This is a genomic window from Pontivivens nitratireducens, from assembly GCF_011290545.1.
Taxonomy (GTDB): Bacteria; Pseudomonadota; Alphaproteobacteria; order Rhodobacterales; family Rhodobacteraceae; genus Pontivivens; species Pontivivens nitratireducens.
Genome location: NZ_CP049811.1, coordinates 1,743,225 through 1,855,350 on the forward strand (window position 1 = coordinate 1,743,225; position 112,126 = coordinate 1,855,350).

112 protein-coding genes and 2 tRNA genes (2 of these 114 only partly in view) are annotated in these 112,126 nt (G+C 61.8%); 77 read left to right on the forward strand and 37 right to left on the reverse strand.

What is annotated here, in order from left to right:
- On the reverse strand, positions 1-876 hold the 5' portion of the coding sequence (locus G8E03_RS08620; RefSeq protein WP_166190697.1) for an NADPH:quinone oxidoreductase family protein. Its footprint begins 84 nt before the window's first position; the window shows 876 of its 960 coding nt (coding positions 1-876); the start codon lies at positions 874-876; its stop codon lies beyond the left edge, outside the window.
- Between the two features lie 50 nt (positions 877-926).
- Between G8E03_RS08620 and G8E03_RS08625 the strand changes: the two genes are divergently transcribed.
- Complete coding sequence (locus tag G8E03_RS08625) at positions 927-1,955, forward strand: DUF2332 domain-containing protein (RefSeq protein WP_166190699.1); 1,029 nt, start codon at positions 927-929, stop codon at positions 1,953-1,955.
- 15 nt (positions 1,956-1,970) lie between these two features.
- Here the strand turns inward: G8E03_RS08625 and G8E03_RS08630 are convergent, their stop codons facing one another.
- Entirely contained in the window at positions 1,971-2,543 is a 573-nt protein-coding gene (locus G8E03_RS08630) for a TIGR04282 family arsenosugar biosynthesis glycosyltransferase (RefSeq protein ID WP_166190701.1), read from the reverse strand.
- A complete protein-coding gene (locus tag G8E03_RS08635; protein ID WP_166190703.1) occupies positions 2,540-3,223 on the reverse strand; it encodes a TIGR04283 family arsenosugar biosynthesis glycosyltransferase in 684 nt (227 codons plus the stop codon). Before G8E03_RS08635 ends, G8E03_RS08630 begins: the two co-directional genes overlap by 4 nt.
- Positions 3,224-3,301: 78 nt before the next feature.
- On the opposite strand from G8E03_RS08635, the gene ygfZ reads away from it, so the two are divergent.
- Positions 3,302-4,039, forward strand: coding sequence for a CAF17-like 4Fe-4S cluster assembly/insertion protein YgfZ (gene ygfZ / locus G8E03_RS08640; RefSeq protein ID WP_166194038.1), 738 nt, complete (start codon positions 3,302-3,304; stop codon positions 4,037-4,039).
- Between the two features lie 11 nt (positions 4,040-4,050).
- On the opposite strand, the gene G8E03_RS08645 is transcribed toward ygfZ, so the two are convergent.
- From G8E03_RS08645 to G8E03_RS08675, 7 genes are all read right to left on the reverse strand, one after another.
- Positions 4,051-4,668 carry a type VI secretion system-associated protein TagO gene (locus G8E03_RS08645; protein ID WP_166190705.1) on the reverse strand — a complete coding sequence of 206 codons (618 nt, stop codon included), beginning with the start codon at positions 4,666-4,668 and terminating at the stop codon, positions 4,051-4,053.
- Positions 4,665-5,456 carry an inositol monophosphatase family protein gene (locus G8E03_RS08650; RefSeq protein ID WP_166190707.1) on the reverse strand — a complete coding sequence of 264 codons (792 nt, stop codon included), beginning with the start codon at positions 5,454-5,456 and terminating at the stop codon, positions 4,665-4,667. The genes G8E03_RS08645 and G8E03_RS08650 overlap by 4 nt, the downstream gene beginning before the upstream one ends.
- A 153-nt stretch (positions 5,457-5,609) precedes the next feature.
- Positions 5,610-5,813: a hypothetical protein gene (locus tag G8E03_RS08655; protein WP_166190709.1), complete on the reverse strand. Its 204-nt coding sequence runs from the start codon at positions 5,811-5,813 to the stop codon at positions 5,610-5,612.
- Between the two features lie 343 nt (positions 5,814-6,156).
- On the reverse strand, positions 6,157-6,720 hold the full coding sequence (gene efp, locus G8E03_RS08660) for an elongation factor P (protein ID WP_166190711.1): 564 nt from the start codon (positions 6,718-6,720) through the stop codon (positions 6,157-6,159).
- Positions 6,721-6,803: 83 nt separating this feature from the next.
- Positions 6,804-8,501 (reverse strand): ATP-binding protein, encoded by a 1,698-nt coding sequence (locus G8E03_RS08665; RefSeq protein ID WP_166190713.1) that lies wholly within the window; start codon positions 8,499-8,501, stop codon positions 6,804-6,806.
- Between the two features lie 90 nt (positions 8,502-8,591).
- Positions 8,592-9,680 carry an Mrp/NBP35 family ATP-binding protein gene (locus G8E03_RS08670; protein WP_166194041.1) on the reverse strand — a complete coding sequence of 363 codons (1,089 nt, stop codon included), beginning with the start codon at positions 9,678-9,680 and terminating at the stop codon, positions 8,592-8,594.
- 216 nt (positions 9,681-9,896) lie between these two features.
- The gene (locus G8E03_RS08675) at positions 9,897-10,034 is read right to left on the reverse strand and encodes a hypothetical protein (protein ID WP_166190715.1); all 138 of its coding nucleotides are present in this window, start codon (positions 10,032-10,034) and stop codon (positions 9,897-9,899) included.
- A 29-nt stretch (positions 10,035-10,063) separates the two neighbouring features.
- On the opposite strand from G8E03_RS08675, the gene G8E03_RS08680 reads away from it, so the two are divergent.
- From G8E03_RS08680 to G8E03_RS08700, 5 genes are all read left to right on the forward strand, one after another.
- Complete coding sequence (locus G8E03_RS08680; protein WP_166190717.1) at positions 10,064-11,314, forward strand: DEAD/DEAH box helicase; 1,251 nt, start codon at positions 10,064-10,066, stop codon at positions 11,312-11,314.
- Positions 11,315-11,565: 251 nt separating this feature from the next.
- Positions 11,566-12,930, forward strand: a complete 1,365-nt coding sequence (gene cysS / locus G8E03_RS08685; protein ID WP_166190719.1) for a cysteine--tRNA ligase — start codon at positions 11,566-11,568, stop codon at positions 12,928-12,930.
- Positions 12,927-14,552, forward strand: coding sequence for a citramalate synthase (gene cimA, locus G8E03_RS08690; RefSeq protein ID WP_166190721.1), 1,626 nt, complete (start codon positions 12,927-12,929; stop codon positions 14,550-14,552). The genes cysS and cimA overlap by 4 nt, the downstream gene beginning before the upstream one ends.
- A gap of 37 nt (positions 14,553-14,589) precedes the next feature.
- Positions 14,590-15,318, forward strand: coding sequence for a class I SAM-dependent methyltransferase (locus tag G8E03_RS08695; protein ID WP_166190723.1), 729 nt, complete (start codon positions 14,590-14,592; stop codon positions 15,316-15,318).
- Complete coding sequence (locus G8E03_RS08700; RefSeq protein ID WP_166190725.1) at positions 15,315-16,124, forward strand: phytoene/squalene synthase family protein; 810 nt, start codon at positions 15,315-15,317, stop codon at positions 16,122-16,124. The genes G8E03_RS08695 and G8E03_RS08700 overlap by 4 nt, the downstream gene beginning before the upstream one ends.
- A gap of 35 nt (positions 16,125-16,159) precedes the next feature.
- On the opposite strand, the gene G8E03_RS08705 is transcribed toward G8E03_RS08700, so the two are convergent.
- A complete protein-coding gene (locus tag G8E03_RS08705) occupies positions 16,160-17,395 on the reverse strand; it encodes an MFS transporter (protein WP_205793039.1) in 1,236 nt (411 codons plus the stop codon).
- A gap of 70 nt (positions 17,396-17,465) precedes the next feature.
- On the opposite strand from G8E03_RS08705, the gene G8E03_RS08710 reads away from it, so the two are divergent.
- The 4 genes from G8E03_RS08710 (at position 17,466) to G8E03_RS08725 (ending at position 20,262) form a co-directional block, all read left to right on the forward strand.
- Positions 17,466-18,107, forward strand: a complete 642-nt coding sequence (locus G8E03_RS08710) for an HAD family hydrolase (RefSeq protein ID WP_166190727.1) — start codon at positions 17,466-17,468, stop codon at positions 18,105-18,107.
- Positions 18,104-18,736 carry a DNA-3-methyladenine glycosylase family protein gene (locus G8E03_RS08715; protein ID WP_166190729.1) on the forward strand — a complete coding sequence of 211 codons (633 nt, stop codon included), beginning with the start codon at positions 18,104-18,106 and terminating at the stop codon, positions 18,734-18,736. The genes G8E03_RS08710 and G8E03_RS08715 overlap by 4 nt, the downstream gene beginning before the upstream one ends.
- 21 nt (positions 18,737-18,757) lie before the next feature.
- The gene (locus tag G8E03_RS08720; protein ID WP_166190731.1) at positions 18,758-19,405 is read left to right on the forward strand and encodes an alpha/beta hydrolase; all 648 of its coding nucleotides are present in this window, start codon (positions 18,758-18,760) and stop codon (positions 19,403-19,405) included.
- A gap of 269 nt (positions 19,406-19,674) precedes the next feature.
- Positions 19,675-20,262, forward strand: coding sequence for an HNH endonuclease (locus tag G8E03_RS08725; RefSeq protein ID WP_166190734.1), 588 nt, complete (start codon positions 19,675-19,677; stop codon positions 20,260-20,262).
- On the opposite strand, the gene G8E03_RS08730 is transcribed toward G8E03_RS08725, so the two are convergent.
- Positions 20,259-20,726, reverse strand: a complete 468-nt coding sequence (locus G8E03_RS08730) for a disulfide bond formation protein B (RefSeq protein WP_166190736.1) — start codon at positions 20,724-20,726, stop codon at positions 20,259-20,261. The genes G8E03_RS08725 and G8E03_RS08730 overlap by 4 nt on opposite strands.
- Positions 20,723-21,301: a YqaA family protein gene (locus tag G8E03_RS08735; RefSeq protein WP_166190738.1), complete on the reverse strand. Its 579-nt coding sequence runs from the start codon at positions 21,299-21,301 to the stop codon at positions 20,723-20,725. The genes G8E03_RS08730 and G8E03_RS08735 overlap by 4 nt, the downstream gene beginning before the upstream one ends.
- A 177-nt stretch (positions 21,302-21,478) precedes the next feature.
- Between G8E03_RS08735 and G8E03_RS08740 the strand changes: the two genes are divergently transcribed.
- The 5 genes from G8E03_RS08740 to G8E03_RS08760 all read left to right on the forward strand — a co-directional run bounded on the left by G8E03_RS08740 (position 21,479) and on the right by G8E03_RS08760 (position 26,106).
- Positions 21,479-21,563, forward strand: a tRNA-Leu gene (locus G8E03_RS08740).
- Positions 21,564-21,665: 102 nt separating this feature from the next.
- Complete coding sequence (locus G8E03_RS08745) at positions 21,666-22,448, forward strand: response regulator (RefSeq protein WP_205793041.1); 783 nt, start codon at positions 21,666-21,668, stop codon at positions 22,446-22,448.
- Between the two features lie 131 nt (positions 22,449-22,579).
- The gene (gene typA, locus G8E03_RS08750; RefSeq protein ID WP_166190742.1) at positions 22,580-24,397 is read left to right on the forward strand and encodes a translational GTPase TypA; all 1,818 of its coding nucleotides are present in this window, start codon (positions 22,580-22,582) and stop codon (positions 24,395-24,397) included.
- 413 nt (positions 24,398-24,810) lie between these two features.
- Positions 24,811-25,194: a helix-turn-helix domain-containing protein gene (locus G8E03_RS08755; protein ID WP_166190744.1), complete on the forward strand. Its 384-nt coding sequence runs from the start codon at positions 24,811-24,813 to the stop codon at positions 25,192-25,194.
- A 96-nt stretch (positions 25,195-25,290) separates the two neighbouring features.
- Positions 25,291-26,106 (forward strand): inositol monophosphatase family protein, encoded by an 816-nt coding sequence (locus G8E03_RS08760; RefSeq protein ID WP_166190746.1) that lies wholly within the window; start codon positions 25,291-25,293, stop codon positions 26,104-26,106.
- Here the strand turns inward: G8E03_RS08760 and G8E03_RS08765 are convergent.
- Positions 26,103-27,041, reverse strand: coding sequence for an alpha/beta fold hydrolase (locus tag G8E03_RS08765; protein WP_166190749.1), 939 nt, complete (start codon positions 27,039-27,041; stop codon positions 26,103-26,105). The two genes, G8E03_RS08760 and G8E03_RS08765, sit on opposite strands and share 4 nt — an antisense overlap.
- Complete coding sequence (locus G8E03_RS08770) at positions 27,034-27,324, reverse strand: SCP2 sterol-binding domain-containing protein (protein WP_166190751.1); 291 nt, start codon at positions 27,322-27,324, stop codon at positions 27,034-27,036. The genes G8E03_RS08765 and G8E03_RS08770 overlap by 8 nt, the downstream gene beginning before the upstream one ends.
- Before the next feature lie 67 nt (positions 27,325-27,391).
- On the opposite strand from G8E03_RS08770, the gene G8E03_RS08775 reads away from it, so the two are divergent.
- The 6 genes from G8E03_RS08775 to G8E03_RS08800 all read left to right on the forward strand — a co-directional run bounded on the left by G8E03_RS08775 (position 27,392) and on the right by G8E03_RS08800 (position 33,511).
- On the forward strand, positions 27,392-27,937 hold the full coding sequence (locus tag G8E03_RS08775) for a tetratricopeptide repeat protein (protein ID WP_166190753.1): 546 nt from the start codon (positions 27,392-27,394) through the stop codon (positions 27,935-27,937).
- A 22-nt stretch (positions 27,938-27,959) separates the two neighbouring features.
- The gene (locus G8E03_RS08780) at positions 27,960-30,929 is read left to right on the forward strand and encodes a helicase-related protein (RefSeq protein WP_166190755.1); all 2,970 of its coding nucleotides are present in this window, start codon (positions 27,960-27,962) and stop codon (positions 30,927-30,929) included.
- A gap of 7 nt (positions 30,930-30,936) precedes the next feature.
- Positions 30,937-31,872, forward strand: a complete 936-nt coding sequence (locus G8E03_RS08785; RefSeq protein WP_166190757.1) for an asparaginase — start codon at positions 30,937-30,939, stop codon at positions 31,870-31,872.
- Positions 31,872-32,240, forward strand: coding sequence for an RNA-binding S4 domain-containing protein (locus G8E03_RS08790; RefSeq protein ID WP_166190758.1), 369 nt, complete (start codon positions 31,872-31,874; stop codon positions 32,238-32,240). Before G8E03_RS08785 ends, G8E03_RS08790 begins: the two co-directional genes overlap by 1 nt.
- Before the next feature lie 88 nt (positions 32,241-32,328).
- Positions 32,329-32,667: a ferredoxin FdxA gene (gene fdxA / locus G8E03_RS08795; protein ID WP_166190760.1), complete on the forward strand. Its 339-nt coding sequence runs from the start codon at positions 32,329-32,331 to the stop codon at positions 32,665-32,667.
- Between the two features lie 325 nt (positions 32,668-32,992).
- Entirely contained in the window at positions 32,993-33,511 is a 519-nt protein-coding gene (locus tag G8E03_RS08800; RefSeq protein WP_166190762.1) for a CarD family transcriptional regulator, read from the forward strand.
- A gap of 85 nt (positions 33,512-33,596) precedes the next feature.
- On the opposite strand, the gene G8E03_RS08805 is transcribed toward G8E03_RS08800, so the two are convergent.
- Positions 33,597-34,331: an adenosylcobinamide-GDP ribazoletransferase gene (locus G8E03_RS08805; RefSeq protein WP_240910313.1), complete on the reverse strand. Its 735-nt coding sequence runs from the start codon at positions 34,329-34,331 to the stop codon at positions 33,597-33,599.
- A gap of 104 nt (positions 34,332-34,435) precedes the next feature.
- Between G8E03_RS08805 and cobT the strand changes: the two genes are divergently transcribed.
- Complete coding sequence (gene cobT / locus G8E03_RS08810; protein ID WP_166190766.1) at positions 34,436-35,437, forward strand: nicotinate-nucleotide--dimethylbenzimidazole phosphoribosyltransferase; 1,002 nt, start codon at positions 34,436-34,438, stop codon at positions 35,435-35,437.
- Positions 35,438-35,445: 8 nt separating this feature from the next.
- Here cobT and G8E03_RS08815 read toward each other — a convergent pair whose 3' ends face one another.
- Positions 35,446-36,708 carry an NAD(P)/FAD-dependent oxidoreductase gene (locus G8E03_RS08815; protein WP_166190768.1) on the reverse strand — a complete coding sequence of 421 codons (1,263 nt, stop codon included), beginning with the start codon at positions 36,706-36,708 and terminating at the stop codon, positions 35,446-35,448.
- Between the two features lie 81 nt (positions 36,709-36,789).
- On the opposite strand from G8E03_RS08815, the gene G8E03_RS08820 reads away from it, so the two are divergent.
- The 7 genes from G8E03_RS08820 to G8E03_RS08850 all read left to right on the forward strand — a co-directional run bounded on the left by G8E03_RS08820 (position 36,790) and on the right by G8E03_RS08850 (position 44,273).
- A complete protein-coding gene (locus tag G8E03_RS08820; RefSeq protein WP_166190770.1) occupies positions 36,790-37,476 on the forward strand; it encodes an HAD family hydrolase in 687 nt (228 codons plus the stop codon).
- A complete protein-coding gene (locus G8E03_RS08825) occupies positions 37,460-38,413 on the forward strand; it encodes a sugar-binding transcriptional regulator (RefSeq protein ID WP_166190773.1) in 954 nt (317 codons plus the stop codon). The genes G8E03_RS08820 and G8E03_RS08825 overlap by 17 nt, the downstream gene beginning before the upstream one ends.
- Before the next feature lie 133 nt (positions 38,414-38,546).
- Positions 38,547-39,851: an ABC transporter substrate-binding protein gene (locus G8E03_RS08830; protein ID WP_166190775.1), complete on the forward strand. Its 1,305-nt coding sequence runs from the start codon at positions 38,547-38,549 to the stop codon at positions 39,849-39,851.
- A gap of 130 nt (positions 39,852-39,981) precedes the next feature.
- Entirely contained in the window at positions 39,982-40,854 is an 873-nt protein-coding gene (locus G8E03_RS08835; RefSeq protein ID WP_166190777.1) for a carbohydrate ABC transporter permease, read from the forward strand.
- Between the two features lies 1 nt (position 40,855).
- Entirely contained in the window at positions 40,856-41,686 is an 831-nt protein-coding gene (locus G8E03_RS08840) for a carbohydrate ABC transporter permease (protein ID WP_166190779.1), read from the forward strand.
- Complete coding sequence (locus G8E03_RS08845) at positions 41,686-42,690, forward strand: ABC transporter ATP-binding protein (protein ID WP_166190781.1); 1,005 nt, start codon at positions 41,686-41,688, stop codon at positions 42,688-42,690. Before G8E03_RS08840 ends, G8E03_RS08845 begins: the two co-directional genes overlap by 1 nt.
- Positions 42,691-42,794: 104 nt before the next feature.
- Positions 42,795-44,273: a mannitol dehydrogenase family protein gene (locus G8E03_RS08850; RefSeq protein ID WP_166190783.1), complete on the forward strand. Its 1,479-nt coding sequence runs from the start codon at positions 42,795-42,797 to the stop codon at positions 44,271-44,273.
- Between the two features lie 75 nt (positions 44,274-44,348).
- On the opposite strand, the gene G8E03_RS08855 is transcribed toward G8E03_RS08850, so the two are convergent.
- Genes G8E03_RS08855 through G8E03_RS08890 form a run of 8 tightly spaced genes read right to left on the reverse strand, consistent with a single transcriptional unit; the run spans position 44,349 to position 52,357 of the window.
- Positions 44,349-45,494 carry an iron-containing alcohol dehydrogenase gene (locus tag G8E03_RS08855; RefSeq protein WP_166190785.1) on the reverse strand — a complete coding sequence of 382 codons (1,146 nt, stop codon included), beginning with the start codon at positions 45,492-45,494 and terminating at the stop codon, positions 44,349-44,351.
- Positions 45,495-45,497: 3 nt separating this feature from the next.
- A complete protein-coding gene (locus G8E03_RS08860) occupies positions 45,498-46,868 on the reverse strand; it encodes an aldehyde dehydrogenase family protein (protein WP_166190787.1) in 1,371 nt (456 codons plus the stop codon).
- A gap of 2 nt (positions 46,869-46,870) precedes the next feature.
- Complete coding sequence (locus G8E03_RS08865) at positions 46,871-48,235, reverse strand: glutamine synthetase family protein (RefSeq protein ID WP_166190789.1); 1,365 nt, start codon at positions 48,233-48,235, stop codon at positions 46,871-46,873.
- A gap of 26 nt (positions 48,236-48,261) precedes the next feature.
- Complete coding sequence (locus G8E03_RS08870; RefSeq protein WP_166190791.1) at positions 48,262-48,591, reverse strand: ribonuclease E inhibitor RraB; 330 nt, start codon at positions 48,589-48,591, stop codon at positions 48,262-48,264.
- A 51-nt stretch (positions 48,592-48,642) separates the two neighbouring features.
- Positions 48,643-49,680 carry a TRAP transporter substrate-binding protein gene (locus G8E03_RS08875; RefSeq protein ID WP_166190793.1) on the reverse strand — a complete coding sequence of 346 codons (1,038 nt, stop codon included), beginning with the start codon at positions 49,678-49,680 and terminating at the stop codon, positions 48,643-48,645.
- 48 nt (positions 49,681-49,728) lie between these two features.
- Positions 49,729-51,054: a TRAP transporter large permease gene (locus G8E03_RS08880; protein ID WP_166190795.1), complete on the reverse strand. Its 1,326-nt coding sequence runs from the start codon at positions 51,052-51,054 to the stop codon at positions 49,729-49,731.
- Positions 51,054-51,620, reverse strand: a complete 567-nt coding sequence (locus tag G8E03_RS08885; RefSeq protein ID WP_166190797.1) for a TRAP transporter small permease subunit — start codon at positions 51,618-51,620, stop codon at positions 51,054-51,056. Before G8E03_RS08885 ends, G8E03_RS08880 begins: the two co-directional genes overlap by 1 nt.
- Positions 51,617-52,357, reverse strand: coding sequence for an N-formylglutamate amidohydrolase (locus G8E03_RS08890; RefSeq protein WP_166190799.1), 741 nt, complete (start codon positions 52,355-52,357; stop codon positions 51,617-51,619). The genes G8E03_RS08885 and G8E03_RS08890 overlap by 4 nt, the downstream gene beginning before the upstream one ends.
- Before the next feature lie 121 nt (positions 52,358-52,478).
- On the opposite strand from G8E03_RS08890, the gene G8E03_RS08895 reads away from it, so the two are divergent.
- A complete protein-coding gene (locus G8E03_RS08895; protein WP_240910314.1) occupies positions 52,479-53,363 on the forward strand; it encodes a MurR/RpiR family transcriptional regulator in 885 nt (294 codons plus the stop codon).
- 7 nt (positions 53,364-53,370) lie between these two features.
- Here the strand turns inward: G8E03_RS08895 and G8E03_RS08900 are convergent, their stop codons facing one another.
- The 7 genes from G8E03_RS08900 to G8E03_RS08930 all read right to left on the reverse strand — a co-directional run bounded on the left by G8E03_RS08900 (position 53,371) and on the right by G8E03_RS08930 (position 59,181).
- Positions 53,371-53,487: a DUF2474 family protein gene (locus G8E03_RS08900; protein WP_166190803.1), complete on the reverse strand. Its 117-nt coding sequence runs from the start codon at positions 53,485-53,487 to the stop codon at positions 53,371-53,373.
- On the reverse strand, positions 53,487-54,521 hold the full coding sequence (gene cydB, locus G8E03_RS08905) for a cytochrome d ubiquinol oxidase subunit II (protein WP_283810318.1): 1,035 nt from the start codon (positions 54,519-54,521) through the stop codon (positions 53,487-53,489). The genes G8E03_RS08900 and cydB overlap by 1 nt, the downstream gene beginning before the upstream one ends.
- The gene (locus G8E03_RS08910; RefSeq protein WP_166190805.1) at positions 54,518-55,966 is read right to left on the reverse strand and encodes a cytochrome ubiquinol oxidase subunit I; all 1,449 of its coding nucleotides are present in this window, start codon (positions 55,964-55,966) and stop codon (positions 54,518-54,520) included. The genes cydB and G8E03_RS08910 overlap by 4 nt, the downstream gene beginning before the upstream one ends.
- Positions 55,967-56,099: 133 nt before the next feature.
- Positions 56,100-57,143, reverse strand: coding sequence for a succinylglutamate desuccinylase/aspartoacylase family protein (locus G8E03_RS08915; protein ID WP_166190807.1), 1,044 nt, complete (start codon positions 57,141-57,143; stop codon positions 56,100-56,102).
- 14 nt (positions 57,144-57,157) lie between these two features.
- Complete coding sequence (locus G8E03_RS08920; RefSeq protein ID WP_166190809.1) at positions 57,158-57,607, reverse strand: ATP-dependent zinc protease family protein; 450 nt, start codon at positions 57,605-57,607, stop codon at positions 57,158-57,160.
- Positions 57,608-57,652: 45 nt separating this feature from the next.
- Positions 57,653-58,558, reverse strand: a complete 906-nt coding sequence (gene rimK / locus G8E03_RS08925) for a 30S ribosomal protein S6--L-glutamate ligase (RefSeq protein ID WP_166190811.1) — start codon at positions 58,556-58,558, stop codon at positions 57,653-57,655.
- A gap of 146 nt (positions 58,559-58,704) precedes the next feature.
- Positions 58,705-59,181, reverse strand: a complete 477-nt coding sequence (locus G8E03_RS08930; protein WP_185802939.1) for an Lrp/AsnC family transcriptional regulator — start codon at positions 59,179-59,181, stop codon at positions 58,705-58,707.
- 164 nt (positions 59,182-59,345) lie between these two features.
- Here G8E03_RS08930 and cysG point away from each other — a divergent pair, with 164 nt between their 5' ends.
- Genes cysG through G8E03_RS08960 form a run of 6 tightly spaced genes read left to right on the forward strand, consistent with a single transcriptional unit; the run spans position 59,346 to position 64,686 of the window.
- Positions 59,346-60,752 carry a siroheme synthase CysG gene (cysG, locus tag G8E03_RS08935; protein WP_166190813.1) on the forward strand — a complete coding sequence of 469 codons (1,407 nt, stop codon included), beginning with the start codon at positions 59,346-59,348 and terminating at the stop codon, positions 60,750-60,752.
- Between the two features lies 1 nt (position 60,753).
- A complete protein-coding gene (locus G8E03_RS08940; protein WP_166190815.1) occupies positions 60,754-61,065 on the forward strand; it encodes a DUF2849 domain-containing protein in 312 nt (103 codons plus the stop codon).
- Positions 61,066-61,068: 3 nt separating this feature from the next.
- Positions 61,069-62,724 carry a nitrite/sulfite reductase gene (locus G8E03_RS08945; protein WP_166190817.1) on the forward strand — a complete coding sequence of 552 codons (1,656 nt, stop codon included), beginning with the start codon at positions 61,069-61,071 and terminating at the stop codon, positions 62,722-62,724.
- Positions 62,714-63,466, forward strand: a complete 753-nt coding sequence (locus G8E03_RS08950; protein ID WP_166190819.1) for a phosphoadenylyl-sulfate reductase — start codon at positions 62,714-62,716, stop codon at positions 63,464-63,466. The genes G8E03_RS08945 and G8E03_RS08950 overlap by 11 nt, the downstream gene beginning before the upstream one ends.
- Positions 63,463-63,864 carry a DUF934 domain-containing protein gene (locus G8E03_RS08955; RefSeq protein WP_166190821.1) on the forward strand — a complete coding sequence of 134 codons (402 nt, stop codon included), beginning with the start codon at positions 63,463-63,465 and terminating at the stop codon, positions 63,862-63,864. Before G8E03_RS08950 ends, G8E03_RS08955 begins: the two co-directional genes overlap by 4 nt.
- A gap of 21 nt (positions 63,865-63,885) precedes the next feature.
- On the forward strand, positions 63,886-64,686 hold the full coding sequence (locus G8E03_RS08960) for a ferredoxin--NADP reductase (protein WP_166190823.1): 801 nt from the start codon (positions 63,886-63,888) through the stop codon (positions 64,684-64,686).
- Positions 64,687-64,792: 106 nt separating this feature from the next.
- Here G8E03_RS08960 and pepN read toward each other — a convergent pair whose 3' ends face one another.
- Entirely contained in the window at positions 64,793-67,312 is a 2,520-nt protein-coding gene (gene pepN, locus G8E03_RS08965) for an aminopeptidase N (protein WP_166190825.1), read from the reverse strand.
- Positions 67,313-67,469: 157 nt separating this feature from the next.
- Between pepN and G8E03_RS08970 the strand changes: the two genes are divergently transcribed.
- Both G8E03_RS08970 and G8E03_RS08975 read left to right on the forward strand, forming a co-directional pair.
- On the forward strand, positions 67,470-69,692 hold the full coding sequence (locus G8E03_RS08970) for a malate synthase G (protein ID WP_166190828.1): 2,223 nt from the start codon (positions 67,470-67,472) through the stop codon (positions 69,690-69,692).
- Positions 69,693-69,758: 66 nt separating this feature from the next.
- Positions 69,759-70,187: a GlcG/HbpS family heme-binding protein gene (locus tag G8E03_RS08975; protein WP_166190830.1), complete on the forward strand. Its 429-nt coding sequence runs from the start codon at positions 69,759-69,761 to the stop codon at positions 70,185-70,187.
- Positions 70,188-70,247: 60 nt separating this feature from the next.
- Here the strand turns inward: G8E03_RS08975 and G8E03_RS08980 are convergent, their stop codons facing one another.
- Positions 70,248-70,586: an MliC family protein gene (locus tag G8E03_RS08980; RefSeq protein ID WP_166190832.1), complete on the reverse strand. Its 339-nt coding sequence runs from the start codon at positions 70,584-70,586 to the stop codon at positions 70,248-70,250.
- Positions 70,587-70,730: 144 nt separating this feature from the next.
- On the opposite strand from G8E03_RS08980, the gene G8E03_RS08985 reads away from it, so the two are divergent.
- The 16 genes from G8E03_RS08985 to G8E03_RS09065 all read left to right on the forward strand — a co-directional run bounded on the left by G8E03_RS08985 (position 70,731) and on the right by G8E03_RS09065 (position 87,310).
- Positions 70,731-71,132, forward strand: a complete 402-nt coding sequence (locus G8E03_RS08985) for a RidA family protein (protein WP_166190834.1) — start codon at positions 70,731-70,733, stop codon at positions 71,130-71,132.
- Between the two features lie 101 nt (positions 71,133-71,233).
- A complete protein-coding gene (locus tag G8E03_RS08990) occupies positions 71,234-71,986 on the forward strand; it encodes a gamma-glutamyl-gamma-aminobutyrate hydrolase family protein (protein WP_166190836.1) in 753 nt (250 codons plus the stop codon).
- Positions 71,987-71,999: 13 nt separating this feature from the next.
- Positions 72,000-73,373, forward strand: coding sequence for a hypothetical protein (locus G8E03_RS08995; RefSeq protein WP_166190838.1), 1,374 nt, complete (start codon positions 72,000-72,002; stop codon positions 73,371-73,373).
- Between the two features lie 310 nt (positions 73,374-73,683).
- Positions 73,684-74,685, forward strand: a complete 1,002-nt coding sequence (locus G8E03_RS09000; protein WP_166190840.1) for a DctP family TRAP transporter solute-binding subunit — start codon at positions 73,684-73,686, stop codon at positions 74,683-74,685.
- 142 nt (positions 74,686-74,827) lie between these two features.
- Entirely contained in the window at positions 74,828-75,529 is a 702-nt protein-coding gene (locus tag G8E03_RS09005) for a TRAP transporter small permease (RefSeq protein WP_166190842.1), read from the forward strand.
- Positions 75,529-76,926 carry a TRAP transporter large permease gene (locus tag G8E03_RS09010; protein ID WP_166190844.1) on the forward strand — a complete coding sequence of 466 codons (1,398 nt, stop codon included), beginning with the start codon at positions 75,529-75,531 and terminating at the stop codon, positions 76,924-76,926. Before G8E03_RS09005 ends, G8E03_RS09010 begins: the two co-directional genes overlap by 1 nt.
- A gap of 229 nt (positions 76,927-77,155) precedes the next feature.
- Positions 77,156-77,899 carry an IclR family transcriptional regulator gene (locus tag G8E03_RS09015; protein WP_166190847.1) on the forward strand — a complete coding sequence of 248 codons (744 nt, stop codon included), beginning with the start codon at positions 77,156-77,158 and terminating at the stop codon, positions 77,897-77,899.
- Complete coding sequence (locus G8E03_RS09020; protein WP_166190849.1) at positions 77,896-78,669, forward strand: enoyl-CoA hydratase/isomerase family protein; 774 nt, start codon at positions 77,896-77,898, stop codon at positions 78,667-78,669. Before G8E03_RS09015 ends, G8E03_RS09020 begins: the two co-directional genes overlap by 4 nt.
- Before the next feature lie 32 nt (positions 78,670-78,701).
- Positions 78,702-80,288, forward strand: coding sequence for an acyl-CoA mutase large subunit family protein (locus G8E03_RS09025; protein ID WP_166190851.1), 1,587 nt, complete (start codon positions 78,702-78,704; stop codon positions 80,286-80,288).
- Between the two features lie 4 nt (positions 80,289-80,292).
- Entirely contained in the window at positions 80,293-80,688 is a 396-nt protein-coding gene (locus tag G8E03_RS09030; RefSeq protein WP_166190853.1) for a cobalamin B12-binding domain-containing protein, read from the forward strand.
- On the forward strand, positions 80,685-81,830 hold the full coding sequence (locus tag G8E03_RS09035; protein ID WP_166190855.1) for a CaiB/BaiF CoA transferase family protein: 1,146 nt from the start codon (positions 80,685-80,687) through the stop codon (positions 81,828-81,830). Before G8E03_RS09030 ends, G8E03_RS09035 begins: the two co-directional genes overlap by 4 nt.
- Complete coding sequence (locus tag G8E03_RS09040; RefSeq protein WP_166190857.1) at positions 81,823-82,704, forward strand: ArgK/MeaB family GTPase; 882 nt, start codon at positions 81,823-81,825, stop codon at positions 82,702-82,704. Before G8E03_RS09035 ends, G8E03_RS09040 begins: the two co-directional genes overlap by 8 nt.
- Positions 82,705-82,730: 26 nt before the next feature.
- Positions 82,731-83,702, forward strand: a complete 972-nt coding sequence (locus tag G8E03_RS09045) for a TAXI family TRAP transporter solute-binding subunit (protein ID WP_166190859.1) — start codon at positions 82,731-82,733, stop codon at positions 83,700-83,702.
- A 4-nt stretch (positions 83,703-83,706) separates the two neighbouring features.
- The gene (locus G8E03_RS09050; RefSeq protein WP_166190861.1) at positions 83,707-85,638 is read left to right on the forward strand and encodes a TRAP transporter permease; all 1,932 of its coding nucleotides are present in this window, start codon (positions 83,707-83,709) and stop codon (positions 85,636-85,638) included.
- 329 nt (positions 85,639-85,967) lie between these two features.
- On the forward strand, positions 85,968-86,840 hold the full coding sequence (locus tag G8E03_RS17430) for a helix-turn-helix domain-containing protein (RefSeq protein ID WP_240910315.1): 873 nt from the start codon (positions 85,968-85,970) through the stop codon (positions 86,838-86,840).
- A gap of 41 nt (positions 86,841-86,881) precedes the next feature.
- Positions 86,882-87,310: a plasmid mobilization protein gene (locus G8E03_RS09065; RefSeq protein ID WP_166190863.1), complete on the forward strand. Its 429-nt coding sequence runs from the start codon at positions 86,882-86,884 to the stop codon at positions 87,308-87,310.
- An 11-nt stretch (positions 87,311-87,321) separates the two neighbouring features.
- Here G8E03_RS09065 and G8E03_RS17435 read toward each other — a convergent pair whose 3' ends face one another.
- Both G8E03_RS17435 and G8E03_RS17695 read right to left on the reverse strand, forming a co-directional pair.
- Positions 87,322-87,666, reverse strand: coding sequence for a hypothetical protein (locus G8E03_RS17435; RefSeq protein WP_240910480.1), 345 nt, complete (start codon positions 87,664-87,666; stop codon positions 87,322-87,324).
- Between the two features lie 36 nt (positions 87,667-87,702).
- Positions 87,703-88,056 carry a hypothetical protein gene (locus tag G8E03_RS17695; protein WP_430693074.1) on the reverse strand — a complete coding sequence of 118 codons (354 nt, stop codon included), beginning with the start codon at positions 88,054-88,056 and terminating at the stop codon, positions 87,703-87,705.
- Here G8E03_RS17695 and G8E03_RS17445 point away from each other — a divergent pair.
- The 15 genes from G8E03_RS17445 (at position 88,055) to G8E03_RS09130 (ending at position 102,367) form a co-directional block, all read left to right on the forward strand.
- Positions 88,055-88,516, forward strand: coding sequence for a hypothetical protein (locus G8E03_RS17445; protein ID WP_240910481.1), 462 nt, complete (start codon positions 88,055-88,057; stop codon positions 88,514-88,516). The genes G8E03_RS17695 and G8E03_RS17445 overlap by 2 nt on opposite strands.
- Entirely contained in the window at positions 88,517-88,819 is a 303-nt protein-coding gene (locus G8E03_RS17450; RefSeq protein WP_240910482.1) for a hypothetical protein, read from the forward strand.
- A gap of 201 nt (positions 88,820-89,020) precedes the next feature.
- Positions 89,021-89,428: a hypothetical protein gene (locus G8E03_RS09075; protein WP_166190867.1), complete on the forward strand. Its 408-nt coding sequence runs from the start codon at positions 89,021-89,023 to the stop codon at positions 89,426-89,428.
- Positions 89,429-89,445: 17 nt separating this feature from the next.
- Positions 89,446-89,820 carry a hypothetical protein gene (locus tag G8E03_RS17315; RefSeq protein ID WP_205793045.1) on the forward strand — a complete coding sequence of 125 codons (375 nt, stop codon included), beginning with the start codon at positions 89,446-89,448 and terminating at the stop codon, positions 89,818-89,820.
- 64 nt (positions 89,821-89,884) lie between these two features.
- Positions 89,885-90,124, forward strand: a complete 240-nt coding sequence (locus tag G8E03_RS09080) for a hypothetical protein (protein WP_166190869.1) — start codon at positions 89,885-89,887, stop codon at positions 90,122-90,124.
- A gap of 524 nt (positions 90,125-90,648) precedes the next feature.
- Positions 90,649-91,533, forward strand: a complete 885-nt coding sequence (locus G8E03_RS09085; protein WP_166190871.1) for an ArdC family protein — start codon at positions 90,649-90,651, stop codon at positions 91,531-91,533.
- A gap of 292 nt (positions 91,534-91,825) precedes the next feature.
- Entirely contained in the window at positions 91,826-92,503 is a 678-nt protein-coding gene (locus tag G8E03_RS09090; RefSeq protein ID WP_166190873.1) for a restriction endonuclease subunit S domain-containing protein, read from the forward strand.
- 7 nt (positions 92,504-92,510) lie between these two features.
- Positions 92,511-92,816 carry a hypothetical protein gene (locus G8E03_RS09095; RefSeq protein WP_166190875.1) on the forward strand — a complete coding sequence of 102 codons (306 nt, stop codon included), beginning with the start codon at positions 92,511-92,513 and terminating at the stop codon, positions 92,814-92,816.
- A 59-nt stretch (positions 92,817-92,875) separates the two neighbouring features.
- The gene (locus tag G8E03_RS09100) at positions 92,876-94,396 is read left to right on the forward strand and encodes a type I restriction-modification system subunit M (RefSeq protein WP_166190877.1); all 1,521 of its coding nucleotides are present in this window, start codon (positions 92,876-92,878) and stop codon (positions 94,394-94,396) included.
- On the forward strand, positions 94,389-95,732 hold the full coding sequence (locus G8E03_RS09105) for a restriction endonuclease subunit S (protein WP_240910457.1): 1,344 nt from the start codon (positions 94,389-94,391) through the stop codon (positions 95,730-95,732). Before G8E03_RS09100 ends, G8E03_RS09105 begins: the two co-directional genes overlap by 8 nt.
- On the forward strand, positions 95,722-95,952 hold the full coding sequence (locus G8E03_RS09110; RefSeq protein WP_166190881.1) for a DUF2188 domain-containing protein: 231 nt from the start codon (positions 95,722-95,724) through the stop codon (positions 95,950-95,952). Before G8E03_RS09105 ends, G8E03_RS09110 begins: the two co-directional genes overlap by 11 nt.
- A 53-nt stretch (positions 95,953-96,005) precedes the next feature.
- Positions 96,006-96,842, forward strand: a complete 837-nt coding sequence (locus tag G8E03_RS09115) for an HAD family hydrolase (RefSeq protein WP_166190883.1) — start codon at positions 96,006-96,008, stop codon at positions 96,840-96,842.
- Entirely contained in the window at positions 96,839-100,048 is a 3,210-nt protein-coding gene (locus G8E03_RS09120; RefSeq protein WP_166190885.1) for a type I restriction endonuclease subunit R, read from the forward strand. The genes G8E03_RS09115 and G8E03_RS09120 overlap by 4 nt, the downstream gene beginning before the upstream one ends.
- Positions 100,045-100,761: a M48 family metallopeptidase gene (locus G8E03_RS09125; RefSeq protein WP_166190887.1), complete on the forward strand. Its 717-nt coding sequence runs from the start codon at positions 100,045-100,047 to the stop codon at positions 100,759-100,761. Before G8E03_RS09120 ends, G8E03_RS09125 begins: the two co-directional genes overlap by 4 nt.
- Positions 100,762-101,350: 589 nt before the next feature.
- A complete protein-coding gene (locus tag G8E03_RS09130; protein WP_166190889.1) occupies positions 101,351-102,367 on the forward strand; it encodes a tyrosine-type recombinase/integrase in 1,017 nt (338 codons plus the stop codon).
- Positions 102,368-102,454: 87 nt separating this feature from the next.
- On the opposite strand, the gene G8E03_RS09135 is transcribed toward G8E03_RS09130, so the two are convergent.
- Positions 102,455-102,528 (reverse strand) — tRNA-Cys (locus tag G8E03_RS09135).
- A 193-nt stretch (positions 102,529-102,721) separates the two neighbouring features.
- Between G8E03_RS09135 and G8E03_RS09140 the strand changes: the two genes are divergently transcribed.
- The 7 genes from G8E03_RS09140 to G8E03_RS09170 all read left to right on the forward strand — a co-directional run.
- Positions 102,722-103,375 (forward strand): protein-L-isoaspartate O-methyltransferase family protein, encoded by a 654-nt coding sequence (locus G8E03_RS09140; protein WP_166190891.1) that lies wholly within the window; start codon positions 102,722-102,724, stop codon positions 103,373-103,375.
- A gap of 74 nt (positions 103,376-103,449) precedes the next feature.
- Positions 103,450-104,865: a TolC family outer membrane protein gene (locus tag G8E03_RS09145; protein ID WP_166190893.1), complete on the forward strand. Its 1,416-nt coding sequence runs from the start codon at positions 103,450-103,452 to the stop codon at positions 104,863-104,865.
- A 12-nt stretch (positions 104,866-104,877) separates the two neighbouring features.
- Positions 104,878-105,804: a hypothetical protein gene (locus G8E03_RS09150; protein ID WP_166190895.1), complete on the forward strand. Its 927-nt coding sequence runs from the start codon at positions 104,878-104,880 to the stop codon at positions 105,802-105,804.
- A 63-nt stretch (positions 105,805-105,867) separates the two neighbouring features.
- Positions 105,868-108,933 (forward strand): valine--tRNA ligase, encoded by a 3,066-nt coding sequence (locus G8E03_RS09155; protein ID WP_166190897.1) that lies wholly within the window; start codon positions 105,868-105,870, stop codon positions 108,931-108,933.
- Positions 108,930-109,484, forward strand: a complete 555-nt coding sequence (locus G8E03_RS09160) for a hypothetical protein (RefSeq protein WP_166190899.1) — start codon at positions 108,930-108,932, stop codon at positions 109,482-109,484. Before G8E03_RS09155 ends, G8E03_RS09160 begins: the two co-directional genes overlap by 4 nt.
- A complete protein-coding gene (locus G8E03_RS09165) occupies positions 109,481-110,572 on the forward strand; it encodes a pyridoxal phosphate-dependent aminotransferase (RefSeq protein ID WP_166190901.1) in 1,092 nt (363 codons plus the stop codon). Before G8E03_RS09160 ends, G8E03_RS09165 begins: the two co-directional genes overlap by 4 nt.
- A gap of 450 nt (positions 110,573-111,022) precedes the next feature.
- Positions 111,023-112,126, forward strand: the 5' portion of a protein-coding gene (locus G8E03_RS09170; RefSeq protein WP_166190903.1) for an argininosuccinate synthase. The gene runs 114 nt beyond the window's last position; 1,104 of the gene's 1,218 nt are visible here — the first part of the coding sequence; its start codon is at positions 111,023-111,025; the stop codon falls past the right edge of the window.

A 112,126-nucleotide genomic window follows, 5' to 3' on the forward strand; every position in this document is an offset into this window, starting at 1 on the left:
GTGGCTGACATGTGGTTTCAGCTTTCCGTCCAGATACCACTCGATCAGTTTCTGCCCGCTCTTCAAGAGCACTTCAGGTCTGAACTTGGAATACGCACCCCAATAGACGCCCAGCACGCTCAGATTCTTGACCAGTAGGATATTTGCCGGAATCTGCGGAATCTCGCCTGACGCGAAGCCGAGGGGAATCAACCGTGCCTCGGGGTTGCAGGCACGCATGGCCTGCTTGAACAAATCCCCCCCGACGGGATCGTAGACCACATCCGCGCCGCCCAGTTTCTTGACCTGTTCGCGCAGGTCGCCGTCATCCGAATCGATGAGGTGGTCCGCTCCGGCCTGTTTCGCGATCTCCAGCTTGGCCGCGCCCCGCGCGCAGGCGATGACGTTCGCGCCCATCAGCTTTCCGATTTCGATGGCGGTCAGGCCGACACCTCCTGCCGCACCGAGCACCAGCAGGTTTTCCCCCGGCTGCAACCGCGCCCGGTGGTCCAGTGCCACGTGGCTGGTGCCGTAGACGATGGTAAAGGCAGCCGCATGTGCATCCGACATCGCGTCGGGCACCGGAATGCAGGACCGCGCATCCGCCAGCGCCACCTCAGCGAAGCCGCCGGAGCCGATCAGCGCCGAAACCCGCATACCCGGCCGCAGATGCTCGACGCCATCGCCAACCTCACGAACCCGACCGCTGACTTCCATACCCGGCGCAAAGGGCAGGTCCGGCTTCTCCTGATACTTTCCTTGCACGATCAGCGTATCGGCGAAGTTGACGCCGCAGGCCGCCACGTCGATCGACACTTGCTTTGGACCGGGCTTCGGAATTTCCACATCGTCCATCTGCATGGGCTGGCCGAGTTCGTGGACACGCATCGCTTTCATGGTAACTTCCCCTTTGGATTTTCCGGCAGAATAGGGGGTGGCCGCGTAGAATGCCCAGCAAGAATGCCACGTCAGATGCTGTCAGAGCACATTTTCGGTCGCAGGGGCAGGCTTGCGCACGGCTGGAGTCGCCCTTTACGGCGCGATTATGCGCGGTTCTGGCGGATGTCCTCACGCTGGAGACCCCGCTGGGCGCACGGGTGCTGACCTGGCCCGGTGATCCGACCGGGGACGCGCTGGCGCTGCGCGTGTGCGGCGGCTTTCAGGCGCTGAGTTGGGAGGATGCGAATCTCGCCGCGCTCTACCCCCCGGCGAAAATCAGCGAGCAGTCCTTCACCGCGGGTCTGGTGGAGTGGATGAAGCAGAATGATGCGCGGCTGATGCCATGGCTGGACGGACCACCGCAGACCAACGAAGTGTCGCGGTGCAGTGCGCTGCTGGGCGGCTTGCTGCACATCGGCGGTGAGATCGAACTGCTGGAGGTTGGAGCCTCCGCCGGATTGAACCTCTATCCGGATCGATATGCCTATGATCTGGGTGAGGGCGTCCAGTATGGCGATGGTCCCGTTCGGATCGTGACCGAATGGTCGGGTCAGTGCCCGCCGCTCGACCAGGGGCTACGCATCGTGTCGCGTGCGGGCTGCGATGTTGCGCCGATCAATGTCGCGGATGATGCGGCGCGGCGTCGCCTGCGCGCATATGTCTGGCCGGATCAGCCTGCGCGGATCGCCCGGTTCGAGGGGGCCGTGGCGATGGTCGCGGACGCGCAGCCGGATATTCGCAAGCTGGGTGCCGCCGAGTTTCTGCGCGAAACACTGGCTGCGCCCGTTCCCGAAGGGCGCATCCGTGTCGTCCAGCATTCGATCATGTGGCAATACATGCCAGTTGAGGAGCAGGAGCAGGCGGAGCACGCAATCCGGTCCGCCGGTGCGCGTGATGGTGCGCGACTGGCGTGGTTGAGGCTGGAAGCGGACGACACACCCGGCAGTGCCGCGATCCTGCTGACCCGCTTTCCCGATGGTCGGACGGTCGAACTGGGGCGCGGCGATTTTCACGGGCGCTGGGTGCGGTGGCATTAGCTGGGTGAGGTGGCATTAAAGGTCGGCGGCGGTGTCCACATCGCGCAGCGTGGCGACTTCCGCGATGGTATGATCGCGTAGGGTGGCGCGGCTGTCGGCGAGGGCGTGTTCACTCGACCAGCGCACCCCGTCAAACAGGGTCGGCGGGATCGCGCGGGTCCGCTTCAATCCGATCAGCCAGTAGCCACCGTCCGGCGCGGGGCCGAAAACGGCATCATGCGCCCCCAGTGCGTTGAACGCCCGCGCGATATGGGCCGGGGTGATACCGGGAATATCCGCCCCGATGATGATGGCCGGGCCGGGGGGCATCATGCGCAGCGCGCGTGCCATCCGCTGGCCCAGATTGCCGCTGCCCTGCGGGTGGCGCGGCAGATGGCGCGGCCAGATGCGGCTTTCAAGTCCCATCCGATCCGGTGCGACCGCAATCACGGTCTGCCAGCGCGGATCGCGCGACATGGTGCGGATCAGGCGCCGTGTCTGATGCCGGAACCACCATGCCGCGGGCACCAGCCCGATATCCGCACCCAGCCGGGTCTTGACCCGGCCCGGACGCGGTTCCTTGACGAAGATCACCAGATGCGGCCTCATCGCCCTCTCGCGTAGCGTTCGGCCAGGCGGTGCGGCGAAACACCCGCGAAATACAGCGCAAGTGTGCCGAGGTTGCGCCAGCCACGGCGCAGCCACCCTTGCCTTCGATACCGATCGGCGGAGGTCGTGGCCGTCGCGTCCAGCGGGCTGAGGGGCAGGCGGCGGACCAGGGCCACATCCTCCATCAGCGGAATGTCGGGGTAGCCGCCACTGGTGCGGTACAGATGCGCTGGAATCAGCAATCCCTGATCGCCATAGGGCAGGCCGAACCAGCGGGCGCGCAGATTTGCCCATCCCGCCACGATGCGCGCCTGGGGCACGGAACTGTCGAAGCGCAATCGGAACCAACCGGCCCTGTCGGCCTTGTCATTCATGTGGTCGCGCACGGCCCCGGTCCATTCCCGGGACAGCGTCGTGTCGCTGTGCAGGACCAGCAACCATTCCCCTCGCGCTGCGGCACATCCGGCGGCCAGCTGTGAGCCCCGGCCCTTCGGCGCGGAAATCAGACGCGCACCCGCCGCATCCGCCACGGCCTCGACATCGTCGGTGGAGCCGCCGTCAGCCAAGATCAGCTCCGCAATCAGCCCCTCGAACACACCGTCGGACAGGGATGCGAGGCACGGCCCCAGCACAGCCGCGCTGTCGAGTGTGGGAATAATGATGCTGATCGGTGCGGGCATGTCGCCTCTGACTATTGCGGTGGCACACCCTATATGCGTGATTGACGCTGCGCGAAAGGAAACAAGATGACAGATGCATTGCATGACCGCCGGATACTCCGCCTTTCAGGGGCGGATACACGCGATTTTCTGCAAGGGCTGATCTCCAACGACATTGCGAAGGCGGATGACGGATTGATCTATGCGGCCTTGCTGAACCCGCAGGGGAAATATCTGGTGGATTTCTTCGTGCTGCGTGACGGGGATGATTACCTGTTGGACGTGGCAGGGGACCTCAGCCGGGGATTGATGCAACGCCTCGGCATGTACCGCCTGCGCGCCGATGTGCAGATCGAGGAGACGGACTTGTCCGTTACGGCCTTGGCCGAAGCGGTGGACGGGGCCTATCCCGATCCACGAGATGCCGGCATGGGCTGGCGGCTCTACGGGGGCGACACGCCCGGTATGGACCGTTCGGAATACGACGCCCGTCGCGTCGCGCATCTGGTTCCCGAATCCGGCGTCGAACTGATCCCGAACGACAGCTATCTGCTTGAGGTCGGGTTCGAGCGGCTCTCCGGCGTCGATTTTCGCAAGGGTTGCTATGTCGGACAGGAAGTCACCGCGCGCATGAAGCACAAGACGGAGCTGCGCAAGGGATTGGCACGTGTCGCGGTCGAGGGGCCGGTGCCGGAGGTCGGAACGCCGATCAATGCGGACACACGGCAGGCCGGCACCCTGTTTACCGTCGCGGCGGGGCAGGGCATTGCCTATCTGCGCTATGACCGGGCAGAGGGTGAGATGCAGGCAGGACAGGCGACCGTGCGCCGCCTATAAGGCTGACGCGCCTATAGCTGCCAGTTGCAGGCCGTGGTCAGCGGTTCCAGCGCCTGTGAAAGCCCGCGCACGTCAAAGGTTGCGACGATCTCTCGCTCATCATAGGGCGTGACGCGGGCGGTCAGGCGGTCCGCCCCGGCCAATCGGCGCAGCAGGGTGCCGCCCCATTCGGGCGTGAACGTGCCCTCGACATCGTCAGAGACGGGCCAGCGGTCTTGCTCAACCGGGTCATCGTCCAGCGACAACGACACGATCTTGACCGGGTCCGTTCCGTCGCTGCCGTCCGCCCCCAGATATTCGTGCCAGCGGATGAACACTTCGGTCGTGTTGGCCCGGCATCTGGCGATCAGTTCGACCGGCTCACCGAAACCCGACGTGCCGGTCAGGGCCTGTAGCGTCAGTGCGACGACCGCAGGCCCGTCCGAGGTGTCGGGGCGGATGTCCAGCGCCCAGGTTCCGGCCTGCGTCGTGGCGATGCCGAAATCGGGTGCAATCGCATCGAAGCAATCCAGCCGGTCGAGCCGAGAGTTGATCCCGGCGCACCGTCCGATGGCAAGCTCCAGCGGGGCCACTTGCTGCGCAGCCGCGCCGGATGCGCAGAGGAACAGGACAGCGGCGGCGCGGATCATTCGTTACGGATCAGCTTCACGAAACGATCGAAGACCGGTTCGTTCGCGGCGATGATCGAGCCGCTTTCGACGATGCTCTCGTCCGGCTCCATCGGTCCGACCAGACCACCAGCTTCCTTGACCAGCAGCAGACCCGCCGCGATATCCCAGGAATTCAGGTTCCGCTCCCAATAGCCATCATAACGACCGGCGGCGACATAAGCGAGGTCGAGCGCGGCCGAGCCCCAGCGGCGCACACCGGCGCAGACCGGCATGATCCGACCCAGATCGCGCAGGGTTTCAGGCAGATCGCCCTTGTTCGCAAAGGGGATGCCGGTGGCAAAGACCATCTCGATCATCTCGCGCCGACCCGACACGCGCAGACGGCGGTCGTTCATCCATGCACCGCCACCCTTTTCAGCCACGAACATCTCATCCTTGACCGGATCGTAGACGACACCGGCGACAATTTCGCTCTTGTGCTCCAACGCTATGGAAATCGCCCAGTGCGGGATGCCGTGCAGAAAGTTCGTGGTGCCATCCAGCGGATCGACGATCCAGCGGCGGGTGGGGTCGGATCCCTTGAACGCCTTGGATTCCTCACCGACCCAACCGTAATTGGGACGCGCGTCCATAAGCTCGTTCTGAATGGTTTCCTCGGCCTTGAAGTCGGCCTTGCTGACGAAATCGCCTGCGCCCTTCATGGAGACCTGAAGGTTTTCGACCTCTCCGAAATCCCGGATGAGTTGGCGCGCGGCCTTGCGCGCAGCCTTGATCATGATGTTGACGTTGGCGGAAGCGACGGACATGGGGCACCTGACGGACGAGTGGAACAAGGCGGCGGGGTAACTCGGTCCGGCGGGTTATGCAAGGGCTGTGCCCGGCATAACCCGCTCTGGACCTTCGATCGGCGTTCTGCCCCCCGACAGCCGCAGATCGCCCCCAGATCGGCGGACGAAGGCTCAGTGCCCCTCGTCGGCACCGGTTTCGGTTCGTGCGTGGGTCAGCGCGTCGGTCGTGACGCTCATCATCATCGCGGATGGCCGCTGGAGCAAAGTGATCGCGGCAGCAATGCAGGTGATCATTAGCAAAACGGCCGCCACCCCCATCAAGATACGCTCCAACGATGTCAGACTTGTCGCGCTTTCGATCTGGCCTTCGGTCATGCTCTTCTCCTCATCCGTGACGAAGGCACGAAGGGATGATGAAGAAGGTTTCAGCCTCGGGGGGGAAAATCCGGAAATTTTTAGGGGCACGTTTTAACGCGGCGCTCGGCGGTAGGCGCCGCGTTAAAAATGCGCTATAACTCATTGAAAAATTATAAAATTTTTAGGCTGGTATCCGCAATGCGCATAATCGGCTCGCTATGCTCAGCGCATGACGAACTGCAAATAATGCGGTTCATAGCTGCCACGCGTTCTTCCGGCATCGTGCGACACCGATCCGACTACACGTTCCGCAGTCATTGAGGCCCCGCGGCGGATTAGCTTCGCAGCGGGGGCCTCACGATCAGGCGCGTTCGACGTATTCCATCGTTTCGGTGGAAACCACGATGGCCTCATCCTGTCCGACGAAGGGCGGAACCATGACGCGCACGCCATTGTCCAGCACGGCGGGCTTGAATGAGTTCGCGGCCGTCTGCCCCTTCACCACCGGCTCCGTCTCCACGATGGTGCAGGTTACACGCTCGGGCAGGGACGCGTTCAGCGCCTCGGCCTCGTGATATTCCACCTGGATGGTCATACCGTCCTGCAGGAAGGGGCGACGCTCACCCAGAATATCCGCCGGAATCTGAATCTGTTCGAAGGTTTCCGCGTCCATGAACACCAGCATGCCGTCGTCCTCGTAGAGGAACTGCTGATCCTTCTGTTCCAGCCGGATGCGTTCCACCTTGTCTGCGGACCGGAAACGTTCGTTCAGTTTCGAGCCGTTGCGCAGGTTCTTCATCTCGACCTGAGCGAAGGCGCCGCCCTTGCCGGGCTTCACGTGCCCGACCTTGACCGCGACCCACAGGCCGCCGTTATGTTCCAGCGTATAGCCGGGGCGAATCTCGTTTCCGTTGATTTTGGCCATGTCCGGCGTCCTTCAGCTCAATTGGGGTGCGCATGCGTTAGCAAGGGGCCATGCCCAGCGCAAGTGGGCTGCATCGCGCGCGATCATGCCGCGTAACTGCGCAGAAGGCTTTCCATCACACGCGGTGTCAGCGGCTTTATCAGCACGTCGCGGGCACCCAGGCTGCGTGCGCGGTCCATCTCCGCCTCGGTCGCGCCAGCGGTTATCATCACGATAGGAGGCGGTTTCCGGCGGAAGGAGTGGACCTTTTCCAACACCCACAGCCCGTTCATATCGGGCATATGCAGGTCGAGCAGTACGAGATCGAATACCTGATTGCGCATCAGTTCCACAGCCTGAGCACCGCTCGTCGCCTCATCCACCTGCGCGCCCAAGACCCGCATGTATGTCGCGGCGATCATCAGGTTCGTCGGAATGTCGTCCACGACCAGCACCCGCAATCCGTTCGCTGGGTGCGGGTTGTGGGGAATGCGCGTGGCCTCCGTCTCCAGCGCTTTCACACCGATGCTCAGGGTAAAGATCGTGCCCTCACCTGCGATGGATTTGAATGTCAGGTCGCCGTTCATCATGCGCGACAACTGACGTGTGATGGTCAGGCCGAGGCCGGAGCCTCCGAAAGCCCCCATGATCGAATCGTCCGCCTGCCCGAACGGATCGAAAATGCGGCTTGCCGCATCGACCGACATGCCGATGCCGCTGTCCTGCACATCCACCACCAACCGCGTGGGGGAGCCGACGCGATCGTCCCAGCGCGCGGCGACGCGAATGAAACCTTCAGGCGTGAACTTGATCGCATTTGACAGGAGGTTGTTCATGCACTGGCGAAACCGCTGCGCGTCGATCTCGATCGCTTCGGGCATGTTCGCGTCGAAATCGATCAGGAACCGCAGGTTTTTGTCCTCTGCAATCGGCCCCCACAGACGTTCGATCCCTGCGAACAGGTCGGAACTGTCCTGGCGTGCCGGCGATATCGGCATCCGGTCCGCTTCCAGACGTGAGATGTCCAGAATGTCATTGAGCATTTCCAGCAGGGTCGCGCCACTTTCGGTGATGGTTTCGACTTTGCGCCGCTGATCCTCGTTCAGATCGGAGCTTCGCAGAATTTCGGCCATGCCCAGAATGGCGTTCAGCGGCGTGCGAACCTCATGACTGACATTGGCAAGGAACGCGGTCTTGCTTTCCGCCGCTCGGCGGGCCTGATCGCGTGCGGTGCGCAGACGCGCCAGCATGGTATCGAACAGACCCATCGCCACAATGACGAGCACGGCGGAAAAGATGACAGCTATGCTGTGACGCACCGAGATCGTCACGATGGAGCCGGGCCCCTCTATCGTGCGCTGGATCGGCAGACGAGTCATATCCCCGACGGCAACCAGCGCGATCACGATCAGGCTGATCAGGGTCAGAACGATTATGCCCTTTTTTTCGTACAACATGCCCGCGATGCAGATGAAAACCGGCAGATAGGTCACAAACCCGAAGATGATCCCCTCCTGCGGGATCAGGCCGATCACCAGAACCACCGCGATGGTCACGACGAAAAACAAGTCCCGCGCCAGCCTAAGACGCATTCCAAGGTGCAGCATGAACGGGATGGCAAGGTATGACAGAGATCCCAGCATGATGGGCAGCACCACGGCGGATCGTACCCCCAGGGCGAAAACCAGCATCAGACAGACGACGGAGGTGCTGATGGAAATCGTGATGGACGCCAGAACCAGAATGCGACGCGCAAACCCCAGTCGTTCATCGTCCTCCGGCGGGTGCGTTTTGTTCGGCATCTGTACCATATTGGAAATATGCAATTCGATCTGGGCCGTATTGCGGCGAGAATTGGAGGAAATCAGGCAACCTCTGGTTGTCTGCCGGTGTCAAATGAGGCCCCCTTCGATCAGGCGCTGTGCGATCTGAGCGAAGGTCTTGCTCTCTGCGCTGTCGGGTCGGGACGCGACGATGGGCGCGCCACCATCACCGCCAAGGCGAATATCCATGTTGAGCGGAATTTCCCCCAGGAACGGAATGCCCAGCTTCTCCGCCTCATCCCGCGCGCCGCCATGACCGAAGATCGAGGTTTCCTCGCCACATTTCGGGCATATGAAGGTGGACATGTTTTCGATCATGCCCAGAACAGGCGTCTTGGTCTTTCGGAACATGTCCAAGGCCTTGCGGGCATCCAGCAGCGCAATGTCCTGCGGCGTGCTGACAACGATGGCGCCGGTCAGTTCGGCCTTTTGCGACAGGGTCAACTGAACGTCGCCTGTGCCCGGCGGCAGATCGACCAGCAGAACGTCCAACTCACCCCAGGCCACCTGACCCAGAAATTGTTGCAAGGCGCCCATCAGCATCGGGCCACGCCAGACTACAGCCTCATCTTCCTTCAGCATGAAGCCGATGGACATCAGCGTGACGCCGTGCGCACGCAGTGGAATGATCGTTTTGCCGTCCTCGCCCGAGCCCGGCCGCCCGTTGATGCCGAACATGCGCGGTTGCGACGGGCCGTACACGTCGGCATCCAGCAAGCCCACGCGCTTACCCTGTTGCGCCAGCGCAATGGCAAGGTTGGAGGAGACCGTGGACTTGCCCACGCCCCCCTTGCCGGAGGCGATGGCGATGATCCGGTTGATGCCCGTAATCTTGGCCGGGCCTGTTTGCGGGGTCGGATGACGCCCGATCTTGAGATTGGGGGGCGGCGGCTTCGCGGCCTCACCCGGTGCCGCATGTGCGGTCAGAACGACGGAGACCGCGCCTGCGCCGGGCAGGGCCGCGACGGCATTTTGCGCGGCCAATCGGACAGGTTCCGCGGTGCGGGCCAGCTCGATCGGCATTTCCAGCACGAACCGCACGTCGCCGTTCGTCACGCTCAACGCGCGCACCCGGTCCGCGCTGACCAGGTCGCCCTGACCGGAGGGATCTGCGATGGTGGCGAGGGATTTGAGTATGCTGTCGCGGTCGAGGGTCATGATACGGTCCGGTCCTTGTGCGGTGAACAGAATGGCGTGAACACCCGCCATTGATCGTCCATACCGCGCACGCCCACAACCCCGTTCGCAGCGACAGTTCACGCGGGGCTTGCGTTCGCAGGTGCGGCGGCTTATGTGATCCCTACCGTAACGCGGACCCTGTGTCCGTGCCGTGGGTTCGGCTCCACGGATCGACCGAACGACCCACGCGATGGCTTAGCTGCCCGGACCGCCCTTTGTATCCTTCAGGATGCAACTCGACATTCGTGCGGGGCGGCCAGATCCGAACATCGCTTCATCGATGGATTGCGCGATATCGTGCAGTTCGACCGCGTGTTCGCGGTCGCTAGACATGGCCGTATCGTGCGGCTTCAAGGATATAAATGACCGACAAGACTTTTGCCGATTTCGACCTGGCCCAGCCGATCAAGGATGCGCTGGCGCGTGCGAAATTCGAAAAACCCACTGCAATTCAGGCGCAGGCGATCCAGCCACAGCTGGACGGCCGCGACATTCTGGGTCTGGCCCAGACCGGCACCGGCAAGACGGCGGCCTTCGCTCTGCCGATCCTGCATCACATCCTGCAAATGCCGGGACGTGCCGCACCGGGCACGGCGCGCGCGCTGATCCTGGCCCCGACGCGTGAGCTGGCGGTGCAGATCCTCGACGAGTTCCGCCGGTTCGCGGGCGGCGCGCGCGTGTCCACCTGTCTCGTTCTGGGCGGCGTTTCGCGCAACGTGCAGATCCGCAATCTGGGCCGGGGCGTGGACGTTCTGGTCGCGACGCCGGGCCGGTTGCTCGATCTGGTCGATGACCGCAAGGTGCGGTTGGACGAGGTCCGCTTCGTGGTTCTGGATGAGGCTGACCGGATGCTCGACATGGGCTTCGTACAGCCGGTGCGCCGCATCGTGTCCATGCTGCATCCCCGCCGTCAGTCCGCGATGTTTTCCGCAACGATGCCGTCCGAGGTTTCGGGGCTGGCGGGCAGCTTCCTCAACAATCCTGTCCGGGTCGAGGTCGCGCCGCAATCCACCGTGGTGACGCGGATCGAGCAGACCGCCGAACTGATGGACGGCACCGCCAAGCGGGCGCGTCTGGCCCAGTTGATGAACGCGGAGGGAATGGAGCGTGCCATCGTCTTCGCCCGCACCAAGCGCGGGGCGGATCGTGTTGCGCAGAACCTTGAGAAAGACGGCATCAAGGCCGAGGCGATCCACGGCAACAAGGCGCAGAACGCGCGCCAACGTGCGCTCAACAACTTTCGCCACGGCACGGTCAAGGTGCTGGTCGCGACTGATATTGCCGCACGGGGCATCGACGTTCCGGGGATCAGCCATGTCGTGAACTACGACCTGCCGGATGAGCCTGAGAACTACGTACACCGCATCGGGCGGACGGCGCGCAACGGCGCGGATGGCGTGGCAATTACCTTGTGCGCCCCCGATGAGGTCAAGAAGATGCGCGCGGTCGAGAAGATCACCGGTGAGCGTCTGCTGCCCGGCGGCACACCCGAGGGGGAGAGCAAGCCGCGCAGCAACCGTCGCGGTGGCGGTGGCGGCAAGCCCGGCGGCGCGCCCAAATCCGGCCGCCCCAACCGGCGGCGTCGCGGACCCTCGCGCGCCAACGCTGCGTGATCTAGCTGTATATGACATGGAGAGGCCGGGACGTGTTCCCGGCCTTTTTCTCGTGCCCAAGCGCATCCTGCCGCGTAGGGGCTTGCGCCATTTCGGTTTGTGGGCCTACAGTCAGCGCATGACCAACCCAACGCCCCTCATTCGGTGCTGCATTATCCGCTGACATATCGTCCGCGCGGGGTTTCGTCGTTTTCTATCAGAACCTGACCTGTTAAGCCCGCGCGGGGTTCCCCTATCGCCAAGGCCTGAGCATGACAGATATCGTCCTTCACGACACCAAGACCAAGCAAAAGAAGAAGCTGGAGCCCGTGGTTCCGGGGCAGGTGGGCATGTATGTCTGCGGCCCCACGGTCTATGACCGGGCGCATATCGGCAATGCCCGGCCTGTGGTGGTGTTCGATACGTTGTATCGCCTGCTGCGCCACGTCTACGGCGCGGACGCCGTGACCTATGTGCGCAACTTCACCGACGTGGATGACAAGATCAACGCCCGCGCCGCCGAAAGCGGGCGCAGCATCGGTGACATCACGCAAGAAACGATCGGCTGGTATCTCGACGATATGGCCGCACTCGGCGCGCTGGAACCCGACCTGGCGCCGCGTGCCACGCAGAGCATCGACGCCATGATCGCCATGATCGCCGAACTGATCGAGAAGGGCCACGCCTACGCAGCCGAGGGGCATGTGCTGTTCTCGGTCGCGTCGGATCCGCAATATGGGTCGCTCAGCCATCGCAATGTCGATGAAATGATTGCCGGCGCGCGTGTCGAGGTCGCGCCCTATAAGCGGGATGCGATGGACTTCGTGCTGTGGAAACCCTCGGACGAAGGCACCCCCGGTTGGGAGTCCCCCTGGGGCCGTGGTCGACCGGGCTGGCATATCGAATGTTCCGCCATGTCGCGCGAAGTCTTCGGGGAGCGGTTCGACATTCACGGCGGCGGCAACGACCTGATGTTTCCGCATCACGAGAACGAGGCCGCGCAAAGCCGCTGCGCCCATGGTCACGACGGCATGGCCTCGATCTGGATGCACAATGGCATGTTGCAGGTCGAGGGCGCGAAGATGTCCAAGTCGTTGGGCAACTTCTTTACCGTCAAGGATTTGCTGGATCAGGGCATACCGGGTGAGGTGATCCGCTTCGTCCTGCTGTCCACGCATTACCGCGCCCCGCTGGACTGGACGGAGCGTGGCGTGGAAGAGGCGGAGAAGACGTTGCGCAAATGGCGAACGGCGACGGCGGGCATCGAACCCGCCGCCACCGTGCCCCCTGGCGTTGTCGCAGCGCTGTCCGACGACCTGAACACGCCGGGGGCGATTGCGGCGTTGCATGGCTTGTCCGAACCCGCGGAATTGCTGGCGGGGGCCGGACTGCTGGGTCTGCTGGATGCAAGCATGGGGGGCTGGGCCGCCGCACCCGATGCGGGGGATGCCGCCACTTTGATAGAAAAACTGATCGCGGCCCGCGCCGATGCCCGCGCCGCGAAGGATTTCGCACGCTCCGACGCCATCCGTGACGGCTTCGCCGCGGCTGGCGTGATCGTCAAGGACACCGCTGAGGGCGCGACGTGGGAGCTTTCGCCCACCTTCGATCCCGCGAAGCTGGAGGATCTGGCATGACCCGCGAAAAACTTTCCCTGTTCGACACCACCCTGCGCGACGGGCAGCAAACGCATGGCGTCGATTTCTCTCTGGAGGATAAACGGCGGATCGCACGGGCGCTGGACACGCTTGGTCTGGATTATGTCGAGGGGGGGTGGCCCGGAGCCAATCCCACCGACAGCGATTTCTTCGATGCGGCTCCCACGCTCGACCACGCCACCTTTACCGCCTTCGGCATGACCAAGCGCGCTGGCCGATCCGCCGCCAATGACGAGGTTTTGGCCAGCGTCCTTAATGCCAACACCCCGGCGGTCTGTCTGGTGGGCAAGAGCCACGATTTCCACGTGACCACGGCGCTGAACATCACCCTGGACGAGAACCGCGAGAATATCCGCGAGAGCTTTGCCCATGTCGTCGCGCAGGGGCGCGAGGCCCTGTTCGATGCGGAGCATTTCTTTGACGGGTACAAGGCGAACCGCGAATATGCTCTGGGTTGCCTGCACGACGCGTTGCAGGCCGGATGCCGCTGGGTGGTGCTGTGCGATACCAATGGCGGGACGCTGCCCGGCGAAATCGGCCGCATTGTCACAGAGGTCATCGCCTCGGGTGTGCCGGGTGAGAAACTGGGCATCCACACGCATAACGATACGGAAACCGCTGTGGCAGGCGCGCTGGCTGCCGTCGATGCGGGGGCGCGCCAGATACAGGGCACGCTGAACGGGCTGGGTGAGCGCTGTGGCAACGCCAACCTGATCTCATTGATTCCGACCTTGCTGCTGAAAGAACCCTATGCCAGCCAATTCGACATCGGCATTCCGCTGGAAAAGCTGGGCGACCTGACGCAGATCAGCCGGATGCTCGACGATATTCTGAACCGTGTGCCGAACCGTCACGCGGCCTATGTCGGGGCGTCGGCGTTCACGCACAAGGCAGGGCTTCACGCCTCGGCCATCCTCAAGGACCCCACGACATATGAGCACGTCGTGCCCGAAACCGTCGGCAATGCCCGCGTGGTGCCCATGTCCAACCAGGCTGGGCAATCCAATCTGCGGCAAAGGCTGGAGGAGGCCGGAATCGCTGTGGAAAAAGGCGATGCGCGCCTGTCCGAAATCCTGAACGAGGTGAAGCGGCGCGAGGATCAGGGCTATGCCTATGACAGCGCCAAGGGCTCGTTCGAGTTGGTCGCACGCGGTATCCTCGGCCAGTTGCCCCGGTTCTTCGATGTCGAACGCTACCGCGTGATGGTCGAGAAGAGGCGCAACGCCAGAGGTGAGAAAATCACCGTCTCGGAGGCGGTCGTCGTGGTCAATATCGGGGGGGAGCGTATAATTTCCGCCGCAGATAGTTTCTTTGCCGAAAGCGAGGCGGATCAGGGGCCGGTCCACGCGCTTTCCGCTGCGCTGCGACGGGATCTGGGGCGTTATCAGAGCTTCATCAACGATATGAAGCTGGTGGATTTCAAGGTTCGCATCACGAATGGCGGCACCGAGGCCGTGACCCGTGTCCTGATCGACAGTGAGGACGGGCAGGGGCGGCGCTGGTCCACGGTCGGCGTGTCGGCAAACATCGTCGATGCCAGTTTTCAGGCGCTCAGCGATGCGGTGACGTGGAAACTGATTCGTGACGGCGCGACAGCATGAAGTGCCTCCGGCGGGGATATTTGAAGAAAGTGAAAGCGTGAGCGATCCGATATTCATCCTGCATCAGGGCCTGTTGAGAGAGGCACCCGGGTCAGATGCTACGACCTTGCGCGCGCTGACCCTGTCAGGCGTCAGCGGTCCGGCGCGAATCGCTGATATGGGGTGTGGACCCGGTGCCGCGACGATGGTCACGTTGCGCGCCCTGCCGGAGGCGCAGGTGATCGCGGTGGACCACCATGCGCCCTATCTCGATACATTGGAACATCGCGCCCATGCCGCTGGTCTGGCGCGACGGTTGCAGACGCGGGTCGCGGATATGCGGGCACCGGGATTTGCGAACGGCACGCTCGACCTGATCCTGTGCGAGGGGGCGATGTATTTCATGGGCATCGAGGCTGGCCTGCGCGCCTGGCGGCCCCTGCTGGCCCAGGGGGGACGGGCCGTGTTCTCCGAAGTGGTGTGGATCAAGCGCACCGTGCCTGAGGAGGCACGCCTGTTCTGGATGGAATATCCCGAAATGACCAATCGCGACGGCGTGCGTCGGCGTGTCGAGGCGGCAGGCTGGCGCGTGATCGACGATTTCGTGCAGCCGAAGGAGGATTGGGAGGTCTATCTCGGCCCTCTGGGCGCGCGCGCGGATGCCTTGCGCCCCGAGGCGGATGAGACCTTGCGTGGTGTGCTCGATGGTGCTCGGCAGGAGGTCGAGCTGTTTGAGCGCCACTCCGACGCCTATGCCTACGCTGTTTTCGTGGTGGAACCGGCATGAACTGGCAAGCCTGTGCAGCCATAGTGGAGAAGGCCGATCCCGACCGCTTCCTCAGCGCCATGACCGCGTCTGAGCATGGGCGGGCGGTGCTGTTCCCCCTCTATGCCTTCAACGTTGAGGTCGCGCGCGCGCCCTGGGTCGTCTCAGAACCGCAACTGGCGGAGATTCGCCTGCAATGGTGGCGCGATGCCATCGCCGAGATCTATGCCGGCGCCCCCCCTCGCAAACATGAGGTCGTCGAGCCGCTGGCCCGGGTGATACGCGAGGCCGCGCTGCCGCGCTATCCGTTCGAGGCGCTGATCGACGCGCGATCATTCGACATCTATGCCGATGCCCATGCCGGACGGTCCGCCTTCGACGCCTATCTGGATGCGACGGGGGCAGGGTTGATGCGATTGGCCGTCGCTTCGTCCGGTGAGGATGCCGCGCAGATTGCGGGCCATGTCGGTTGGGCGCATGGAGCGGCAGGTTTGCTGCGTGCCCTACCGACGCTGTGGTCGGCCGGGCGCGATCCTTTGCCCGTTGATGGGGGATTGCCTCGCCAGCAGGTCCTGAACGGTGAGATGCCACCATCAGTGGCGGAGGCCGTGCGAGCGGTTGCCCGTGACGGGTTGGACAGATTGGCGCAGGCCGGCCGGCCGAGGCTGAACGACACCGCAAAGGCGGCTCTGCGCGCCGGATGGCGCAGCGAGGCCATTCTGAAAGCTGTCGTCCGCGATCCCGCCGCGATCTTCACCGGGGTGGAGGTATCGGATTTCCGGCGCAAGGGCAGCCTACTAATACGGACCCTCGCCGGCCGTTGGTAAGCGGTGAACCTTGGTAAGCGGTCGGCAGTGGTAACTCAGTCCATCCGACGCCGCAGCGCATAGACCATCAGAACGCCACCAGCCAGCACTAGAAACGGCACCATGGCGTAGTTTACGGCGGACCAGCCAACCAGCACATCGTCCGATCCGACACCGTTCATCAGACCGCCCGAAGCAAAGCTGGCCACCGCGACCATGCCAAAGACCAGAAAGTCGTTGAGACCCTGCACCTTCGCCCGCTCCGCCGGGGCGTGGGCCGAGGTCAGCATCGCCGTGGCACCGATAAAGCCGAAGTTCCACCCCAAGCCCAGCAATACCAGCGCCACGAAAAATCTGCTCAACTCCACCCCGGACAATGCGACGACTCCCGCGCCGAGCAGCAACGCCAGACCGATGGCGATGATCTTCTCCGCCCCGTAGCGGGCAATCAGGTTGCCGGTAAAGAAGCTGGGCGCGAACATGGCAAGCACGTGGAACTGCACGACATGCGCCGCGTCCTCGGTCGAGAAGCCGCAGCCCACCACGGCCAGCGGCGTCGACGTCATCATCAGGTTCATCAATGCGTAGGAGACCATGGCGCAGATGATCGCGGTATAGACCCGGGGCTGCCGCAGGATTTCCATCAGGGGCCGACCGGTGCTGTCGCCGGGATTGCGCGCCGGGGGCCTGGGGGCGTCCAGAAAGAAGAACAGCACCACGCCGATCAGGTTCAATCCCACAATCGCGAGATATGCCCCCGCAAAGGGAATGGGTGCCAGTGCACCGCTAAAGAACACCACCAATTGCGGGCCGATGATTGCGGAGAGCAAGCCGCCCGCCATGACCCACGAGATTGCCTTGGGCCGCAGATCGTCGCTGGCAACATCGGTGGCGGCGAACCGGTAAAAGCCCTGTGCGCTCATATAGATACCGGTCAGGGTATGGCCCGCCAGCAGCAGTCCGAAGCTGCCCTGATACAACGCGAACACGCTGATCGCAGCCCCGATACCGCCTGCGCCGACCCCGGTCAGGAAACCGGCACGGCGTCCGTATTTTCCCATCAGCATGGACAGCATCGGGGCGCTGAACATCGACACCAGAACGATCACGCTGATTGGCAGGGTCGCGAACAGCTTGTTGGTGGCCAGCATCTGGCCCGCCAGCCCCCCTAGGACAAAGGTAATGGGCATCTGCGCACCCATAATGCCCTGCGCCGCGACCAGAACGCGCACGTTGCGCATCGTGCGCTTATCATCGACAAGAGGGCGGGGTGGTTCGGTGATCGCTGTCATTCGGGCATTTTGAACCGGCGACATCCGAAGCGCAACGCATCTTGCGTATTGATACATTCCAGGAGGCCTCATGATCCGCGCCGTGATTTTCGACTGTGACGGTGTGCTGGTGGACAGTGAGCGGCTGACGAACCGTGTGATCCGCGACAATCTGGCCCAACGCGGGCTGGACTGGCCGGTCGAGAGGATCATGACCAGCTTCGTCGGCGGAACCGTGGCCGGTGTGGGTGAGGTCGCGCGGGCCAGCGGTGCCCGGATCGAGAGCGGTTGGCTCGATACCATCTATGCCGAGATCTACGCCGTCCTCGAACAGGAGGTGACGCCGGTTCCGGGGGCGGTGGATGTGCTGGACTGGTTGGACGCGCGTGCAATTCCCTATGCCATCGGATCGAACGGGCCGGAGCGAAAGATGCAAATCACGCTGGCGCGCTGCGGATTTGCGGATCGGCTGCAGGGAAGGGTGCTGTCCGCCGTGGCGCTGGGCGCACCCAAGCCCGCGCCGGATGTCTATCTGGCGGCGGCGGATTTGCTGGGCGTCGCGCCGGAACATGTCGTCGTGGTTGAGGACAGCGCGACCGGCGCCCGTGCGGCGCAGGCGGCGGGAATGGCCTGCTACGGCTTCGCGCCTGACGATGACGGGGCGGGGCTGTCCGCAGTTGGCGCGATGCCATTTCACGCGATGCGTGATCTGCAACACCTGTTGCCGATATGAGTGTCGGCAGGATCATCGAGACGGATCAGGATGTTGCCGAGGGGGCCGCATGGCTTGCAGCCCATGACGACCGGTTTGCCAAGGCGCTGGAGTTGACCGGACCGTTGCCCTTGCGCCGACGCGACGATGGGTATCCCGCCATGCTGTCCGCAATCGTCAGTCAGCAGCTTTCGGTCGCTGCGGCCCGGGGCATCTGGAACAGGCTGGAAGCGGCTGGCGCGCATACATTGTCCGGCTCGCACGCGATGAGTGATGATGAATTGCGGGCCTGCGGCCTGTCGCGTCCGAAGATAAAATACATACGCGGGCTGATCGACGCCGATGTGGATTTCGAGGCGTTGCGCAATCTGCCGGATGATGAGGTCGTCAACCGCTTGGTCGCGTTGAAGGGCGTCGGCGTCTGGACCGCTGAGATCTACGCGATGTTCTCGCTCGGCCGTGCGGATGTCTTTGCCCCAGGCGATCTGGCCTTGCAGGAGGCGGCGCGAATCCTTTTTGACTTGCCCGAGCGGCCGAAGGAAAAGGCCTTTCGGGAGCTGGCTGCCCCCTGGTCGCCTTGGCGATCGGTGGCGGCCCGGTTGCTTTGGGCCTATTATCACGTGGTGAAATCCCGTGAGGGGATAACCTGAAAACATGAACGAAGGGTTCGTATGACAACTTTGACTGGACCACGCCGCGATGCGGCCTCGGGCGCGGCGGACGCGCTCGTCATTTTGCTGCACGGCTTCGGTGCAGATGGAAACGACCTGATAGGGCTGGCCGATCCCCTGACGCCGCACTTGCCCAACGTGACATTCGTGGCGCCGAACGCCCCGCAGAAATGTTCCGTGAACCCAATGGGATACCAGTGGTTCCCGATCCCCTGGATGGATGGGTCGAGCGAGGTCGAGATGGGGCAGGGATTTGCCGCCTCAACTGATATGCTCAACAGATATCTGGATGAAATGGCAAAGGAATTTCCTGCGGACCGGACGGTTCTGGTGGGCTTTAGCCAGGGAACGATGATGTCCTTGCATGTCGGCCCTCAACGCGCGCAGCAACTTGCCGGTATCGTTGGGTTTTCGGGCCGACTGATGCGACCCGAGAGCCTCGCCGATGCGGTCAGCAAGCCACCGGTGCAACTGATTCACGGCGACAGCGACGAGGTGGTGCCGCCCGCCTCCATGCCCGAGGCGGAGAAAGCCCTGAAATCAGCGGGCTTCGATGTGCAAAGCCATGTCAGCCCAGGCGTCGGACACGGAATCGCCCCTGACGGCCTGTCCCTCGCCTTGCAGCGCATTCAGGGCTGGTTGTCCTGAAAAGGACCCGATGCCACGGCGCGACCGTTATCGCGCCGTGGCGACGTGAAAAAACGTTCGTATATTTCGTATATAGGGAGATTGAAGGTGTTCGTGGTTGGGGCCCGCGCGTGACTCCTGTCGGCGTAATCGCGAAGGCCGCACGCAATGCCGCCACCACGATATAGAGGGTTGATCGGTTTGAAGCCGCAGATATAGTTCAAGTACTGGGACGGGCTTGTCCCGTCTCCGATGCCCTGACGGGCGGGAAGGGACGGGAGCAGAGTCCTATGATCGAGACCTCATTCGCGAACAATTTCGTACGTTCACCCGGCAATTTGCGAGAGCATCCTGCGTTGGTTCTCAACGCGGATTACCGCCCTCTCAGCTATTTTCCGCTGTCGCTGTGGCCCTGGCAGGAAGCGGTCAAGGCCGCCTTTCTCGACCGGGTGGACATCATCGCGGAATACGACGCGGTGGCCCATTCCCCGAGCGTCGATATGAAGCTGCCCTCGGTCGTCGTGCTCAAGGATTACGTGAAGCCGGCAAAAACGGCGGCTTTCACCCGATTCAACCTGTTTTTGCGTGACGGGTTCACCTGCCAGTATTGTGGCAAGGAGGGGGAAATGACGTTCGATCATGTCATCCCCCGGGCGCGCGGCGGCCGCACGACATGGGAAAATGTCGTTGCTGCGTGCGGACCGTGCAATCTGCGCAAGGGGTCGAAATCGCTGGAGCGGGCAGGCATGAGCCTGAACCGATTGCCGCGACGGCCCAGCCCGGAACGCTTGCAAAATGTCGGGCGCAAGTTTCCCCCCAACTTCATGCACGAAAGCTGGGTCGATTTCCTGTATTGGGATGCGGAGCTGGACGCCTAGTCGTCGGAATTCGATGCGGCGATCCAGACCCCGCTCAGCAACAGGGAGAAGATCGCGTTCCACCCCGCCATCGACAAGCCAAGGAAAACCCAAGCTGCCTCGTCACAGCGCACCACGCCCAGCGGTCCATCCGTACTGAGGAGGTCTTCCGCCGTCAGACCGCCCAGCGTATCGCCGGTGGTGGTGCAGGCGGTCAGCCCCTCCCACCAGTTCCATTCGACACCCGCGTGAAACACGGCAATGCCCGCACCGATCAGCACGACCAGTCCGGCAAGTCGGGTGGCAGGCTTACGCGCCGCCGGAACGAATGCGATCAGACCCAGCACGATGGCGATTGCGTGGGGCCAACGTTGCCAGATGCACATCTGACATGGCGCCAACCCGCCGAGATATTGAAACGCGAGCGCACCACCCAGCAGAGCGATGGATCCCAATATGGCTACGGCGATCAGAAAACGGCTCATAGATACCTCACGATGACGAAACTGCCGATCAGCAGAACCATGAAAAGGGTAAACAGCAATCCCAGACGTCGTTCGATGAAGGTACGGATCGGCGGGCCGAATTTCCACAACAGAGCTGCAATGACGCTGAAGATAATGCCCCGCGCCACCACCGATGCGACCATGAAGGTCGTGAAGTTCAAGCCCGTCGCGCCGGATGCGATGGTGATGATCTTGTACGGAAACGGCGTTAGACCCGCGAACAGCACGATCCATGCACCTTGTTCGTTGTAGCTGGCGGCAAACTGATCGAACAGATCGGCCTTGTGATAGAAATCCAGAATCGGCAGTGCGACACTGTCAAACAAAGTAGCGCCGATCCAGTATCCCAGCACGCCCCCAACCACCGACGCTATCGTCGCGACCAAAGCGATCCGCCAGGCATTGTGCGGTGCGGCCAGAACCATCGGTATTATCAGCGCGTGCGGCGGTATCGGAAAGAATGAGCTTTCCGCAAAGGCAACCGCCGCCAGAACCCAAAGGGCATAGCGGGTAGAGGCCAGCGACAGAGTAAAATCGTACAGCTTTCTGATCATTACGAAGCGGTAGCAGGGCGGTGAGGGGCTGTCTATCTGCCTGCTTCGAAATCGGTGCAGGCTTGTGCGGTCGCATGAGCCGGTGGGAGCACAATCCTGCGGCACGGATATTTGCGGGCCAAAGCATGGCAGGTGCTTGACGGGCCGATCCGGCTCAGGCTATCGGAGGGGCACTGGGCCCGTGTGGCGGAACTGGTAGACGCAGCGGATTCAAAATCCGCCGCCGCAAGGCTTGCCGGTTCGAGTCCGGCCACGGGTACCAGAGCCTTGTTCTTCCATCCAAACATCAGAGTTTTCCTTTGATCTGCCGCACGCGTCGATAGCGTGGGCTGTCTTAACGGTTTATTCGCTAATCTCGCAGAGCATGTCCCAAAGACAGGGAGGCTCCATGGTTCGGATCGGCGATGACAGGGACAGCACCTATAAGTCAGATAATGTGGTGGGACTCACCTTCCGTCGCGAGGAAGAGCTGCCTGTCACGATCTGCCGCCCGATTGTGCCCCCCTCCGTCCTGATTGTGGAGGATAGCGCCTGTGCGGCGGACGCATACAGCTTGCTGTTGCGATCCATCGGGGCGCGAGTGCGATGGGCGGACAGTTTGCGCGCCGCAAACCGGCATCTGCGCAGCTTCGCACCGAATACGGTTTTGGTCGATCCGGGATTGCCCGATGGAAACGGGTTGCGGCTGATCCGGCGGTTGTGGCTGATGGGTGCGTCCCGTCCACGCCTGATTGTCGTATCAGGCGATAACGAGATCGCGCGCGATTCCCTGGCCGCCGGCGCGGATCACTTCTTGGAAAAACCCCTGAGCGCGGCGACTTTCCTGGCTGAAATCCTCACGCGGACGGGGCGGGACGCACCGTCACTTCAGAGCCAGATGCCGATGGCGTCGTCTGCCTTGCTGCGACGTGATCTGCAAGAAGCACGAATTCACATCCTGAAGGCCGTATTGTCAGGGCGCGAGGGGCAGTTGTTGTATCCCCTGCAATTCCTGCGCTCATTGGCGCGGGACGGTGGTCTGACTCCGCTGTCGCTGCTGCTGGACAGATTTCAATCCGGCGTCGATAGCGCACGGGATCTGGCCATGGGACTTGCAGATATGATAGACAGGATGGGCGACGAAAACCTGACCGCAAGGCAAGTTTAGCCGGGTTTTGCCGCCGCGTCAGGGCCACGGATCAGCTCTGTCATCATGGAACAGGGCAATCTGTGCTGGCCTTACGGGCAAAAATGATGTTGAACGCGCGCGATAGTTTCCCGCACCGATAGGATATCCGAATGGACCTTCGCAACATCGCGATCATCGCGCACGTGGACCACGGCAAGACGACGCTCGTCGATGAGCTGCTCAAGCAGTCCGGCTCCTTCCGCGAAAATCAGGCCGTCGCAGAGCGCGCGATGGACAGCAACGATCTGGAACGTGAGCGGGGGATTACCATCCTCGCCAAGGCGACCAGCGTCGAATGGAACGGCATCCGCATCAACATCGTGGACACGCCCGGTCACGCCGATTTCGGTGGTGAGGTGGAGCGTATCCTTTCGATGGTTGACGGCGTCGTGCTGCTGGTTGACGCCGCCGAGGGGCCGATGCCCCAGACGAAATTCGTAACCTCCAAGGCGCTGGCACTGGGCCTGCGCCCCATCGTCGTTCTCAACAAGGTGGACAAACCCGACGCGGAACCCGACCGGGCGCTGGATGAGGTGTTCGACCTGTTCGCGAACCTGGACGCGGATGAACATCAGCTTGATTTCCCCGTGCTCTACGCCTCCGGCCGCAATGGCTGGGCGGACGATACGCTTGAGGGCGATCGCAAGGATCTGGACGCGCTCTACAAGATGGTCGTCAGCCACGTGCCGGCCCCTGCGCAGATCGCGCGTCGGGAGGAGCCGTTCACCATGCTGGCCACCACCCTGGGCGGCGATCCGTTCCTGGGCCGCATCCTGACCGGCCGTGTCGAAAGCGGCACCCTGCGCGCCGGCACCCAGATCAAGGCGTTGAGCCGTGACGGCAAGGAGCTGGAGCGGTTCCGTGCCACCAAGATTCTCGCCTTCCGCGGATTGGGTCAACAGCCCATCGACGTGGCCGAGGCGGGGGATATCGTCTCCATCGCCGGGATGAGTAAATCGACCGTGGCGGATACGCTGTGCGACATGTCGGTGAATGAGGCGATCCCGGCGCAGCCGATCGATCCGCCGACCATCACCGTTACCTTTGGCATCAACGATAGTCCGCTGGCGGGTCAGGACGGTGACAAGGTGCAGTCACGCGTGATCCGCGATCGCCTGATGAAGGAAGCCGAATCAAACGTCGCGATCAAGGTGACCGACACTCCCGGAGGGGAGGCGTTCGAGGTGGCCGGTCGTGGCGAACTTCAGATGGGTGTCCTGATCGAGAACATGCGCCGCGAGGGCTTCGAACTCTCCGTTTCTCGCCCTCAGGTTCTGTTCCGTGAGGAAGACGGCAAGCGCATGGAGCCGATCGAGGAAGTCACCGTCGATGTGGACGAGGAATATTCCGGCGTCGTCGTCGAAAAGCTGAGCCAGCGAAAGGGCGAGTTGCAGGAAATGCGCACCGCCGGCGGTGGCAAGACGCGGATCGTGGCAACTGTGCCTTCGCGGGGTCTGATCGGCTATCATGGTGAGTTTCTGACCGATACCCGGGGCACAGGTGTTCTGAACCGCGTGTTCCATTCATGGGCCGAGTACAAGGGCGCGATCCAGGGGCGGCGTCAGGGGGTTCTGATCTCGATGGAGACGGGCACCAGCGTTCCTTACGCGATTTTCAACCTGGAGGATCGCGGCAAGTTCTTCATCGGCGCGGGTGAGAAGGTCTATCAGGGCATGATCCTGGGGGAGCATAGCCGTGACAACGATCTGGAAGTGAACCCCCTCAAGGGCAAGAAACTCAGCAACGTGCGCGCCTCCGGCAAGGACGATGCCGTCGTTCTGACCACGCCGCTGCGGATGAGCCTGGAGGAGGCCATCGCCTATATCGACAATGACGAACTGGTCGAAGTCACCCCCGGTTCCATCCGCCTGCGCAAGCGGTATCTGGACCCGAACGAGCGCAAACGCCAGTCGCGCGCGGCGGGGTGAACCCCTCTCACATCGTAATGAAACGGGCCTGCCATACGCGGGCCCGTTTCATTTTTGACCCTTAGGGTCCACGTTATCCGAAACCGGAAGTTCGCTGAGGTACCTCCGTCCCTCACGGTTACTCGCGGCAAAATTGCATATGGTGGCTAAAATAGGTAGGCGGCGCCAATATTCGCATTTTGCAATAAACTTCTGGTTGTGTGCAAAATGCAATGCAAAATGCAAAGCACCCTGTATGCGATTGTGGCAAGAACATGTTGCAGCCTTAGGATGCAGGTTAGCGTTCACCATACTGAAAATTTTTTCCGTTCCCGTCCCGCACCTCATCTGCCTCATTTCGCCTCAATTCAAAGCTGGCACAGTTCTTGCATATATACCTGAGAGTTTAGGGGCCAGAGCAAGTGGAGCGTGGTATGAAGCATCCTGTAGATGTGCATGTAGGCAAACGTATTCGTCACCGTCGTTGGATGGTGGGAATGACCCAGCAGCAACTTGGCGATCTGGTGGGAATCAAGTTTCAGCAAATCCAGAAATACGAAACCGGAATGAATCGGGTCAGTGCCTCGCGTCTGTGGGACATCGCCCACGCCATGAAAGTGTCGATCGGCTTTTTCTTCGAGGGTCTGGATGCTGACGTGCGCGATGCGGCGATGGCCGATATCGACGCGCCGAAGGAAAAGGGCGATCTGATGGTGGATCGTGAGGCGCAGGAGCTGGTGCGCTCGTATTACTCCATCCCCGAGGAGCAACGCCGCCGCCTGTTCGACCTTGCGCGGGTGTTGAGCGACGTCGCGTGAGCAACGCAGCGTCGCGCCAGTCGGCTTGACCCATGGGGAGCGATATGGAATCTCCGGGCGGTGCCGGGCCGGCACGGCCCCCTGCGGGAGATATCCATGACCGACAGCACCACCCGGACGCTCGATCCTGAACTGGAGGCGGAGCTGAGAGAGGTCGCTCACGCATTGGCAGATGCGGCACGCAGCGCGATCCTTCCCTATTTCAGGAACCGCGATCTGTGTGCCGACAACAAGCAGCCCGCTGGCTTTGATCCCGTGACGGATGCGGATCGGGCGGCGGAGCGGGCAATGCGTAGGGTGCTGTCGGACTTGCGCCCCGAAGACGGGATCGAAGGCGAGGAGGAAGGAACCACACCTTCGAAAAGCGGCCTGACCTGGGTGCTGGATCCGATCGACGGGACGCGGGCCTTTCTGGCCGGGGCGGCGACCTGGGGCGTCCTGATTGCGGTCAATGCCGGCGGTCCGCCGCTGTTCGGCATCGTGGATCAGCCCTACATGGACGAGCGCTTCGTCGGCGGTTTCGGCCGGGCGGAGCTGCATCGTGGCGGGTTTGTCGGGCCGCTGAGCACCCGTGCCGCACGCGGTCTGGATGAGGCGATCCTGCTGACGACCTTTCCCGAAATCGGCCACCCGGATGAGCGTGCCGCCTTTGACCGGGTGCGCGATAAGGTGCGGCTGACGCGCTATGGTCTGGATTGCTACGGTTATGCCCTGCTGGCCTTGGGCGGGGTCGATCTGGTGATCGAGGCTGGGCTGAATTCCTATGACATTCAGGGACCGATGGCCGTGGTTGCCGCTGCGGGCGGGATTGTCACCGACTGGCAGGGCGGCCCCGTGCATCGCGGCGGGCAAGTCATCGCCGCCGCGAACGCCGAGGTTCATGCCGCAGCGATGCGGTTGCTGCGCGGTTAGAGGGTCGCTTCCACATTGGCGATGTGACGGGAGATTGCATCCCAGAAGGGATCGCGCAGTTCGGGACGCTCCATCCACAATTCATGCTTTGCCCCCTCGACATTGACGAAGGTCGCGCGGCGCATCCGCTCCAACTGACTGACCACGGCGGAATAGCTGACAACCGTGTCGCCGGTGCCGCATCCGGCGAGGATCGGCAGATCCGGCAGGTCGGTGTCGAACAGGGCGTCCATCTCATCGAACGCAGCGGCGAGCCAGCCGACGGAGGGGGGGCCCAGAGCCAGATCTGGAATTTCCTCGATCAGCATTTGCATCCGGCGATATTGCTCGGGATCGGTGGTCAGCGGGTTGCCCTTGTAACCGCGCAGGGCGACATGTGCCGCCCCGCGCGCACCGGGGGCGAAATTCTCACCCTGACCGAATATGCGCAGGGTGCGCAGGACGAACGGCGCGAAGAATCCCTGTAGTGCAGGCAGATGCAAACCCCACATCGGGGCGGAAAAACTGGCGGAGGCTGCGGGAAGCCCCTCGATCAGCGCCCGCAATCCGATCGCGCCGCCCATGGAATGCGCGAACATGTGCAGAGGACGGGGCATATCGGCGACTGCCGACAGCAAGCTGGCGACATCATGCTGGTATTCCCAGAAATGTTTGACGTGACCCAGCTCAGTCGTGTCGTTGATCCGGGTGGACAGGCCCTGACCGCGCCAGTCGATACAGGCCACGCTGAAGCCCATTCCGATTAGATGCGCAATCACCTGTGCGTATTTTTCGATATATTCCGTGCGGCCGGGCAGAATCAGCGCGGTGCCGCGAGTGCCCCCTGACCATGTGGCGATACGCACCCGTATCCCGTCGCTGGTCCGGTGAAAGGTCGCGGTGCCCCCCGCAGGGGCACCGGACAGATCCGAATGCAGGGGGGCAGGCTCAGCCAAGGACCGAACCCAGCTTCATGGCGAGGCCCATATCGCCCTCGATCTTGAGCTTGCCACCCATGAAGGCGGAGGTCGGGTTCAGTTCGCCTGACAGGATGTCCTGAAAGGTGTCGGCATCCGCGATCAGGGTGCAGTCGGCATCGGAATCGTCTTCCTTGACGCCGCTTTCGTCGATGCGCACCGCGCCTTCGTCCTCGATCACGAACTTGATCGAACCGTCGTCGAACCCGTCGCCGATTTTCTCACGCAGGGCGGTGACGGCCATGTCCACGATTGTACTCATGTCGTTATCCTTGATCTGGCGCGAGGCAGGCCTCGCAATTGAAAATATCGGTGTTACCTTAACGTTCATGAGACAGGTATCAATCGCTCTGACAAGCCTTGCCGTGGCGTTATCACTGGCCCTGCCGGGGATGGCGCAGGACCGGACCCTGTCGGATCTGATGGGGCAACTGGCGCAGCCCGACGCCCGTGACGTGCCGGGCATTCAGGCCGAAATTCAGCGACGCTGGTCGCGATCGGGATCCCCGGCGGTGGATTTCCTGCTGAAACGGGGCGAGGACGCGCTGGCGCAAAACGACCTGTTGCGCGCGGTCGAGCATTTCAGTGCCGCGATAGATCACGCACCTGATTTTGCGGAGGCGTGGAACGGGCGGGCGACGGCCTATTTCCTGCAAGGCGAATATGGGTTGAGCGTCGCGGACATTCGCGTGACATTGGCCCTGAACCCGCAGCATTACGGGGCGATGACCGGCCTGGGCCTGATATTGGAAGAGATCGGAGACTACCCTCGGGCACTGGCCGCATTTCGCATGGCCGATGCGCTGAACCCGCACCAGCCTGCGGTGACTGACGCGTTGGACCGCCTGGGCCGCATGCTCAGCGCCGACGCCTGACCCTTTCTAAGACCGGACCTTCATGACTCGCGACCGCACCGTTACGGCTGTACTCGGCCCCACGAACACCGGCAAGACGCACTACGCCATCGAGCGTATGCTTGGCCATCGCAACGGCATCATGGGCTTTCCTCTGCGCCTGCTGGCGCGTGAGGTTTATGACCGCATCGTCGCAGTGCGCGGCCCATCGGTCGTGGCGCTGCTGACGGGGGAGGAGCGGATCGTACCGCCGCGCGCGACCTACTGGATCTGCACCGTTGAGGCGATGCCGCCGATGGCGCTGGACTTTCTGGCCGTGGATGAGATCCAGCTATGCGCCGACCCCGACCGCGGCTACGTCTTTACCGACCGGCTGCTGAACGCGCGTGGATTGCATGAGACGTTGTTTCTGGGCGCGGACACGATGCGGTCGCGGATTTCCAACCTGATCCCCGAGGCGCGGTTCATCCGGCGTGAGCGGTTGTCGAAACTGACATATACCGGCGGCAAGAAGACCAGCCGCATGCCCGCACGCTCCGCCATCGTGGGGTTCTCGGTCGATGGCGTCTATGCGATGGCGGAATTGCTGCGACGGCAAAAGGGTGGCGCGGCGGTAGTGATGGGCGCGCTCAGCCCCCGGACGCGAAATGCGCAGGTCGAGCTGTACCAGAACGGCGATGTGGATCATCTGGTGGCGACCGATGCCATCGGGATGGGGCTGAACCTCGACATCAATCACGTCGCCTTCGCGGGAACGGCCAAGTTCGACGGCCGGCGTTTTCGGCATCTGATGCCCAACGAGTTGGCGCAGATCGCGGGCCGGGCAGGGCGCTATACCAATGACGGCACCTTCGGCACGACCGGTGAGGCGGAGCCGCTGGACCCCGACATGGCCGAGGCGATCGAGGAACACCGCTTCGCCCCCATCAAGAAACTGCAATGGCGCAACTCTCGGCTGGAATTCGGCACGGTGGAGGCGCTGCTGCGCTCGCTTGAGGTGCCGCCCGAGCATCCAGACCTGCAGCGCGCGCGTGAGGCGGACGATCTGCTGGCGCTGCGCACGCTGTGGGCCTTGCCCGAGATGCACGACAAGGTGCGTCAGGGCCCCGAGGTGCGCATGTTGTGGGATGTCTGCCAGGTGCCGGATTTTCGCAAGGTCGCGGCGGCGGAACATGCCAGCCTGCTCAGCCGGATCCACGGGTTCCTGCTGGACGGGGGCACGATTCCCGACGATTGGCTGGCGCACAGGGTCAAACGCATCGACAAGGTGCACGGTGACATCGACGCGATCAGCAAAAGACTGGCTTTCGTGCGCACATGGACCTATGTGGCGCAACGCAAGGGATGGTTGAGTGATCCCGAGCATTGGCGTGGGGAAACCCGTGCGGTAGAAGACAGATTGTCGGATGCGCTGCACGCGGCCCTGACACAACGATTCGTCGATCGGCGCACATCCGTGCTCATGCGCCGGTTGAAACAGAAGGAGGGCCTCGTGGCCGACGTGAACGACAAAGGTGAAGTGTCAGTGGAGGGCCAGTTCGTAGGCCGTCTTTCGGGCTTCCGCTTCCAGCTAGATCCCACCGCCACCGCCGAGGAGGCGAAGACGTTGCGATCCGCAGCTCTGGCGGCGTTGCAGCCGCAATACAACCTGTCCTCCGACAAGTTCTATAACGCGCCCGACAAGGAAATCGATGTCACCGAACAGGGCGGCCTGATGTGGGGCGAACATGCCGTCGGCAAGGTGTGCAAGGGGGCGGACGTATTGTCGCCCCAGATCGAGGTCTTCGTCGATGACGAGGCAGGACCCGACGTGGCCGAAAAGGTCAAACGTCGTCTTGGCCACTGGCTGGACCGCAAGATCGCGGCGCTGTTCGAACCGCTGATCGCATTGCGCGACGATGAGGCGATGACTGGTCTGGCGAAGGGCATCGCGTTCCGCATTGTTGAGAATATGGGCGTGCTGCCGCGCGGTGAAGTTGCACAGGACGTCAAGTCGCTGGAGCAGGACGCACGCGGTATGCTGCGCAAGCACGGCGTGCGCTTCGGTCAGTTCACCCTGTTCCAGCCGTTGCTGCTCAAACCTGCGCCGACCCGGCTGCGACTTGTGTTGTGGAGCCTGGCGCAAGGGCTCGATGAATTCCCCGAGGCACCGCCCCCCGGTCTGGTCACTGTGCCTGCCGTCAAGGATGCTCCGCACGGTTACTACCCGATGGCCGGATACCGTCTGGCCGGTGAGCGGGCGATCCGCATCGACATGCTGGAGCGTTTGGCCGACATGATCCGTGGTCAGGACACGCGCGGCGGGTTCGAGGCGAACCCGGACATGCTGTCGATCACCGGTCTGACGCTGGATCAGTTCGCCGATCTGATGAGCGGTCTGGGATACAAGGCGGAGAAGGGTGAGCGGGCAAAGGTCAAGCCGGCTGCCGCAGCTGTCGCGCCGAAAACTGACGAAGCGACCACCGCAGAATCTACCTCTACCGAATCCGCTTCTGCCGAGCCGACCCCCGCTGAGCCGACCCCTGCCGAACCCGTGGCAGATGATAAGCCCGCCGACGCGCTGGATATCACGGCCGAGGTCGTGGCTGAGCCTGCGACGGAATCAGCGGAGCAGGTCGCGGATGCGATCCCGCCGGACGCGGCCCCGGCCTCCGCCGAAATTGCCGAGGAAACTCCCACGCCAGAAGCCGAGGCCAATACAACGGCGGAGGCCAAGCCCGAGGAGCAGGAGGTGTTTTACACCTTCACCTGGGCCCCGAAAGCGCGCGGCAACCGCAATTCCGGTCCCCGCCGCGATGCGTCTGACGCAGGCGGTGAAAAATCCGGCGGTCGTCCGCAGGGCAAGGGTGGCAAGGGCCGTGGGCGTAAGCCCGACGGCAAGGGCGGCAAACCGGGCGAAAAGGGGCGCGGCAACAAGCCTCAGACCCACAGCGCCCGCCCACAGCGCAGCGAGAAGCCTATTGATCCCGACAATCCCTTTGCGGCGCTGATGGCCCTGAAGGACAAGAAGTGATCCGCTGATGCGGCCTGTTACCGTCCTCTATACCGGGGGCACCATCGGCATGAGGCCGGGGCCGGATGGCCTCGGCCCGGATGCCGCGTTCGAGGGGGCCTTTCGCGCGGCCGTGACGGCGCGCGATTTCCACTGGCTCGAAACACCGCATTTGCTGGATTCCAGCGCGATGGGACCGCAGGATTGGCAGACGATCGCTGACCTTTCGCGTGACATTTCAGGTGGGCTGGTGATCCTGCACGGCACCGATACGATGGCCTACACGGCAGCGGCTCTGTCGTTCCTGCTGCACGATCTGCGCGCACCGGTGGTGCTGACCGGCGCTCAGATTCCGATGCAATCCGAGGGTAGCGACGCGATTGCGAACGCGGAACTGGCTTTGGATGTGGCCGTGCGAAGCCCCCGAGCCGAGGTGATGATTGCCTTCGGTGGAGCCTTGCTGCGCGGCAATCGTGCGATCAAATGTCATGCACAGAACCCTGAGGCCTTCTGTTCGCCGAACTTCCCGGCGCTGAACGGGGCCGAGCCTGTGCAGTTCGCGCATCCGTTCACCGGACGTCAGATCTCACCTGTCGGCGTTCTAAAGCTCTATCCCGGTATCGGGGCCGAGGCTCTGGGCGGCTTCGCTCATCTGCCCGGTCTGGTGGTGGAGGCCTTCGGCTCCGGCAATATGCCGGGGGAGGGGACGTCGTTTCATGTGGCGCTGATGCTCGCGCGCAGGCGTGGACAGGAAATCGTCGTCGTCACGCAGACCGGCGGCGGTCAGGTCGCCGCGCGTACCTATGCGGCGGGTGCGAGTGTGGCGCAGCTGGGCCTGATCCCCGGTGGCGATCTGACCACGCCTGCCGCCGTTGCGAAGCTGGGCTGGTTGCTGGCACAAGGGATGCGCGGGAATGATCTGGCCGATGCCATGGCGCGGCCCGTCGCAGGGGAAATGTCGTGATGGGAGAGACGTTGCGTATCGACAAGTGGCTGTGGCAGGCCCGTTTTTTCAAGACACGGACCCTCGCCGCCAAGGTGGTGCAGACCTCGGGGTGTCGGGTGAACGGAACACGGGTGTCCAAGCCGGCTTCCCCCGTTCGGGTGGGCGATGTCGTGACCTTCGCCAAGGACGAGCATATCCGCAGGATACAGGTGGATGTGCTGGGTGAGCGGCGCGGACCCGCACCTGAGGCGCAAACGCTTTATACCGATCTGGATCCGCCCCAACCGCGCGAACTTTCCGCAGCGCCCGAACGGGTGGGCGGGCGTCCGACCAAGCGGGACCGACGCGCGACCGATGCGCTTTTGTCCCACGACCCGGACAGTTGAGCCGGCGAGACCTTGCACCATCGCGGAACGGGGGCTAAATCGGGCCGAACGACGCTTGAAATCCCGCTGCCTCGAGGACAATCCGACAATGACCTATGTCGTCACCGACAACTGCATCGCCTGCAAGTATACCGATTGCGTGGAGGTCTGCCCCGTTGATTGTTTCTACGAGGGTGAGAACATGCTGGTAATCCATCCTGATGAATGCATCGATTGCGGCGTGTGCGAACCGGAATGCCCCGCCGACGCGATCCGCCCGGATACCGAGCCGGATATGGAAAACTGGGTCGAATTCAATCGAAAGTACTCCGAGGCGTGGCCCGTCATCATTACCAAGAAGGACCAGTTGCCCGAAGCAGAGGAACTGGACGGCACGCCCAACAAGCTGGAAACCCACTTCTCCGAAGCACCGGGGGAGGGGGGCTGAGCGATTCGCTGCTCGGCCCCGTCATAGGGTCTTGTGCGGTTTGAATCGTTATCGTAACGTCAATTTTCAACTTTAGGTTGCATGATGCGCGCTTTTTAAGGGTGCGACGCAGCATCGGCATTGTCGAGGCGTGCGTGCAAATTGAAATTGCACGTCACGTGTGCTATATAATCTTCATATATGTGGTGAGCGTTCGATCCCGTCGGGGGCGAGGGCGGCGCAGTTTCGATCAGGATGTCGTGAGCCGAGTGTACGGAGGCAATTGCCGTGCTCTGGGTTTTTGATCGCCTTTTGTGGACCCACACTCAATGCAAGGGATACAAATATGACCAAGGCGAAGACGGGCTACGAATTTCGACCCAACGATTTCATCGTATATCCGGCGCATGGCGTCGGGCGCATTACCGCTGTAGAAGAGCAGGAAATCGCAGGCATTTCAATGGAGCTGTTTGTCATTTCCTTCGAAAAGGACAAGATGACATTGCGCGTCCCGACAGCGAAGGCGACTTCGGTGGGAATGCGGTCGCTGTCCTCGCCCGATATCGTCGAAAAGGCGCTGGATACGCTCAAGGGTCGCGCCCGAGTCAAAAAGGCGATGTGGTCGCGGCGTGCGCAGGAATATGAGCAGAAGATCAACTCCGGCGACCTGATTTCCATCGCGGAAGTCGTGCGCGACCTGCACCGCAACGATGACCAGCGTGAGCAATCCTATTCCGAGCGTCAGCTGTACGAGGCGGCGCTGGAACGTCTGACACGCGAAGTCGCGGCTGTGGACGGTGTCGAGGAAGCCTCCGCCCAGTCCAAGATCGACGCGGTGCTGGAGGCACGGGCCGCAGCGGCCTGAGGTCTCACCGCTCCACGATGAATAGAAATGGCTGAGGCCGTCCGCATCGGGCGGCCTCGTTCGTATCGTCATCCGATCTGGAAGATCAGGAAAACACCACGCTCAATCCCAGCAGACAGCCGATTTCGGCCAGTTGCTGCACGCCGCCCAGAACGTCACCGGTCTGCCCCCCTATCTTTCGCAGGGCCAGTATGATGAGGGGCAGGGGCAGAAGCACGATTGCGATCAGGCTGGCCGGGGCGATAAGCAGAACTGCGATCAATGTCAGTCCGGTGCCGATCGCGACAGTTACCCCCCTCGGCTGACCGGTGGAGGCGGACAGGCCTTCGCTTCGGGCGAGAGGCATCCATGCCATCACCGTCAGCATCACCGCGCGCGAGGTCGCCCCACTCAACACCATCGCCACGAGCAGCCCCGCCCCATCGAACAGGGCGAGGCTTTGCCAGCGCAAGCCAAGTGCCAGAACAAGCGCCACCACGCCAAAGGCGCCGACGCGGCTATCCTTCATGATTTCCAATGCATGGGACTTGTCGCGACCGCCGCCCAGACCATCGGCGCAATCGGCCAGCCCGTCCTCATGCAACGCGCCGGTCATCAGCACCAGAACGGCCAGCGCAAGGCCTGCGGACAGTGTCGGGGACAAGCCGGTCCACATCGCAGCCCATCCCACCGCGCCCGCCACGGCGCCAAGAATCGCGCCGACCAGGGGCCACGCCCACCCGGCCCGCGCGCCCCGCAGACCCGCGCGGGCATGATCGACCGGGACCGGCAGGCGTGTCAGCAGGCTGAAGGCGACGGGAATGTCATGCACTTCGATCATGGGTGATGTTTCGTTCATGGCGGTCCTGACGGGGCGTAGGGGGTTACGTGGGCGTAGCCGCGCCGTTATGCCTTGCCTGACACTGCCAGCCAAGGATATTGCCGATGACCGCGACCCTCCCCGATATTTCCGCCCGGATCGCACAACGTCCTGACGTCGATATGGTTGCACGCACCGCAGCGCGGGCGCGAAACGAGATGTTGACCAAGCCGCCGGGCGCACTGGGGCGGCTGGAGGATCTGGCAATCTGGTATGCCGGATGGCGCGGCCACGCGGCGCCGCGTGTCCTGGCCCCTCAGGTCATCGTCTTTGCCGGCAATCATGGAATCACGGGGCAGGGGGTTTCCGCTTTTCCGGCCGAGGTTACGGCGCAGATGGTCGCGAATTTTCAGCAAGGCGGCGCTGCGATCAACCAGTTGGCAAGGGATGCGGCGGCGCGAATGGATGTTCACGCGCTGGAACTCGACCGTCCCACGGAGGACTTCACCCAAGGCCCGGCCATGAGCGCACAGGACTGCACCGCCGCCTTCGATACCGGGTGGAACGCCGTGGACGTCACCACGGATCTGTTGGTTGTGGGTGAGATGGGGATCGGCAACACCACCTCCGCCGCGGCGATTGCGGCGGCGCTGCTGGGCGGATCCGGCGCGGATTGGGTTGGGCGTGGCACGGGGGTGGACGATGACGGGCTGGCGCGAAAGGCCGAGGTTGTCGATCGTGGCCTTGCCGCAAATCCGTCGCGCGATCCGCTGGCGGTGCTCGCAGCACTGGGCGGGCGGGAAATCGCGGCTATGGCGGGGGCCATCGCACGGGCCCGCAGCTTGCGCATTCCCGTCGTGCTGGACGGTTTTATCTGTTCCACCGCCGCACTGGTGCTGCACAGGGTCGATTCCGACGCGGTGGCGCATTGCTTGGCCGGGCATCTGTCGGCGGAGGGGGCGCATGCACGTCTGCTGAACGCGATGGGTCTGGAGCCGCTGCTGGATCTGGGGTTGCGATTGGGCGAGGGGTCCGGTGCCGCTCTTGCCATTCACATCGTTCGTGCTGCGCTGGCCTGCCATTCGGGCATGGCCACCTTTGATGAGGCGGGGGTCGCAGACGGCTAGCATGTGGGCTAGAACATCGTGCCGAATGCCTTTCGCGCCAACAGTGCCGCATCCAGCGCGCGGGCATAGGTGCGGGGCGCGCGCAAGGGCTGCGGTGCGCTCAGCGGCAGGGCGCAGGAACCCGTCCCGGTCAGCAGTTGCGCCAGCCCCATGCCGAACGCCGTCCCCGGCGCTATGCCACGTCCGTTATAGCCAAATGGGGCGAAAACGTCTCGATCCAGTTGCACGATCCTGGGCAGCTTATCCGGGGTGGTTCCGATCGTGCCGTGCCAGGCGCTCTGCCATTCAACGGGGCCGAGATCGGGCAGCAGGCGCGCAAGAGTCCGGCTCGCCCAACGTTCGCTAAGCCGCGCGGTCGTCACGATCCGCCCCATGGAGCCGAGGATGATCCGCCCCGCCTGATCGCGCCGCAGGGAGATCATGATCGTGCCGCAGTTCCAGATGCCTTCGCCAGCGGGCAGGATATGCGCGGCGCGGTCCCCCAGTGGCTGGGTCGCAAGCTGGAAATAGTCGATCCGGCTTTGACAGCGATCGAGACGGGGCCACAGGTCGCCGGTCTGTGCATTGGTCGCGATCACGATGCGTCGGGCGCCCAGACTGCCCTGCGCGGTATGCAGATGCCAGCCGCCGTCGGGATCGCGCGTGATCGCCCGCACCCGACTGTGGTCGGAGATCATCGCCCCCGCGCTGAGCGCCGCCCGCGCCAGCCCCCGCGCATAGCTCAGCGGCTGCACCGTTCCTGCCCGCCCATCGAACAGACCGCCGATGAAGGTGGCGCTTCCCGTGCGTTCCGCCGTTTGCTGGGCATCCAGAAATGTCACCGGCGCGCCGAGCTCCTGCCACATTTCCGCTCGCTCGCGCAGGTCGGCGCATTGCCGGGGCGTTTGCGCGACGTGGATCGTTCCCGCGCGCGTCGCCTCGCACTGTATTTGATGGCGTTCTATCAGATCGAACACGAGACGCGGCGCGTGGCCCAGTTCCTCAACCAACCTGCCGCCGATCTGCGCACCCAGGCGGGCCCGGATTTTCTGCGGCGGCAGCCATAGCCCGGCATTGACCAGCCCGACATTGCGACCCGAGGCACCCGCGCCGATGGCTGATGCCTCCAGCAAATGCACGTCGCATCCTGCCTCCGCCAGATGCAGCGCCGTGGACAGACCGGTAAATCCACCGCCGATTACCGCCACGTCGGTGGTGACGTCGCCCATCAGCGGAGTGCTGTCCACATGCTCGGCGCAGGTGTCGCGCCACAGGCCCGGTGGTTCGATCATCTCATCCCCATCAAATTCGCCGCGAACCGATGACAAATCCTGACCGATAGGCTTTTGTGCGTCCAGAGGTGAGGGCGGGAAATGAGCGATATCGATCTGATCATATTTGATTGCGACGGCGTGCTGATCGACAGCGAAGGGTTGAGCGCGCGTGTGCTGATCCGGGTTCTGGCCGATCTGGGGGTTGATGTGGACATGGATTATTTCTGCGCGAATTTCGTCGGGCGCAGTTTTCCGACCGTGGCCCGTGATATCCGCGAGAACTGGCATGTCGCGCTGCCTGAGGGGTTCGAGCAAAGTTATCGTGATGAACTGCTGGATGTGTTCGAGCGCGAACTGCAACCGACACCCGGACTGGTCGGAATGTTGGACAGCTTGCAGACCTCCTGTTGCATCGCCACCAGCAGCAGCCCGGAGCGGGTTTCGCACTCGCTTCGCATCGCGAAGCTGAGCGGGCGGTTCGGGGCGGATATCTTTACCGCCTCCGAGGTCAGGTACGGCAAGCCGGCGCCGGATCTGTTCCTGCATGCCGCCGGCCGGATGGGGGTCGATCCCGCACGCTGTCTGGTCATCGAGGACAGCATTCCGGGGGTTGCAGCGGCTCTGGCAGCACAGATGCGCGTCTTGCGTTATACCGGAGGGGAGCATCTGAAGGGGCGGATTTTGAAGCATCCCCACACTGTGACGACCTTTGACAACTGGTCCGACCTGCGCTTACTGGCGCCTCAACTCACAATTGGAGGCTATGCGCATGGTGGTCAGGGATGATAGCGGCAAACTGGACGATGCCGCCCGGGCTGGCTGGTTGTACTATGTCGCAGGCAATACTCAGGATGAGATTGCACGAAAGCTTGGCGTATCGCGCCAGTCGGCGCAGCGGCTCGTTTCAACAGCGGTAAGCGAAAAACTGGTGAAGGTCCGGCTGGACCATCCCATCGCCCGCTGCATGGAATTGAGCCGCGCGCTGACCACGCGGTTCGGGTTGCGTTTCGCCGAAATCGTCCCCAGCGACCCGGATGCACCGGGCCTGATTACCGGCGTCGCGATTGCCGGCGCGGTTGAGATGGAGCGTCACCTGAAGGCCAAGGAACCCAAGATCCTGGCGCTGGGAACCGGTCGTACCCTGCGGGCCTGTCTGGAACATCTGCCAGCGATGAGCTGTCCGCATCACCGCATCGTCTCGCGCCTCGGCAACATGATGTCGGACGGGTCCGCGACCCCTTACAATGTCGTCGTTCGGCTGGCGGAACGGGTGGATGCGCGCCATTACCCCATGCCCTTGCCCGTGCTGGCCCGCAGTGTGGAGGAGCGGAAGATCCTGCACTCGCAGGAGCCGGTCCACAATACGCTGGAACTGTGCAAGCAGGCTGACGTGACTTTCGTGGGTGTCGGTCAGATCGACATGGACGCCCCGCTGGTCGTGGATGGTTTCATGACACGGCAGGAGGTCGCCGCCCTGTCCGCTGCCGATGTCGTGGGGGAGATTACAAGCTGGGTGTTCAACCGCGAGGGCCATGTGGTGACCGGCGGTTTCAATGATCGCGTCGCCTCGGCTCCGTTGAACAAGAACCCCGAGGAACTGGTCGTCGGTATCGCGAATGGGCCTGCAAAAGTGTCCGCAATCGCGGCGGCGCTGCGCGGAAACCTGATCAACGCGTTAATCACGGATGAGAGCACGGCCGAAGCGATTCTGATTGAATCGTAATTTACCCTTTTAATTTCAATGATTTGCGCTCTGGACTCCCCCTCCCGTGAAGGCGTATTGACTCGAATCACTTCTTTTGTGAGTATTTGCCCACTGTATAAGCATTTGCCCGGCAAGGGCATTGGGAGGAATGATGAATACGACATTGCGCGCCCTTTTGGGCGCTACGGCCCTGTGCACGGTTGCAAGTGTAGCATCCGCACAAACCCTGACCATCGCGACGGTCAACAACGGCGACATGGTTCGGATGCAGGGTCTGGCAAGTGAATTCGAAGCTCAAAACCCCGGCATCGAGCTGGAGTGGGTGACCCTCGAAGAGAACGTTCTGCGTCAGCGCGTCACCACCGACATCGCGACCAATGGCGGTCAGTACGACGTCATGACCATCGGCACCTATGAGGTTCCGATCTGGGGTAAGCAGGGTTGGTTGCTGTCGCTCAACGATCTGCCTGAGGAGTGGGACGCCGATGACCTGCTGCCGGCCATCCGCGACGGTCTGACGGTCGATGGTGAACTGTACGCCGCGCCCTTCTACGGTGAATCCTCGATGGTCATGTACCGCAAGGACCTGATGGAAGAAGCCGGTCTGGAAATGCCCGACGCGCCGACCTGGGACTTCATTCGTGAAGCTGCCGCGGCCATGACCGATCGTGAGAACGAGATCTACGGCATCTGCCTGCGCGGCAAGGCCGGCTGGGGTGAGAACATGGCGTTCCTCACGGCCATGAACAACTCGTTCGGCGGCAAGTGGTTCGACGAAGAGTGGAACGCGCAGTTCGACAGCGAAGCATGGGCCAACACCCTGAACTTCTACATCGACATGATGAACGAATCCGGCCCTCCCGGTGCGTCGAACAATGGCTTCAACGAAAACCTGACCCTGTTCCAAACGGGCAAGTGCGGCATGTGGATCGACGCGACCGTTGCGGCATCCTTCGTGTCCAATCCCGACGACTCGCAGGTTGCCGATCAGGTCGGCTACGCGCTGGCACCCGATAACGGCCTGGGCCGTCGCGGAAACTGGCTGTGGGCGTGGTCCCTGGCAATCCCCGCAGGCACCGACTCGCCTGAGGCAGCCAAGGCGTTCGTGCAGTGGGCGACCTCCAAGGAGTACACCGCTCTCGTGGCCGAAAACGAAGGATGGGCGAACGTTCCTCCGGGCACGCGCACCTCGCTCTACGAGAACGAGAACTATGCAGACATTCCGTTTGCACAGATGACGCTGGACAGCATCAACTCTGCTGATCCCACCAACCCGAGCGTGGATCCGGTCCCCTATACCGGCGTTCAGTTCGTCGCCATTCCTGAATTCCAGGGCATCGCGACTGCGGTCGGCCAGCAATTTTCCGCCGCGCTTGCCGGCCAAACCAGCGTTGAGGACGCCCTTGCCAACGCGCAGGAGCTGACCACCAACGAAATGGAAGACGCAGGCTACTGAGCCTTCGATTCCACCGCGCGGAGCGGGCGATCTCCCGACCGCTCCGCGCATTCCTGCTTGAACCGCTGCAAGGTCGTCGGATGGGGGACGGGCCAATGGTCCCTCATCCGGCAGACTAGGAGTCTATGTCATGTCGACCCAGCATTCCCGCACGGCTGCCCGTTTCATGATCGCGCCCGCAACAGTCCTGTTGCTGGGGTGGATGTTGATACCGCTGTGTATGACGCTCTACTATTCGTTCCGACGTTACCGGCTGCTGACGCCGGACCGGACGGGTTGGGTAGGATTCCGTAACTACGAGAACTTCCTGACAAATCCCGCCTTCATGGACGCGCTGGTCAACACGCTGGTCCTGGTGCTGGGGGTGCTGATCATCACCGTCGTTCTGGGGGTTCTGCTGGCGGTCCTGCTGGACCAGCCGATGTTTGGACAAGGCATCGTGCGTATCCTGGTCATCGCACCATTCTTCGTGATGCCGACGGTTTCCGCGCTGGTGTGGAAGAACATGTTCATGAACCCGGTCAACGGCCTGTTTGCCTACGCGGCGAAGGCGGTGGGACTGCAACCCTACGATTTCCTGTCGCAGGCACCGCTCGCCTCGATCATCGGGATCGTCAGCTGGCAATGGCTGCCCTTCGCGACGCTGATTCTGCTGACCGCGATCCAGTCGCTGGATTCCGAGCAAATGGAAGCGGCCGAGATGGATGGCGCCAGTCCGCTCAGCCGTTTCTGGTTCATCACGCTGCCGCATTTGAGCCGCGCAATCACGGTCGTCATTCTGATCCAGACGATTTTCCTGCTGTCGATCTTCGCCGAAATCCTCGTGACCACGAATGGCGGTCCGGGCACGGCGAGCACAAACCTGACCTACCTCGTCTATGCGGAAAGTCTGCTGAACTATGACGTGGGCGAAGGTTCCGCCGGTGGTGTTGTCGCCATCATCCTTGCCAACATCGTTGCGATCTTCCTGATGCGGATGATCGGCAAGAATCTGGACGCTTGATATGGCACGCGCAGTAACTCAAAAACGCAAACTGATCGCCACGCTGGCGGCCTGGACCATCGGGATGGCGATCTTCTTTCCGATCTTCTGGACCATCCTGACCAGCTTCAAAACCGAAGCGGAGGCGATCTCCGATCCGCCCTCGCTGTTCTGGTTCGACTGGACGCTGGAGAATTACGGCGTCGTGAACGAGCGCTCCAACTATCCGCTGCACTTCATGAACTCGGTCATCATCTCCGTCGGGTCCACGGTTCTGGGTCTGATCATCGCGGTGCCTGCCGCGTGGTCGATGGCCTTCGTTCCGGGAAAGCGGACCAAAGATGTCCTGATGTGGATGCTGTCCACGAAGATGTTGCCGCCGGTCGGCGTGCTGATCCCGATCTATCTGATCAGCCGCAACCTGGGGGTTCTGGACAGCCGGGTGGCGCTGGTGGTGGTGCTGACGCTGATCAACCTGCCGATCATCGTCTGGATGCTCTACACCTACTTCAAGGAAATCCCCGGTGAGATCCTCGAAGCGGCCCGAATGGATGGCGCGACGCTCAAGTCCGAAATCCTCTACGTGCTGACGCCGATGGCGGTGCCGGGGATCGCATCCACCGTGCTGCTCAACATCATCCTGGCCTGGAACGAGGCATTCTGGACGCTGAACCTGACGGCCGCGAAGGCGGCACCGTTGACAGCCTTCATCGCCAGCTATTCCAGCCCGGAGGGTCTGTTCTACGCCAAACTCTCCGCCGCATCGACAATGGCCATCGCGCCGATCCTGATCATGGGTTGGTTCTCTCAGAAACAGCTCGTCCGGGGCCTCACATTCGGAGCCGTAAAGTAATGGGCAATATCACTCTCAACCAGATCACCAAGAAGTTCGGTGAAGTCGAAGTCATCCCACCGCTGGATCTTCAGATCACCGATGGCGAGTTCGTGGTCTTCGTCGGCCCGTCGGGTTGCGGCAAGTCCACGCTGATGCGCCTGATCGCGGGGTTGGAGGACGTCACCTCCGGCAACATCCAGATCGACGGACGCGACGCGACCGAGACACCCCCGGCCAAGCGTGGCCTGGCCATGGTGTTCCAGTCCTACGCCCTGTACCCGCATATGAGCGTGCGCAAGAACATCGCGTTCCCCCTGCGCATGGCCGGGATGAGCAAGGAGGAGCAGGACGCCAAGGTCGAGGCCGCCGCCAGCGTCCTCAACCTGTCGGCCTATCTGGACCGCCGCCCCGGTCAGTTGTCCGGCGGTCAGCGCCAGCGGGTCGCCATCGGCCGCGCCATCGTGCGTGAGCCTGCGGCCTTCCTGTTCGATGAGCCTTTGTCCAACCTCGACGCCGCCCTGCGTGTCGGAATGCGGATGGAGATCAGCGAGCTGCACAAGAAGCTGGCCACCACGATGATCTACGTGACCCACGATCAGGTTGAGGCCATGACCATGGCGGACAAGATCGTCGTGTTGCAGGCAGGCGTCATCGAGCAGGTCGGCGGACCGCTGGAACTCTACCACCGGCCGCGCAACACCTTTGTCGCGGGCTTCATCGGATCGCCCAAGATGAACCTGATCGAAGGGCCCGAGGCTGCCAAGCACAACGCCACCACGATCGGCATCCGGCCCGAGCATATCGGCGTCTCGACCGAGAGCGGCACCTGGAAGGGCCGTGTCGGCGTGTCCGAGCATCTCGGCTCCGATACCTTCCTGCACATTCACGACACGGGTCTGTGCGACCTGATGACCGTGCGTGTCAGTGGTGAGATGAACGTGCACCACGGGGACACGATCTACATGACACCTGAGGCGGACAAACTGCACCGTTTCGGGCCGGACGGGCTGCGTCTGGACTGATGCGTGATACTGGGGCGTCGCGCATGTGACTCCCCGCTTATCGCTTCCATTGCACAAATGAACGCCCTGACAGATTACGTCCATGGCGCAAACCGGATCATTCCATGTCTCAGAAACTTTCCCTGTCCGCGCTGCCCTCATTCCAGGACGATGTGACGATTCCCTCCTATTCGCGCGACGATCTCAGCGCGGGCATCGTGCATATCGGCATCGGCAACTTTCATCGGGCGCACATGGCGGTCTATCTCGACAAGCTGTTCTCGACCGGGGCGGGGCATGACTGGGCCATCGTCGGGGCGGGTATCAAATCGTTCGATGCGGACAGGCGCAAGATATTGAAATCGCAGGACTGGCTGACCACCGTGGTGGAGCTGGCCCCCGGCAACCTGACCGCGCGCGTCACCGGGGCGATGATCGATTTCTGCGAGATCGACATGGCCGCAATCGTGGCGCGCATCACGGATCCGGCGATCCGCATCGTATCGCTGACCATCACCGAGGGGGGCTATTTCGTCGACGCGACGACCGGCGGCTTCGACCTGGGCGCGCCGGCCATTCAGGCCGACATCGCCAAGCCCGACAGCCCCGAAACCGTGTTCGGCCTGCTGATCGCAGGATTGAAGGCGCGCCGGGCGCAGGGGGCCGCCCCGTTCACCATCCTGTCATGCGATAACCTGCCTGAGAATGGCCACATCACTCGTCAGACCGTGCTGGGTCTGGCCCGGGCGATGGACGCCGATCTGGCCGACTGGATCGCGCAGAACGTCGCATTTCCCAATTCCATGGTCGATTGCATCACGCCCGGAACCTCCGCCCGCGAACGCGCGCTGGTTTCCGAGACGTTCGGTATTGAGGATGACGCCCCCGTCGCGTGTGAGCCGTTCCGACAGTGGGTGATGGAGGACAACTTCCCCCAGGGCCGCCCCCAGTTGGAAACGGTCGGCGTCGAATTCGTCGCTGACGTGGCCCCGTTCGAGACGATGAAACTGCGCATCCTCAATGCCGGTCACGCGGCGCTGGCCTATCCCTCGGCTCTACTGGGGCATGTCTACGTGCACGATGCGATGGCGGATCCGCTGATCCGCGACTGGCTGGTTGCCTTGATGCGGTCCGAGGTGATCCCCGTTCTGGAGCCTATCCCCGGTGTCAGCTTCGAGGGGTATCTGGCGACCTGTGTGCAGCGATTCTCGAACCCGCTGATCGGTGACACCATAGCTCGGCTGTGTCAGGACGGATCGAACCGTCAGCCGAAATTCGTGCTGCCCACGATTGCGAATGCATTGGGCAAGGGCTTGCCTGTCGATGGTCTGGCGATGGAGCTGGCATTGTGGTGCCGGTACTGCGCGCAGACTGCAAACGCCGATTTCGGCTTCACTCTGGACGATCCGCGCGCCGAGCAGTTGCTGGCAGCCGCCAGCAAGGTGGAGAGCGACCCGTCTGCCTTCCTAGCCATCCACGATGTGTTTGGTGAGATGGGACGGAATGAGACGTTGCGGCTGGCATTCGCAAACGCAGTCAAGACACTCGTCGAGAAAGGCCCTGCCGATACCCTGCGCGATTTTGCGGCGGCGCGGTTGGCCTGATCAACCGGGGCGGCGCAACCGCCCCGGCCTGACCTTTAGAAACCGGTCTGACCTTCCAGAAAAGGGTCTGGCCTTCTAGAAACAATCCAGCAGCAGTGCCCTGGTGTTTTCGGCCGTCATCTTCACCGGATTGCCGCCGACGCTGGGGTCGATCAATGCCGATGCGACCAGCGCGTCGATATCCGGGTTCGCAACGCCCAGATCGGTCAGGGTCGCGGGGATTCCCAGCGCAGCGTTCAGATCCCCGACGAAGGCGTAGAACCCCCCATATCCGCCCGCGATGCCCAGATAGGCCGCCGCCAGTGCCAGCCGATCCTCGATCGCGGCACGGTTGAAGCGCAGCACCGGCTGCATGACGACGGCGTTCGTGGTGCCGTGATGTGTGTGATGCACCGCGCCGATAGGGTGGGACAGGGCGTGGATCGCGCCCAGCCCCTTCTGAAACGCGGTGGCCCCCATCGCGGCGGCGGACATCATGTGGGCGCGCGCCTCGATATCCGTGCCGTCGGCGAAGACCTTGGGCAGGTTCTCCTTGACCAGCCGCATTCCTTCCAGCGCGATGCCCTGGCTCATGGGGTGATAGTGGGGCGAGCAGAACGCCTCCAGACAATGGGCGAAGGCGTCCATGCCGGTGCCCGCCGTGATCATCGGCGGCATCCCGACCGTCAGTTCCGGGTCGCAGATCACGACGGCGGGCAACAGCTTGGGGTGAAAAATGATCTTCTTTTCATGCGTTTGCGAGTTGGTGATGACACTGGCACGCCCGACCTCGGATCCGGTTCCGGCGGTGGTGGGCACGGCCACGATGGGCGCAATCGCATCCGCGTCGGCGCGAGTCCACCAGTCGTCGATATCCTCGAAATCCCATAGCGGGCGCGACTGCCCGGCCATGAAGGCCACGACCTTGCCCAGATCGAGACCGGAGCCGCCACCGAACGCAACGACGCCGTCATGTCCACCCTCACGGTAGGCCTTCACACCGGCCTCGGCGTTGACCTCGGTCGGGTTCGGATCGACATCCGCAAACATGGCGCGGCCCAGGCCCGCCGCCTCCAACAGGTCCAGCGTTTGCGTGGTGATCGGCAGATTGGCGAGGCCCTTGTCGGTGACGAGCAGTGGTTTCGTGATACCCGCCGCCGTGCACGCCTCGGCGATTTCGGCAATGCGGCCCGCGCCGAAGCGGATCGCGGTGGGGTAGGACCAGTTTGCTGTGACGTTCATGCCTCAGGCCTTCTTGAAGTGGTAGGATTTCGGACGGGTCAGGTTCTGGTAGCCGATGACGGACAATCCGCCCCCGCGCCCGGTGTTCTTGCAACCCGTCCAGCACAGTGCCGGGTCCAGGTAATCTGCCCGGTTCATATAGACGGTTCCGGTCTCGATCCGGTCCGCGATGGACATGGCGCGCGCCTCATCCTGCGTCCAAAGCGAGGCCGTCAGACCATATTCGCTGTCGTTCATCAGGGCGATTGCCTCGGCATCGTCCGCGACCTTCATGATGCCCACGACGGGGCCGAAGCTTTCCTCACGCATCACGCGCATGGAATGATCCACATCGACGAGGATTTGCGGCATCAGATAGGCGCCGCCATCCTTGGGAAACAGGGCAGGATCGATCAGGGTTTTCGCGCCTGCGGCCACGGCCTCCACCGTTTGAGCGCGGATCATGTCGGCAAAGCGGGGTTGTGCCATCGGGCCCATCGTCGTGTCGGGGTCGAGGGGATCGCCCAGTTTGTAGCCCTCGACGATCTTCACGGCTTTCTCGACAAAGGCGTCGAACAGGCTTTCGACCACGTAAATCCGCTCGATCCCGCAGCAGCATTGACCGGAGTTGAACATCGCCCCGTCGATCAGTGTATCGACGGCGGCGTCCAGATCGGCATCCTCCATCACGTAGCCCGGATCCTTGCCGCCCAGCTCCAGCCCCAGTCCGGTGAAGGTTCCCGCCGCCGCACGCTCGATCGCGCGGCCGCCCTCGACCGAGCCGGTGAAGTTGACGAAATCGAACGCCCCGCCGCCGATCAGTTCCGAGGTCGTGGCATGGTCGAGGAAGACGTTCTGGAACACATCCTCGGGGACGCCGGCCTTATGGAACGCCTTGGCCAGACGCTCCCCTACCAAGGGGGTCTGCGAGGCGTGTTTCAGGACCACCGTGTTGCCCGCGATCAGGGCCGGGGCGATGGTGTTGATCGCGGTCATGTAAGGATAATTCCATGGTGCGACGACCAGCACGACGCCGTGGGGCACCCGCTTGATCAAGCGGTGAAATTCGCCGGAATCTTCGACCTCGATATCGGCCAGAGCCTCGGCGGCGATGTCGCTCATATGATCGGCGCGTTGAGCGAAGCCGCCGAACTCCCCGCCGAAGCGCACGGGCCGGCCCATCTGGCGGGCCAGTTCGGGCACGATCTCATCGTTCATCGTGCCGACGATCTGCGTCGCGGCGCGGACCAGAGAGACGCGTTCGTCCAGCGGGCGGGCGGCCCAGCCGGGTTGCGCATCGCGCGCACGGGCAGCGGCCTTGGCCGCATCCTCGGACGTTAGCGGCTCCCGCTCGACCAGGGTCGTACCGTCGATGGGTGAAATACAGGTAATCATGTTCAGGCCCTCTCAAAGCCGCGCGCGATTTCCCAATCGGTTACGACGCGGTCAAATTCTTCCTGCTCCCACGTGGCGGAGCGTAGATAATGTTCGATAACCTCGTCGCCCAAGGCCTCTCTCAGGAAAGTCGAGGCGCGCAGGGTTTCGGTGGCGGCCCGCAGGGTTTGCGGAATGTCGGCGGCCTCCGCATCCTTGTACGCGTCGCCGGAGGAGGGGGGCGGCAGGTCCAGCTTTTCCTCGATCCCCCGAATGCCTGCGGCCAGCATCACGGCCTGCGCCAGATAGGGGTTCATGTCCGAGCCGCCGATGCGGCATTCGACGCGCACGCCCCCGGTTCCGGCCCCGCACAGGCGAAAACCGGCGGTGCGGTTGTCGATGGACCAGACTGTTTTTGTCGGCGCGAATGTCCCCTTGGCGAAACGTTTGTAGCTGTTGACGTAAGGGGCGAGGAAATAAGTGTAATCCGGTGCGTAGGCGATCAGCCCGGCCATGTAGTGCCGCATCAGATCGGACATGCCGAGGTCCGCATCGGGCTCGTGGAACGCGGAGGTGCCGTCGCGCCACAGCGATTGGTGCACATGGCTGGAGGAGCCGACCTTGCCCGCGTCCCATTTCGGCAGGAACGTCACCGCGTGCCCCTTGGACCACGCGATTTCCTTGATCGCGTGCTTTGCGATGGTGTGGTGGTCGGCGCAGTCGAGTGCGGCCGCATAGCGGATGTTCAACTCCTCCTGACCGGCCTCCGCCTCACCCTTGCTGCCCTCCACGGGGATCCCGGCGGCGTAGAGGTGGTTGCGGATCGGGCGCATGATGCCCTCTTCCTTGGTGGTCTGAAGGATATGGTAATCCTCGTTATAGGCGCTGATCGGTTCCAGGTCGCGGAATCCGCCGCGCGCGATCTCCTCGAAGCTCTTGGCGAACAGGAAGAATTCCAGCTCCGTGGCCATCACTGCGTTCAGGCCCATCGCGTCGAGTTTGGCAATCTGTGCCTTGAGGATCGCGCGGGGGGAATGGGCAACCGGGGCATGGGTGTCGTGGTGCAGGATGTCGCACAGCACCATCGCGGTCCCCTCCAGCCAGGGAACGGGGCGCAGCGTGTCGAGGTCGGGCTGCATGATGTAATCGCCATAGCCCGAGGCCCAGTTGGTCGCGGCAAAGCCGTCGGGCGTCGCCATTTCCAGATCGGTGGCCAACAGGTAATTGCAGCAATGCGTTTCGCTATAGGCGCTATCCACGAATGTCTGCGCGTGGAACCGCTTGCCCATCAGACGGCCCTGCATGTCCACCAGACAGGCCAGAACCGTGTCGATGGAGCCATCGGCGACCTGCGCCTTGAGCGCATCGAATGTCAGGGGGGTAGGCATGTGGGTACACTCTGTTGTGAAAGGGTCTAACCGGGAAAATCCCATGCGGTCTCAAAGCCATCGAAGCGGTCGGTGGCCTCGGCCAGAACGCTTTCGATATCGGTAATGTCATAGAGGTCGGGCACCATATGCACGCGCAGGACGCAATCGAAATCGTCACCGGCCGCAATCACCGTGGCGCGCAGGGCGCGCGATTGCGCCCGTGCGTTGAGGTAATCCGCAGCCTGCTGCGCCTGTTCGCGGGTTGGAAATGCGGCGGCGAACTCGATCTCACGCGGTTGCGAAAGGTCCAGTTCCTTGGCCAGCTTTCGCAGGATTTTGGCGTTTTCGCGTTTCAGTTCGGCGTGGTCGGACATGCGGTGCTCCGGCAGTAGAGGGGCGACCCCGATGGGCCGCCCCGCACTTTATCAGGTGTAGCGGTAGGGTCGACCGGCCTTCACCATATCGGCGTTGTACTGCTTGATGATATCCACCACGCGGCGCTTCACATCGCTCTCGGCGGCGATCTCCTCCCAGAACTCCTGCGCCGCATCCTCGACCGTCTGCCATTCCTCATCGGGGATCGTGGTCAGTTCCAGCTTGGGACCGTTGACGCGCAGGGCGGCCTCACCCCCCCAATACCACCACTGTCGGTAGTAATGCGACTGGTCGCAGCAGACGCGGAACAGGGTTTGCAGATCCTCGGGCAGCTCGTTCCAACGCTCCATATTGGCGAAGAACGATCCGGCCCACGCACCGGAGATGTTGTTGGTCAGGAAGTAGTTGGTCACGTCCGCCCAGCCGACGGTGTAATCCTCGGTGATGCCGGACCACGCGATGCCGTCCAGCTCTCCGGTTTGCATCGCGACCTCGATATCCTCCCACGGCAGGGACACGGGGATCACGCCGAACTGCGACATGAAGCGGCCTGCGGTCGGGAAGGTGAAGATGCGCTTGCCCTCCAGATCGGCGAGGGACCGGATCGGGTCCTTCGTCGCGAAATGGCACGGATCCCAAGCCCCGGCGGAGATGTGCTTGACGCCAAGGGCCGAATATTCCTCGTCCCAGATCTCGTTCAGACCGTACTGGTTGAACAGCACCGGCACGTCGAGCGAGTAGCGTGACGCGAAGGGGAAGTAGCCGCCGAACACGGTGACGTCGGTGGGGGAGGCCATCGAGTCGTCATCCGATTGCACGGCGTCGATGGTGCCGCGCTGCATCGCCTGAAACAACTCGCCCGTGGGGACCAGCTGATCGGCATAGAACAGCTCGATCTGCATCCGGTCGCCTGCGATCTTGTTGAACGCCTCGACCGCGGGGGTGATCACGTGTTCGGCCAGCGCGGCACCTGCATAGGTCTGCATCCGCCAGCGGATCGTGCCCTGTGCAAGGGCAGGGGTGGCAAGGGCGGCAGCCGCGACCGGGGCGGCGGCGGCTCCTTGGATAAACTTGCGTCTGGACGTCATCATATCTCTCCTTGGTTGAGGGTTCGGCAGGCTGCACCTGCTCTTTGTTTAGTTTCCGTAGATGATCTGCGGCAGCCACGTGGCGATGCCGGGAAAGGCCATGACCAGTATCAGCGCGCCGATCATCACCAGCACGAACGGCGTGATTGAGCTATAGATGTCGCGCAACGTAATCTCGGGCGGGGCCATCGCCCGCATCAGGAACAGGTTATAGCCGAAGGGCGGTGTCATATACGCAATCTGCGTCGTGATGGTGTAGAGGATCCCGTACCAGATCAGGTCGAAGCCAAGCGCCCCCACCAGCGGCACGTAGAGCGGGGCGACGATGACCAGCATGGCGGTATCGTCCAGAAAGGTGCCCATCAGGATAAAGCTGAGCTGCATCAGGATCAGGATCACCCAGGGGTTCAGGCCGAGCTTTTCGGTGAACAGGCTTTCAATCGCCTTCACCGCGCCCAGCCCGTCGAACACCGCGCCGAAGGCAAGTGCCGCGAGGATGATCCACATGAACATGCAGGTGATGCCCAGCGTGTTGCGCACCGAATTCTCGAACACCTCGCGGTTCATCCTGCCCTTGAGCACGGCGGCGGCAAAGGCGGCAATCGCCCCGATGGCGGAGCTTTCGACCAGCGAGGTCCAGCCGTTGACAAAGGGCACCATCATCACGGCAAAGATTACCAGCGGCAGCAGACCCGCACGCAGCAGGCGCAGCTTTTCGGCGCGGGGAATGTCACGTTCCTCCGGCGGCAGGACCGGGCCGAGAACGGGGTTCATCCGGCAGCGGATCACGATATAGGCGATGAACATCGCGGCCATCATCAGGCCGGGCACCACGCCTGCCAGCCACAACTGCCCGACAGGTTGCCGCGCGATCATCGCATACAGCACCAGCACCACGGACGGGGGCACCAGTATGCCCAGCGACGATCCCGCCTGCACCACGCCCGTCACCATCCGCTTGTCATAGCCCCGCTTGAGCAATTCGGGCAGCGCGATGGTCGATCCGATGGCCATGCCGGCCACGCTCAACCCGTTCATGGCGGAGATCAGCACCATCAGCCCGATCGTTCCGATGGCCAGGCCGCCGCGCAGGCCGCCCATCCAGACATGGAACATCTTGTACAGATCGTCCGCGATCTTCGATTCCGACAGGACATATCCCATGAAGATGAACATCGGTAGCGTCAGCAGCGGATACCATTTCATCAGCTTCATCGCGGCGGCGAAGCCCAGGTCGTATCCGCCCCGGTCCCCCCACAGCAGCAGCGCCGCGACCACGGCGACGAAGCCGATGGCCCCGAACACCCGTTGCCCCGTCAGCAGCATCAGCATCATCGTCGCGAACATCAATGTCGCGATCATTTCATAGGGCATCAGATCGCCTCACCACGCAGCCGAAGCACGTCTTTGAATAGTTCGGAAAGGCATTGCAGCAGCATCAGGAATATGCCGACGATCATGACCACCTTGATCGGCCACATCACGGGCCGCCATGCGGTGGGGGAGCGTTCCAGCCGCCCGACCTCCTGCGATCCCGTCACCAGACCACCGAAGAATTCCAGCGGGTTGCTGCCCCAAAAGCCCAGTGAATAGGCGGTGGAGGCCAACGCCCCCCACAGCAGAACACCGAGGTAGAAGATCAGGAACAGCACCGTGAACAGGTCCACCCATGCTTTCTTGCGCAGGGACCATTCGCCATAGAGCAAATCCATCCGCACGTTCGATCCCAGCTGGATCGAGTATGGGCCGCCCAGGATGTAGTATCCGACCATCACGAACTGCGCCATTTCCAGCGTCCACAGCGATGGCAGGAAGAACGTCTTGGAAATCGAGGACCACAGCAAGATGCCCATCAGCACGAAGATGCCGTACATCACCACGCGACCGGTGTAATAGTTCACCCCGTCCACGGCCCCGATGAAGCGACGCAGCACCCTCATGCCGCCACCTTCAGCGCGGACAGTGCCGCCGTCAGCCAAGGTTTCAGGATCCCCGCGATGCGGGCCTGTCCCTGGGCGTCAGCGATCAGGTCGTTGCGGATTTCCAGCATGACATTGGGGTGCCCCCAGCGGATCGCATGTTCCAGCAAGGTGTGGGTGACGCCGTCCTCGGGTCCATAGGGCGCGTTACGCTCGACCTGCAAATCGGTGAAGCGCGCAGCCTCTGCCAGCATAGCGTCGGCAAGCCGGGTGTCCGCATCGTGCAGAACGCCGATTTCGACATGCCGTTCCTTGCCGTTATAGACCGGGGTGAAACTGTGGATCGTGACGATCACGGGCGCGGGCCGTGCGGCGACCTGTGCCGCCAGAGCATCGCGAAAGGGCGTGTAATATCGTGTCACTCGCTCGGACCGGGCTGCCGCGCTCAGATCAGCGTTGCCTGCTATATGGGTGCGTTCGCTGCGCACGGGGATTGCATCCGGTGCCTCGGGCGGACGATTGGCGTCATAGACCAGCCGACTGATGCGACTGGCGATCAGGCGGGCATCCAGCGCTTGTGACAGCAGGTTTGCCGTCGCCATCGCGCCGGGATCCCAGGCGACATGGCTGATCGCCTCCTGCGGCGTCAGTCCCAGCCCGTTCAGATCATCCGGAATGGCGTGAGAGGCATGTTCGCACACCAGCAGCACCGGCGATTCACCGTCAGGGTTCACGATTTGAACGACCTGATCCGACATGGTTGGTTCACCTCACTTGCCCATCTGACCGGGACAAGGCTCTTGCGCGCGGGGCCTCATGTCAACACAATATTGTAATGGATCGCACATCGTCGTTCGCCCTGTAACGAAAAGCGTCAGAATGGAGGCACCCTTGCCCGAAGCGGAAATGACCATAGCCGAGCGCATTCAGGCCCAGCTCGACACGCTGACCCGCGCGGAACGGCAGTTGGCGCATTCGATTCTGGAAAACTATCCGGCCTCGGGCCTCGGCCCGCTTTCGGCGCTGGCCCGCGATGCGCAGGTTTCAGCGCCGACCGTGGCGCGCATGGTGCAAAAGCTGGGGTTTCGGAACTATCCCGATTTTCAGGCGGAGCTGCGCGAGGAGCTGAAGGCGAAGGTCAAGAACCCCATCGCAAAGCACGACACATGGGCGGAGGGGGCGCCCTCGGGCCACGTCCTCAACCGCTTCACCGAGGCGGTGATCGACAATATCCGGCTGACGCTCGCCCAGATCGAGCCTGCGACCTTCGATGCGGCCTGCGCCCTGATCGCGGATACCGAACGCCCGCTGTTCATCGTGGGGGGCAGGGTGACGCATACCATTGCCGAATACCTGTTCCTGCACTTGCAGGTGGTGCGGCCCCGGATCACACATATCCAATCGACCTCGAACGCCTGGCCGCACCACCTGCTGGATGCAAAGCAGGGCGATGTCTTCGTGATTTTCGACATGCGGCGATATGAGAACAACACGCTGAAGCTGGCTGAGATGGCGCGTGCCAAGGGTGCGACGATCATTCTGATCACTGATCAGTGGCGGTCCCCGATCCACAGTGTCGCGGATATCTGCTTTTCCAATCGCATCGTTGTTCCCTCGGCATGGGATTCGATGGCGACGACCCTGCTGCTGGTGGAAACCATGATCGCCGCCGTGCAGGACGTGAACTGGGGGGAGGCCCGAACCCGGATGGAGGCGTTGGAGGATATCTTCGATCAGACCAGACTCTACCGGAAGTTCACCTGAACGCGCCCTACAGGATCATCAGGCGAATGCCGTAGGCGACGATCCCCAACGCTGTGATCGACAGCACCCAGATCGCCACGAACCACAGCAGCCGTTGCCACCACGAAGAGGTTCGTTCCGCCATCAGTGATACCCGGTCCCCTCGTCAACCTTGCCGCGAAACACCCAGTAGGCATAGGCGGTGTAGATCAGGATGACAGGCAACAGGATCACGGCGCCGACCAGCATGAATATCTGGCTCTTTGCGGGGGCGGCGGCCTCGTAGATCGTGATTTCGGTCGGCACGATATAGGGAAACATCGAGATGCCAAGCCCGACAAAGCACAGCACGAACAGCATCAGCGCCAGCACGAAGGGACGGTATTCGTGGCGATGGATCGTCAGGGAACGGAACATCAGCGCTGCAATCGCCAGAACCGCCGCGGCAACCCCGCCAGCCAGCGCGATGCGCCAATCCGCGAACCAGCGATTATAGTATCCGTCCTGCAAGAAGGGCGTCCACAGGCTGACGATACCGATGAAGGCCAGCGTGACAGCACCCAGCGGCCATGCGCGGGCTCGCATACGCTCCTGCAACGGACCGCCGGTCTTCATCACCAGCCAGGTCGCGCCCAGCAGCATGTAGCCGACCATCACCGCCACCCCCACGGTCAGCGAAAACGGCGTCAGCCAATCCCACCAGCCGCCGGAATAGGCGCGTGCGGCCTTGTCGATCTGGATGCCTTGCAACAGTCCGCCCAGGGTGATGCCCTGGGATAATGCGGCGATGCCCGAACCCGCGATGAACGCGATGTCCCACGCCCAGCGGCCCCGTTCCGTCCGCCAGCGAAACTCGAAGGCGACCCCGCGAAAGATCAGCGCTAGCAGCATCGCTATGATCGGCGCGTAGAGCGCGGGCAGGATCAGCGCGTAGGCCAGCGGAAATGCCGCCAACAGGCCGCCGCCGCCCAGTACCAGCCAGGTCTCGTTTCCGTCCCAGACCGGGGCGACGGAGTTCATCATCACATCCCGGTCGCCGCGCTTTCGCTCCAACGCGAACAGCATTCCCAGGCCTAGGTCGAATCCGTCCAGAATGACGTAGATCAGCACTGCCAGCGCGATCAGAAAGGCCCAGATGGTGGTCAGGTCGAGTGTGAAACCTTCGACTGGCATGGTCATGCTCCCGTTTCTGTCGTGTCGGGGCGGCGGGTCGCCTCTTCGGGTGCGGGGGTGGTTCCGGCGGTGCGGATCGGCCCCTTGACGGAATCCGCCAGCCTCGGCTCCTTCGAGCTGGGCTGACGGCCCATCAGACGCAGGATATAGAACGTGCCCGCGCCGAAGACGGAAAAGTAGATCACGATGAATGCGACCAGCGATGCGCCCACGGCAGGTGCTGCCAGTGGCGCGGCGCTGTCGGCCGTACGCAATAGTCCGTAAACAGTATAGGGCTGACGCCCGACCTCGGTCGTGATCCAACCGGCCAGAACCGCGATCAGGCCGGAGGGCGCCATGATCAGGGCCGCACGGTGCAGCCATGTCGCATCGTACAATTGCCTGCGCATCCGCGCCAGCAGCGACCACAGGCCGATCCCCAGCATAGCAAAGCCGAGCGCGACCATGACCCGGAACGACCAGAAAACGATTGCCACAGGCGGCTGTTCGTCGTCCGGGATCGTATCCAGACCGTCCATCGGAGCATTCAGATCATGCCGCAGGATCAGCGAGGATACCTTGGGAATGCCGATCGCATAGTCCAGGGTCTGCGTCTCATCATTTGGCAGGCCGAACAGGTATAGCGGTGCGCCTTCGGGGTGGCTTTCGTAGTGCCCCTCCATCGCCATCACCTTGATCGGCTGATGCTCCAGCGTGTTCAAGCCGTGCAGATCACCTAAGAAAATCTGCACAGGGGCCACGATCGCCGCCATCCACATCGCCATCGAGAACATCGTGCGCGTGGCGGGCGTGGGCGTTTCGCCCCGCCGACGGTGGCGCAGCAAGTGAAACGCGCCGACACCGCCGACGATGAATGCCGTGGTCAGGTAAGCCGCCGTAACGGTGTGCACCAAGCGATAGGGGAACGACGGGTTGAATATGATTTGCCAGAAATCCACCGGCATGAACTGCCCGGTAATGGCGTCGATCTCGAACCCGGTGGGGGTCTGCATCCAGCTGTTGACGCTGAGGATCCAGAAAGCGGAGAAGAACGTCCCGAAGGCCACGGCGGCGCAGGCGATCATGTGCAGCGTGTCGCCGACGCGGCTGCGTCCGAACAGCATGATGCCGAGGAACCCCGCCTCAAGGAAGAACGCCGACAGCACTTCATAGGCCATGGGCGCCCCGATCACCGGCCCCGCCTTGTCCGAGAAGACGGACCAGTTGGTGCCGAACTGATAGGACATGACAATGCCCGATACGACACCCATGGCAAAGGCCAGCGCGAAAATCTTGACCCAGTACCGGAACAGATCGAGGTATCTGCCATCCCGCGTCCACAGCCATAATCCATTGAGCACGGCGAGGTAACTGGCCAGCCCGATGGTGAAGGCGGGGAACAGGAAGTGGAACGACACGGTAAAGGCGAACTGGATCCGCGCCAGAAGGATTGCATCGAATGAACCGAGCATGGACAACCTCGTTATCTGTCGGTACGAAACTAAGCCTGCGCCCCTGCCAAGGCAATCGCGTGCGTCCGGCCCTATTGTCGCAGTGCAGCATCAGCGTGCGTCACGCTAGCGGGTCGGAATGGAGCGTTATGGCTCAGATAATCTCATCCTCATCGAACAGCGGATCGTCCGTCATCTGATCCGTATGTCCATCCATCAGCGCCTCCGCGCGGGCCACGGATGTCACGCGGGCCAGGTGAAAGACCGCGTCGCCCTCGTTCACCACGGGCATCACGGCCCGGCCGATCACGATGCCGCTGAACGGGGCGGGGATCTCGATCTCCTTGTTGCCGAAGGGATCTGCGACGACGGCCATCAGATCGCCCTCACTGACCACGTCGCCCTCACCCTTGAACGACCGCAAGAGCCCCCCCGCCGGGGCGCGGAGCCATTTGCTGGAATTGCAGTAATACGAGGCGGATTTCGGTTTCGCGATGCCCTTGGCCGGAACCATGTCGATATGGCGCATCACACGCAGGATGCCAGCAACACCCGCGCGCACGGACATCTCATCGAAGCGCAGGCCCTCACCCGCCTCGAACAGCAGCACGTCCTTTCCGACATCCTTCGCCGCGCCGCGCATCGACCCCTCGCGCAGGGGGGATTGCAGGATGACGGGAGCGCCAAAAACCTCCGCCAGTTCGGCGGTGCGGGCATTGTCGGGCGAAATGCGGACCTGCGGCAGGTTGGTGCGGTGGATCGCGGCGGAATGCAAGTCTATGCCCAGATCGCAGCGCAGGACGATCTCGTTCAGAAACAGCGATGCCAGCCGCGAGGCGAGCGACCCTTGCGCGCTGCCCGGAAATGACCGGTTCAGGTCGCGCCGATCCGGCAGATAGCGTGAGTGGTTCAGAAACCCGAAGGCATTGACGATGGGGATCACGATCAGCGTGCCGCGCAACGATTTCAGGTTCGGTGTGCGCAACAACCGTCGCACGATCTCGACCCCGATGACCTCATCCCCGTGCACCCCGGCGCTGACGAACATGGTCGGGCCGTCCTGCTTTCCGTGGATCACATGCACGGACATCGTGACGGGCGTGTGGTCGGACATCACGCTGACCGGCAATTCGATCGTCCTGCGCGTGCCGGGGGCGATGGCGGTGCCGGCAAAATCGTAATCGGCGCGTTTGGGCATGTTGCGAAAGGTCCTCAGCGACGGGTCAGGTTGGCGTGGCGGGTATGCACGGCGATGTTCTGGTTCTTAAGCGCGGAGCGTCCGACGATCATCGGAAATTTCATTCTGGACCGATCTGTCAGCGAGACCGAGATCGGCCATTCGCGCCCGCCCAGATTGACCGTGGTGCGGATCACGATCCGCTCCTGCGGGATGCCGCCGGTGTTCTTGATCCTGCGAATGTCGTAGATCGGCACTTCGATCCGCGTTGCCGGACCGTGGGATTTGAGCCGGAGGCCGAAGCGCACCCAATCCTCGCCATCCTTGCCGAACCGCTCGATATCGTCGGCGTGAAGGGCGCTGGTGCGTGCGCCCGTGTCGATCTTGCAGCGAATATCGGGGATGCCCAGATCGGGCAGGGCGATATGCTCGATCCAGCCGATTACCATTAATTGAGGTTTGGGTTTCTTGGGTTTGGTGGACATTGGCTCATTCGATGTTCTGGAAAGGAAGGGGGCGAAACGGGGTGGTCAGCCCTTGCCCCTGGTCCGGGTTGCGCCGGGCTTGGCGTGCTTTTCCAGATATTCGATGATCGTGCCCGCCACGTCGAGGCCGGTGGCCTTCTCGACCCCCTCCAACCCGGGGGAGGAGTTGACCTCCATCACCACGGCCCCGTGGTTCGAGCGCAGCATGTCCACGCCGCAAACGCTCAAGCCCATCGCCTTGGCCGCGCGCACGGCGGTGGAGCGTTCCTCGGGTGAGATCTTGATGACCTTCGCGGACCCGCCCCGGTGCAGGTTCGAGCGGAATTCACCCTCCGCCCCGGTGCGTTTCATTGCGGCGATCACCTTGCCGCCCACGACGATGGCGCGGATGTCGGTGCCACCGGATTCCTTGATGAATTCCTGTGCGAGGATGTTGACGTTCGCACCGCGAAACGCCTCGATCACCGATTTGGCGGACCGTTCGGTGTCGGCCAGAACCACGCCGATGCCCTGCGTGCCCTCCAGCAGCTTGATGACAACGGGCGCGCCGCCCGCCAGTTTCACGACCTCGCCGGCCTGTTTGGCATCATGCGCGAACGCCGTGACCGGCAGGCCGATGCCGTCCCGCGCCAGCAATTGCATGGACCGCAACTTGTCGCGTGAGCGTCCGATGGCGACACTTTCGTTCAGGGGAAAGACCCCCATCATCTCGAACTGCCGCAGAACGGCAAGGCCGTAGAACGTGATCGACGCACCGATCCGCGGGATCACCGCGTCATAGCCAGTCAGCGACTTGCCGTCATAGTAGATCTCGGGCCGCCGCGATGCGATGTTCATATAGCATTGCAGCGTGTTGATGATGTCGATCTGGTGGCCGCGCTGCTGCGCCGCCTCAACCAGACGCTTGTGCGAGTAGAGATTGGCGTTTCGCGCCATCATTGCGATTTTCATGATTGCGTCCCTTGGGTGAATGGTGAAGGCGGCTTCGGTGACGTCATCGTCCTTGCCCATATGTATGGGGCCGTATGTATGGTCACATAAGGCCGATAGGCGTTTCGACGAGCCTTTGTCCTGAGGCTAGGACAAGGGGGCAGGGGTTATGCCGAACTGTCCGGGATGGGCAATGCGGTGGTGTTCTTGATCTCCTCCATCGACAGGGTGGAGGTGACATTGTAGATCGACACCTCCTGGATCAGCGCCCTGTAAAATACGTCATAGGCGCGGGCGGAGGCGACGCGTACCTTTAGGATGTAGTCGATATCACCGGCCAGTCGATGGGCCTCCATCACTTCAGGACGGTTCTTGACCGCATTCAGGAACCGCTCCAACCAGCCCGCATCGTGTTCACTGGTGCGGATCAGAACGAAGAAACAGGCCTCCAACCCCAGCTTTTCGGGATCGAGCAGGGTGGTCTGACCCCGGATGATTCCGGACTCACGCATCTTGCGGATCCTGTTCCAGACCGGAGTCTTGGACGCGCCTACCCGGCGGGCGATTTCATCGAGGGAACGTGCGGAATCCTCCTGCAATTCGGCAAGGATTTTCCGGTCTGTATCGTCGAGTCGGATGCTCATTCTGTAAATTCCCCCTTTTCCGGTAAAAACGTGTGACTGCCATCCCCGTATCGGATCATCGTTCTTATTTCCAGCGCCATATACCCTGAATCTTGGAATTATGTTCTAAGCTGCCATGTGGAGTCAAAGCCAAGCAGGCCAAGCAGATCACGCAGGAGAGAGCGATGCGCCATTTCCCGATCTTTCTGAATCTCGCCGGACGCAATGTGGTCGTTTCGGGCGCGGGGGAGTGTGCGCTGGCGAAGTTGCGGCTGATCCTCAAAACCGAAGCGAACGTAACCGTCTATGGCACAGATCCGCATCCTAAGCTGCGTGAGCTTGCGACGGACGGTAAGCTGACTCTGATCGAACGCCCAATCGCGGAGGGGGACGCGATTGACGCGGCCTTACTCTACGGTGCGAACGAGGATGCGGTCGAGGATGCGCGCGCCGCCGAGATCGGGCGTCACGCCGGGGCTCTCATCAACATCGTCGATAACCTTCAGGACAGCCAGTTCATCACACCCGCCATAGTGGACCGCGATCCCGTGACCGTCGCCATCGGGACCGAGGGCGCGGCACCCGTGCTGGCCCGGGACATCAAGCGCCGGGTGGAGGAGATGCTGCCCGCCAATCTGGGCACCTTGGCCCGAATCGGACAGGCCTTTCGCCCTGTCGCCGACGCTTTGCCCATGGGCAGCATTCGCCGGGCCTTCTGGTCCGCCTTTTATTTCGACCGTGGTCCCCGCGCGCTGAGCCAAGGGCAGGCTGCGGTGCGTGAGGAACTGGACGACCTGTTGAACGAAACCCTGAACGGGCAGGCCACCGTCGGTCACGTCGCCCTGATCGGTGCGGGTCCGGGTGATCCCGAATTGCTGACCATGAAGGCTCGCCGCCTGCTGCACGAGGCGGATGTCGTCGTCACCGATCGTCTGGTCGGGGCGGGCATACTGGAGCTTGCCCGGCGCGAAGCGGAGATTGTCGAGGTCGGCAAGACCGGCTTCGGTCCGTCGTGGAAGCAGGAAGACATCAACGCCCTGATCGTTGCCAAGGCCGCCGAGGGTCATAAGGTCGCCCGTCTCAAGGGCGGCGACGTGGCGATCTTCGCCCGGTTGGACGAGGAGATCGAGGCGCTCGACGCGCACGGTCTGAGCTGGGAAATCGTTCCGGGCATCACCACCGCCTCTGCCGCGGCTGCATCGCTGGGGCAGAGCCTGACCAAGCGGGGCCGCAACAAGTCCTTCCGCATCGTCACCGGCCACGATGTCGATGGCTTCGCCGAGCAGGACTGGCGCGATCTGGCCCGCGAAGGGGCCACCGCCGCAATCTATATGGGGCGCAAGGCCAGCACCTTCCTGCGGGGACGCCTGTTGATGTACGGCGCGCCCGAGAACACCCCGATCACCGCGATCGAAAATGTCAGTCGCCCCAACCAGCGCGTTCTGCCCAGCACCCTGATCGACCTGCCTGACATGCTGTCGCGTGAGGGCGTGAATGGCCCCGTGATCCTGATGCTGGGCCTGACTCCCCGCGCGGCCGAGGCCGCGATCCCGACCCTGCAATCCCCGCAATTCCAGAAAGTGGAGGCATAAAATGGCCAAGGCCTTCAAACCCCAAATCGTAACCGCGAACGACCTGCTGTTGGGCGACGTGATCTATCTGACCGCCGAGGGCGGCTGGACACGCGACCACGCCAACGCCCAGGTCGCCCAGAACGCGGAGCAGGCTGAGGCGATGCTCGCCACCGCCGCCGCACAACAGCTCAAGATCGTGGGGCCGTATCTGGCCGAAGCCACGCTTGACGCGAACGGCACCCCCGGTCCCGTCCATTTCAGAGAGGCGTTTCGCACCCGCGGCCCCTCCAACTACAGCCACGGCAAGCAAGCCGAAGCCGCAGAGGCCTGATCCATGTACGATTACACCGATTTCGACCGCGAATTCGTCAACACCCGCGTGCAGGAGTTTCGCGGCCAGGTGGCGCGTCGCCTCGACGGCTCGATGACCGAGGATGAGTTCAAGCCGCTGCGCCTGATGAACGGTCTGTACCTGCAATTGCACGCCTACATGCTGCGCGTAGCGATCCCCTATGGCACGCTGAACAGTGGCCAGATGCGCCAGTTGGCGATGATCGCGGACAAGTGGGACAAGGGCTATGGCCACTTCACCACACGCCAGAACATCCAGTACAACTGGCCCAAGCTGATGGACGTGCCCGACATGCTGCAAGCGTTGGCGGATGTGTCGATGCACGCGATACAGACCTCGGGCAACACCATCCGCAACGTTACCGCCGATCATTTCGCAGGGGCCGCCGCGGATGAGATCGAGGATCCACGCCCGACCGCAGAATTGGTGCGTCAATGGTCCACGGATCATCCGGAATTCCAGTTCCTGCCACGCAAGTTCAAGGTGGCCGTGACCGGCTCCTCCAATGATCGCGCCGTGGTCAAGGCACACGATATCGGCCTGCGCATGGTGCGCGACGCGGACGGGGCGCCCGGTTATGAGGTGATCGTGGGCGGCGGTCTGGGCCGCACGCCGATGATCGGCAAGGTGCTGCGCGACTACCTGCCAAAGGCCGACCTGCTGCCCTATCTCGAAGCGGTCATGCAGGTCTATAACCTGCACGGACGCCGCGATAACAAGTACAAGGCGCGCATCAAGATCCTCGTCCACGAAGAGTCTCTTGAAGTCATGCAGTCCCGCGTTGCCGAAGTGTTCGAGCGTATCCGCGACGATTTCGTCGTGCCGCAGGATCTGATCGACCATATCGAAACCGGCTTCCAGCCGCCCGCCTACAAAACCGCCGACATCGCGCCGGTGCTGGACGGCGCGTTGCGCAGCTTCATCGACACCAACACCGTGGCGCACAAGAATCCCGATTACGCCATCGTCACGATCTCGCTCAAGGGGATCGGGGAAACGCCGGGTGATGCGACCTCGGACCAGATGCGCGTGATGGCCAATCTGGCCGAGAAATACGGTCATGATGAGCTGCGCATCAGCCATGAGCAGAACGTCGTCCTGCCGCACGTGCATCGCGGCGACCTGCCGGCCGTGTTCGCGGCGCTGAAGGATGCGGGTCTGGCGACAGCGAATGTCGGCCTCGTCTCTGACATCATCGCGTGCCCCGGCATGGACTATTGCGCGTTGGCGACGGCGCGCTCGATCCCGGTCGCGCAGCAGATTTCCACGGCCTTCGCGGATATCGACGCGCAGCGCGACATCGGTCCGCTCAAGATCAAGATCTCGGGATGCATCAACGCCTGCGGGCATCACCATGTCGGCCATATCGGCATTCTGGGGCTGGATCGGGCAGGGGTCGAAAACTACCAGATCACCCTTGGCGGCGACGGCACCGAGACGGCAACCATCGGCGAAAGGGCCGGACCCGGCTTCGCATATGATGAGATTGTTCCGGCGGTCGAGCGCCTGATCAAGGCCTATCTGGACCTGCGCACGGACCCTGAGGAGACGTTCCTGGAGGCATATCGCCGGGTCGGGATGGGTCCGTTCAAGGTGGCGCTCTACCCCGAAAAGCAGGAGAGGGCGAATGCGGCCTGAACAGGATTTCGCAACCGTAGGCGAACGCGTCGCGGCGCTGAACGACCGCTTCCGGCACCATGCCGCTGGCGCCGTCCTGCGTGAGGCGCTGAACGCCAAGGAGACCGGCCGTGTCGCTCTCGTCTCATCCTTTGGAGCGGAGAGCGTGGTGCTGCTGCATCTTGCCGCCGTGGTAAATCCCGATATCCCGGTGCTGTTTATAGATACCGAGATGCTGTTTCCCGAAACACTGGATTATCAACACGACGTCGCGAAGTCGCTGGGTCTGACAAACGTTCAGATCATTCGCGCCAGCCGCACCCAGCTCGCCGCGCAGGATCCTGACGGCACGCTGCACCAGCGCGATACCGATGCGTGCTGCGCCCTGCGCAAAACCATCCCGCTGGAGGCCGCGCTGACGCCCTATGATGCGTGGATCACGGGGCGTAAGCGGTTCCAGTCCGGCACTCGCGCGGCGTTGGAGTTCTTCGAAGCGGAGGGCGATCAGCGCATCAAGATCAACCCCCTGGCCCATTGGGGCCCGTCGGACGTGCAGGACTATCTGTGGAACAACAAGCTGCCCCGACATCCGCTGGTCGCGCAGGGCTATCCCTCCCTAGGCTGTGCGCCGTGCACCTCGAAGGTAAAGGAAGGTGAAGATCCCCGCGCAGGCCGTTGGCGTGGCGAGGAAAAAGAAGAATGCGGCATCCACTTCATCGACGGAAAGATGGTGCGTGGGCCCATCAAGGAGACAGTAGAATGAGCGTGATCGTGACCGATGCAGGGTTCGGCCCTGACGGCTTCAACGCGGGGTTTGCCGCGCCGGGTGAGCAATCTGGCGGGCAGGGTGTCGATCTGCCGAACGACGCGGATGTGGTGGCGGTTTTCGACACGATCAAGGACGCTCCGCTGATCCGCATTCCTTTCCCGTCCAGCGCGGACGGACGCGGATTTACCATTGCTGCGCGCCTTCGCGATTTGGGATACCGTGGTAAGTTGCGCGCGCAGGGGCATGTTATTGCAGAACAATATAGAAAGGCGCGTGGCGTCGGCTTTGATGAGGTCGAGATTGACGATGCGCTCGCCGCGCGCCAGCCCGCGCCACAGTGGAGCCCGGTTCAAACGCTTCGCTACCAATCGAAATTCCGCCGCTCCGCCTGATCGGTTCTCAAGGACAGACCCATGACGATTCAACAGCCCGTAAACGCCCCCGTGCGCCCTGATGCGCAGATTGTTACCGAAGTAACGCATTGGACCGATAGACTTTTTTCGTTCCGGGTGACGCGACCGGCCTCCTTGCGGTTCCGCTCGGGTGAGTTCGTGATGATCGGACTGCTCAAGGAGGACGGCAAGCCACTTCTGCGCGCCTATTCCATCGCCTCCCCCAGTTGGGATGAGACGCTGGAGTTCTATTCGATCAAGGTGCCGGATGGACCGCTGACCTCGAAACTGCAGAATATTTCCGTTGGGGATCAAGTGATTGTACGGCCCAAGCCGGTCGGGACGCTCGTGACCGACGCGCTGCTGCCGGGCAAGCGATTGTGGCTGCTGGCGACCGGCACGGGCATAGCCCCGTTTGCCTCCCTGATCCGTGACCCTGATATTTACGAGCGTTATGAGCAGGTTATCCTGACGCATACATGTCGTACGGTTGAGGAGCTGACCTATGGCCAGCGTCTGGTGGAGGGTCTGCCCGAGGATCCTCTGGTGGGTGAGCAGGCTATGGACAAGCTGCACTACTTCGCCACCGTTACTCAGGAAAAGTTTGTAAACAAAGGCAGAATTACCGATCTGATGCGCTCTGGCGAATTGTTTGAAGCGCTCGGCACCGGGCCGCTGAACCCGGCAGAAGACCGTGTGATGATCTGCGGATCAATGGGCCTCAACCTCGATGTGAAGACCATTCTGGAGGAGGCGAGCTTCACCGAAGGTTCCAATTCCGCGCCGGCCGATTTCGTGGTCGAGAAGGCCTTTGTCGGCTAGAGCATCCTCGTACTGCGTTCGGACAGTGGTGAAGGGGCGGAGGGAAACCTTCCGCCCCCTTGCGGTCGTGCGAACATCCCAGTCCTACGTTTGCGCTCGGAGCCAGCTATGCCCGCGCTCGCATCCGACCGACCATCTCCCCTGTATCGCGGCTCAACCCATCGGCGCTGGCGATGCGTTCGAGTTGATCGAGGATCAGCTTTTGCCGCCCTTCGTCGTAGCGCCGCCACGTCTCGAACGCGGCTGACATGCGCGCGGCCAGCATCGGGTTGCGCTTGTCCACTTTCAGCAGCCAGTCCGCCAGCCAGACATAACCGGCCCCGTCGGCGCGGTGAAACGCGGCGGTGTTGCTGATCAGCCCGCCAACCAGCGCACGGAACCGGTTCGGCACGGTCCATGTGAAATCTTCGTGGTTCTGGAGTCGCTGCGCCACGTCCAGCGCCTCATGTGCCGGGGCGAGGCTGGTCTGCATGGCGAACCACTTGTCGATGACCAGATCGGTGCCGGACCATTCGGCGTGGAATGCGGCCAGCTCCGCCTCCGCCTGTCCGGCGCGGATCAGGGGTGCCAGTGCGGCGAGGCGGTCCGTCATGTTCGACGCCTGCGCCAGCGCCTCGCGCGCCAGATCGGTTTCGCGGCGGGCGGCGAGCGACAGCAGGCGGTTTGCCAGCGCCCGTTGCCCCGGCGCCTGACCATCGGGCGAATAGTCCCCGGTGGGTCGGATCGCGCGCGAGATGCGCATCGCGTCCGCGCCCAGACGTGAGGTCAGTGCTTCCTCAAGCGATTGATGCCGCACATGCACCAGATCGGGATCGACGGTTTCATCGCGTAAGGCGATCTCCTGCGCGATACCCTCCTGCGTGGGCAGGCTGAGGATCAATGCCCGCAGGGCCGGGTCCAGCGTCTGGTCATTCAGAACCGCGCACACGCCGTCCAGCCAGGGTGCCGGGTCGCCATCGCCTGCCAGTACGTCGAGCGCGAGGGTGCGCCCCGCCTCCCACCGGTTGAACGCATCCGTATCACGGGCCAGCCGCACGCCCGCATCGCCCGGCTGGCCCTTCTGCTCCAGGATCACGGGGGCGGAGAAGCCGCGCAGCACGGAGGGGACGGTGCGGGCGGCAGTCTTGACCCGTACTTCCTGCTCGGCCTCACTCAACAGGAACATGCCGTTCGCGACTTCGCCCTTATCGTCGAGCAGGCCCCAGCGGATAGGGATCGGCACCGGTTGCTTGTCCGGCTGACCGGGGGTCGGCGGGGTGGTCTGGCGAAAGGTCAGGATCGTCTCCCCCTCCTCGAACCGATCCTCGACCGTCAGGCGGGGCGTTCCGGCCTGATGGTACCAGCGGCGGAACTGGGACAGGTCGTGGCCCGTCGCATCCTGAAACACACTCAGCCAATCCTCGATCGTGCAGGCCTGCCCGTCGTGGCGTTCGAAATAGAGCTTTAGCGCCGCGTCGTAGGCATCCTGCCCGACAATCTCACGCAGCATGCGGATCAGCTCCGCCCCCTTTTCATAGACGGTGGCGGTGTAGAAATTGTTGATCTCGACATAGCTTTCAGGCCGCACGGGATGGGCGAGGGGGCCTGCATCCTCGCGGAACTGCCCGGCGCGCAGGCGCAGCACGTCCTCGATGCGCTTGACCGGGGCCGATCGCATATCGGCGGAGAAGCATTGATCGCGAAAGACGGTCAATCCCTCCTTGAGGGACAGCTGGAACCAGTCGCGGCAGGTGATGCGGTTGCCGGTCCAGTTGTGGAAATACTCATGCGCGATGACGCTTTCCACACCGTCGAAATCGGCGTCCGTGGCGGTTTCGGGGCTGGCCAGCACGTATTTGGAGTTGAAGACGTTGAGGCCCTTGTTCTCCATCGCGCCGGCATTGAAATCGTCCACCGCGACGATCTGAAACAGGTCGAGGTCGTATTCCAGTCCGTAGGTGTCCTCATCCCATTTCATCGCGCGTTTGAGCGCATCCATAGCGTAGGCGCAGCGCCCCCGATCGCCATCGCGCACCCAGATTTTAAGCGTGACATCGCGGCCGGACATGGTGGTGAAGCTGTCCTCGACACTGCGCAGATCGCCCGCGACCAGCGCGAACAGATAGCTGGGCTTGCGCCAGGGGTCGTGCCACTCAGCCCAGCCGGGACCACTGCCGGTCAGGTCGCCATTGGACAGCAACACCGGCATGTCGCCTTCGATGCGTACGGTGTAGACGGCCATCACGTCAGGACGGTCGGGGAAGTAGGTGATGCGGCGAAAGCCTTCGGCCTCGCATTGCGTGATGAAGAGGTCGCGGCGGTGATACAGCCCCTCCAGCGTCGTGTTGCGGGCGGGGTCGATCCGGGTTTCCGCAACCCATGTGAACGGACCGTCGGGCAGGTCGGCGGCGGCGACGGTCAGGCCGTCCTCATCGCATATGGGGGTAACGGGCACCCCGTCGATCGTGGCGCTGAGCAGGTCGAGGTCCACACCGTCCAGCCGCAGGTCGCCGGTGCCCACGCCGAACGCGATCTCGGCCCGCACGCGGGTGGCCTCCGGATCCAGATGGAATGTCAGGTGCACCGTGCTGACCGGATGCGAGAACGGCTTATAATCTTCGAGGCGGATGACGGATTGTCGGCTCATACATGGTCCCCCTGAGCGGTTCGGCCCTATGGTGGGCGCGCGTCGGGGGAAGTGCAAGCGGTCGGCCTATTCCACCATGCGAAATCGAATTCCACCGATATTGCGTTGTGTGCCCCACGCGCTATCTGTTCGGAAACATCCCAGAGGAGAGACGGCCATGACAGACCGGATAGCGATCGAAGGCCTGCACGTCGCGCAGGAGATGAAGGATTTCATCAGCACGCAGGCCCTGCCGGGCACCGGTGTCGATGAGGACGCATTCTGGAAGGGATTGTCCGACCTGATCCACGATATGGGTCCGCGCAACCGCGAATTGCTGGCGATCCGGCGTCAGATGCAGGACAAGATCGACGCTTGGCATATCGAGCATCGCGGTCAACCGCATGATGCGCAGGCCTACAAAGATTTCCTGCGCGAAATCGGCTATCTGGTCCCCGAGGGGGAACCCTTCACCATCGAGACGCGCGATGTGGACCCTGAAATTGCCAGCACACCCGGCCCGCAATTGGTCGTGCCGGTGATGAACGCCCGCTATGCGCTGAACGCGGTCAATGCACGGTGGGGCAGCCTGTACGACGCACTTTACGGTACAGACGCGCTGGGCGATCTGCCCACCGGCAAGGGCTATGACGCGGAGCGTGGCGCGCGGGTGATCGCCCGTGCGAAATCGTTTCTGGATGAGGTGGCACCGCTGTTCTCCGGCTCGCACGCGGATGTTGCGGGCTACCGCGTGACCGATCGCGGGCTGGAGGCGGAGATCCTCAATGACGAGGATACGCGCGGCACCGAAACCATGCAGAGCCGCGAGGTCCCCTCCGCCGGGAAACCGCCCAAGGTGTTCAATGGGATGCTGCTGGCCAGCCCGGAACAGTTCGCCGGGTGGCGCGGCGACAGGGACGCGCCCAGCGCGATCCTGCTGCGCAACAACAACCTGCATATCGAAATCCAGATCAACCGCGACAGCCGGATCGGCGGGTCGGACAAGGCGGGCGTCGCGGACGTTCTGCTGGAATCCGCGATCTCGACCATCATGGATTGCGAGGATTCCGTCGCCGCCGTCGATGCCGAGGACAAGGTTCTGGCCTGGGGCAACTGGCTGGGTCTGATGAAGGGCGATTTGCAGGAGGAGGTGACAAAGGACGGTCAGACCTTCATTCGCAAGATGAACCCCGACCGGACATATGAGAGTACGGACGGCACATTATCGCTGAAGGGGCGCAGTCTGATGCTGGTGCGCAATGTCGGCCATCTGATGACCAATCCCGCCGTGCTGGATCGCGACGGAAACGAAGCTGGGGAGGGGCTGCTGGATGCGATGGTCACGACGCTGTGCGCGATGCATGATTTGCAACGCGACGGCGGCAACTCGGTCTGCGGCTCGGTCTATGTTGTAAAGCCCAAGATGCACGGCCCCGATGAGGTCGCCTTCACCGATGAGATATTCGATCGGGTGGAGGATGTTCTGGGCCTGCCCCGTCACACCGTAAAGCTGGGCATTATGGATGAGGAGCGGCGCACCTCGGTCAACCTTGCGGAATGCATACGTGCCGCCAAACATCGCGTGGCGTTCATCAACACCGGCTTTCTCGACCGGACGGGCGATGAGATGCACACCTCGATGGAGGCTGGGCCGATGATGCGCAAGGGTGACATCAAGTCGACCCCCTGGATCAAGGCCTATGAGGATCGCAACGTCGATATCGGACTGGCCGCTGGCCTGAAGGGTCGCGCGCAGATCGGCAAGGGTATGTGGGCGATGCCCGATCTGATGGCCGATATGCTGGAGCAGAAGATCGGCCACCTGAAGGCGGGCGCGACCTGCGCCTGGGTGCCGTCGCCCACGGCTGCGACCCTGCACGCGACGCATTACCACCAGATCAACGTGCTGGACCGTCAGGATGAGATTGCAGCAGGCGGCCCGCGCGCAACGCTCGACGATTTGCTGACCTATCCCGTGGCGGACGGCCAGAACTGGTCCGAGGAAGACGTTCGGGCAGAGTTAGAGAACAACGCCCAGGGGATCCTGGGCTACGTGGTGCGCTGGGTCGATCACGGGGTCGGCTGTTCCAAGGTGCCCGACATCAACGATGTCGGCCTGATGGAGGATCGCGCGACTTGCCGCATTTCCTCGCAACACATGGCGAACTGGCTGCACCACGGCGTCGTGACCCACGATCAGGTGGAGGAAGTGCTGCAACGCATGGCTGCGAAGGTCGATGTCCAGAACGCCGGCGATCCCGACTACATCCCCATGGCCCCCGGCTTCGACACCATCGCCTACAAGGCGGCGCAGGACTTGATCTACAAGGGGACGGAGCAGCCCTCGGGCTATACCGAACCGGTGCTTCACCGCCGCAGGCTGGAACTGAAGGCATCCTGAGCCATTCACTTTCCCCAAATATCCCCGGCGGAGGCATCCCTCCGGCGCATCTTCAAAGGACGTTCGATGTCTGAAATCAGCCACCGCAAGGCCCGCAGCATCATCGCCAAGACCCTCGCCAAGGGACGCGAGATGAACCTCAAACCCCTGTCCGTCGTGGTGCTGGATGCCGGCGGGCACGTGAAGGCGTTCGAGCGTGAGGACGGCGCCGCCCCCGGCAGGTTCGATATCGCGCGGGGAAAGGCATTCGGTGCGGTGATGCTGGGCATGGGCGGTCAGGCGCAGATGGCGCGGGCGGAACAGCAGGCTTACTTCATGGCGGCGGTCAACGGCGTCTATGACGGCAAAGTGGTGCCGGTTCCGGGTGGCATTCTGGTGCTGGACAAGAAAGACGCGGTCATCGGCGCGGTAGGCGTGACCGGCGACAGCTCGGACAACGATCAACTGGCAGGTATGGCCGGGATCGAGGCCGCGGGGCTGACCGGACAGCCTTAGGTTCAGAAATCCGCGGACGGCTGCATTCGGGATGAGTCGGCGCGGATTGACTTTGTGACATCAGTCTTCGTTTGCCTCGCAGGGCAAAGGAGCCATACGGGTGTGCAGGTTCGTCAGCGTGCCTTCATTGCCCTTGCTCCACCATTCCCATTCGCCTGAAACATAGCGCACGCCCGATCCGGCGATCACGGCCACGAACAGCCGTTCGGAGCCGTGCGGGGAAAGAAGTGCAAGGCTTTGGTCGGTGTCGGTGATGTAGCGAACCGACAGATCGCGCTCGTCAGTACAGGTATGGTCGACCACAATGGTTTCAGTTTGCGCGCCGAGCGGCAGGCTCAGCGATATTTCCGCCTGTGCGGGAACGGCAAGGGTCAGGGCGAGCAGTGTTGTTCGGATCATCGTTAGGCCTGTCGGGATAGAAGCGATCAGGTTCGGGGTCGGTATCCGTTTCGCTTGCCGGGGTTGTAGGGGGGGTATAGGTCGCATCACACAGGATGGTCCTGCGGTGCGCACCGAATTTGCGCCCAAGTTACGGAGCATATGATGACGCGACAACTCTTCTCGCAAGGGTCCGAATACGAGAATTCCATCGGCTACAGCCGCGCCGTGCGGCACGGACGCTGGGTCTTCGTTTCGGGCACCACCGGGTTTGACTATGCGACCATGGAAATCTCGGACGATATGGCGGTGCAGACCGATCAGGCGATGCGCAACATCAACACGGCCCTGTCAGCGGTCGGCGCATCCATGGCGGATGTTGCGCGTGTCACCTATATCGTGCCGAACCGCGATCTGTTCGAGCAGAGCCACGAGGTGCTGCATACTTGGCTGGGCAACGTGCGACCCGCCGCGACGATGTTCGTGGCCGAGCTTCTGGACCCGCGCATGTTGATCGAGATTGAGGTGACGGCCCGCGTTGCCAACGGTGGCAAGCGCAAGAAGTAAGAGCCTGCGGCGCGGATATTTGCGGAAAGTGAAAACCGGGGCGTGGACGAAGCGCAACTGTGCGGGCATACTGCGATGCAGCACACGATTCAGGAGCGACCATGTCCCGTCCCGTTATCGGTATCATCGGCAATCAGCACCAGATCAACGATCAGTATCAGGTGCAGGCTGTCGGCACGATGAATATCACCGCAATCGTTGAGGTATGCGACGCGATTCCCATGATGCTGCCAGCCGATCCAGCAATGATCGGGGTCGCGGACGCCATACAGGTCTGTGATGGATTCGTGTTTCCGGGAGCGCGTCCCAATGTGCACCCCGAGGAATACGGTCATGCGGAGACGGAGGCCCACGGCACGTTCGATCGCGCGCGCGATGCGCTGGCGCTCCCCCTGATCCGCGAATGCGTGGCGCGGGGCGTTCCCGTGCTGGGACTTTGCCGTGGCTTTCAGGAAATGGCGGTGGCTTTCGGATCGACGTTGCATCCGGAAATCCGCGACATTCCCGGACGTTTGAACCACCGTATGCCCCCCGATGGCACGATGGAGGAGAAGTTCGCGCTGCGTCATTGGGTGACGTTGACCCCCGATGGGCCGTTCGCACGGTTGTTCGGTGCGCCAGAAGTCTTGACCAATACGCTGCACGGGCAGGGGATCGAGGACCCGGGCAGTCGCGTCATAGTCGATGGTCGCGCGCCCGACGGAACCGCCGAGGCGATCTATATCGAGGGTGCGCCCGGTTTCGCGATGGGGGTGCAGTGGCACCCTGAATACAAGGCGGGTGAGGATATGGTCTCCCGCCCCTTGTTCGAAGCATTCGGGCGGGCTGCCGCCGGTTTGCGTCGCGCCGCCTGATTCCACGTCGAATATGGCACGTAGAAAGCGGCTTTCCCCGCCGCCCGTCTGGCTTGCGCCGGTTCTGGGCGGGTTCCTGATCCTGTTGACGGCCCTCGGTGCGGTGATGCCAGCAGTCCCACTGTCCACGGGTGAGGCGGCCGAATGGCGGCGCGCATTGGGTGGGCCGTTCTTGCCGCTCGACGCACCGCCACTGGGCAGTTGGATTCTGCGGATCGCATTGTTCGTGGGCGGTGACATGCTGGCATCGCTGCGACTTTCGTCACTGGCGATGCTGGCCGTATTGCTGGGATGTCTGGCGCCGCGCGGCCGCATGGCCCTGATCGCCGGTCTGTCGTCGCCGTTGGTCTGGTGGCTGGTTTTGTCGGGGCTGAATGCGAGCGTCTTGCTGGCCGCAGCCGCCCCCTTTGCCCTGTTGCTGGAGCGGGCCGCCGCCCCCCGCCCGAAGCGGGAGAAGACGCCGCCCCTGCGTCCCTGGCTCTGGCTGGGACTGTCCGGGGCGGTCCTGTTGCATGCGCAACCACTGTTGATTGGTGCCATGCTGGTGCTGTTCGCGCTGCTGATCTGGCGCGGGGTGGCGTGGCGCGGGCCGGTGCTGGCACTGGGCGTAATCGCGGTGCTGGCCTTGCCGTTCGTGATCTGGTCCGCGGCGACGGCGGGGGCGCCTTTGCTGGGTGCGCTGCCGGTGCGCGGATCGTCCGCATGGTGGGAACTGGCGCTGGCGGTGCTGGCGCTGGGCCCTCTGCTGCTGGGCGGATTGCGCGGCTCCACCGATGCGCTGGGCCTGTGGATCTGGAGCGTGATTGCGCTGGGCATCGCGTTGGCTTTGCTGGAGCGGGGATCGCCGTTGTTGACGGCGGTGCTGGTTGCCCCTCTGGCTCTGAGGCAAGCCGGAAGCGCGCTGCGTGGCTGGCGGCTGATCGCGCTGGGCGGGGTTGGCGCCCCGGTCGGTGCGATGTTGCTGGCGGCCTCGATGATGTATGCGGCGTTCGGGGAGGGATTGCCCGCGATCACGGACCCCCATGCAGCCCGTCGGGCGGATGCGGCATTTTGCGAGGACGTCCTGCTGACGATGGAAGAAGAAGGCGCCGTGTCGCTGATCGGAGCGTCTCGCGCACCCCTGTTGCCTTGCGCGTGGCGGGGTGGGCTACGCGATACGCCTGTCATCGGCATGACGACCGATGGACCACTGCCACTACGCGTGGCGCAAGGTCCCCTGGCGGTGGAGGGCGACGGCGTGCTGGTGGCTTTCTGGCCGGATGATGGGCTTGCCATGGCCTCGCAATTTGCGAATCGGCGAAAACTGGGTGCGCGTTCCGTCCCGGATCATGCGGGCAGCGAACGGCGATACACGCTGTGGCTGGTGCGTGACTGGACCGGCGGGTAACGGGGGATGGCCAAGAAAGTACTGACAGAGCCCCGTGACCGAATGAAAGGCGCAAACCTGCCAAAAAACGGGATGCGCCTCATATGCGGGAGGACGATATGGTGTTCGGCGTGGTGCCATACCGCTCGCGCGCGCGTGATGCGTATTCCGATAACCGGGCACGGTGTCAACGGCAAAAAGTTGCACCGAAGGCTGTATGATCTGTTGACGAGGACCCTTGCAATGGTGCCCGATTGCGCCATGAGCCCTGCGGGGTTCGGAAGCATGGCGCGGGACGCGTCGGCATACATATGTATCTGGGAGAATGACCATGAAACTTCTTATGACTGCCGCGATGTTCGCGGCGACCGCATTGACCGCTCTGCCTGCGCTGGCCAGCTGCGAAGAGGGTGAGTTGGTCATCAAGTTCAGTCACGTCACTAACACCGACCGTCACCCCAAGGGCATCGCCGCCACCGAACTGGCCGAGCGTGTGAACGCCGAGATGGACGGAACCGCCTGCATGGAAGTCTTCCCCAACAGCCAGCTCTATACCGATGAGCAGGTTCTGGAGGCGATGTTGCAGGGCGACGTTCAGATGGCCGCGCCGTCGCTGTCGCTGTTCGAGAGCTTTACCCGCCAGTACCGGATCTTCGATCTGCCGTTCATGTTCAACAACATCTCCGCCGTGGATGAATTCCAGAACTCCGATGCCGGTCAGGCAATGAAGGAAGTCATGATCCGTCGCGGCATCCGTGGCCTGGAATTCTGGCACAACGGCATGAAGCAGATGTCCGCGAACATCCCGCTGGAGCTGCCGACCGATGCGTCCGGCCTCAAATTCCGCGTCCAGCCCTCTGAAGTGCTCGTCGCGCAGATGGAGGCACTGGACGCCTCGCCGCAGCCTATGGCCTTCGCGGAAGTTTACGGCGCGTTGCAGACCGGCGTTGTCGATGGTCAGGAGAACACCTGGTCCAACATCTACGGTCAGAAGTTCTTCGAGGTGCAGGACGGCATCACCGAAACCAACCACGGCGTGATCGACTATCTGGTCGTGACGTCCGAGGATTGGTGGCAGGGCCTGGATGCGGACGTGCGCGATCAGCTCGCGACCATCCTGAACGAGGTCACTGTTTCTCGGAACGCCGCATCCGAGGCCGTGAATCAGGAGGCCCGTCAGGCCATCATCGATGCCGGCGGCACCGTGCGCAGCCTGACGCCCGAGCAGCGGACCGCATGGGTCGATGCGATGAAGCCGGTGTGGGAGCAGTTCGTGGCCGATGTCGGTCAGGAAAACATTGATGCCGCACAGGAAATCAACTCCCGCCACTGATGCGGGGAGCCACGCGCCCGTCGCGTGGTTCTGACGAAGCGGGAGCGGTTCTGACGGGCCGCTCCCGTTATCTTGCCTTGTGGACTCGCCTGTCGTGGCGGCATCCCGGTCTATCGAAAGCCGGTCTATCGAAAGGATGAGCATGAACAGCGTGGCCCCCCCGCATCGCGGACGTCTAGGCGGCTTTTTCGGTGCGTTTGAAGAAAACGTCATTGCCCTGATCCTCGCCCTGATGACGGCGATGACATTCCTCAACGTCGTGCTGCGATACGGATTCTCGTCTTCGATCCTTTGGGGGCCGGAGGTGGTGGAGTATCTCTTTGCCTGGCTGGTTCTGTTTGGCATGAGCTATTGCGTGAAGATCACGGCGCATCTGGGCGTCGATGCGCTGACATCCCTGTTGCCGGCTCGCGGCCAGCGGATCACGGCGTTGATCGCCGCCATGTTCTGTCTGATCTATGCTGGGTTGCTGATGAAGGGCGCGTGGGATTACTGGGCGCCGTTCGCGAACCTGGATCAGACGACCGGCCGCTGGTTCCCCACGGGGCTGGACGAAAACACGCGCGAAAACGGCTGGTACGAGACGCGGTTCGTTCCGATGCCCGACCTGCTGCGGTTCGTCGAGGGATGGTTGCTGTATGACGGCGATCCGCCCTTTCAGAAACTGCCGCGCGCCATCCCGTATCTGATCCTGCCTCTGGGCGTCGCCCTGCTGTTGTTCCGCCTGATCCAGGCGACCATCGCCATCGTTCGCGGCACTTCGTCGAGCCTGATCGTCAGTCATGAGGCTGAAGAAGCCGTAGAGCAAGCGGCGGACAAACTGGCCCGCGAGGAGCGTACATAATGGAAGTCGTCGTCCTGTTTCTGTGCGTCATCACATTGCTGGCTATCGGTGTGCCGATTGCGGTCGCCTTGGGCCTGTCCTCGATCCTGTTTCTGCTGGTCTTGGGGGACACGTCGCTCGCCTCGATCGCGCAATCCCTGTTTCAGGCGATGGCGGGGCATTCGACATTGCTGGCGATCCCGTTCTTCATCCTGGCATCATCGTTCATGTCCACCGGAGGCGTGGCGCAGCGGATCATTCGGTTTTCCATTGCATGTGTCGGTCATATGCGCGGCGGGCTGGCCATCGCGGGGGTTCTGGCCTGCATGATCTTCGCGGCGCTGTCAGGGTCGTCGCCCGCGACGGTGGTCGCCATCGGTTCCATCGTCATCGCCGCCATGCAGAAGGTCGGCTACACCAAGGAATTCGCCGCCGGCGTGATCTGCAATGCGGGAACGCTGGGCATTCTGATCCCTCCTTCCATCGTGATGGTGGTCTATGCCTCCGCGACGGATGTGTCGGTGGGGCGGATGTTCCTGGCGGGCGTGATCCCGGGCCTGTTGGCTGGTACCATGCTGATGATCGCGATCTACGTCGTGGCCCGTATCAAGGACATGCCGAAGGGTGAGTGGAACGGCTGGAGCGAGATATGGAACAGTTTCGTCGATGCGTTCTGGGGCCTGTTGCTGATCGTCATCATCATGGTGGGCATCTACGGGATTCCCGGATTTACCGGCGCGATCTTCACCCCGACGGAGGCCGCCGCCGTGGCCGCGGTCTATGCATTCCTGGTCGCGTGCTTCATTTATCGCGACATGGGGCCGCTGGCCGAGACTGAGGACGGACAGCCGCGTTCGTCCGTGATGCGCAAGCCGCAGACGTTGCTGACATCGTTCGTTCACGCCGACACGCGGCGCGTTCTGCTGGATGCGGGCAAGCTGACCATTACGCTGATGTTCATCATCGCCAACGCCATGATCCTCAAGCACGTGCTGACCGACGAGCAGATCCCGCAACGGATCTCGGAATCCATGTTGAGCATGGGGTTGGGTCCGATCACCTTCCTGATCATGGTCAACGTGATCCTGCTGATCGGCGGTCAGTTCATGGAGCCGTCGGGCCTGCTGGTGATCGTGGCACCGCTGGTGTTCCCGATTGCCATCGAACTGGGTATTGACCCGATCCATCTGGGGATCATCATGGTCGTGAACATGGAGATCGGAATGATTACCCCTCCGGTGGGATTGAACCTGTTCGTCACGTCCGGCGTCGCCCGCATGCCGATGATGGGGGTGGTCAAGGCCGCGTTGCCGTTCCTGCTGGTTCTGTTCGTCTTTCTGATCATCGTCACATATGTGCCGTGGATTTCCACCTGGCTGCCCACATCGCGCATGGGGCCGGAGATCATCACGAACTGAGGCTTTCGACCTCGACGAAAAGGGGGGCGGTCGCGCATGCGGCCGCCCTTTTTCGTTTGCGTGCAATCGCAGCTTTCTGAGCGTTGCCAAGCCCGCGGCAGAATCGAGATTTCGATTTTCTGTTCACGATCTGACCCGCATCACCGGGGGTGCTGCCTGTGGCTGTCGCATCGCCGCCGGATCTTTTTAATTTGACTCGATTCGATATATCGAAGAATGTTTCTTTATTATGAATTTTACCGATGCATCAAGCACCCGATCCGTACGCCTCTTTGAAGCCTTCGCCGCCGTTGGGGCGCCGCAGTCCCTCAGCGAGATTTCCGACTTGCTGGCGACGCCGCTCAGCACCTGCCACGGTTTGGTGAAGGCGCTTCAGAATGGCGGGTATCTCTATTCGAACAACGTGTCCCGGCGGCACTATCCCACCCGGCGGCTCCTGCAGATCGCGGAGACGATTGCCGCCAACGATCCGGTTCTGAAATATTTCGACGCTCACATGGCGGAGCTTCGCGATACGACGGAGGAGACCGTGATCCTGGGCACCTTGCAAAAGGATGCGGTCGTCTACCTGAATGTCGTCGAGAGCCCGCACTCCATCCGCTACAGCGCGCGGCCCGGCGATATGAAGCCGCTCCATTCGAGCGCTCTCGGCAAGCTGATGCTGGGCGAATCCGAGAAGAAGGTGCGGGAGAGTTTCCTGAAAACCCTGCCGCTCGACGCGGTCACGCAAAACACGCTGACCACGCCCGACGTTCTGCGCAGGGACCTCGAACAGTCGCGCGACAGGGGATTTTACATGACGCGCGGCGAGAACGTCTCGGAGGTTCTGGCGATGGCCGCCCCCGTGCGCATCGGAGGGGAGATTTACGGCATCGTCGTCGCCGGTCCGATCGGACGCATGGAAAGCAAGCAGGCCGAAATCGAGGATGCGCTGACAACGGCCGGCAACCGCATCAGTGGAGATTTCGGATGAAGCATCCTGTCGTTACCAGCCTGACCGATGGCGTCCTGCGGATCTGCATTGATCGCCCGGAAAAGCGCAACGCGCTGAGCATGGCGACACTGGATGCAATCGCGGCCGCGTTCGACGAGGCAGCCGTGCATGATGACCTCAGGGTCGCGGTCCTTACCGGGGCTGGGGACAAGAGTTTTGCTGCAGGCGGCGATCTGAAGGAGCTTTCCGCCGTCAAGGGTGAGGAGGCGGCGATTGCCATGGCCACCCACGCGAAGAAGGCGCTCACCGCCGTGCGCAACTTCCCCTTGCCGGTGGTCGCAGCGCTCAATGGTGATGCGTTGGGGGGCGGGGCGGAGCTGGCCCTGGCCTGTGACATGCGGGTCGCTGCTTCCCATGCGCGGATCGGGTTCATTCAGGGAAAACTCGGCATCACGTCCGCCTGGGGCGGTGGTGCGGACCTGATGCGGCTGGTCGGAACGGGCTACGCTTTGCAGATGATGACCCGAATGGAAGTTCTGGACCCGGCGCAGGCCACCCGCATGGGCCTCTACAATGCCACGGCTGAGGATGGCGTATCGCTGGACGATGCGCTTGAGGCGTTCGTGGCACCGATGCGCGGACAATCGCCGCATGTGATGCGATCCTTCAAGGCGATGGCCCTGCACCTGCGCCGCAACGACCGCGCCGAGATGGACCGGCTGGAAACCGCGAATTTCGGTTTCGCCTGGGCGCACCCCGATCATGACAGGGCCGTGGACCGGCTGTTGAACAAAATGAAGCCCGCATGACTGCGGCAGTACAAACGGGAAGCGACAAGACAATGTCCGATCACCTATCGCATACGCCCTCGGGCATCGAAGTGCCGATCACCGTAACGGCCGAGATGGTCGGGAACCTGTCCGAAGGAAAACCGGGGCAGTTCCCGTTCACACGGGGCATCTTCGAGAACGGATACCGGGGCAGGCTCTGGACGATCCGGCAATATTCCGGGTTCGGCACGGCGGAATCCACGAACGAACGCTACCGGTTCCTGCTGGATCGCGGGCAGACCGGCCTGTCGGTCGCGCTCGATCTGCCGACGCAGTGCGGCTATGACCCGGATCACGAGATGGCCATGTCCGAGATCGGCAAGGTTGGCGTATCCCTGTCGACCCTGGCGGAGGCGGAGATCCTGTTTGACCAGATCGACCTTTCGAAAATCTCGACCTCTTTTACCATCAACGGCACCGCTGCGATCATTTATGCGATGTACCTCGCCGTGGCCGACAAGAAGGGCGTTCCGCGCGCGCAGCTGACCGGCACGATCCAGAACGACATCCTGAAGGAATATGTGGCCCGGGGCACATGGATTTTCCCGGTGCGCCCCTCCATGCGGCTTATCGCGGATTCGGTGCTCTACGCCAACGAGCAGACACCGCGCTTCAACCCGATTTCCATCGCGGGTGCGCATGTGCGCGACGCCGGCTCAACAGCGGCGGAGGAGATGGCCTACACCCTGGCGAACGGGCTTGCCTATGTTGACGAGTTCAACCGGCGTGGTGGAGATATCGAGAAGTTCGCCAAACGTCTCAGCTTCTTCTTCTACGTGCACATGGATCTTTTTGAAGAGGTCGCAAAGTTCCGCGCCGGACGCAGGATGTGGGCGAAGATGCTGGCCGAACGCTACGGCGTTACCGATCAGAAGGCTTTGCAGTTCCGCTTTGGCGTGGTGTGCGGGGGGTCTTCGCTGACGGCGGCGCAGCCCATGAACAACGTCGTCCGCGTCGGGGTTGAGACGATGGCGGCGGTGATGGGCGGGGCGCAGTCGATCTTTACCTGCGCCTTCGACGAGGCCTACCAGATCCCCACGGAGACGAGCGCCGAGATCGCCTTGCGCACGCAGCAGATCATCGCCGAGGAAAGCGGGGTGGCGCGCACCGTCGATCCGCTGGGCGGAAGCTATTACGTCGAGTGGCTGACCGATCAGATGGAAGAGATGATCGGTGAGATCATGGATGAGCTCGACGAATATGGCGGCGTCGTGAAGGCCATCGAGGACGGCTATCTGCAAGCCAAGGTCGCCGAGCGCGCGAAGGAGCGCAAGCAGGCGACGGACAGCGGCGCGCGCCCTGTGGTGGGCGTCAACGTCGGCACCCGCGCGCGCAACGAAAGCGACAAGGGTGAGATGTTCAGCCAGGACCCCGAGACGGTGAAGCAGGTTCTGGCAAAGCACGCGGCGACGCTCGAACGCCGCGACCAGGCTGCGGTGGACCGAGCGCTCGCCGCGCTGAGCGCCGCCGCCGCGACCGATACCGAAAACGTCATGCCGCATCTCGTCGAGTGCTGCCACGCCTACGCCACCGTCGGAGAGATGGTCGCATCGCTCAAGAAGGAATGGGGCGAATTCCAGGAACCCATAAGGTTTTGACATCATGACACTTGAAAAGAAACGCATCCTGATCGCCAAACCCGGCCTCGACGGTCACGACGTCGGTGCGAAGGTCATCGCGCTGGCTCTGCGCGACGCGGGGGCGGAGGTGATCTATACCGGATTGCGGCGCAGCCCGGAACAGATCGTGCGCATCGCCGTGGACGAGGATGTCGATATGTTGGGGCTGTCGATCCTGTCCGGCAGTCACAAGGAGCTTGCGGCATCCGTCATCGAGCGGTTGCGCATCGAGGACGCGGCCGACATCAAGGTCTTTGTGGGTGGCACGATCCCGGAGGAGGATTTCGAAACCCTTCGCGCCGCAGGGGTACGCGGCATCTATACCAGCGAAATGACCATCGAGTCCGTCATCGCGGAAATCGACAGTCAGCTTTCATGATGGTCGGGCCTCTGAAAGGCAGGACGATCATCGAGATAGGCCACATGCTGGCCGGTCCCTATTGTGGCATGCTTTTGTCCGATCTGGGCGCGCGTGTCATCAAGATCGAGTCGCCGGAGGGGGATATCGGGCGCAATATCGGGCCCCACGATGTGGCGGGACACAACACCTACTTTGCCTCGCTCAATCGCGGCAAGCAAAGCGTGAAACTCGACCTCGCGTCGGATGCGGGCCGGACAGGGCTGGCCAAGCTGGTGGCGCAGGCGGACGGCCTCGTCACCAACCTGCGCCCGGCGGCGATCAAGAAGCTGGGTCTGACATATGACAGCCTGAAGGGGATCAATCCCACGCTCGCCTGTCTGGCGCTGACGGGCTACGGCCTCGAAGGTCCATACGCGGATTCGCCCGCCTATGATTATGTCATACAGGCCATGACCGGCGTCATGCTTCTGACGGGTGACCCGGACGGGCCCCCGGTAAAGCCGGGCTATTCGGCGGTGGACAACTCAGCCGGGGTCATGGGCGCCCTCGGACTGGTTGCCAAGATGTTGGAGGGCCGGGGCGGGCAGGTTGACGTGTCGATGTACGACACGATGATGTCCCAGCTCAATTACCTCGGCAGCAGCTACCTCAACTCGGGCGACAAGTCGGCGCGCATCAAGGATGGCGCGCATCCCTACATCGTGCCCGCGCAGCTGTTTCCGACAAGCGACGGCTACGTCGTGCTTTTCATCACGCATGACAAGTTCTGGAAATTGTTCGCGGAATCCCTGAACGAGGCGGAATGGCTGACCGATCCGCGATTTGCAAAGATGGCCGGCCGATCCGCCAACCGCGATCTGGTCATTCCCGCGATCAGCGCGCGAATGCAGGAAAAGACCGCCGAGGAATGGGTGGAGCAACTTGCGCCTCTCGGGCTGGTCGTGGCCTCGATCCAGAGCTTTCCCGAGGCTCTTGACGGACCGCTTACCGCATCGCGCGACATGGTGATCGAGATCCCCGTGGGCGATGAAAAACTGCGCCTCATCGGCAACGCCATCAAGATCTCGGGTGAGGTGCCGAGCTATCGCGCGCCGCCCCTGCTGGGGGAACACAACGCCGCGCTGCTTGGCGATGACGGGCAGGGGGGCGCAGATGAGTGATGCCCCGCCCCTCGACCGACGCAGGATATCGCGTGCCTTGACGCGCGTCGCTAACGCGCCGGTGGCGGAAGTGCTCGCAGCCATCGGTGACAGCAAGGTCCGACCTGCATTTCGCATCGGCATCACCGGCCCGCCGGGGGGCGGAAAATCGTCGCTGATAAACGCGCTGGTTCAGGAGCGGCTGTCGCCCGGCACCCTGGACACGCTCGCCGTTCTGGCCATCGACCCTTCCAGCCCGGTCAGCGGTGGGGCGATCCTCGGGGACCGGATTCGGATGGATGCCATCGCGGATCTGCCGGGGCTCTATCTGCGCTCCCTGTCCAGCCGGGGCGCGCGCAACGGATTGTGCGACAACGTCGTCGATCTGCTGACGCTGCTGGAGGTTCAGGGCTTCGATGAAATCATCCTCGAAACGGTCGGGGTAGGGCAATCCGAGGTCGCGGTGCATAAGGTCGTCGATACGCTGGTGGTAATCGTTCCCCCGGATGCGGGCGACAGTGTGCAGACGATGAAATCGGGCATTCTGGAAATGGCGGATATCATCGTGGTGACCAAGGCGGACATGTCCGGCGCGCGGCGCATGGCATCGGACCTGTCAGCCGTGCTGAACGAGCGGAGCGGGCGCAGTGTTCCCGTCCTGCAAACGCAGGCTGACGGCCGTGGCGTGGCCGAACTTAACCGCGCGATCGACGCGCACCGAAACAGCATCGTGGAAAAGCGAACTGAGGAAACGACGCGCGAAAGCCGTCGCCGGTATCACTTGCGAGCCCTTGCGGACCGACAGGTGGAAGAAGCGCTGAGAGCGAATCCCGAGATAACAGAGGGAACGCTCAAGGCGTCGTACGACCGATTGCTCGCAGCCTTGCGTGCATAACAAAAAAATAATGGGAGGAGACCATCATGACTACGACATTCAGAGGTTTGGCGCTAACCGCCGTTCTGTGTATCAGCGGTGCTGCGCAGGCGCAGGAACGGCTTACCATGGGGGCCACGCACAGCGCTTCGTCGTTCTATGCCTATCAGGTGGGGATCACGAACTACCTTAACTCCGCAGTGGAGGGGGTGAACATCAACGTCCGTGAACTCGGCGGTGCGGAAGTGTCGACCGAGGCGTTGCTGCGCGAAGAGGTCGACATGGGCATTTCCGTCACGTCGTCGGATTTCGCGGCGATGAACGGGATCGAACCCTTCCGTGGCGAAGCGGACAATCTGCGCACTCTTTACTATTTCGCGCCCCTGCCACTGAACTTCGTCGTGGCGGCGGATGCCGGGATCGACAGTATCGACGCGCTTGCGGATCAGGCCTTCAACCCGGGCGGGCGGGGCACTTCGACCGAACGGCAGGTCGAACAGATCATGGAAAGCATCGACGTCACCCCGGACTGGCTGCGTGCCGAGGGTGGCGATGCGCTGGACGCTTTCCAAAACGGCAGGGTCAGCGGTTTCGTCAAGGGTGGCAATCATCCCGACGGCTACATTCAGCAAGCTGCGACGGCCCGCGACATTATATTCCTGTCGCTCGACGAAGCACAGCGGAACGCCGCGATCGAGGCCTATCCCTTCTTCAGCGCGGCAAAGAGCACCCCGTCAGAGTTCTATGGCGAGACCGAGGGTGAGGTTAACTCGCTGCAAACGGCAATCGGAATCAACACGACCAGCGACCTTGACGAGGAGATCGCCTACCAGATCGCGAAGGCTGTGTTCTCCGAGGAAGGCAGGGAAGCGGCCGCCGAGGTCTATGCCCCGGCCAGAACCATCGACGCAGCCCAGTTGACCATAGATGCCGCGGTCGCGCCGTTGCATTCGGGCGTCGTACGCTACCTTGAGGAGGCGGGCTACACCGTTCCCGCAGACCTGAAAACGCAGGACTGATCCCGTGAGCGGGCCTGCAGCGAATGAGAAAACGCAAGCCGGGGTTTCCAGGCCCCGGATCTCTCCCGGGCGGGTGCTGCTGTGCATCGCGTCCGCCTGGGTGGTGTTTCACCTCGCCGCTGCGGGCTTCGGCGTCGTCGGCAGTCACGTGTTGCGCAGCGTGCACCTGGGTGGGGCGATCATCCTCACCCTTGCCTACCAGCCCTTGCCGGGGCGCTGGCGGATGATAGACGCGGGAATCATTGCGTCTGTCATCGCGGCGACCCTCTATCTGGTGATCCGCAGCGATGCGATCCTGCTGTCGAACTGGTTCACTTATCTATGGCCTGAACGCATTCTGGGCACCATGATGTTTCTCGCCCTGCTCGAAGGTGTGCGCCGCGCACTGGGGTGGGGCTTCGTCGGCCTGATCCTGATCTTCGTCGGCTATGCGGTGCTCGGGCCGTGGATTCCGGGTGCCTTCGGTCACCGGGGGCTGTCGTTCGACCGACTGATTTTCAGCTTCTACCTGGGAAGCCAAGGTGTTGCCGGCATGTTGATAGGTATCTCGGCCGGTATCGTGGCGCTGTTCCTGATTTTTGGAGAGATCCTGAACGCGAGCGGTGCGGGCAATACCTTCATCAACATCGCCCTGCGCTTGGGCGGCGGGTTTCGCGGCGGGGCCGGTATGGTCGCCGTGATCGGCAGTGCGTTCATGGGCATGATCAACGGAAGCGCGGTGGCGAATGTCGCGTCTACCGGCGTTCTGACCATTCCACTCATGCGCAGGCTGGGCTTTTCGCGCAACCTTGCGGGCTCGATCGAGGCGGTATCGTCCACCGGAGGGCAGTTCATGCCGCCGATCATGGGGCCGGGCGCCTTCCTGATGGCGGAACTGCTCGGCATCTCCTATCTGGATGTTGCGGTCGCCGCGCTGATCCCCTCGACGTTGTTCTACGTCGGATTGCTGCTGGCGGTCTGGCTCTTTGCCGGAAAGAACGGGCTGACACCGATCCCCGCTGACATGATCCCCAGCCGTGCCGTCGCCTACGCCCCGCTGGCCATGCTGACGTTGCTATTGCCGATCGGCACGCTGGTCGGACTCGTCGTTGCGCGGTTCACTGTACAATATGCCGTGCTTTTCGCGATATTGATCGCGGGGCTGCTTTATTTGCTCCAGTCCTTGCTGCGTCGCAAGGGACAGGGTGAGGAATCAACGGGGCCTGGACCGATTGTGGCGCTGGGGGCCGCGTTTGATCTGTCCGCTCGCAACATCGCCTATGTAGGAATGATCATTGCAGCCGCGCAGATCATCGTGGCTGTAATCAACCTCACGGGGCTGGGTGTCACCCTGTCGCAAATCATTGTGAGCCTGGGTCAGAGCAACCTGATCCTGTCGCTCGTGCTGACGATGGGCGTGGCGATCCTGCTGGGAATGGGAATGCCGACGCCGGCTGCCTATGCCGTCGCGGCAGCCGTTCTGGGCCCGCCACTCGCGCGGCTGGGGCTGGAAATGTTGCCGGCCCATCTGTTCATCTACTATTTCGCCTGCCTTGCGGCCATTACGCCGCCCGTGGCCTCCGCGGTCTTCGCGGCCTGTGCGATCAGTCGGGGATCGGTCATTCCGACTGCCGGACACGCAATCCTGCTGTCGCTCAGCCTGTTCCTGGTTCCCTTCCTCTTCGTAATGGATCCGGTGTTGCTGTTGCAGGGCAGTTTGTTCGCGATTGTTCTGGCCGTTATCTCGAGTGTGCTGGGGGTCGCGACGCTGACCTTCGCGACCATCGGCTACCTCATGGCCCCGATCCCGCCCTTTGCCCGGATCATACTGGGCGTGGCGGCTATGGCCTTGATCGTTCCCGGCTGGGTCAGCGACATCGTCGGCTTGACTGTGGCGTCGGTCATTCTGGGGTTGCTGCTGACGGGCAAAGTCGGCGGGCAAGACGCCGCCGCGTAGAACGCGTGGACCAATAATTACGGTACGCTAGAGGAGTTTCTGACGAAATCGCCTGCTATAGCGTCAACCGTTCGTGGAGACGTGGCAAGGCAGGGGCAACCTTAATGGCTTCCACACGGCTTTTGTGCTGGCGATAATACCCAGCGAGCAAGCCCAAAGCTAACGCATTGTTTTCAAATGGAGGCGAGTACCGGAATCGAACCGGTGTACACGGATTTGCAATCCAGTGTATTTCGACGTAAAAACAATCACTTCGGGTCAGAAAAGTATCAGGACATTTGTCGAACAAGTGGTGAACCTGATACCCGCGTTTTGGCGGGCTCAAAGCCATGAGCGGTATGGCGTTGATCTGGGCCGCGAACGTCAAAGGATTGAAGCCCGCCGCCAAGATTGTGCTGATACAACTGGCGGATTTTCACAATAAAGAAACGGGCCAGTGCAACCCAAGCGCACAGCGGCTGGCAGATGAGTGCGAAATGGGCCGCGCTACACTCTTTCGACATATGACGACCTTGGAGGAATGCGGCTTTATCACCCGCCATGCCAGAGGGGACGGCGATGGCGGGCGCGGGTCCAATCAGTACGAATTGCACGTCGATATCACCCTTGGTCCAAGCGCCCGCCCGAAGGGTGGTGCTGGCAGTCCCAACGGGCTTGTGTCTCAAAATGAGACGGGGGGAAACGTCTCAAAAAAGCGGGGGAAGAGTCTCAAGGGTGAGACGGGGGTAGTCTCAAATCGGGACAGGAACCTTACCAATGAACCTAAGAAAGAACCTCCTTCGCGCGGGCGCGAGGCGGGGGAGGCTGAGAAGATTTTGGCGGCCTATCCACCAGACCGATTGCGCGGTAAGGCGGCCTGTCTTGTCCAGATCGAAGAAGCCGTGAAGGACGGGATCGCATCGGAGGACTTGCTACAAGCGGTCCAAGCTTACGCGACCGATAGCGCAGGTTTCACCCGCTCCAAGGTCTGCTTTTCCGATAACTGGTTTCAGTCGCGGCGCTGGCAGACCTATGTCGAGAAACAGGCCGAAGACCGAGAGAAGGCGGCGGCTTTGGAGGCCGATCACCATGCGCGGCTGGCCTGCTGGATCAGTGATCGCAGCCCGATGTGCAAACACATCACGGCCAAGCAGATCGACGGATTGCTGGCGTCGAAGCTGGTGACACAGGCTCAAATCCAAGCCGCAGGCCTCAGATCATGACCGCTACCGATCCCACTGAAGAGCAAACAGCAAGGCGACCCATGTCATACGCTGGCGCTGCTGACACGGGACCTTGCGAGGGGCAGCAAGCCTCCCCTTCGAACCCCACCGGCGCGGGAAAAGCCCGCACCAAAGAGCCGCTGACCGAGACCTTCGTCTTTCGGTGTAGCGCCGCAGAGAAGGCCCAGTTGCGCGCCAAGGCCGAGGCCGCAGGCTTGCCTGCCGCCACCCTCCTGCGCGAGGCTTTGGGCCTCACCGAGGCGCGCCGCCGCAAGCCCATCCCCCGCGTTGATCCGGCGCTGGTGCTGGCCGTCGGGCGCATCGGCGGCAACCTCAACCAAATTGCGCGCTGGTTGAACCGCGCGATGCTGGCGGGCCGTACAGACCTCGACTGCCTGACCGTCGCGCGCCGACTGATGGTGATCGAACGCCAGCTCGCCCAACTCCTCGAAGAGGCGCGACGGTGCTGATCAAGTTCTTCCTAAACGGCAAGGGCGCGGGCGCGGGGCCGGTCGGCTACCTCGTGGCTGAGCGAGTGTTGGCCTATGACGACAACCGCGATCTGGTCCGCGATGCTGACGGCCGGCCCCTGACCATCACGCGCGATCCTTTGCCTGAGGTGCTGCGTGGCGATCCCAACCGCACTGAGGCGTTGATCGACGCCAGCCGCCACCAATGGACCTACCGCGCGGGCGTGATCAGCTTTGCCGCCGAGGACGCGCCCAGCGAGGCGCAGCAGCGCGAGGTGATGGACGCCTTCGAGAAGTTGGCCTTCGCCGGGCTGGACGGCGAGCAATACGACACGCTCTGGGTCCGTCACAGTCACGAGGACCGTGTCGAGCTGCACTTCTGCACGCCGCGCCTAGAACTGACAACTGGCCGCAGCCTGAACATCGCCCCACCGGGCTACCAGGACGCCTACGACAGCCTGCGCGATCTCTTGAACCAGCGCCACGGCTGGGCCGATCCGATGGAGCTGGAGCGCACGCAGCAGGTACGAGGCATCATCGAGGCCCCAACACGCGCTCAGGGTCGCGACGAGTTGCATGCGTGGATCCTCGATCAGATTTCGATGGGTCTGATTGAGGATCGCGTCAGCATGCTCGATGCCCTTGCCGATGCAGGCTTCGACCTGCCGCGAGTCGGCAAGTCCTACCTGACTGCCCAAGATCCTGAGACCGGTGAACGCTGGCGCCTGAAAGGAGAGATTTTTCATGAAGACTGGCAAACCGACCCGGCTGAGCGAGAAACTGAACGCGGAGCTGGACACGATACGCCAGGACTACGCCGCCTCGATGGCATCCCAGCTGGAAAGGTTCAGGACCGATTTGACGGCCATTGCGAGCGACGCGCGGCGTACCATCGAGAGCGATACGCGCCGCTTCCTAAACGAGAACAAGAGCTTGTTCGAGATGCGGACCAAGCAGGTAAGGAGCTGGCTGACGATCTCCCCCTGGGTGGTCTCGGGCCTGATCGTGACGGGGATTGCCTCGATGATGGCCGCAAGCTGGCTCTGGACGGTGTTGCTGACACGCTCCGAACTGACGGAACTAGGACTGATCCGGATCGAGCAGGCGGGGCAGACCTGGCTAATGCTGAATCCCGACAGCGTCGCACTGAGCCGCTGCACGTTGGCGGGCAAAACGAACTACTGCATCAAAATTATGGAGCGATAAATGCAAACTACCCTGACACCGTTGGAGCGCGACTTGCTCACCTGCGTCGAGCGATTGACGACGTCTTGCGAGGCCTTGGTCGAAGAAATGAGTGGCTTGGAAGCGCGTGCGACCAGCAAGACCGAGATGCAGATTTCTTGTATAGCCGATTGCGTGAGTTTGCTCATGCGTTCTCAAACCGCGTCGATGAAGGCATTGCGTGGCTTGCTCAGCGAAGAAGCGAGCTTCAGCGCGCTGGACAAGCACTTGCAAGAGAGCTTGCGGCTAGCGAAGTCCGCCGAAAAGAAGCTGAAACAGAGCTGAGACGCCGGTACCCCAAGCAAACTTTCGGCATGAGGCTTGCGCGCAGTGGCAGGCTGGATGTCGCGATGCGCCACTCAGTGGTCCCTCACCACCATCCATCCCCTACACCGCCCCTGCTTGGTCGCAAGCGGCCTCTGACCCGCACGGTTGTGCCAGGCGCACCAAACCAAACTCCGAAACCAAAACCTTAAGAGGAAGCCAATGACAGACCCTTTCCAGCACCCCGAACCTGCGACCGAGCCAGCGGACCTATTAGAGCACGACCTGCGTCGCTTCCTGCACAACGCGCGTGATCAGATGGATGCGCTTCAAAAGACGTTTAAGCTGCTGGCAAGCGCTGAGGGACAAATCAAGGAGCAGACGGCTGCTACGAAGCGTATCTATCAAAACCTCCAAAGACAGATCGACTGCGGCGTGATGGTTCATGTCGACGCCGACTTAAAAGCGCATGCTGCCAGGGTCGCGAATTCGACCATGCCGCTGTTGAAGGAGCTTGAGCAGCACAGGCAGAGCATCCGCGAAATGGCAATTATGATTATGGCCGCGACCGCCGCTTCGGGGCTGCTGGGCAGTGTCGCCGGTGTATTCGTTGCTATTCGCTTTCTGTAATCTGAAAGGCCAATCACATGACAAATGACCCTACCCTTGCCGCGTTTTCGCGTCTGCGCGAATTTGCGACCGGCGACAAAGGCTCGGCCTTGGATCGTTTGACCGTTGGGAACACTGCCGCTTGGCTCGCCCATGCAACAACCTATGGCATCACGGGAGATACATACCTCCTGCGATGCATAGCAGACCCCGCAAAGAGCCCTGTCGAACGGGCAAGGACACTTACACGCTCGATTGTCCAAGAGATGAGCAGCGCGGGGCTTCCCCTTTCGGCACCGTTTCAATCGGTTGATCTTCTCTACAGCGCTATCGAGAATCAGGGGGAAGGTGAAATTAGTCTAAGCGCCTCTGACCCGTTTGAAGCTGACATCGAACGAGGGCCTAAGCCCTGACTGAAACGCTTGAAGCCGCACTTGCAAACACGGGCGTGTAATACAATCAATGGAAAGGAAGGGTATGACCGGTCCCTCGATCTTTTTGTCGAGCCTTGAGGGTTGCGGGCCAGAAGCTCTCGAAGCCTTCGAAGCGGTTCTTCGCAGCGCAGGTAATCTCGACGTGCTCCCAAGCGACGCGTTGATTTACGAGTTTGAGGAGCGCGTCGATTTGTCGGCAGACTGCCATGAGATCTTTGACCTAGCCGTTAATGAAATCGCAACACGGCGGATGGTTTCGGATGGGGCGCTGCACGGGCTTTAGCTGATAGTGATGGTTCGTGCCGTTAAATGAGGGTCGAAGCCTTCGCCCGGAGCGATACCGAAGAAGTAGATCCCATTCCAAGCAAAACCCGGAAAGCCGCTTGATCATGCTTTCATGCCGTTCAGGAATTTCCGTGAGTTCGACGGATGTGACCTTCGTTTTGAACTTTGGACAGGGCGGGGATCGACGGGCTGACGCCCGTTCACCCCAACCCTGACAGTTTCCAAATCCTCTTGATCCGCCTGCCATCCTGGCAGGTCCGAGAAAACCGGCAAGCGCCGCCTGCGGCGTCGGTTCCGGTCGAGAATTCCGGTTCCTCCCACGCGGACGAGCCGCGCGGTTCCCTCCCCAAATTCACGCCCTCCACCCGGTTGTCACGGCCCCGCCAGGCCGCAGGACGGGCTTTGCCCTTACCTGCTCTGCCGTTCGGAATGCATGGGCATTCCAAACAACAGAACAGGAAGGCCCGCCCATTGGCGGAAAGGGAAACAGACCCCGACCGCATCACGCAAGGAGGATCACAAATGACCAAAGAGAAATTTGACGTCTACACCCATGTCACCAATCAGATTGTCGGGCAGATCGAGGCGGGAACGCCGCCTTGGCGCAAGCCGTGGACCGGAGGTGGTGTGTCGGTCAGTTTGCCGGAAAAGTTCAACGGCGAAGCTTATCGGGGCATCAATATCCTGATGCTTTGGGCGACGGCGATGGCCAAGGATTACAGCTCAGCTCGCTGGATGACGTTCAATCAGGCCAAGCAGCTTGGTGGCCACGTCCGCAAGGGTGAGAAATCCGCCACGGTCGTGAAATACGGCACCGTCGAGCGCGAGGACGAGAACGGCGAGGAACGCCAGATCCCCTATGCCAAGGCCTACCGCGTGTTTAACGCCGACCAGATCGAGGGCTTGCCCGCTGAATTCTACATCCTGCCCGATCCGCCCCGTGATCTTGGCACCAAAGCCGACCCTGCGTTGGAAGCATTCTTTGCCGCGAGCGGTGCGCAGATCGACAGCACCGAAGAGCCGCGCGCCTACTACAACATCAAGACCGACCGCATCCACATGCCGCTGATCGCGACCTTTCACAGAGCCGCAGGATATTACGGTACCTTGGCGCATGAGCTGACCCACTGGACAGGAGCGACAAAGCGGCTGGACCGTTTGGGCCGGTTCAGCGACCGTAAGGCCTACGCCTTCGAGGAACTGGTCGCAGAGATTGGAAACTGCATGCTTTGCGCGCAGATCGGGGTGGAGCCTGAATTCGATCAGAGCGCGGCCTATGTCGAAGGATGGCTTGAGGCGATGAAGGAAGACAGCCGCGCGATTTTCCGCGCAGCCTTCGAAGCGCAGAAGGCCGTTGATTACATCATGGAGCGCACTGCACAGGCCGACCGGATTGCCGCCGAGTAGCAGCCCGCACCGCCGAAATGATCGTGGCCCCCGTCAGCAGGCGGGGGCCTTTTGCGTTTCCGTGTCATCTTGGTTGTGAGCGGTTTTTGGATGACCTGTCGGCGGGCAACCTGAAGGCCACCCGCCGACAGGCCCGGCGCTTCGCGCAGACGGGCATGGGATGCCCGGAGGGCCGTTTGGGAATGTAGGGTGATGAGCTAAGCAGTTTCAGTGTGGCCCGTGACACCAAAAATTGCAGTAGATGTGCCTACGCACAAATTTCTTGACATCAACGCCTTGATGTCGTATTTGTATGAGCATGAGCTACAGCATAAAAAATATCACCTTGGGCGAAGCGTGCGAAATTCGAGCGGGCTATTCTGCCAGAGCCGCCCTCACGGAGGACGCCGAGAAGGGCGTCCCTGCTATCCAATTGCGTGACCTTCAAGGTGAGTGGGTCAGTCTAAGCGTGGCAGGAAAATATGCCTTGGATGGCAAGCTCGACCGTTACCTGGTTGAGCATGGCGATGTCCTGTTCCGCTCTCGCGGAGACAACAACACAGCCAGCATTGCCATAGGAGGTGTAGGTGAAGCAGCGGTCGCGTTGTTGCCAGTGATGGTGATCCGCCCGAGCGGAGACGATCTCCTCCCAGAATACGTCGCGTGGTCGATCAATCAGCATGAAGCCCAACGGCACTTAGACTTGGGTGCGCGCGGGACAAAGCTTCGAATGATCCCGAAGGAGTGTCTTGAAACGCTACCGCTGCACATACCGAGTCTGGCCGTGCAGCGGATGATCACAGAGCTCGATGCCCTGTCCGCAACAGAAACCCAGCTTCTGCACGAACTGGCTGACACGAAAAGAAAATTCACGAGATTCGCCCTGCTTCAACAGGTGCGAAACGCTCAGCTTCACGGCAATGAAGCTGAGCATAACGGTGCCCACCGCTCCTCGAAAAGCTCGGGCAAATTGCAACGGACAAACTCATGAGGCGAATATGTCCATCAACATTGGAAGCTACCACGCCGTAGGCCCTTTCGGCAATGAAAACAACTTACAGGCGCGCTCTGGCGTCTACGTGATCCTTGGACGGCACAGCACAGCGTCCACCTGGAACGTGGTCGATATCGGAGAGTCGCAGAACATTCGGGAACGGGTGTCGAACCATGATCGCGCTCCGTGTTGGCGCGGGCAGGGGCACGCCCAGCTGTCTGTCGCCGCGATCTATGCCGATGCTCACAATCGGATGCTGATCGAGCGCCAGCTGCGTGCAGAGTTCAACCCGCCCTGTGGATTGATTTGAGAAAACACTTGGGGCGGGCACATGTCCCGCCCCACAATGAGACGCAAAAGGATTTGAAAATGAACGATAAACTGACACAGGCGGAAGTGAACAACGCAGCATGGGCTGCCTGCGACACCTTCCGGGGTGCGGTCGATCCCGCGCAATACAAGGACTACATCCTGGTGATGTTGTTCCTGAAGTACATCACGGACAACTGGAACGACCACTTCGAGACCTACCGCAAGCAGTATGGTGACGATGATGTCCGTATCCGTCGCCGCATGGAGCGCGAGCGCTTCTATCTGCCTGAAGGCGCGAGCTTCTATGACCTTTACGAGCAGCGCAACGAGCCCAATATCGGCGAGCTGATCAATATCGCCCTCGAAGACATCGAGGACAAGAACCGCTCCAAGCTCGAAGGCGTGTTCCGCAACATCGACTTCAACTCGGAATCGAACCTTGGTCGTACCAAGGATCGCAACCGCCGCCTGAAGAACCTCCTCGAAGACTTCAACAAGCCCGCCCTCGACCTGCGCCCGTCACGGGTGAAGGAAGACATCATCGGGGAAACCTACATCTACCTGATTTCGCGCTTTGCCTCGGACGCAGGCAAGAAGGCAGGGGAGTTCTACACCCCCGCAGCCGTCTCGGGCTTACTGGCAAAGCTGGCCGCGCCGAAGGAAGGCAACACAATCTGCGACCCCGCCTGCGGTTCTGGCTCGCTCCTGATCAAGGCGGCGGAGGCTGTCGGCTCCGACAACTTCGCGCTCTATGGGCAAGAGGTGAACGGCGCGACCTGGGCATTGGCGCGGATGAACATGTTCCTGCACGCCAAGGACGCCGCGCGCATCGAATGGTGTGACACCCTGAACAGCCCCGCGCTGATCGAGGGCGACCACCTTCAAAAGTTCGATGTCGTCGTCGCCAACCCGCCGTTCTCCCTCGACAAGTGGGGCGCGGATGGTGCGGACACAGACCAGTACAACCGCTATTGGCGGGGCATTCCGCCCAAGTCCAAGGGCGATTATGCCTTCATCACGCACATGATCGAGATCGCCAAGCGTCAGTCGGGACGTGTGGCGGTGATCGTTCCGCATGGCGTTCTGTTCCGGGGCGGGGCAGAGGGAAAAATCCGCCAGCAGCTGATCGAGGAGAATCTCCTCGACGCCGTTGTCGGGCTGCCCGCAAACCTCTTCACAACGACAAGTATCCCTGTTGCCATTCTGGTCTTCGACCGTTCCCGCGAGGAAGGCGGCGCGAACGCGGATCGCAAGGACGTGCTCTTCATCGACGCCAGCAAGGAATTTACGCCTGGCAAAGCCCAGAACGTGATGGAGGAAGACACCCACATCAAGAAGGTGCTCGACACCTACAGCGCCCGCGCCGAGGTCGAGAAGTATTCTCACCTCGCTAGTACCGATGAGATTGCCGAGAACGGCTATAACCTCAACATCCCGCGCTACGTGGACACCTTCGAGCCGGAGGAAGAGATCGACGTGGCCGCCGTGCAAGCGGACATCGTGCGGATCGAGGGCGAGCTCGCAGACGTGCGTGCGAAGATGTCGGGCTATCTGAAGGAGCTCGGGATTGATGCGTGAGGAAGTGCAAGAGCTTGCAGCGGAGGCAGCGATAGCGTCTCCAAGTGAGCGCCCCCGCCCACTGTCGCCCCTCAATCCGGGAGACGTTCCCAAAGATTGGGAGGTGCGGAAAATTGGTTCGGTTTCTCACAAAGTCACCAATGGTTTTGTGGGCTCATCAATCCCACACCAAGTTTCAGAGCCAGGGATAACTTACCTACAAGGTTTCAATATCCGTCCATCTAGGATTGAACTCACTAAGCGCACCTACGTTACAACTGAGTTTCATCAGGCGAACGCTAAATCGCGGCTCAAAGCAGGTGATATTCTCGTCGTCCAATCAGGGCACATTGGAACGGTTGCTCGGGTTCCAGATGATTTTGGCGAGGCCAACTGCCATGCATTGATCATCGTGGACGTGGACCGTAAACGTGTTGAACCCGACTATGTTGTAGAGCACTTCAACAGCTGGATCGGACAGGCCCGGCTGCGCGGTTTGCATGTCGGCTCGTCCATGTTGCACATCAACACTTCTGAGCTTGCTGATTATCGAATCCCTCTTCCACCGTTGCCAGAACAACGCAAGATCGCGGCGATCCTGCGGAACTGGGACGAGGCGCTCGAAAAGCTCAACGCCCTGCGGGCGCTGAATATCCGTCGTCGTATTTGGCTGCGCACCCATCTCTTCACGGGCAAAGTGCGCTTGCCGGGGTTTACGGGCGAATGGCACAAAGTGCCCCTGAGCGACGTGCTGCATGAGCACGGCTCCAAGTCCACGGGCACTGAGGAGGTCTACTCCGTCTCGGTTCACAAGGGACTAGTCAATCAGGTCGAGCATCTCGGGCGGTCGTTCTCGGCGGCGAGCACGGATCACTACAACCGTGTTCTCCCTGGCGATATCGTCTACACCAAGAGCCCCACGGGTGACTTCCCGTTTGGCATCATCAAGCAGAGCAAGATCGACCGTGAGGTCATCGTCTCCCCACTCTATGGCGTTTTCACGCCGCAGAGCTATGCGCTTGGCGTCATCCTCGATGCGCTCTTCGAGTCGCCCTTGGCTGCGCGCAACTACCTGCACCCGCTGGTGCAGAAAGGTGCCAAGAACACAATTGCCGTGACCAACAAGCAGTTCCTCGAAGGGAAGCTCCATCTGCCGATGGACCCTGAGGAGCAAGCGGCAATCGCTGATGTAGTGAACACCTCACACGCTGAGCTGGCCTGTCTGGACGCTGAGATCAAAGCCCTGACACACCAGAAGCGCGGCCTGATGCAGAAACTCCTGACGGGCGAATGGCGTGTCGAGGTTGATACCGTTGAAATTCCCACAAACACCAAGGAGGCCGAACATGCCGGATAAGAAGAATTACTGGACCCAGCAGCGCCCCGACGGGAAATGGGAGTCCAAGCGCGAAGGTGCTTCACGCGCGAGCAAGGTCACGAATACCCAAGCCGATGCCTGGACGCATTCACGACAGAAGGCCACAGAATCCCAAGGCGAAGCCTTTCTGAAAGGCCGTGACGGCAAGATTAGAGACCGAAATACATATGGCAAAGATCCGTTTCCTCCGAAGGGCTGACGGAACTTTGCAAATTACTTTGAAACATCAAGATATCTAAGAGGTGACCATTAATGGATGCAAACAAACGTACAGCATTAATTTACGATTTTGACGGGACGCTGGCTCGCGGAAATCTTCAGGAGACAAGCTTCATTCCTAAAATTGGAATGACGAAGGAAGAATTTTGGGGCGAAGTAAAGCAGCGCACACGGGAGCATGACGCTGACGAAATCCTCGTGTATATGCATCTGATGCTTGAAAAAGCCCGCGAAAAAGGCGTTCAGGTTACGGTTGAAGACCTGCAGAGCCATGGTCAGGAGGCCCCGCTATTCTCCGGGCTCGCGGACAAATCATGGTTTGAGCGGATCAATGCGCATGCTGCTGAGCGTGGGCTCGCCCTTGAGCATTATACCGTCTCTTCTGGCATCCATGAGATGATAGAAGGCTGCGCAATCCGCGATGCTTTCCACCAAGTCTTCGCATCGAAATTCATCTATTCCAAGGGCGTAGCGGCTTGGCCAGGGGTCGGCATCAATTATACGACCAAGACCCAGTACTTGTTCAGGATCAACAAGGGAGTCGATAATCATTGGGACAATGAATCTATCAATAGTTATGTCCCAGAACTAGAACGCCCAATACCATTTGATCGGATGATCTTTCTTGGAGATGGCGATACAGACATTCCAACCATGAAAATGCTGACTTACAAGGGCGGGCACTCGGTTGCAGTTTATGACCCGACCAAAACGAAGCGGGATATTGATAAGGTTCACAAGCTAATTTCGGATGGTCGCGTCGATTTCGTTGCTCCTGCTGATTATAGTGAGAACGGCCAAATCGACATCATCGTTAAGGGGATTATCGGTCGGATTGCACGGCAACATGGATACAGGCCCAAGGCATGACCTTCGATCCCGCAGAAAAATATCAATCCCAGATACCGGCGGTCCAGACGCTGGTGGCGCTTGGTTTCCAGCCCCTTTCACAGGGACAGGTCGATCATCTGCGGGGTAAAACCCGCAGCGTGATCCTCGACGACATCGTTGTGGAGCAGATGCTGAAGCTCAACAGCTACAGCTATCGTGGCAAGAGCTATGCGTTCGATCTGGAAGACGCGCATGAGGCGCTGCGCCGCCTCAAGCCGACCCCTGACAAACTCAAGGGGCTGAAAGGCACGAACCAGGATATCTATGATCTCTTGGTTCTGGGCACGACGATTTCCAAGGCGATTGAAGGCGACAGCAAGAGCTATTCCTTCAAGTACATCGACTGGGAGACGCCCGAGAACAACGTCTTCCATGTGACGGCGGAGATGAGTGTCGAGCGAACAGCCAGCACCGCGACACGGCGCTGCGATATCGTCTGTTTCGTGAATGGTATCCCGTTCATTGTGATCGAGAACAAGCGCCCGACAGCGTCGCTCAAGAAAGCCGATAGCCAGCTGATCGGGTATCAGAACGAGGACAACATCCCGCAGCTTTTCCACTATGCGCAGCTCTTGATGAGCATGAAGCGGCAGGAAGCCCGTTATGCCACCGTGGGCACGCCGCGCAAGTTCTGGCAAATCTGGCGCGATGAAGAGGATCAGGACGCGGACATCTTCACTGCGATCAACCGACCTTTGACGGCAGAGGAAAGGAGCGCTGTTTTCTCCGGCGACCTTGCCGACGCGCGCGTCTTTTTCGAGGAGTTGGCAGCGGGAGGGGAAAGGTCGATCAGTGAACAGGATCGCGCCATCTACGCGATGTGCCGACCGGCGCGCCTTCTCGATCTTGTGCGCCGTTTCACGGTCTTCGATGGGGGGGTGCGCAAGATCGCTCGCCATCAGCAATTCTTCAGCATCAGAATAGCTCTTGCCCGTCTGAAAGGTTTCGATCTGGAAGGGCGTCGTAAAGGCGGCGTGATCTGGCATACGCAAGGCTCAGGGAAGAGCCTGACGATGGTGATGCTTGGGCGCGCGCTTGCCCTCGACAAGGACGTGAAGAACCCCCGTATCCTGATCGTCACGGATCGCGATGACCTGGACAAGCAGATCAAGGGCACCTTCAAATCCTGCGACCTTGAACCTGTGCGAGCAGCCACGGGGGCAAATCTGATCGAGCTGATCAGGAACCGCGCACCATTGGTTACGACAATCATCAACAAGTTCGATACCGCCATCAAGGCGGATGACTTCAAGGATGATAGCGCCGACATCTTCGTTCTCGTCGATGAAAGCCATCGGAGTCAGACAGGCCGCTATGGCGGTCACGGCAAGTTCGCCTTGAAGATGCGGCGTATCTTGCCGAACGCCTGTTATCTCGGCTTCACCGGCACGCCGCTTCTGAAGAAGGACAAGAACACCCTCGATACGTTCGGGGGGTTGATCCACAAATATACGATTGATCAGGCGGTGAAGGACGAAGCGGTCGTCCCTTTGCTCTATGAAGGGCGCTTGGTCGCGCAACAGGTGAGTGGCGATGTCGTCGATACCTGGTTCGACAAGATCAGTGAGGGGCTGACGGAGAAGCAGAAAGCCGATCTAAAACGAAAATTCTCGCGAATGGATGCCTTGTCAAAGACGAGCCAAGCCATCCGCGCCAAGGCGTTCGATATCTCAGAGCACTACCGCCAGTATTGGCAGGGCACGGGTTTCAAGGCGCAACTGGTGGCACCCTCAAAGGCCGCTGCCGTGCGCTTCAAGGAGGTTCTCGATGAGATAGGCCATGTGACGAGCGAGATCATCATCTCCGCCCCTGACGACAAGGAAGGGAACGAGGAAGTCGATCAGGAATCCAAGGACTTGGTACGCAAGTTCTGGGACAAGATGATGGCCAAGCACAAAACCGAGGACGAGTATAACCGGCAGGTCATCGACGCCTTCAAGGGCTCAGGCGATCCCGAAATCCTAATTGTCGTTTCTAAGCTTCTGACCGGCTTTGACGCCCCACGAAACACCGTGCTCTACGTTTGCAAACCGTTGCGCGAGCACAATCTTCTTCAAGCCATTGCCCGCGTGAATCGCCTCTATGAGGACGACGACAAGGAAAAGCAGTTCGGCTTCATTGTCGATTATGAGGGGCTTCTTGGAGAGCTCGACGCAGCACTTACGACCTACAGCGCTTTCGAAGGTTTCGACGGTGATGATGTCGCAGGATCAGTGCATGACATTCGGGAGGAAATTCGCAGGCTGCCGCAGCTGCATGACCAGCTGTGGGATGTCTTCAAGGAGGTTCGCAACAAGAAGGACATGGAACAGTTCGAGCAGCTCTTGGCTGACGACGCTAAGCGAGCAGGCTTCTATTCTCGGCTGAAGGACTATGGCCGCTGCCTGCACATCTCACTTTCCTCAGAGAAGCTTTATGACGTGTTTGACGAGGCGGCGGTTTCCACCTTTACGAAGGATTGGAAAGCCTTCTCCGAGCTGAAGCGCTCAGTCCAGCTGCGCTATCAGGAAACCGTCGATGTGAAAGAGTTCGAGCCCAAGATTCAGAAACTGCTCGACGATCATGTCACGGCGAAGCCTGCGGAGGTGATCATTGGCTTAGTGAATATCAACGATCCTGATGCGTTGAATGCTGTGATCGAAGAAGAGGGCAAAACTGCCGCCTCCAAGGCGGATCGCATTGCAAGCGCCACCAAGCGCACGATCACGGAAAAGATGGAGCAAGACCCCTCCTTCTACAGGCAGTTCTCCGAGATGCTCGCTGAGGCGATCCGCGACTATCGCGAGAAACGGATTTCGGAGAAGGATTACCTCAAGACAGTCGTGGACTTGGCAGCTCGCGTTGCGCGTCGCGATCATGGCCGTGACATGCCCGAAAGCATCAAGGGAGACACGGACGCTCAGGCTGTCTTTGGCGTCCTTGAACCGATCCTGAAGGAGATCAACGGCGGTGTTGAGGATACTGTGACAGCCGATGTCGCGCAGTCGATCATCGGGATCGTCAAGGATCACCACATTGTCGATGTCTGGTCGAACGAGATGGCGCAGAACAACATGCGCAACGCTATCGACGACTATTTCTTCGATGTCGTGCGCGACGAGAAGGGCATCGACATTCCCCTCGACCTTCTCGACGACATCGAGCTGCGGATCATGGATATCGCGCGAGCTAGGTTCCCCGGATGAGTGCCGAGGTTCTTGAGGCTAGCTTCGGCAGCGAGACGATCCGTTTTTCTGTCGTGAGGCGGGTTCGCAAGACCCTGTCCATAAGCGTCTTGCCCGACCAGCAGGTCGAGGTTGTCGCGCCCGAGGACGCGAGCTCTGAACGTATCATCGAGAAGGTGCGCAAACGCGCGCCGTGGATATGCAAGCAGCTGCGCTACTATGCTCAGTTCCAGCCCAAAACGCCAGAACGCCGGTATATCGGCGGCGAGACCCACCTGTACTTGGGGCGGCAGTATAAACTCAAGGTGATCCCCGGCATACAAAGCTCCGTCAAGATGCAGCGCGGTCAGCTGATGGTTTGGAGCACAAAGCCAGGTCGAGCCACACACACCCGTGAGCTTGTTCGAGACTGGATGTTGCAGCGGGCCCAGATCAAATTTGCCGAACGTCTGGATGTCTGTCGAGGACGCTTTTCCGACCCTGAGAAGGTCGTCCCAAACGGCCTCATCATTCGCGAGCTGAGCTATCGCTGGGGCTCGATGACAGGCCGGAAGAATCTAGTCCTCAACCGTGCTCTGATCAGCGCCTCGACGGAGGCCATAGACTATGTGATCACGCATGAGTTGTGCCATATCGAGCACCCCCATCATGGACCCGCCTTCTTTGACCAGTTGAGGCGCGTGATGCCCGATTGGGAAGAACGTAAGCTCAGACTTGAGCGACAACTCGCGTAACCCTAAAGTTGAGGACGCCCTTGTGACCACGTTAAGTCTCGCGCGTGCCCAGTCGCTTCCTTCGGGCAAAAAGTGGCATTACCGCAACACTCTGAAGAAAACGCAATCGCCGCCAGTGTCGTATCTTGAATTCCCTCAAGATTTTCGCACGCGGTGCTTCGCTTTTTTCGCATCGCATGTTCTTGGGTTCGGTGACCTCTCGCAGCCAACAAACCTTGATCGGCAAGGTGAGTTTATGTCTTCGACGCATAGATTTTCGCGGCTGAAATTCATGGATTTTCGCAAGTCGGACCATTCGAGGCTTCGTCGAGTGCCTCCTTGTCGATTGCTTTTATGGGGGGCACCATCGATTCATCTGAAGAAGCTAGGACGACTTGGGGCCTTACGCCGTGCGCTCAATCACTCCCTTATTTGCCAACGAGCGAACTGCTGCGCTCCTTTTCGACATGAAGCCTGCAGAGTTTCGATCTTTAGTGAGTCAAGGGGTTTTGCCTAGGCCAATGGAAATCGGGGGCCTTGAGCGTTGGGATGTCGAGCAACTTAGAGCGATTGTTACTGGCAGGATGGTGGCAGGAGGCGGATTGATAGAATGGTAAGCCGCAAGAAATTTCTTTGGCAACATCCGGCGGGTCGCTGGTATGTGCGCAAATACCTTAACCGTAGGATGGTCTACCTGGGTCGGATCACGGCAACTGAAGGTAGCGCCGAATTTGATCGACAGTATTGGGAAATCGTCAGTGGTAAGAGGGCTGCCGCAAAAACGTCTTGGGGCGCGCTTATAGACGATATGCTGGATACTGATAAGTGGGCTAGCCTTTCTCCGCGGTACCGTAAAGACTTTGAACTGGTTTTCGAGTATCTTAGAGATAAGATTGGTGATGCAGACGTGGCTCGGCTCAGTCAGGCTGACATATACGACGCGATGGAAAAGAACCGTCACCGCGTCCGGTTCGCCAACTACCTCCCAACCGCGATTAGCATGTTGTCCAAGCTTGCGATCCGCAAGCGGTGGCGCAAGGACAACCCGGCAATCGACATTGAACCGCTCAAGGTTCCCAAGGCGCGCCAGAAACCGCACCTGCCATGGGCGGATTGGGCGGTGGAGAAAATGCGAGAGGAAGGCGAACCCGTACCGCTGCTAATCTTTGAGATCGGCGTGGGCAGTGTCCAGCGCCCCGGTGATTGGGTGGACTTTCAATGGGGCGACTATGACGGGGAAACCCTCAAGCTGCGCCAGAATAAGACGGACAAGCCGCTGCACCTTCCATGCACTGAGGTGCTCAAGGCCGCGTTGGACCGTACCAAGGCTGATCTGGGATTCGCGCCACACCCGTCGCGCCATATCCTGACACGCGCTGATGGCTCTGCGATGGACTATCATGCGATGGCCCGCGTCATGGTGCGCGAGCGTAAACGGCTGGGCCTCATGCCCTACGATCAACACGCGCTGCGCTATCGAGGCGTGATGGAACTGGCCTGGGCGGGCTGCACTGACGACGAAATCGCCAGTTACAGCGGCCACACGTCCAAGGCGATGATCATCAAATATGCGGGGGAGGCGAGACAAATCGTGCGCGCGCGACAAGCGGCAGCAAAGCGCAAGTAGCGACGAACAGAACGAGACCAGAACGAGAAACTGATACCTGAGGTGATACCCAAATGAGCAGCCCCTTTGCTAACCCATTGGATTTATTGGAGGCGAGTAGGAGAATCGAACTCCTGTACACGGATTTGCAATCCGCTGCGTCACCACTCCGCCAACTCGCCTCAAAGCCTTGTGGTGTTGGGCTGATAGCGTGGTGCGTGGGGCTGTGCAAGTGCATTGTTACGGCTGGTGTTCCGGCGTATTGCTTGTGGTGCGTTCTCAGGAAGTCTTGAGGGTTCTTGAGCCGTTGCCCACGACGCCGCGCTGTGGCACATCGTGGAGCAGACATATGCCGCTCGCAAGGACACCCAGCTCATGACCGATTTCAAGTCCGCCCGCACCGCCATGGTCGATTGCCAGATCCGACCTTCCGAAGTGACGCGCTACCCGATCATTCAGGCCATGCTGACCGTGCCGAGAGAGCAGTACCTGCCCAGCGAGGCGCAAGCCATCGCCTATATGGGGGAGCATGTGGACATCGGTGGCGGTCGTGTCTGTCTGGACCCGCGCGTTCTGGCCAAGCTGATCGACGCGCTGGCGATTCAGCCTGATGACCTCGTTCTGGATATCGGCTGCGGGCTGGGCTATTCTACCGCGATCATCGCCAACATTGCGGAGGCGGTCGTCGCGCTGGAGGAAGACGAGGCGCTGGCCGAGGAAGCCGCCGCTACGTTGAGCGCGCAGGGCGTGGATAACGCGGTGGTCGAGAAGGGGCCACTGGTGGCTGGCGCGCCGTCCCATGGACCCTATGACGTGATCATTATCCAGGGCGGGATAGAGGCATTGCCCGACGCGATCGCGGATCAGTTGCGCCCCGACGGTCGCATCGCAGTGATCGAGATGATGGGGCCACTGGGCGTGGCGCAGTTGGGCGTGAAGGGTGCGAACGGCATAAGCTGGCGGCGCAGCTTTGATGCAACGGCTCCGATCCTTCCGGGCTTCGCAGCCGAAAAAGCGTTTGTGTTCTGACCGGGGCTGCGGTTGACTCGACTTTAAGTGACCCGGGATCACCAAACCCGATAGGACAGTATAAGGATATCGCGATGAAGCGTATTGCTGGGCGGCTCGCCTCGACTCTTTCGGTTATGGCGCTGACGGTCGGTGCGTTCGGCACTTTCAGTGCCGTTCAGGCGGAAACGCTGACCGACGCACTGGTTCAGGCCTACAACAACTCTCCGACGCTGGATGTGGCGCGGGCCGGATTGCGGGCCACCGACGAAAACGTTCCGCAGGCGCGGGCCGGATTGCGGCCCAGCGTGTCAGCCACGGCGCGGGCGACAGTGGCCACGAGCAATGACCGCTTTTTCGGTGGCAGGGACGACCTCGCCGACAGTGAGACGGTGGGCCTCAACGGCAGCTGGACGATCTTTGACGGGGGACAGACCGCTGCCGCAGTCGATGCAGCGCTTGCCACGGTCAGCAGCGCGCGTGCGCAACTTACCGTGCAGGAGCAGAGCGTGCTGCTCGACACCGTGACCGCCTATCTGAATGTGCGACGCGATCTGCAATTCGTGTCCCTGGCCCAGAATAACGTGCGGGTCATTTCACGTCAGCTTCAGGCGGCCTCGGATCGGTTCGAGGTGGGCGAAGTCACCCGTACCGATGTCAGTCAGGCGCGGGCCCGGCTGGCTGCCGCGCAAACCAATTTGGTCTCGAACCAAGGGGCGCTTGAGCGGTCTCGCGATGCGTATACTGCGGTTGTCGGTGTGGCGCCGAGCAATCTGGCACCGCCCCCCGCCCTGCCGCAACTCCCCTCAAGCGAGAGTGAAGCGCTGGAGATCGCAAACGCGAATCATCCCTCGCTGTTGGCCCGCCGGGCGCAGGTCCGAGCGGCGGAGTTCGCTGTTACCCAGGCCCGTGCCAATTTCCGCCCTTCGGTCGAGTTGAACGGCAACGTGTCCTACGGCAACACCTTTGACGATGTCGTTGGGGGCGGACAGGTCAGCAACAGATCGTCGCAGATCGGGGCCAGCGTCGTTATGCCGCTGTATCAGGGTGGCGCATTGTCCAGTGCCGTTCGCCAGCAGGTCGCGCAACTGGAACAGGCGCAGGCGGAGTTGAACGACACCGCCCGGCTGATACAGCAGCAGGTATCGGTCGCGTGGACCAATTTCGGCGTCGCCGGATCGCAGATTCGGTCGAGCCGCCAGCAGATCACCGCCGCGCGGGTCGCGTTTGAGGGGATCGTCGAGGAGGCCCGCCTGGGCGCGCGCACGACGCTGGACGTTCTAGATACCGAGCAGGACCTGCTTAATGCACAGTCCGATCTGGTGTCAGCGCAGCGTGATGAGTATGTCGCGGCCTACACCTTGCTCTCCGCGATGGGCTTGATGACGGTGGAACATCTGGGCTTGCCGGTGGACGCCTATGATCCGAACGTCTACTTTGAGGCTGTCGAAGACGGTCCCTTTGCGCCAAACCGTGGCGCCGTGCTCGACCGGGTTCTGGGACGCTATTAAGGAAATGTCGTGATGGGTAATGGTGAGGACGACGCAGGGCGTAGCGTCAAGGACGTGCTTGCCGCCATTCGTGCGCGCGTTCAGGCGGATGAGGCAGGGTTGTCGGCACGGCCCGATGACCGCACTCCGCCACTGCGTCTGGGTGAGGCGCAGCAGGTCGACGATTCCGATATTGTGCAGCCCTTGCGCCGCGAACCGGACGCACCCTTGCGGCTGGACACACCTGTTGACCGGCCCTCTGATGTGCCACCGCTACCGCTGACGACCCCGGTTCAAGACACCGCGCCACTGCGGCTCCAGCCCTCGGCCCCCGCGACGGAGGTGCCCGAGGCTCCGCATATGCATGTGGAGGATGAGCCGGAGGGTGAAGCAGGCGACGGCACAGGCGCCACCATCACCCCCCTGTTCGCCAGCCAGCCCGAGGCAATGACGATTGACGCGACCGAGGCTGAAAGAGCGACCTCCGAGGTGATCGAGGAATTGCGCGATGAACCCCGGGTTGAATCGGTGGAACAGGTCGTGACACCGCACGATGATGGGCAAGACGATAGCCATTCCACACCGACCCAAGAGGAAAGAGCGGAGACCGGTCCGCCCAATGCCGCCGAATACGACGTCTGGTCACCGGCCCCGGATATGCCCCCTTCGGAATATGACGTCTGGAGCCCGGACCCCTTTGCCGAACCGCTGCCGGACCCGGTGGAGATTGCGGCTGCTTCCTCCTCCGATACGGAGCTGGATGCCGAGGCGATACGCGCCATCGTGCGTGAGGAACTGTCAGGACGCACGAACGCTGACAGCAGCCATCTGCGCGGTGAGATCCGCGCCATCGTGGCTGAGGAACTGGAATCCGCACTTGGGCCGGACTTCCCCCGCTCCCTGCGGAAATCCCTGCGCAAGGATATCGTGCGCGCCTTGAAGGAACGCGGCCTGAACTGACCGCTTCCCCTCCGCCGCCGTGCCGGTTAAACCGCATCCGATACCGGATGAGGGATAGCAGACATGGCGATGGACAAGAATTTCGATGCGACCACCAGCGAGGCCGCGATCGCGACCGCGTGGGAACAGGCCGGGGCCTTCCGGGCAGGGGCCAACGCCAAGCCCGGCGCGGATCCGTTCTGCATCATGATCCCACCGCCGAACGTCACCGGCTCACTGCATATGGGTCATGCGTTCAACAACACATTGCAGGACATTCTGGTCCGCTGGCACCGGATGCGCGGCTTCGACACGCTGTGGCAGCCGGGACAGGACCATGCGGGCATCGCCACGCAGATGGTGGTCGAACGCCAATTGGCCGCACGGGGGGAGCCGGGTCGTCGCGAACTGGGCCGTGAGAAATTCCTCGAAAAGGTCTGGGAGTGGAAGGAAGAATCCGGCGGCACCATCATCGAACAGCTCAAGCGGCTGGGTGCCTCCTGCGACTGGGACCGCAACGCCTTCACCATGTCCGGCACCTTCCCCGATGCGGTCATCAAGACCTTTGTCGAGATGTACGAGGCCGGTCTGATCTATCGCGGCAAGCGGTTGGTGAACTGGGACCCGAAATTCGAGACGGCGATCTCGGATCTGGAGGTCGAGAACCGTGACGAGCCGGGCCACATGTGGCACTTCAAATACCCGCTGGCCGGCGGTGAGACCTATGAATATGTCGAGAAGGACGAGGACGGCACCGTCACCTTGCGTGAGGTCCGCGACTATATCGCCATCGCGACGACCCGGCCCGAAACCATGCTGGGCGACGGCGCGGTCGCGGTGCACCCCGATGACGCGCGCTATGCCCCCATCGTCGGGAAACGCTGCGAAATCCCCGTCGGGCCGAAGGAAACGCGCCGCCTGATCCCGATCATCACCGATGAATATCCCGACATGGCCTTCGGCTCCGGCGCGGTGAAGATTACTGGCGCGCATGATTTCAACGACTATCAGGTGGCCAAGCGTGGCGGCATCCCTCTTTACCGTTTGATGAACACGGTTGCGGCGATGCGCGACGACGGCCTGTCCTATGCGGACAGCGCGGCGAAGGCGCAGGCGATCCTGGATGGTGCGGAGTTCAGCGAGGCCGAGGTCGATCAGATCAATCTCGTTCCCGACGAATATCGCGGTCTGGACAGGTTCGAGGCCCGCACGAAGATCGTCGAGGCCATCACGTCCGAGGGGCTGGCCGTGATGATCCCGAACCCGGAGGCGGCGAAGGACGACACCGATGCGGAGGACGGTGAGGCGGTCCCGGATCAGGTCCGGGACGTGCCCAGCCACATCCCCCTCGTCGAGAACAAGTCGATCATGAAGCCCTATGGCGACCGCTCCGGCGTGGTGATCGAACCGATGCTGACCGACCAGTGGTTCGTGGACGCCGCCAAGCTGGCCGGCCCCGCGATGGAGGCCGTGCGATCCGGTGAAACGCAGATCCTGCCGGATAGGGATGCCAAGGTCTATTTCCACTGGATGGAGAATATCGAGCCGTGGTGCATTTCCCGCCAGTTGTGGTGGGGGCATCAAGTGCCGGTTTGGTACGGGCCGAAGGTAGAGTATGTAGAAAGCCTGAATGCCCCAACTGAATTTATGGGATCAATCTTTGGTGAGTATTCTCGCTTCTGTGCTTCATCAGAAGAGGAGGCAATTGAACTTGCGAAAGCCGCCTATCCAGACGGAGCGAACGTTGTAGTCGGAGGCAGAGATTACGAAGACGATGCGGCAGGCGACACAGAAACAATATGGTTGTCGAAAGATCATGCTGATAATCTAACGATAGGCCTTCGTCGCGACCCAGATGTCCTAGACACGTGGTTCTCCTCCGGCCTTTGGCCGATGGGCACGCTCGGCTGGCCCGAGCAGACGCCAGAGTTGGAGAAGTATTACCCGACCTCCGTCCTCGTCACCGGGTTCGATATCATCTTCTTCTGGGTTGCCCGGATGATGATGATGCAAAAGCAGATGGACCCGCAATCGCGTGCGCCGTTCCATACCGTCTATGTCCACGCGCTCGTCCGGGACGAGAAGGGGCAGAAGATGTCGAAGTCGAAGGGCAACGTCCTCGACCCGCTGGACCTGATCGACCAGTACGGCGCTGATGCGGTGCGCTTTACCCTGTCCTCAATGGCGGCGATGGGGCGTGATCTGAAGCTGTCCACTCAGCGAATCGAGGGCTATCGCAACTTCGGCACGAAGCTGTGGAACGCTGCCCGCTTTGCCGAAATGAACGATGCGACACCGGCCAGCTATGCCGGCGGCCAGCCCGATCCGCGCGCCAAGGTGAACCGCTGGATCATGGCCGAAACCGCCCGGGCCAAGGCCGATGTGGACGCGGCGCTCGCCGCCTACCGCTTCAACGATGCGTCCAGCACGCTCTACGCTTTTGTCTGGGGGACAGTCTGCGACTGGTATGTCGAGTTCGCCAAACCTTTGTTCGCCAGCGATCAGGCGGAGGAAACCCGGGCCACCATGGCGTGGGTCATCGACCAATGCCTGATCCTGCTGCACCCCTTCATGCCCTTCATCACCGAGGAGTTGTGGAAGGGGACGGCGGAGCGGCCCGAGATGCTCGTCACGACCGACTGGCCGGACTATGGCGACCTCAGCGATGCAGATGCCGAGGCGGAGATCGGCTGGATCCGCGCGATGATCGAGGAAATCCGCTCCGTCCGCTCGGAAATGAACGTGCCGGGCAGCGCGAAGACCGGCCTCGTCCTGGTCGCGGCGGACGATCAAACCCGTCAGCGGTTCGAGGATAACCGCGCGCTGGTCGAACGTCTGGCGCGGGTCGAGAACGTGACCTATGCCGATACCGTGCCCGAGGGGGCGGTAACACTGGGCCTCGCCGGGGCGACGATCTGCCTGCCGCTGGCCGGTCTGGTCGATGTGAAGGCCGAGGAGGCCCGTCTGGACAAGGCGCTGGCCAAGCTGGCCAAGGAAATCGGCGGCCTGAACGGCAAGCTGCGCAACGAGAAATTCCTCGCCAAGGCGCCCGAGGACATCGTTGCCGAACAACGCGACAGACTGGCCGCAGCCGAGGCCGAGGCCGACAAGCTGCGGGCCGCACAACTCCGAGTGAGGGCACTGGCATGAACCAGCACGATGACGTTCAGTACGGACGCTATTTCATTCGCGTGTCCTCCATTTCGGATCTGGTCCGGGCCACCGCCTTCATCGACGGGGACGACGCGCCCGTCGCACAGGCCGAGGGCGACACGGCGGATGGTGCCGTCGATACGCTGTGCGAAATGCTCGACCGCCGCGATGGCGATCGGGAGGCCGCACGACGCAGGATCGGCAAGTTCGCCGTACCCACATCGAAGGAATATGGCGAGGCCTGGGCCACCCTGGACCTTGCGCCGAAGCTGCACGCGATGGCGCTGGCCCATGCGGCGGCAGGCGATGCGGGGCTGACTGTGGCCGAACTGGCCGCCGCCGCCGGATACCCCACGCCCGCCGGTGTGAACCTGCAATACGGAATGATGGCGCGTGAAATCGCGGATGCGCTGGACATGGATCTGCCGAAGAAGCCTGCCTACAAGGGCGCGGACGCAGCGCTCGGCCTGATCGGCTGGCCCGGGGAGCCGCGTGAGGATGCGCTTGTCTGGGTCATGCATCCCGAACTGCGCAAGGTCGTGTTATGAGCGGCCCTCGTTTTACGGCGCTGGCCGCCTCGCTCCCCTCGACCGTGCCGTTCGTGGGGCCTGAAGTGCAGGAGCGCGCTCGTGGTGCGGCCTTCGCGGCCAGATTGGGTGCAAACGAGAGCGGCTTTGGCCCGTCGCCCCGCGCCATTGCCGCAATGGCCGATGCCGCGGCGGACAGCTGGAAATATGGCGATTCCGAAAGTTACGATCTTCGCACGGCTCTCGCAGAGCATCTGGAAGTGGACATGAACAGCATCGTGGTGGGCGAGGGGATCGACGGTCTGCTCGGCTACTTGGTGCGGCTGCTGGTCGGACAGGGCGATGCCGTGGTCACCTCGCTGGGGGCCTATCCGACGTTCAATTACCACGTGACGGGTTATGGCGGTACTTTGCACACAGTGCCATATCGCGACGACCATGAAGACCCCGACGCCCTGTTGACCAAGGCGCGCGAGGTGGACGCCAAGCTGCTCTATCTGGCCAACCCCGACAATCCAATGGGCACATGGCACGATGCGGCGACGGTTCAGCGCCTGATCGACGGTTTGCCGGACGGATGCGTGCTGTGCCTCGACGAGGCCTATGGTGAGTTCGCGCCGGATGGCACGCTGCCCCCGCTCGACACCTCGAATGCCTGCGTGATCCGCATGCGCACATTTTCCAAGGCCTATGGCATGGCGGGGGCCCGCATCGGCTATGCGATCACGCACCCGGAGCTGGCGGCCGCCTTTGCGAAGGTGCGCAATCATTTCGGCGTAAGCCGGATCGCGCAGTCGGGCGCACTTGCCGCTCTGCAGGATCAGGAATGGCTGCAAAGCGTGCTGACCAGAACCGCCGCCGCACGCGAAGACCTGTCCGACATGGCGCGGCAGGCCGGTTTCGCGCCGCTGCCCTCCGCCACGAATTTCGTGACCATCGACTGCGGTGAAGGGGTGGATCGTGCCAAAGCGATTCTCGATTCGCTGTCACAGGCCGGATGCTTCGTTCGGATGCCTTTTGTCAGCCCTCAGAATCGGTGCATCCGTGTATCAGTCGGAAAAGAACGAGAACTTAATCTGCTAAGGGTTGAACTTCTTAAGCAAAAATAAACCTAAGCATGAATCTAGGGGCAATCACTCGCCTCTCTAAAGACCTCGTTAACCATTGGGAGGCAGCTTGGGTGCATTAAGACTTTCTAACGAACTGACTTTGAAATCGAAGCACATATTTTTTAAATTTTCAATGCATTAGGAGCGTCCCCAATGGGGGCGCTCCGTTTTGCATATCCATGGTGCGGCGGATTTTCCGTCTGGCTTTCCATGGATTGCATTCCGTGTGGCATCGCAAAACCTCCTCACAACACGCAATTTCAGGTTGTATTACCTCTTGCGGCAATCGAGGCGTCACCGGCACTGCCACATTGAGGACATTCTCATGTGAGCACAGGCATGCGTTGAAACCGCAGCGGCCCCGGACAAGGATCCGCGGGTCGCTTGAACAGCCCCGCCCGATCGGATAGGCGAAGCCGTAACTGTTTGCCCCCGTGTGAGGAGATCGCAATGAGCGCACCCAAGAAGGTAGTCCTGGCCTATTCAGGCGGGCTGGACACATCCATCATCCTCAAGTGGCTTCAGACGGAATACGGCTGTGAAGTCGTGACCTTCACCGCCGATCTGGGGCAGGGCGAGGAACTGGAGCCAGCCCGCAAGAAGGCGGAGCTGCTGGGCATCGCGCCAGAGAACATCTTCATCGAAGACGTGCGTGAGGAATTCGTGCGGGACTTCGTGTTCCCGATGTTCCGCGCGAATGCGGTATATGAGGGGTTGTACCTGCTGGGCACCTCCATCGCGCGGCCGTTGATTTCCAAGCGTCTGGTTGAGATTGCCGCCGAAACCGGAGCGGATGCCGTCGCCCACGGCGCGACCGGCAAGGGCAACGATCAGGTGCGTTTCGAACTCAGCGCCTATGCCCTGAACCCCGATATCAAGGTCATCGCGCCGTGGCGTGAATGGGATCTGACATCGCGCACAAAGTTGCTGGAATTTGCCGAGGCGAACCAGATCCCGATTGCAAAGGACAAGCGCGGCGAGGCGCCGTTCTCCGTCGATGCGAACCTGCTGCACACCTCGTCCGAGGGCAAAGTGCTCGAAGATCCGGCGATCGAGGCACCCGATTATGTCTACCAGCGGACAGTCAGCCCCGAGAACGCCCCCGATACAGCCGAACATGTCGAGATCACCTTTGCCAAGGGCGATGCCGTTGCGATCAACGGGGAGGAGATGAGCCCCGCGACAATCCTGACCAAGCTGAACGAACTGGGCGGCAAGCACGGTTGCGGTCGGCTCGATCTGGTCGAGGGCCGTTATGTCGGCATGAAGTCGCGTGGCATCTACGAAACGCCGGGCGGCACCTTGCTGCTCGAAGCACATCGGGGCATCGAATCCATCACTCTGGACCGCGGTGCGGCGCATTTGAAGGATGAGTTGATGCCGCGCTATGCCGAGCTGATCTACAATGGATACTGGTTCAGCCCGGAGCGTGAGATGCTTCAGGCCGCGATTGACCACAGCCAGGCGCGGGTGAATGGGACGGTGCGGCTCAAGCTGTACAAGGGCAGCGCGCAATGTGTCGGACGCTGGTCCGAGGACAGTCTGTATTCGGAA

Excerpts from the sequence above, each read along its gene's own strand:
- G8E03_RS08625 (WP_166190699.1), top strand. The coding sequence starts at position 927 with ATGCCCAGCAAGAATGCCACGTCAGATGCTGTCAGAGCACATTTTCGG.
- G8E03_RS08630 (WP_166190701.1), bottom strand. The coding sequence starts at position 2,543 with ATGAGGCCGCATCTGGTGATCTTCGTCAAGGAACCGCGTCCGGGCCGG.
- G8E03_RS08635 (WP_166190703.1), bottom strand. The coding sequence starts at position 3,223 with ATGCCCGCACCGATCAGCATCATTATTCCCACACTCGACAGCGCGGCT.
- G8E03_RS08645 (WP_166190705.1), bottom strand. The coding sequence starts at position 4,668 with ATGATCCGCGCCGCCGCTGTCCTGTTCCTCTGCGCATCCGGCGCGGCT.
- G8E03_RS08650 (WP_166190707.1), bottom strand. The coding sequence starts at position 5,456 with ATGTCCGTCGCTTCCGCCAACGTCAACATCATGATCAAGGCTGCGCGC.
- G8E03_RS08655 (WP_166190709.1), bottom strand. The coding sequence starts at position 5,813 with ATGACCGAAGGCCAGATCGAAAGCGCGACAAGTCTGACATCGTTGGAG.
- efp (WP_166190711.1), bottom strand. The coding sequence starts at position 6,720 with ATGGCCAAAATCAACGGAAACGAGATTCGCCCCGGCTATACGCTGGAA.
- G8E03_RS08665 (WP_166190713.1), bottom strand. The coding sequence starts at position 8,501 with ATGCCGAACAAAACGCACCCGCCGGAGGACGATGAACGACTGGGGTTT.
- G8E03_RS08670 (WP_166194041.1), bottom strand. The coding sequence starts at position 9,680 with ATGACCCTCGACCGCGACAGCATACTCAAATCCCTCGCCACCATCGCA.
- G8E03_RS08675 (WP_166190715.1), bottom strand. The coding sequence starts at position 10,034 with ATGTCTAGCGACCGCGAACACGCGGTCGAACTGCACGATATCGCGCAA.
- G8E03_RS08680 (WP_166190717.1), top strand. The coding sequence starts at position 10,064 with ATGACCGACAAGACTTTTGCCGATTTCGACCTGGCCCAGCCGATCAAG.
- cysS (WP_166190719.1), top strand. The coding sequence starts at position 11,566 with ATGACAGATATCGTCCTTCACGACACCAAGACCAAGCAAAAGAAGAAG.
- cimA (WP_166190721.1), top strand. The coding sequence starts at position 12,927 with ATGACCCGCGAAAAACTTTCCCTGTTCGACACCACCCTGCGCGACGGG.
- G8E03_RS08700 (WP_166190725.1), top strand. The coding sequence starts at position 15,315 with ATGAACTGGCAAGCCTGTGCAGCCATAGTGGAGAAGGCCGATCCCGAC.
- G8E03_RS08705 (WP_205793039.1), bottom strand. The coding sequence starts at position 17,395 with ATGACAGCGATCACCGAACCACCCCGCCCTCTTGTCGATGATAAGCGC.
- G8E03_RS08710 (WP_166190727.1), top strand. The coding sequence starts at position 17,466 with ATGATCCGCGCCGTGATTTTCGACTGTGACGGTGTGCTGGTGGACAGT.
- G8E03_RS08715 (WP_166190729.1), top strand. The coding sequence starts at position 18,104 with ATGAGTGTCGGCAGGATCATCGAGACGGATCAGGATGTTGCCGAGGGG.
- G8E03_RS08720 (WP_166190731.1), top strand. The coding sequence starts at position 18,758 with ATGACAACTTTGACTGGACCACGCCGCGATGCGGCCTCGGGCGCGGCG.
- G8E03_RS08725 (WP_166190734.1), top strand. The coding sequence starts at position 19,675 with ATGATCGAGACCTCATTCGCGAACAATTTCGTACGTTCACCCGGCAAT.
- G8E03_RS08730 (WP_166190736.1), bottom strand. The coding sequence starts at position 20,726 with ATGAGCCGTTTTCTGATCGCCGTAGCCATATTGGGATCCATCGCTCTG.
- G8E03_RS08735 (WP_166190738.1), bottom strand. The coding sequence starts at position 21,301 with ATGATCAGAAAGCTGTACGATTTTACTCTGTCGCTGGCCTCTACCCGC.
- G8E03_RS08745 (WP_205793041.1), top strand. The coding sequence starts at position 21,666 with ATGTCCCAAAGACAGGGAGGCTCCATGGTTCGGATCGGCGATGACAGG.
- typA (WP_166190742.1), top strand. The coding sequence starts at position 22,580 with ATGGACCTTCGCAACATCGCGATCATCGCGCACGTGGACCACGGCAAG.
- G8E03_RS08755 (WP_166190744.1), top strand. The coding sequence starts at position 24,811 with ATGAAGCATCCTGTAGATGTGCATGTAGGCAAACGTATTCGTCACCGT.
- G8E03_RS08760 (WP_166190746.1), top strand. The coding sequence starts at position 25,291 with ATGACCGACAGCACCACCCGGACGCTCGATCCTGAACTGGAGGCGGAG.
- G8E03_RS08770 (WP_166190751.1), bottom strand. The coding sequence starts at position 27,324 with ATGAGTACAATCGTGGACATGGCCGTCACCGCCCTGCGTGAGAAAATC.
- G8E03_RS08775 (WP_166190753.1), top strand. The coding sequence starts at position 27,392 with ATGAGACAGGTATCAATCGCTCTGACAAGCCTTGCCGTGGCGTTATCA.
- G8E03_RS08780 (WP_166190755.1), top strand. The coding sequence starts at position 27,960 with ATGACTCGCGACCGCACCGTTACGGCTGTACTCGGCCCCACGAACACC.
- G8E03_RS08785 (WP_166190757.1), top strand. The coding sequence starts at position 30,937 with ATGCGGCCTGTTACCGTCCTCTATACCGGGGGCACCATCGGCATGAGG.
- G8E03_RS08790 (WP_166190758.1), top strand. The coding sequence starts at position 31,872 with ATGGGAGAGACGTTGCGTATCGACAAGTGGCTGTGGCAGGCCCGTTTT.
- fdxA (WP_166190760.1), top strand. The coding sequence starts at position 32,329 with ATGACCTATGTCGTCACCGACAACTGCATCGCCTGCAAGTATACCGAT.
- G8E03_RS08800 (WP_166190762.1), top strand. The coding sequence starts at position 32,993 with ATGACCAAGGCGAAGACGGGCTACGAATTTCGACCCAACGATTTCATC.
- G8E03_RS08805 (WP_240910313.1), bottom strand. The coding sequence starts at position 34,331 with ATGATCGAAGTGCATGACATTCCCGTCGCCTTCAGCCTGCTGACACGC.
- cobT (WP_166190766.1), top strand. The coding sequence starts at position 34,436 with ATGACCGCGACCCTCCCCGATATTTCCGCCCGGATCGCACAACGTCCT.
- G8E03_RS08815 (WP_166190768.1), bottom strand. The coding sequence starts at position 36,708 with ATGATCGAACCACCGGGCCTGTGGCGCGACACCTGCGCCGAGCATGTG.
- G8E03_RS08820 (WP_166190770.1), top strand. The coding sequence starts at position 36,790 with ATGAGCGATATCGATCTGATCATATTTGATTGCGACGGCGTGCTGATC.
- G8E03_RS08825 (WP_166190773.1), top strand. The coding sequence starts at position 37,460 with ATGGTGGTCAGGGATGATAGCGGCAAACTGGACGATGCCGCCCGGGCT.
- G8E03_RS08830 (WP_166190775.1), top strand. The coding sequence starts at position 38,547 with ATGAATACGACATTGCGCGCCCTTTTGGGCGCTACGGCCCTGTGCACG.
- G8E03_RS08835 (WP_166190777.1), top strand. The coding sequence starts at position 39,982 with ATGTCGACCCAGCATTCCCGCACGGCTGCCCGTTTCATGATCGCGCCC.
- G8E03_RS08840 (WP_166190779.1), top strand. The coding sequence starts at position 40,856 with ATGGCACGCGCAGTAACTCAAAAACGCAAACTGATCGCCACGCTGGCG.
- G8E03_RS08845 (WP_166190781.1), top strand. The coding sequence starts at position 41,686 with ATGGGCAATATCACTCTCAACCAGATCACCAAGAAGTTCGGTGAAGTC.
- G8E03_RS08850 (WP_166190783.1), top strand. The coding sequence starts at position 42,795 with ATGTCTCAGAAACTTTCCCTGTCCGCGCTGCCCTCATTCCAGGACGAT.
- G8E03_RS08855 (WP_166190785.1), bottom strand. The coding sequence starts at position 45,494 with ATGAACGTCACAGCAAACTGGTCCTACCCCACCGCGATCCGCTTCGGC.
- G8E03_RS08860 (WP_166190787.1), bottom strand. The coding sequence starts at position 46,868 with ATGATTACCTGTATTTCACCCATCGACGGTACGACCCTGGTCGAGCGG.
- G8E03_RS08865 (WP_166190789.1), bottom strand. The coding sequence starts at position 48,235 with ATGCCTACCCCCCTGACATTCGATGCGCTCAAGGCGCAGGTCGCCGAT.
- G8E03_RS08870 (WP_166190791.1), bottom strand. The coding sequence starts at position 48,591 with ATGTCCGACCACGCCGAACTGAAACGCGAAAACGCCAAAATCCTGCGA.
- G8E03_RS08875 (WP_166190793.1), bottom strand. The coding sequence starts at position 49,680 with ATGACGTCCAGACGCAAGTTTATCCAAGGAGCCGCCGCCGCCCCGGTC.
- G8E03_RS08880 (WP_166190795.1), bottom strand. The coding sequence starts at position 51,054 with ATGCCCTATGAAATGATCGCGACATTGATGTTCGCGACGATGATGCTG.
- G8E03_RS08885 (WP_166190797.1), bottom strand. The coding sequence starts at position 51,620 with ATGAGGGTGCTGCGTCGCTTCATCGGGGCCGTGGACGGGGTGAACTAT.
- G8E03_RS08890 (WP_166190799.1), bottom strand. The coding sequence starts at position 52,357 with ATGTCGGATCAGGTCGTTCAAATCGTGAACCCTGACGGTGAATCGCCG.
- G8E03_RS08895 (WP_240910314.1), top strand. The coding sequence starts at position 52,479 with ATGGAGGCACCCTTGCCCGAAGCGGAAATGACCATAGCCGAGCGCATT.
- G8E03_RS08900 (WP_166190803.1), bottom strand. The coding sequence starts at position 53,487 with ATGGCGGAACGAACCTCTTCGTGGTGGCAACGGCTGCTGTGGTTCGTG.
- cydB (WP_283810318.1), bottom strand. The coding sequence starts at position 54,521 with ATGACCATGCCAGTCGAAGGTTTCACACTCGACCTGACCACCATCTGG.
- G8E03_RS08910 (WP_166190805.1), bottom strand. The coding sequence starts at position 55,966 with ATGCTCGGTTCATTCGATGCAATCCTTCTGGCGCGGATCCAGTTCGCC.
- G8E03_RS08915 (WP_166190807.1), bottom strand. The coding sequence starts at position 57,143 with ATGCCCAAACGCGCCGATTACGATTTTGCCGGCACCGCCATCGCCCCC.
- G8E03_RS08920 (WP_166190809.1), bottom strand. The coding sequence starts at position 57,607 with ATGTCCACCAAACCCAAGAAACCCAAACCTCAATTAATGGTAATCGGC.
- rimK (WP_166190811.1), bottom strand. The coding sequence starts at position 58,558 with ATGAAAATCGCAATGATGGCGCGAAACGCCAATCTCTACTCGCACAAG.
- G8E03_RS08930 (WP_185802939.1), bottom strand. The coding sequence starts at position 59,181 with ATGAGCATCCGACTCGACGATACAGACCGGAAAATCCTTGCCGAATTG.
- cysG (WP_166190813.1), top strand. The coding sequence starts at position 59,346 with ATGCGCCATTTCCCGATCTTTCTGAATCTCGCCGGACGCAATGTGGTC.
- G8E03_RS08940 (WP_166190815.1), top strand. The coding sequence starts at position 60,754 with ATGGCCAAGGCCTTCAAACCCCAAATCGTAACCGCGAACGACCTGCTG.
- G8E03_RS08945 (WP_166190817.1), top strand. The coding sequence starts at position 61,069 with ATGTACGATTACACCGATTTCGACCGCGAATTCGTCAACACCCGCGTG.
- G8E03_RS08950 (WP_166190819.1), top strand. The coding sequence starts at position 62,714 with ATGCGGCCTGAACAGGATTTCGCAACCGTAGGCGAACGCGTCGCGGCG.
- G8E03_RS08955 (WP_166190821.1), top strand. The coding sequence starts at position 63,463 with ATGAGCGTGATCGTGACCGATGCAGGGTTCGGCCCTGACGGCTTCAAC.
- G8E03_RS08960 (WP_166190823.1), top strand. The coding sequence starts at position 63,886 with ATGACGATTCAACAGCCCGTAAACGCCCCCGTGCGCCCTGATGCGCAG.
- pepN (WP_166190825.1), bottom strand. The coding sequence starts at position 67,312 with ATGAGCCGACAATCCGTCATCCGCCTCGAAGATTATAAGCCGTTCTCG.
- G8E03_RS08970 (WP_166190828.1), top strand. The coding sequence starts at position 67,470 with ATGACAGACCGGATAGCGATCGAAGGCCTGCACGTCGCGCAGGAGATG.
- G8E03_RS08975 (WP_166190830.1), top strand. The coding sequence starts at position 69,759 with ATGTCTGAAATCAGCCACCGCAAGGCCCGCAGCATCATCGCCAAGACC.
- G8E03_RS08980 (WP_166190832.1), bottom strand. The coding sequence starts at position 70,586 with ATGATCCGAACAACACTGCTCGCCCTGACCCTTGCCGTTCCCGCACAG.
- G8E03_RS08985 (WP_166190834.1), top strand. The coding sequence starts at position 70,731 with ATGACGCGACAACTCTTCTCGCAAGGGTCCGAATACGAGAATTCCATC.
- G8E03_RS08990 (WP_166190836.1), top strand. The coding sequence starts at position 71,234 with ATGTCCCGTCCCGTTATCGGTATCATCGGCAATCAGCACCAGATCAAC.
- G8E03_RS08995 (WP_166190838.1), top strand. The coding sequence starts at position 72,000 with ATGGCACGTAGAAAGCGGCTTTCCCCGCCGCCCGTCTGGCTTGCGCCG.
- G8E03_RS09000 (WP_166190840.1), top strand. The coding sequence starts at position 73,684 with ATGAAACTTCTTATGACTGCCGCGATGTTCGCGGCGACCGCATTGACC.
- G8E03_RS09005 (WP_166190842.1), top strand. The coding sequence starts at position 74,828 with ATGAACAGCGTGGCCCCCCCGCATCGCGGACGTCTAGGCGGCTTTTTC.
- G8E03_RS09010 (WP_166190844.1), top strand. The coding sequence starts at position 75,529 with ATGGAAGTCGTCGTCCTGTTTCTGTGCGTCATCACATTGCTGGCTATC.
- G8E03_RS09015 (WP_166190847.1), top strand. The coding sequence starts at position 77,156 with ATGAATTTTACCGATGCATCAAGCACCCGATCCGTACGCCTCTTTGAA.
- G8E03_RS09020 (WP_166190849.1), top strand. The coding sequence starts at position 77,896 with ATGAAGCATCCTGTCGTTACCAGCCTGACCGATGGCGTCCTGCGGATC.
- G8E03_RS09025 (WP_166190851.1), top strand. The coding sequence starts at position 78,702 with ATGTCCGATCACCTATCGCATACGCCCTCGGGCATCGAAGTGCCGATC.
- G8E03_RS09030 (WP_166190853.1), top strand. The coding sequence starts at position 80,293 with ATGACACTTGAAAAGAAACGCATCCTGATCGCCAAACCCGGCCTCGAC.
- G8E03_RS09035 (WP_166190855.1), top strand. The coding sequence starts at position 80,685 with ATGATGGTCGGGCCTCTGAAAGGCAGGACGATCATCGAGATAGGCCAC.
- G8E03_RS09040 (WP_166190857.1), top strand. The coding sequence starts at position 81,823 with ATGAGTGATGCCCCGCCCCTCGACCGACGCAGGATATCGCGTGCCTTG.
- G8E03_RS09045 (WP_166190859.1), top strand. The coding sequence starts at position 82,731 with ATGACTACGACATTCAGAGGTTTGGCGCTAACCGCCGTTCTGTGTATC.
- G8E03_RS17430 (WP_240910315.1), top strand. The coding sequence starts at position 85,968 with ATGAGCGGTATGGCGTTGATCTGGGCCGCGAACGTCAAAGGATTGAAG.
- G8E03_RS09065 (WP_166190863.1), top strand. The coding sequence starts at position 86,882 with ATGTCATACGCTGGCGCTGCTGACACGGGACCTTGCGAGGGGCAGCAA.
- G8E03_RS17445 (WP_240910481.1), top strand. The coding sequence starts at position 88,055 with ATGAAGACTGGCAAACCGACCCGGCTGAGCGAGAAACTGAACGCGGAG.
- G8E03_RS17695 (WP_430693074.1), bottom strand. The coding sequence starts at position 88,056 with ATGAAAAATCTCTCCTTTCAGGCGCCAGCGTTCACCGGTCTCAGGATC.
- G8E03_RS17450 (WP_240910482.1), top strand. The coding sequence starts at position 88,517 with ATGCAAACTACCCTGACACCGTTGGAGCGCGACTTGCTCACCTGCGTC.
- G8E03_RS09075 (WP_166190867.1), top strand. The coding sequence starts at position 89,021 with ATGACAGACCCTTTCCAGCACCCCGAACCTGCGACCGAGCCAGCGGAC.
- G8E03_RS17315 (WP_205793045.1), top strand. The coding sequence starts at position 89,446 with ATGACAAATGACCCTACCCTTGCCGCGTTTTCGCGTCTGCGCGAATTT.
- G8E03_RS09080 (WP_166190869.1), top strand. The coding sequence starts at position 89,885 with ATGACCGGTCCCTCGATCTTTTTGTCGAGCCTTGAGGGTTGCGGGCCA.
- G8E03_RS09085 (WP_166190871.1), top strand. The coding sequence starts at position 90,649 with ATGACCAAAGAGAAATTTGACGTCTACACCCATGTCACCAATCAGATT.
- G8E03_RS09090 (WP_166190873.1), top strand. The coding sequence starts at position 91,826 with ATGAGCATGAGCTACAGCATAAAAAATATCACCTTGGGCGAAGCGTGC.
- G8E03_RS09095 (WP_166190875.1), top strand. The coding sequence starts at position 92,511 with ATGTCCATCAACATTGGAAGCTACCACGCCGTAGGCCCTTTCGGCAAT.
- G8E03_RS09100 (WP_166190877.1), top strand. The coding sequence starts at position 92,876 with ATGAACGATAAACTGACACAGGCGGAAGTGAACAACGCAGCATGGGCT.
- G8E03_RS09105 (WP_240910457.1), top strand. The coding sequence starts at position 94,389 with ATGCGTGAGGAAGTGCAAGAGCTTGCAGCGGAGGCAGCGATAGCGTCT.
- G8E03_RS09110 (WP_166190881.1), top strand. The coding sequence starts at position 95,722 with ATGCCGGATAAGAAGAATTACTGGACCCAGCAGCGCCCCGACGGGAAA.
- G8E03_RS09115 (WP_166190883.1), top strand. The coding sequence starts at position 96,006 with ATGGATGCAAACAAACGTACAGCATTAATTTACGATTTTGACGGGACG.
- G8E03_RS09120 (WP_166190885.1), top strand. The coding sequence starts at position 96,839 with ATGACCTTCGATCCCGCAGAAAAATATCAATCCCAGATACCGGCGGTC.
- G8E03_RS09125 (WP_166190887.1), top strand. The coding sequence starts at position 100,045 with ATGAGTGCCGAGGTTCTTGAGGCTAGCTTCGGCAGCGAGACGATCCGT.
- G8E03_RS09130 (WP_166190889.1), top strand. The coding sequence starts at position 101,351 with ATGGTAAGCCGCAAGAAATTTCTTTGGCAACATCCGGCGGGTCGCTGG.
- G8E03_RS09140 (WP_166190891.1), top strand. The coding sequence starts at position 102,722 with ATGACCGATTTCAAGTCCGCCCGCACCGCCATGGTCGATTGCCAGATC.
- G8E03_RS09145 (WP_166190893.1), top strand. The coding sequence starts at position 103,450 with ATGAAGCGTATTGCTGGGCGGCTCGCCTCGACTCTTTCGGTTATGGCG.
- G8E03_RS09150 (WP_166190895.1), top strand. The coding sequence starts at position 104,878 with ATGGGTAATGGTGAGGACGACGCAGGGCGTAGCGTCAAGGACGTGCTT.
- G8E03_RS09155 (WP_166190897.1), top strand. The coding sequence starts at position 105,868 with ATGGCGATGGACAAGAATTTCGATGCGACCACCAGCGAGGCCGCGATC.
- G8E03_RS09160 (WP_166190899.1), top strand. The coding sequence starts at position 108,930 with ATGAACCAGCACGATGACGTTCAGTACGGACGCTATTTCATTCGCGTG.
- G8E03_RS09165 (WP_166190901.1), top strand. The coding sequence starts at position 109,481 with ATGAGCGGCCCTCGTTTTACGGCGCTGGCCGCCTCGCTCCCCTCGACC.